Annotated in this window: 113 protein-coding genes, 2 tRNA genes and 1 riboswitch (1 of these 116 running past the window's edge); of the genes, 44 read left to right on the forward strand and 71 right to left on the reverse strand. The window is 49.8% G+C overall.

What is annotated here, in order from left to right:
- The 5 genes from CHK_RS07170 to CHK_RS07190 all read right to left on the reverse strand — a co-directional run.
- Positions 1–613, reverse strand: the 5' portion of a protein-coding gene (locus tag CHK_RS07170) for an alanine-zipper protein (protein WP_046443343.1). 608 nt of this gene lie to the left of the window's left edge; only the first 613 of its 1,221 coding nucleotides appear in the window; it begins with the start codon at positions 611–613; the stop codon falls past the left edge of the window.
- Positions 614–783: 170 nt separating this feature from the next.
- A complete protein-coding gene (locus CHK_RS07175) occupies positions 784–1,026 on the reverse strand; it encodes a helix-turn-helix domain-containing protein (protein ID WP_046443344.1) in 243 nt (80 codons plus the stop codon).
- A gap of 43 nt (positions 1,027–1,069) precedes the next feature.
- Positions 1,070–1,312, reverse strand: coding sequence for a helix-turn-helix domain-containing protein (locus tag CHK_RS07180; RefSeq protein WP_235843821.1), 243 nt, complete (start codon positions 1,310–1,312; stop codon positions 1,070–1,072).
- A 78-nt stretch (positions 1,313–1,390) separates the two neighbouring features.
- Positions 1,391–1,636: a helix-turn-helix domain-containing protein gene (locus CHK_RS07185; RefSeq protein WP_046443345.1), complete on the reverse strand. Its 246-nt coding sequence runs from the start codon at positions 1,634–1,636 to the stop codon at positions 1,391–1,393.
- A gap of 69 nt (positions 1,637–1,705) precedes the next feature.
- The gene (locus CHK_RS07190; protein ID WP_046443346.1) at positions 1,706–1,948 is read right to left on the reverse strand and encodes a helix-turn-helix domain-containing protein; all 243 of its coding nucleotides are present in this window, start codon (positions 1,946–1,948) and stop codon (positions 1,706–1,708) included.
- Positions 1,949–2,085: 137 nt separating this feature from the next.
- On the opposite strand from CHK_RS07190, the gene CHK_RS07195 reads away from it, so the two are divergent.
- Both CHK_RS07195 and leuS read left to right on the forward strand, forming a co-directional pair.
- Complete coding sequence (locus CHK_RS07195) at positions 2,086–2,619, forward strand: SLOG family protein (RefSeq protein WP_046443347.1); 534 nt, start codon at positions 2,086–2,088, stop codon at positions 2,617–2,619.
- 183 nt (positions 2,620–2,802) lie between these two features.
- Positions 2,803–5,214, forward strand: a complete 2,412-nt coding sequence (leuS, locus tag CHK_RS07200) for a leucine--tRNA ligase (protein ID WP_046443348.1) — start codon at positions 2,803–2,805, stop codon at positions 5,212–5,214.
- 119 nt (positions 5,215–5,333) lie between these two features.
- On the opposite strand, the gene CHK_RS07205 is transcribed toward leuS, so the two are convergent.
- Positions 5,334–6,344, reverse strand: coding sequence for a uroporphyrinogen decarboxylase family protein (locus CHK_RS07205; RefSeq protein ID WP_046443349.1), 1,011 nt, complete (start codon positions 6,342–6,344; stop codon positions 5,334–5,336).
- A 206-nt stretch (positions 6,345–6,550) separates the two neighbouring features.
- On the opposite strand from CHK_RS07205, the gene CHK_RS07210 reads away from it, so the two are divergent.
- Complete coding sequence (locus tag CHK_RS07210; RefSeq protein WP_046443350.1) at positions 6,551–7,027, forward strand: SAM-dependent methyltransferase; 477 nt, start codon at positions 6,551–6,553, stop codon at positions 7,025–7,027.
- Between the two features lie 103 nt (positions 7,028–7,130).
- Here the strand turns inward: CHK_RS07210 and CHK_RS07215 are convergent, their stop codons facing one another.
- Positions 7,131–7,694 (reverse strand): TetR/AcrR family transcriptional regulator, encoded by a 564-nt coding sequence (locus CHK_RS07215; RefSeq protein ID WP_046443470.1) that lies wholly within the window; start codon positions 7,692–7,694, stop codon positions 7,131–7,133.
- A gap of 180 nt (positions 7,695–7,874) precedes the next feature.
- Between CHK_RS07215 and CHK_RS07220 the strand changes: the two genes are divergently transcribed.
- Positions 7,875–8,576: an ABC transporter ATP-binding protein gene (locus CHK_RS07220; RefSeq protein ID WP_046443351.1), complete on the forward strand. Its 702-nt coding sequence runs from the start codon at positions 7,875–7,877 to the stop codon at positions 8,574–8,576.
- A 5-nt stretch (positions 8,577–8,581) separates the two neighbouring features.
- On the forward strand, positions 8,582–12,055 hold the full coding sequence (locus CHK_RS07225; protein ID WP_046443352.1) for an ABC transporter permease: 3,474 nt from the start codon (positions 8,582–8,584) through the stop codon (positions 12,053–12,055).
- 368 nt (positions 12,056–12,423) lie between these two features.
- Here the strand turns inward: CHK_RS07225 and serS are convergent, their stop codons facing one another.
- Together serS and argS are read right to left on the reverse strand one after the other, a co-directional pair.
- The gene (serS, locus tag CHK_RS07230) at positions 12,424–13,698 is read right to left on the reverse strand and encodes a serine--tRNA ligase (RefSeq protein ID WP_046443353.1); all 1,275 of its coding nucleotides are present in this window, start codon (positions 13,696–13,698) and stop codon (positions 12,424–12,426) included.
- Between the two features lie 48 nt (positions 13,699–13,746).
- A complete protein-coding gene (gene argS / locus CHK_RS07235) occupies positions 13,747–15,438 on the reverse strand; it encodes an arginine--tRNA ligase (RefSeq protein WP_046443354.1) in 1,692 nt (563 codons plus the stop codon).
- A gap of 246 nt (positions 15,439–15,684) precedes the next feature.
- Between argS and CHK_RS07240 the strand changes: the two genes are divergently transcribed.
- From CHK_RS07240 to CHK_RS07255, 4 genes are all read left to right on the forward strand, one after another.
- The gene (locus CHK_RS07240) at positions 15,685–16,695 is read left to right on the forward strand and encodes an FAD:protein FMN transferase (protein ID WP_046443355.1); all 1,011 of its coding nucleotides are present in this window, start codon (positions 15,685–15,687) and stop codon (positions 16,693–16,695) included.
- Entirely contained in the window at positions 16,695–17,063 is a 369-nt protein-coding gene (locus CHK_RS07245) for a NusG domain II-containing protein (RefSeq protein WP_052740441.1), read from the forward strand. The genes CHK_RS07240 and CHK_RS07245 overlap by 1 nt, the downstream gene beginning before the upstream one ends.
- Entirely contained in the window at positions 17,047–17,568 is a 522-nt protein-coding gene (locus CHK_RS07250; protein WP_046443356.1) for a Gx transporter family protein, read from the forward strand. Before CHK_RS07245 ends, CHK_RS07250 begins: the two co-directional genes overlap by 17 nt.
- Before the next feature lie 85 nt (positions 17,569–17,653).
- Positions 17,654–19,939, forward strand: a complete 2,286-nt coding sequence (locus tag CHK_RS07255; RefSeq protein WP_046443357.1) for a trypsin-like peptidase domain-containing protein — start codon at positions 17,654–17,656, stop codon at positions 19,937–19,939.
- A 46-nt stretch (positions 19,940–19,985) separates the two neighbouring features.
- Here the strand turns inward: CHK_RS07255 and CHK_RS07260 are convergent, their stop codons facing one another.
- On the reverse strand, positions 19,986–20,714 hold the full coding sequence (locus CHK_RS07260; protein ID WP_046443358.1) for a tyrosine-protein phosphatase: 729 nt from the start codon (positions 20,712–20,714) through the stop codon (positions 19,986–19,988).
- Between the two features lie 50 nt (positions 20,715–20,764).
- On the opposite strand from CHK_RS07260, the gene CHK_RS17170 reads away from it, so the two are divergent.
- The gene (locus CHK_RS17170; protein ID WP_059109360.1) at positions 20,765–21,037 is read left to right on the forward strand and encodes a DUF1294 domain-containing protein; all 273 of its coding nucleotides are present in this window, start codon (positions 20,765–20,767) and stop codon (positions 21,035–21,037) included.
- 57 nt (positions 21,038–21,094) lie between these two features.
- Here the strand turns inward: CHK_RS17170 and CHK_RS07265 are convergent, their stop codons facing one another.
- The 9 genes from CHK_RS07265 to CHK_RS07305 all read right to left on the reverse strand — a co-directional run bounded on the left by CHK_RS07265 (position 21,095) and on the right by CHK_RS07305 (position 30,542).
- Entirely contained in the window at positions 21,095–22,024 is a 930-nt protein-coding gene (locus CHK_RS07265; protein ID WP_046443359.1) for a hypothetical protein, read from the reverse strand.
- A 161-nt stretch (positions 22,025–22,185) separates the two neighbouring features.
- Positions 22,186–22,875, reverse strand: coding sequence for a zinc metallopeptidase (locus CHK_RS07270; protein ID WP_046443360.1), 690 nt, complete (start codon positions 22,873–22,875; stop codon positions 22,186–22,188).
- A gap of 223 nt (positions 22,876–23,098) precedes the next feature.
- A complete protein-coding gene (locus CHK_RS07275; protein ID WP_046443361.1) occupies positions 23,099–23,887 on the reverse strand; it encodes an ABC transporter ATP-binding protein in 789 nt (262 codons plus the stop codon).
- Entirely contained in the window at positions 23,884–24,903 is a 1,020-nt protein-coding gene (locus CHK_RS07280) for a FecCD family ABC transporter permease (protein ID WP_046443362.1), read from the reverse strand. Before CHK_RS07280 ends, CHK_RS07275 begins: the two co-directional genes overlap by 4 nt.
- A gap of 3 nt (positions 24,904–24,906) precedes the next feature.
- The gene (locus tag CHK_RS07285) at positions 24,907–26,097 is read right to left on the reverse strand and encodes an ABC transporter substrate-binding protein (protein WP_046443363.1); all 1,191 of its coding nucleotides are present in this window, start codon (positions 26,095–26,097) and stop codon (positions 24,907–24,909) included.
- A gap of 55 nt (positions 26,098–26,152) precedes the next feature.
- Positions 26,153–27,307: a nitrogenase component 1 gene (locus CHK_RS07290; RefSeq protein ID WP_046443364.1), complete on the reverse strand. Its 1,155-nt coding sequence runs from the start codon at positions 27,305–27,307 to the stop codon at positions 26,153–26,155.
- Positions 27,308–27,310: 3 nt separating this feature from the next.
- Positions 27,311–28,567: a nitrogenase component 1 gene (locus tag CHK_RS07295; RefSeq protein ID WP_046443365.1), complete on the reverse strand. Its 1,257-nt coding sequence runs from the start codon at positions 28,565–28,567 to the stop codon at positions 27,311–27,313.
- Positions 28,560–29,333, reverse strand: coding sequence for a nucleotide-binding protein (locus tag CHK_RS07300; RefSeq protein ID WP_046443366.1), 774 nt, complete (start codon positions 29,331–29,333; stop codon positions 28,560–28,562). The genes CHK_RS07295 and CHK_RS07300 overlap by 8 nt, the downstream gene beginning before the upstream one ends.
- Before the next feature lie 369 nt (positions 29,334–29,702).
- The gene (locus CHK_RS07305; protein ID WP_082103450.1) at positions 29,703–30,542 is read right to left on the reverse strand and encodes a histidinol-phosphatase HisJ family protein; all 840 of its coding nucleotides are present in this window, start codon (positions 30,540–30,542) and stop codon (positions 29,703–29,705) included.
- Positions 30,543–30,724: 182 nt separating this feature from the next.
- Between CHK_RS07305 and CHK_RS07310 the strand changes: the two genes are divergently transcribed.
- The 10 genes from CHK_RS07310 to dut all read left to right on the forward strand — a co-directional run bounded on the left by CHK_RS07310 (position 30,725) and on the right by dut (position 39,145).
- On the forward strand, positions 30,725–31,213 hold the full coding sequence (locus tag CHK_RS07310) for a QueT transporter family protein (protein ID WP_046443368.1): 489 nt from the start codon (positions 30,725–30,727) through the stop codon (positions 31,211–31,213).
- Between the two features lie 23 nt (positions 31,214–31,236).
- A complete protein-coding gene (locus tag CHK_RS07315; protein ID WP_052740442.1) occupies positions 31,237–31,824 on the forward strand; it encodes an LOG family protein in 588 nt (195 codons plus the stop codon).
- 50 nt (positions 31,825–31,874) lie between these two features.
- Positions 31,875–32,789: a hypothetical protein gene (locus CHK_RS07320; RefSeq protein ID WP_131924708.1), complete on the forward strand. Its 915-nt coding sequence runs from the start codon at positions 31,875–31,877 to the stop codon at positions 32,787–32,789.
- 6 nt (positions 32,790–32,795) lie between these two features.
- Positions 32,796–33,068, forward strand: a complete 273-nt coding sequence (locus CHK_RS07325; protein WP_046443371.1) for an ACT domain-containing protein — start codon at positions 32,796–32,798, stop codon at positions 33,066–33,068.
- Positions 33,069–33,095: 27 nt separating this feature from the next.
- On the forward strand, positions 33,096–34,448 hold the full coding sequence (locus CHK_RS07330) for a PFL family protein (protein WP_046443372.1): 1,353 nt from the start codon (positions 33,096–33,098) through the stop codon (positions 34,446–34,448).
- A gap of 286 nt (positions 34,449–34,734) precedes the next feature.
- Positions 34,735–35,313, forward strand: coding sequence for a TMEM175 family protein (locus CHK_RS07335; protein WP_046443373.1), 579 nt, complete (start codon positions 34,735–34,737; stop codon positions 35,311–35,313).
- A gap of 225 nt (positions 35,314–35,538) precedes the next feature.
- Positions 35,539–35,718, forward strand: coding sequence for a hypothetical protein (locus tag CHK_RS07340; RefSeq protein WP_046443374.1), 180 nt, complete (start codon positions 35,539–35,541; stop codon positions 35,716–35,718).
- 304 nt (positions 35,719–36,022) lie between these two features.
- Positions 36,023–38,149 carry an anaerobic ribonucleoside-triphosphate reductase gene (nrdD, locus tag CHK_RS07345; protein ID WP_046443375.1) on the forward strand — a complete coding sequence of 709 codons (2,127 nt, stop codon included), beginning with the start codon at positions 36,023–36,025 and terminating at the stop codon, positions 38,147–38,149.
- Between the two features lie 3 nt (positions 38,150–38,152).
- Positions 38,153–38,680, forward strand: a complete 528-nt coding sequence (gene nrdG, locus CHK_RS07350; RefSeq protein ID WP_046443376.1) for an anaerobic ribonucleoside-triphosphate reductase activating protein — start codon at positions 38,153–38,155, stop codon at positions 38,678–38,680.
- An 18-nt stretch (positions 38,681–38,698) separates the two neighbouring features.
- Complete coding sequence (dut, locus tag CHK_RS07355; RefSeq protein WP_046443377.1) at positions 38,699–39,145, forward strand: dUTP diphosphatase; 447 nt, start codon at positions 38,699–38,701, stop codon at positions 39,143–39,145.
- A gap of 246 nt (positions 39,146–39,391) precedes the next feature.
- On the opposite strand, the gene CHK_RS07360 is transcribed toward dut, so the two are convergent.
- From CHK_RS07360 to CHK_RS07370, 3 genes are all read right to left on the reverse strand, one after another.
- Complete coding sequence (locus CHK_RS07360) at positions 39,392–46,987, reverse strand: MBG domain-containing protein (protein ID WP_046443378.1); 7,596 nt, start codon at positions 46,985–46,987, stop codon at positions 39,392–39,394.
- Positions 46,988–47,484: 497 nt separating this feature from the next.
- A complete protein-coding gene (locus tag CHK_RS07365; RefSeq protein ID WP_046443379.1) occupies positions 47,485–48,291 on the reverse strand; it encodes a sugar phosphate isomerase/epimerase family protein in 807 nt (268 codons plus the stop codon).
- Positions 48,292–48,367: 76 nt separating this feature from the next.
- Positions 48,368–49,000, reverse strand: a complete 633-nt coding sequence (locus CHK_RS07370) for a GNAT family N-acetyltransferase (protein WP_046443380.1) — start codon at positions 48,998–49,000, stop codon at positions 48,368–48,370.
- A 115-nt stretch (positions 49,001–49,115) separates the two neighbouring features.
- Here CHK_RS07370 and CHK_RS07375 point away from each other — a divergent pair, with 115 nt between their 5' ends.
- A complete protein-coding gene (locus tag CHK_RS07375) occupies positions 49,116–50,291 on the forward strand; it encodes an iron-containing alcohol dehydrogenase (RefSeq protein ID WP_046443381.1) in 1,176 nt (391 codons plus the stop codon).
- Positions 50,292–50,375: 84 nt separating this feature from the next.
- Here the strand turns inward: CHK_RS07375 and CHK_RS07380 are convergent, their stop codons facing one another.
- The 15 genes from CHK_RS07380 to CHK_RS07450 all read right to left on the reverse strand — a co-directional run bounded on the left by CHK_RS07380 (position 50,376) and on the right by CHK_RS07450 (position 65,192).
- The gene (locus CHK_RS07380) at positions 50,376–51,653 is read right to left on the reverse strand and encodes a lipopolysaccharide biosynthesis protein (RefSeq protein ID WP_046443382.1); all 1,278 of its coding nucleotides are present in this window, start codon (positions 51,651–51,653) and stop codon (positions 50,376–50,378) included.
- On the reverse strand, positions 51,646–52,494 hold the full coding sequence (locus tag CHK_RS07385) for a LicD family protein (RefSeq protein ID WP_046443383.1): 849 nt from the start codon (positions 52,492–52,494) through the stop codon (positions 51,646–51,648). The genes CHK_RS07380 and CHK_RS07385 overlap by 8 nt, the downstream gene beginning before the upstream one ends.
- A gap of 111 nt (positions 52,495–52,605) precedes the next feature.
- The gene (pepF, locus tag CHK_RS07390) at positions 52,606–54,483 is read right to left on the reverse strand and encodes an oligoendopeptidase F (RefSeq protein ID WP_046443384.1); all 1,878 of its coding nucleotides are present in this window, start codon (positions 54,481–54,483) and stop codon (positions 52,606–52,608) included.
- Positions 54,484–54,839: 356 nt separating this feature from the next.
- Entirely contained in the window at positions 54,840–55,436 is a 597-nt protein-coding gene (locus tag CHK_RS07395; RefSeq protein ID WP_046443385.1) for a thiamine phosphate synthase, read from the reverse strand.
- A complete protein-coding gene (gene thiH / locus CHK_RS07400; RefSeq protein WP_046443386.1) occupies positions 55,429–56,580 on the reverse strand; it encodes a 2-iminoacetate synthase ThiH in 1,152 nt (383 codons plus the stop codon). Before thiH ends, CHK_RS07395 begins: the two co-directional genes overlap by 8 nt.
- Positions 56,581–56,592: 12 nt before the next feature.
- A complete protein-coding gene (locus CHK_RS07405) occupies positions 56,593–57,363 on the reverse strand; it encodes a thiazole synthase (RefSeq protein WP_046443387.1) in 771 nt (256 codons plus the stop codon).
- Positions 57,364–57,379: 16 nt separating this feature from the next.
- Positions 57,380–58,189 (reverse strand): sulfur carrier protein ThiS adenylyltransferase ThiF, encoded by an 810-nt coding sequence (thiF, locus tag CHK_RS07410; RefSeq protein WP_046443388.1) that lies wholly within the window; start codon positions 58,187–58,189, stop codon positions 57,380–57,382.
- 1 nt (position 58,190) lies between these two features.
- A complete protein-coding gene (gene thiS, locus CHK_RS07415; RefSeq protein WP_046443389.1) occupies positions 58,191–58,388 on the reverse strand; it encodes a sulfur carrier protein ThiS in 198 nt (65 codons plus the stop codon).
- A 488-nt stretch (positions 58,389–58,876) separates the two neighbouring features.
- On the reverse strand, positions 58,877–60,184 hold the full coding sequence (gene thiC / locus CHK_RS07420; protein ID WP_046443390.1) for a phosphomethylpyrimidine synthase ThiC: 1,308 nt from the start codon (positions 60,182–60,184) through the stop codon (positions 58,877–58,879).
- Between the two features lie 170 nt (positions 60,185–60,354).
- Positions 60,355–61,158 (reverse strand): bifunctional hydroxymethylpyrimidine kinase/phosphomethylpyrimidine kinase, encoded by an 804-nt coding sequence (thiD, locus tag CHK_RS07425; RefSeq protein ID WP_046443391.1) that lies wholly within the window; start codon positions 61,156–61,158, stop codon positions 60,355–60,357.
- Position 61,159: 1 nt separating this feature from the next.
- Positions 61,160–61,798: a thiamine phosphate synthase gene (gene thiE / locus CHK_RS07430; RefSeq protein WP_046443392.1), complete on the reverse strand. Its 639-nt coding sequence runs from the start codon at positions 61,796–61,798 to the stop codon at positions 61,160–61,162.
- Between the two features lie 242 nt (positions 61,799–62,040).
- A riboswitch (TPP riboswitch) is annotated at positions 62,041–62,150 on the reverse strand.
- A gap of 89 nt (positions 62,151–62,239) precedes the next feature.
- Positions 62,240–62,542, reverse strand: a complete 303-nt coding sequence (locus tag CHK_RS07435; RefSeq protein ID WP_046443393.1) for a DUF6506 family protein — start codon at positions 62,540–62,542, stop codon at positions 62,240–62,242.
- 58 nt (positions 62,543–62,600) lie between these two features.
- Positions 62,601–63,236: a GyrI-like domain-containing protein gene (locus CHK_RS07440; RefSeq protein ID WP_046443394.1), complete on the reverse strand. Its 636-nt coding sequence runs from the start codon at positions 63,234–63,236 to the stop codon at positions 62,601–62,603.
- A 40-nt stretch (positions 63,237–63,276) separates the two neighbouring features.
- Entirely contained in the window at positions 63,277–64,335 is a 1,059-nt protein-coding gene (locus CHK_RS07445) for an NAD(P)/FAD-dependent oxidoreductase (RefSeq protein WP_046443395.1), read from the reverse strand.
- A 62-nt stretch (positions 64,336–64,397) separates the two neighbouring features.
- A complete protein-coding gene (locus CHK_RS07450; protein WP_046443396.1) occupies positions 64,398–65,192 on the reverse strand; it encodes an undecaprenyl-diphosphate phosphatase in 795 nt (264 codons plus the stop codon).
- Between the two features lie 180 nt (positions 65,193–65,372).
- Between CHK_RS07450 and ychF the strand changes: the two genes are divergently transcribed.
- The 3 genes from ychF to CHK_RS15670 all read left to right on the forward strand — a co-directional run bounded on the left by ychF (position 65,373) and on the right by CHK_RS15670 (position 67,331).
- On the forward strand, positions 65,373–66,470 hold the full coding sequence (gene ychF, locus CHK_RS07455) for a redox-regulated ATPase YchF (RefSeq protein WP_046443397.1): 1,098 nt from the start codon (positions 65,373–65,375) through the stop codon (positions 66,468–66,470).
- Positions 66,471–66,564: 94 nt separating this feature from the next.
- Positions 66,565–66,783, forward strand: a complete 219-nt coding sequence (locus CHK_RS07460; protein WP_046443398.1) for a putative signal transducing protein — start codon at positions 66,565–66,567, stop codon at positions 66,781–66,783.
- A 53-nt stretch (positions 66,784–66,836) separates the two neighbouring features.
- Positions 66,837–67,331, forward strand: coding sequence for a putative signal transducing protein (locus tag CHK_RS15670; protein ID WP_052740443.1), 495 nt, complete (start codon positions 66,837–66,839; stop codon positions 67,329–67,331).
- A 154-nt stretch (positions 67,332–67,485) separates the two neighbouring features.
- Here CHK_RS15670 and CHK_RS07470 read toward each other — a convergent pair whose 3' ends face one another.
- Positions 67,486–68,310: a MerR family transcriptional regulator gene (locus CHK_RS07470; RefSeq protein ID WP_046443399.1), complete on the reverse strand. Its 825-nt coding sequence runs from the start codon at positions 68,308–68,310 to the stop codon at positions 67,486–67,488.
- A 124-nt stretch (positions 68,311–68,434) separates the two neighbouring features.
- The gene (locus CHK_RS07475; RefSeq protein WP_046443400.1) at positions 68,435–68,824 is read right to left on the reverse strand and encodes a hypothetical protein; all 390 of its coding nucleotides are present in this window, start codon (positions 68,822–68,824) and stop codon (positions 68,435–68,437) included.
- 139 nt (positions 68,825–68,963) lie between these two features.
- Between CHK_RS07475 and CHK_RS07480 the strand changes: the two genes are divergently transcribed.
- Positions 68,964–69,218 (forward strand): TfoX/Sxy family protein, encoded by a 255-nt coding sequence (locus CHK_RS07480; protein ID WP_046443401.1) that lies wholly within the window; start codon positions 68,964–68,966, stop codon positions 69,216–69,218.
- 276 nt (positions 69,219–69,494) lie between these two features.
- Here the strand turns inward: CHK_RS07480 and CHK_RS07485 are convergent, their stop codons facing one another.
- Positions 69,495–70,532, reverse strand: a complete 1,038-nt coding sequence (locus CHK_RS07485; protein WP_046443402.1) for a YeiH family protein — start codon at positions 70,530–70,532, stop codon at positions 69,495–69,497.
- 114 nt (positions 70,533–70,646) lie between these two features.
- Between CHK_RS07485 and CHK_RS07490 the strand changes: the two genes are divergently transcribed.
- Positions 70,647–71,534 (forward strand): LysR family transcriptional regulator, encoded by an 888-nt coding sequence (locus CHK_RS07490; RefSeq protein ID WP_046443403.1) that lies wholly within the window; start codon positions 70,647–70,649, stop codon positions 71,532–71,534.
- Positions 71,535–71,589: 55 nt separating this feature from the next.
- Here the strand turns inward: CHK_RS07490 and CHK_RS07495 are convergent, their stop codons facing one another.
- The 6 genes from CHK_RS07495 to dapF all read right to left on the reverse strand — a co-directional run bounded on the left by CHK_RS07495 (position 71,590) and on the right by dapF (position 77,890).
- Positions 71,590–72,231: a CDGSH iron-sulfur domain-containing protein gene (locus CHK_RS07495; protein ID WP_046443404.1), complete on the reverse strand. Its 642-nt coding sequence runs from the start codon at positions 72,229–72,231 to the stop codon at positions 71,590–71,592.
- Between the two features lie 107 nt (positions 72,232–72,338).
- Positions 72,339–73,253, reverse strand: a complete 915-nt coding sequence (locus CHK_RS07500; RefSeq protein ID WP_046443405.1) for an ATP-binding protein — start codon at positions 73,251–73,253, stop codon at positions 72,339–72,341.
- Entirely contained in the window at positions 73,246–74,694 is a 1,449-nt protein-coding gene (locus tag CHK_RS07505) for a DnaD domain protein (RefSeq protein ID WP_046443406.1), read from the reverse strand. Before CHK_RS07505 ends, CHK_RS07500 begins: the two co-directional genes overlap by 8 nt.
- 17 nt (positions 74,695–74,711) lie before the next feature.
- A complete protein-coding gene (locus tag CHK_RS07510; RefSeq protein WP_046443407.1) occupies positions 74,712–75,626 on the reverse strand; it encodes an alpha/beta fold hydrolase in 915 nt (304 codons plus the stop codon).
- Positions 75,627–75,674: 48 nt separating this feature from the next.
- Positions 75,675–77,081 (reverse strand): CCA tRNA nucleotidyltransferase, encoded by a 1,407-nt coding sequence (locus CHK_RS07515; RefSeq protein ID WP_046443408.1) that lies wholly within the window; start codon positions 77,079–77,081, stop codon positions 75,675–75,677.
- The gene (gene dapF, locus CHK_RS07520) at positions 77,078–77,890 is read right to left on the reverse strand and encodes a diaminopimelate epimerase (RefSeq protein WP_046443473.1); all 813 of its coding nucleotides are present in this window, start codon (positions 77,888–77,890) and stop codon (positions 77,078–77,080) included. Before dapF ends, CHK_RS07515 begins: the two co-directional genes overlap by 4 nt.
- Positions 77,891–78,168: 278 nt before the next feature.
- Here dapF and CHK_RS07525 point away from each other — a divergent pair, with 278 nt between their 5' ends.
- Positions 78,169–79,281, forward strand: coding sequence for a hypothetical protein (locus CHK_RS07525; protein ID WP_046443409.1), 1,113 nt, complete (start codon positions 78,169–78,171; stop codon positions 79,279–79,281).
- A gap of 18 nt (positions 79,282–79,299) precedes the next feature.
- On the forward strand, positions 79,300–80,004 hold the full coding sequence (locus CHK_RS07530; RefSeq protein WP_046443410.1) for a CvpA family protein: 705 nt from the start codon (positions 79,300–79,302) through the stop codon (positions 80,002–80,004).
- Between the two features lie 87 nt (positions 80,005–80,091).
- On the opposite strand, the gene CHK_RS07535 is transcribed toward CHK_RS07530, so the two are convergent.
- The 18 genes from CHK_RS07535 to rpmH form a co-directional block, all read right to left on the reverse strand.
- Complete coding sequence (locus CHK_RS07535; RefSeq protein ID WP_046443411.1) at positions 80,092–80,742, reverse strand: ABC-2 transporter permease; 651 nt, start codon at positions 80,740–80,742, stop codon at positions 80,092–80,094.
- Entirely contained in the window at positions 80,739–81,596 is an 858-nt protein-coding gene (locus CHK_RS07540; RefSeq protein ID WP_046443412.1) for an ABC transporter ATP-binding protein, read from the reverse strand. The genes CHK_RS07535 and CHK_RS07540 overlap by 4 nt, the downstream gene beginning before the upstream one ends.
- Before the next feature lie 4 nt (positions 81,597–81,600).
- A complete protein-coding gene (locus tag CHK_RS07545; protein ID WP_046443413.1) occupies positions 81,601–81,975 on the reverse strand; it encodes a GntR family transcriptional regulator in 375 nt (124 codons plus the stop codon).
- A gap of 200 nt (positions 81,976–82,175) precedes the next feature.
- Positions 82,176–85,208, reverse strand: a complete 3,033-nt coding sequence (locus CHK_RS07550) for a DUF6034 family protein (RefSeq protein ID WP_046443414.1) — start codon at positions 85,206–85,208, stop codon at positions 82,176–82,178.
- A 1-nt stretch (position 85,209) separates the two neighbouring features.
- Entirely contained in the window at positions 85,210–85,587 is a 378-nt protein-coding gene (locus tag CHK_RS07555; RefSeq protein WP_046443415.1) for a BlaI/MecI/CopY family transcriptional regulator, read from the reverse strand.
- A gap of 257 nt (positions 85,588–85,844) precedes the next feature.
- Positions 85,845–86,792, reverse strand: a complete 948-nt coding sequence (locus CHK_RS07560; RefSeq protein WP_046443416.1) for a DUF2971 domain-containing protein — start codon at positions 86,790–86,792, stop codon at positions 85,845–85,847.
- Positions 86,793–86,881: 89 nt separating this feature from the next.
- Positions 86,882–87,742 carry a ParB/RepB/Spo0J family partition protein gene (locus CHK_RS07565; protein ID WP_046443417.1) on the reverse strand — a complete coding sequence of 287 codons (861 nt, stop codon included), beginning with the start codon at positions 87,740–87,742 and terminating at the stop codon, positions 86,882–86,884.
- 13 nt (positions 87,743–87,755) lie between these two features.
- Positions 87,756–88,523, reverse strand: a complete 768-nt coding sequence (locus CHK_RS07570) for a ParA family protein (protein ID WP_046443418.1) — start codon at positions 88,521–88,523, stop codon at positions 87,756–87,758.
- Between the two features lie 183 nt (positions 88,524–88,706).
- Positions 88,707–89,099 carry a Zn-finger containing protein gene (locus CHK_RS07575; RefSeq protein ID WP_046443419.1) on the reverse strand — a complete coding sequence of 131 codons (393 nt, stop codon included), beginning with the start codon at positions 89,097–89,099 and terminating at the stop codon, positions 88,707–88,709.
- A 104-nt stretch (positions 89,100–89,203) separates the two neighbouring features.
- Positions 89,204–89,902, reverse strand: coding sequence for a 16S rRNA (guanine(527)-N(7))-methyltransferase RsmG (gene rsmG, locus CHK_RS07580; protein ID WP_052740444.1), 699 nt, complete (start codon positions 89,900–89,902; stop codon positions 89,204–89,206).
- 33 nt (positions 89,903–89,935) lie between these two features.
- The gene (locus CHK_RS07585) at positions 89,936–90,526 is read right to left on the reverse strand and encodes a DUF1349 domain-containing protein (protein ID WP_046443420.1); all 591 of its coding nucleotides are present in this window, start codon (positions 90,524–90,526) and stop codon (positions 89,936–89,938) included.
- Between the two features lie 377 nt (positions 90,527–90,903).
- Positions 90,904–92,799, reverse strand: a complete 1,896-nt coding sequence (gene mnmG, locus CHK_RS07595; protein WP_046443422.1) for a tRNA uridine-5-carboxymethylaminomethyl(34) synthesis enzyme MnmG — start codon at positions 92,797–92,799, stop codon at positions 90,904–90,906.
- Between the two features lie 10 nt (positions 92,800–92,809).
- Positions 92,810–94,171 carry a tRNA uridine-5-carboxymethylaminomethyl(34) synthesis GTPase MnmE gene (gene mnmE / locus CHK_RS07600; protein ID WP_046443423.1) on the reverse strand — a complete coding sequence of 454 codons (1,362 nt, stop codon included), beginning with the start codon at positions 94,169–94,171 and terminating at the stop codon, positions 92,810–92,812.
- Positions 94,172–94,233: 62 nt separating this feature from the next.
- Positions 94,234–94,872 (reverse strand): RNA-binding cell elongation regulator Jag/EloR, encoded by a 639-nt coding sequence (jag, locus tag CHK_RS07605; RefSeq protein WP_052740445.1) that lies wholly within the window; start codon positions 94,870–94,872, stop codon positions 94,234–94,236.
- Between the two features lie 12 nt (positions 94,873–94,884).
- Entirely contained in the window at positions 94,885–95,847 is a 963-nt protein-coding gene (locus tag CHK_RS15675; protein ID WP_160295612.1) for a YidC/Oxa1 family membrane protein insertase, read from the reverse strand.
- Positions 95,848–95,914: 67 nt separating this feature from the next.
- Positions 95,915–96,124, reverse strand: coding sequence for a membrane protein insertion efficiency factor YidD (gene yidD, locus CHK_RS07615; RefSeq protein WP_046443425.1), 210 nt, complete (start codon positions 96,122–96,124; stop codon positions 95,915–95,917).
- Positions 96,121–96,474: a ribonuclease P protein component gene (gene rnpA / locus CHK_RS07620; protein ID WP_046443426.1), complete on the reverse strand. Its 354-nt coding sequence runs from the start codon at positions 96,472–96,474 to the stop codon at positions 96,121–96,123. The genes yidD and rnpA overlap by 4 nt, the downstream gene beginning before the upstream one ends.
- A gap of 21 nt (positions 96,475–96,495) precedes the next feature.
- Complete coding sequence (rpmH, locus tag CHK_RS07625) at positions 96,496–96,630, reverse strand: 50S ribosomal protein L34 (protein ID WP_046443427.1); 135 nt, start codon at positions 96,628–96,630, stop codon at positions 96,496–96,498.
- 603 nt (positions 96,631–97,233) lie between these two features.
- Here rpmH and dnaA point away from each other — a divergent pair.
- The 6 genes from dnaA (at position 97,234) to gyrA (ending at position 106,085) form a co-directional block, all read left to right on the forward strand.
- A complete protein-coding gene (dnaA, locus tag CHK_RS07630) occupies positions 97,234–98,637 on the forward strand; it encodes a chromosomal replication initiator protein DnaA (RefSeq protein WP_046443428.1) in 1,404 nt (467 codons plus the stop codon).
- Positions 98,638–98,874: 237 nt separating this feature from the next.
- Positions 98,875–99,975, forward strand: a complete 1,101-nt coding sequence (gene dnaN, locus CHK_RS07635) for a DNA polymerase III subunit beta (protein ID WP_046443429.1) — start codon at positions 98,875–98,877, stop codon at positions 99,973–99,975.
- A 63-nt stretch (positions 99,976–100,038) separates the two neighbouring features.
- The gene (gene recF, locus CHK_RS07640) at positions 100,039–101,118 is read left to right on the forward strand and encodes a DNA replication/repair protein RecF (RefSeq protein ID WP_059109720.1); all 1,080 of its coding nucleotides are present in this window, start codon (positions 100,039–100,041) and stop codon (positions 101,116–101,118) included.
- A 198-nt stretch (positions 101,119–101,316) separates the two neighbouring features.
- Positions 101,317–101,601: an extracellular matrix regulator RemB gene (remB, locus tag CHK_RS07645; RefSeq protein WP_046443430.1), complete on the forward strand. Its 285-nt coding sequence runs from the start codon at positions 101,317–101,319 to the stop codon at positions 101,599–101,601.
- Positions 101,601–103,511 (forward strand): DNA topoisomerase (ATP-hydrolyzing) subunit B, encoded by a 1,911-nt coding sequence (gyrB, locus tag CHK_RS07650; protein WP_046443431.1) that lies wholly within the window; start codon positions 101,601–101,603, stop codon positions 103,509–103,511. The genes remB and gyrB overlap by 1 nt, the downstream gene beginning before the upstream one ends.
- 39 nt (positions 103,512–103,550) lie before the next feature.
- Positions 103,551–106,085 carry a DNA gyrase subunit A gene (gene gyrA / locus CHK_RS07655; RefSeq protein WP_082103454.1) on the forward strand — a complete coding sequence of 845 codons (2,535 nt, stop codon included), beginning with the start codon at positions 103,551–103,553 and terminating at the stop codon, positions 106,083–106,085.
- Positions 106,086–106,221: 136 nt separating this feature from the next.
- On the opposite strand, the gene CHK_RS15680 is transcribed toward gyrA, so the two are convergent.
- From CHK_RS15680 to CHK_RS07670, 3 genes are all read right to left on the reverse strand, one after another.
- Complete coding sequence (locus CHK_RS15680) at positions 106,222–107,283, reverse strand: nucleoside/nucleotide kinase family protein (protein ID WP_082103455.1); 1,062 nt, start codon at positions 107,281–107,283, stop codon at positions 106,222–106,224.
- Entirely contained in the window at positions 107,258–107,800 is a 543-nt protein-coding gene (locus tag CHK_RS07665; protein ID WP_046443432.1) for an ECF transporter S component, read from the reverse strand. Before CHK_RS07665 ends, CHK_RS15680 begins: the two co-directional genes overlap by 26 nt.
- 221 nt (positions 107,801–108,021) lie before the next feature.
- A complete protein-coding gene (locus CHK_RS07670) occupies positions 108,022–108,426 on the reverse strand; it encodes a DUF3842 family protein (RefSeq protein WP_046443433.1) in 405 nt (134 codons plus the stop codon).
- Positions 108,427–108,632: 206 nt separating this feature from the next.
- Between CHK_RS07670 and CHK_RS07675 the strand changes: the two genes are divergently transcribed.
- From CHK_RS07675 to CHK_RS07685, 3 genes are all read left to right on the forward strand, one after another.
- Positions 108,633–109,190, forward strand: coding sequence for a sugar O-acetyltransferase (locus tag CHK_RS07675; RefSeq protein WP_131924776.1), 558 nt, complete (start codon positions 108,633–108,635; stop codon positions 109,188–109,190).
- A 152-nt stretch (positions 109,191–109,342) separates the two neighbouring features.
- Positions 109,343–109,433, forward strand: a tRNA-Ser gene (locus tag CHK_RS07680).
- Between the two features lie 213 nt (positions 109,434–109,646).
- A tRNA-Ser gene (locus tag CHK_RS07685) sits at positions 109,647–109,740 on the forward strand.
- Positions 109,741–109,841: 101 nt separating this feature from the next.
- On the opposite strand, the gene CHK_RS07690 is transcribed toward CHK_RS07685, so the two are convergent.
- The 3 genes from CHK_RS07690 to CHK_RS07705 form a co-directional block, all read right to left on the reverse strand.
- Positions 109,842–110,927, reverse strand: coding sequence for a tyrosine-type recombinase/integrase (locus tag CHK_RS07690; RefSeq protein WP_046443435.1), 1,086 nt, complete (start codon positions 110,925–110,927; stop codon positions 109,842–109,844).
- Complete coding sequence (locus tag CHK_RS07695) at positions 110,927–111,430, reverse strand: hypothetical protein (RefSeq protein WP_046443436.1); 504 nt, start codon at positions 111,428–111,430, stop codon at positions 110,927–110,929. The genes CHK_RS07690 and CHK_RS07695 overlap by 1 nt, the downstream gene beginning before the upstream one ends.
- 461 nt (positions 111,431–111,891) lie before the next feature.
- Positions 111,892–112,224, reverse strand: a complete 333-nt coding sequence (locus CHK_RS07705; protein ID WP_046443438.1) for a helix-turn-helix domain-containing protein — start codon at positions 112,222–112,224, stop codon at positions 111,892–111,894.
- Positions 112,225–112,656: 432 nt separating this feature from the next.
- On the opposite strand from CHK_RS07705, the gene CHK_RS07710 reads away from it, so the two are divergent.
- Positions 112,657–112,878, forward strand: a complete 222-nt coding sequence (locus CHK_RS07710; RefSeq protein WP_046443439.1) for a hypothetical protein — start codon at positions 112,657–112,659, stop codon at positions 112,876–112,878.
- Between the two features lies 1 nt (position 112,879).
- Here the strand turns inward: CHK_RS07710 and CHK_RS07715 are convergent, their stop codons facing one another.
- Entirely contained in the window at positions 112,880–113,257 is a 378-nt protein-coding gene (locus CHK_RS07715; RefSeq protein WP_046443440.1) for a hypothetical protein, read from the reverse strand.
- A 159-nt stretch (positions 113,258–113,416) separates the two neighbouring features.
- Between CHK_RS07715 and CHK_RS07720 the strand changes: the two genes are divergently transcribed.
- The 6 genes from CHK_RS07720 (at position 113,417) to CHK_RS07745 (ending at position 114,979) form a co-directional block, all read left to right on the forward strand.
- Positions 113,417–113,623 (forward strand): hypothetical protein, encoded by a 207-nt coding sequence (locus CHK_RS07720; RefSeq protein ID WP_046443441.1) that lies wholly within the window; start codon positions 113,417–113,419, stop codon positions 113,621–113,623.
- 42 nt (positions 113,624–113,665) lie between these two features.
- The gene (locus CHK_RS07725; protein WP_046443442.1) at positions 113,666–113,854 is read left to right on the forward strand and encodes a hypothetical protein; all 189 of its coding nucleotides are present in this window, start codon (positions 113,666–113,668) and stop codon (positions 113,852–113,854) included.
- A 118-nt stretch (positions 113,855–113,972) separates the two neighbouring features.
- Positions 113,973–114,194: a hypothetical protein gene (locus tag CHK_RS07730; RefSeq protein WP_046443443.1), complete on the forward strand. Its 222-nt coding sequence runs from the start codon at positions 113,973–113,975 to the stop codon at positions 114,192–114,194.
- Positions 114,191–114,373 carry a hypothetical protein gene (locus CHK_RS07735; protein WP_046443444.1) on the forward strand — a complete coding sequence of 61 codons (183 nt, stop codon included), beginning with the start codon at positions 114,191–114,193 and terminating at the stop codon, positions 114,371–114,373. The genes CHK_RS07730 and CHK_RS07735 overlap by 4 nt, the downstream gene beginning before the upstream one ends.
- Positions 114,374–114,560: 187 nt before the next feature.
- Positions 114,561–114,764: a hypothetical protein gene (locus CHK_RS07740; RefSeq protein ID WP_131924695.1), complete on the forward strand. Its 204-nt coding sequence runs from the start codon at positions 114,561–114,563 to the stop codon at positions 114,762–114,764.
- The gene (locus CHK_RS07745; protein ID WP_046442471.1) at positions 114,764–114,979 is read left to right on the forward strand and encodes a hypothetical protein; all 216 of its coding nucleotides are present in this window, start codon (positions 114,764–114,766) and stop codon (positions 114,977–114,979) included. Before CHK_RS07740 ends, CHK_RS07745 begins: the two co-directional genes overlap by 1 nt.
- The last annotated feature ends 75 nt before the right edge of the window (positions 114,980–115,054 follow it).

The raw sequence follows: 115,054 nt of genomic DNA on the forward strand, positions 1-115,054 counted from the left end.
CTGCCCGAAAAGATGCGTCGTCAGACAATCTAAAAATATTTGCCGTTATAATATCCTGCGGACCATTTATTTTTGCATAATAATCAGGAGCTTTACCGCCAAGCTTTGCAGAATTTTCAGCTTCGTCCGCACTCAGCGCATGCTCCGCGCGCTCTACTACCCCGTCCCCGTCACTGTCGTAGTCGGCTTTCTTCATGCACAGATTCAGCTGCTCTGTCGTCGCCTTCTGGCTCATTACCTTCGTTGTAAAATCCCCCGTCACTTCTGTGATATCACTCTTTGGGATGCAGGCATTCGCCGTTGCCTGTGCATTGTCCGCTGTGTTCTTTGCCGCCGAGGCATCCGCCTTTGCCATATCCGCTGTTTCCTGTGCCCTGTTTGCAGATGCCTGCGCCGTATTCGCCGTGCCAAGCACACCGTTTACCGTTTCTCCAAGCGTCGTTACGGACGCTGCCGACGCATAATACGTCGATTCGTTTCCGCCAAGCTTAATTGCATTTTCCGCAAACTGGCTTCCCGTCGCACTGTCTGCGTGCTCCGCGTTTTTCACCACTCCCGGGTGTTCGCTCGCATATTCTGCCTTTGTCATATAATCTAATATTTTCTCGTCCATCTCTGTTCCTTCTTTCCGTTATTTTTGAGAACATTCCCGCGCGCCGGTCTGTCTTCTATTGTTAATGATAACAGTACCTGTGCGACATTACCCGCCGGGGACGCGACACATTAAAACACAACAAAAAAACAGCGGATACCGCTGCTTTAAAAACTGATTCCCTTTACATATTATTTGATTTCCTGTTCCAGATTGTTAAATTCCTTTGCGTTGAAAAACTCACCAAGTGTGATATCGAATCCGTCACATAATTTCTTAATCGTGACAATTCCCGGATTTTGGCTTTCTCCATTCAAAATACTTTTTATCGTTGCTTGTGGAACCGCAGAATGATTTGCAATCCCATTTGGAGTGAAACCCTTTTCTTTACAAAGTTGTCTAATCCTGAATGCTACCGCCTGATGTGTATTCATGCCAACCTCCACCAGAAATTACTGCTTCATTGGTTTCTTGAGACTATTTCACAAACTCTAAAATATCTTTAACCTCACATTTCAGGACAAAACAAACTCGCGCCAGTATGTCTAAATCGATCCGCTCCAAATTGCCCCTGTATAAACGGTCAATTACTTCGAATCTCACATCTGTCAAACTTGCGAGTTTATTCCTTGTAATGTTTTGGTCGTCCATAATCTTATCCAGTTTAATGACAATTTTGCCATAATCTTTCATAGCCAGAACAGAATCATATTCTTTCATCAGTAAATTACCTCTATTGTCAGTCTATTCTGATTCAAAAATTACTTTCATTGAGCAAAATATTCGCACACAAAATCCCTACTCAATCAATTCTTCGAGAGAGATTCCCAGAGTTTGCGAGAGCATTTTTATTTCAATATCCGTAACGAAACGCTCACCTGTTTCCACACGCCTGATAAAATGATTATCTACGTCATATCCATCCAACTGAAGCTTTTTGGCCAACGCCCGTTGGGAAAGGGGTGGATTGTGATTTTCACGCAACCGTTTTAAGTTTCTACCACATAAATTGTTTGTTCCATCTGGAGCTTTAATTTTAAACATGAAGCTCTTGCCCCTTAATCGGTGTTTGCTAAACATTATTTAATGATCACTATTTTTATTCTATACATATTATTTGATTTCCTGTTCCAGATTGTTAAATTCCTTTGTGCTGAAAAACTCCCCAAGTGTGATACCCAACCCATCACACAATTTTTTGATTGTGACAATCCCCGGATTTTGGCTTTTACTATTCAGCATGCTATAAAATGTTGTGGGCGATACTCCTGCCTGATTTGCTAATGAATTTATCGAAATATTCTTATCCCTGCATAATTCAATAATTCTATTCGCTACCGCTTCTTTTGTATTCATAGTTTAGCCCCATAATCGTATTTTATAAGCAAAGCGTATAATTTTTTGGGATATATCGTGTTGGATATATCCCATTTTTTTGTTTTTTATGGTACAATATGGGATATATCCAACAATCCAAACTCTGAGGTAACCAAATGAGCAAAGAAACTACCTGCTGCTTCACCGGCCCACGCCCGCACAAGCTCTCGTTCCTGCAAAACGAGGAATTTCCGCAGTGCGTCATGCTCAAAAAGCAGCTGACCGAAGAAATCCTTTCCAAGGCCGTCCAGTTCGGCTGTGATACCTTCCTGAGCGGGATGGCGCGCGGCGTGGACATGATCTGCGCGCAGCTTGTGATCGACCTCCGCAGTATCCTGCATATGCCAATGCGCCTTGTGTGCGTCATCCCCTACGCCGCGCAGGCAAAAAACTGGCCGGCGGCGGAACAGGAGCGTTACAGGGAAATTCTTTCGCAGGCCGAACGTAAAATACTGGTCAGCCGCGAATACACCCGCTCGTGCATCATGGAGCGCAACCGCTATATGGTAGACCACTCCGCCCATATGGTCGCCGTCTATGGCGGTGGGGGCGGAGGTACCAAATATACGCTCGATTACGCCCGGCGGGAAAACCTTTGCATTTCCATTACCGATCCATATGCGCTGGACGCATACACCCGTTTGAAATAATATCAGGTTTGATACCCCATTATTATAATGAGGGTTTAAAGGCAAACTGTTTTCACGGCGCGGCCCTTCCATCCCGTGTGGAAAGGCCTGCAAAAGCGTCCGCATGGTAATTGACTTTATACTGAAAATAACCGATAATAATAAAGTATGACGATTCAATTACTATCGCTGGAGGCGTGAAAAGTGGACTACACACAAAACGAAAAAAAATGGCAGAAAAAGTGGGCTGAGACAGGCCTGTATAAGTTCGATCCAAACAGCAGCAAGCCCAAGGATTACATACTGGAAATGTTTTCCTATCCGTCAGGTGCAAAGCTGCATATTGGCCATTGGTATAACTACAGCCTTTCCGACACCTATGCGCGTTTCAGGCGCATGACCGGGCACAATGTGTTCCACCCCATGGGGTTTGACGCATTTGGCCTTCCCGCAGAAAACTACGCGATCAAAACGGGTATCCACCCGCAGGATTCTACCATAAAAAACATCAAAACCATGGAAGAGCAGCTGCGTGCAATCGGCGCTTCCTTCGACTGGGATTACGAGGTCGTAACCTGCATGCCGGAGTATTACAAATGGACGCAGTGGTGCTTTTTGCAGCTATATAAGCATGGCCTCGCGTACCGCAAGGCTGCTCCTGTCAACTGGTGCCCGTCCTGCAATACCGTGCTCGCCAACGAGCAGGTGGAGGGCGGCGAATGCGAGCGCTGCGGAACGGCTGTTACAAGAAAGCACCTGACGCAGTGGTTCTTCAAAATTACGGATTATGCGGAAAAGCTTTTGGACGGGCTTGAGCACATCGACTGGCCGGAAAAGACCAAGCTGATGCAGAAAAACTGGATCGGCAAGTCGATCGGCGGCGAAGTGAAATTCGACATTGTGGGCGGCGGGGATTTCACCGTGTTCACAACGCGCGCAGATACGCTTTATGGCTGCACCTATGTGGTGATTTCGCCCGAGCATCCGCTTGTCGATAAAATCACGACCTCCGTACAGCTTCCGGCGGTTAAGGAATATCAGGAATATGCGGCGCGCGCAAGCGAGATAGACCGCCTTTCCACCACGCGCGAAAAAACAGGCGTATTTACAGGCGCGTATGCAGTGAACCCCATCAACGGGCGCAAGGTGCCGATCTGGACGGCGGATTACGTGCTCGCAAGCTACGGCACAGGCTGCGTTATGGCGGTTCCTGCGCACGACGAGCGTGACTTTGCGTTTGCGGAAAAATACAACCTGCCGGTCGAGCGGGTAATCAAGTCCAAAGACGGCTCGGACGACGCGCTCCCCTATACGGAATACGGCGTACTGGTAAACAGCGGAAAATATGACGGCCTCACGACCGAAGAAGGCAAAAAGGCGATCCTCGAGGATCTGGGCAGGGAAAACCGCGGTGGTGCAAAGATAAATTACCGCCTGCGCGACTGGCTTATTTCCCGCCAGCGTTACTGGGGCGCGCCCATCCCAATGGTGTACTGCGATAAATGCGGCGAGGTTCCCGTGCCTGAGTCCAATTTGCCGGTAGAGCTTCCCTACGACGTGGATTTCACGCCGGACGGCACTTCCCCGCTCGCTCGCAACGAAAGCTTTGTGAACACCACCTGCCCTGTTTGCGGCGGGCCTGCAAAGCGCGATGTAGACACAATGGATACGTTCGTTTGCTCGTCGTGGTACTATTTGCGTTATCCTGACAACAAAAACGGCAAAGAGCCGTGGAACAAGGAAATCATTGACCGGATGCTTCCGGTGGATAAATATATCGGCGGAGCCGAGCATGCGGTCATGCACCTGCTCTATGCCCGTTTCTTCACCAAGGCGTTCCACGACATGGGTTACGTGGGCTTTGACGAACCGTTCACCTCCCTCGTGCATCAGGGGCTTATCCTTGGGCCGGACGGCGAGAAGATGAGCAAAAGCCGCGGCAATGTGGTCTCCCCGGACGAGCTGATCAAAAAATACGGCTCGGATACGCTGCGGATGTATCTTGCGTTCGGCTTTAACTACGTGGAGGGCGGCCCGTGGAACGATGACGGGATCAAGTCTGTCCACCGCTTTTTAGAACGTGTCGAAAGGCTTGTGGACGCGGTTTGCGGACTTTCCAGCGGCAGCGGCAAGGTTGATTTTGACGTGAATTACCAGCTTAATTATGCAATCCAGAATGTAACGCGCGATATCCCGCAATTTTCGTTCAATACATCGGTCGCCCGCATCATGGAGCTTGTAAACGCGATGTATAAATACATCGACGGGCAGCCGGACGGCGTATTCCTGAAGGACGTCGCGAAAAAGCTGTGCCTGATCCTCGCGCCGTTTGCGCCGCACTTTACAGAGGAAATGTGGTCGCGTCTTGGCGGCGCATATTCCATCTTCAATCAGGATTTCCCTGTATGCGACGAAAACGCCCTTAAACGCGCTACGGTCAATATGGCGGTGCAGGTGAATGGCAAGGTTCGGACAAAATTCGATATATCGGCGGACGCTTCAAAAGAAGAAATCGAGCAATATGTGCGCAGCGAATTTGCCAGCCTGTGGGAAGGCAAAGAGATCGTAAAATTCATCGTTGTGCCCGGGCGCATCGTGAATATTGTGGTGAAATAGCCGAATATGATTCAATCAAAGCGCCAGACGATTTTGACTACATATAAAAATATAACAAAAAACCGGCAACGCGCCGGTTTTTTTATTGCTGAATGTGCTGCTTCTGCTTATCCGTCAATTCAGTTGTTTTCGTAATATTCCTTTACCGCCGCAAAGAATGCGTCGATATTTTCCCACTTTGCCAGCGGCGGGATATCGCAGCCCGACGAAATCACAAAATTGGGATACTTTTTGCAGCAGCGGTTCATCAGGTCAAGCGTCGCCTCGCGGATCGATTCCGGCGTACCGTCCTTGAACTGGCTGGAAGGATCGATATTCCCCATTGCCACCGTGTCCGCAGGGATATGCTGCATCATTTCCTCCATATCGATCGCATTGCCGAAATGGTAAGCCGCGGCGCCGCTCTCCAGAATCGAGTCGATCAGCTGGATTGTGCTGTTCCCGCAGTTATGGTAAATCACGATAAAGTCGTCTGTCTGTGTTGCCTCCACGATCTGCTTAACATACGGCGTAGAAAATTCTGCGATGAGCGGCGGCGACAGGATGCCTGCAAGGGGCTCTGCCATTACAACGCCGTTCGCGCCGATTTTTTTATAGCTGTTGATATAATCGATCAGGAATTCCGTCACCTTTTCGAGCGTCGCCTTCACCATTTCAGACTCGGTATAGCAATAAATCATCGCCTCGCTCACATCGAGCAACCTTCCCGCCAACGAGAACGGCCCAATCACGCCGGCAAACACCGGGCGGTCCGTAATCAATTTACAGGCCTTTTCAATCGCGTCGATATAAATTTGCGGCCTGCCGCTTCCCACCTTTGGAACCTTCAACGCCTGCGCGTCCTCCGGCGATTTGATGATACATCCAATTACAGTCGGCACCTCGTCGTCCGCTACCCTGATCTGCGAACCGAACGCCTCAGCCTCCAGCGAAAGATCCATCATGCTAACCGACGCGGCGGAATCCACCCTGTCGGCGATCATCTTCATGCCCTTTGCCTGAGTTTCGCTGTCCGCAATCAATTCCTTTACGCCGATTCCCATCAGCTGTATCGACGGGAAGGACAACACCGGCATTGCCTTTTTGACCTTTGCGTCCCTCATGTCTTCAATCCATTTTTTCATATCCATAGGTTCACATCCCCTTTATCTTTCTTTATGGCCTTATCTTAACACAGGAAATGATCTGCGATATTGTAAAATAAAATACTTTTTTGCAGTTATTACGCATGAAGCGGGCAGCCTCTTTTTTTGAAAAAAAGGGGGTTGTAGTGTAGAAAACACCTGCTATACTGGGAAATAACGGCGCCGTAATTTATTTTTGAAAGGAATACCTGATGAAACAATTTACGGTAAAACAAATTGGAACGATACGTTCCGCAGGAGAAAAGCAACAAATCATTCTGAATCCCCGCTATGTTCCCGCCCTCAGCGGACTTGACGGGTTTACGCACCTGCAGGTGCTTTGGTGGTTCAGTGGCAGCGACAACCAAAAAGGCCGTGGCAGCCTTACAGAAGCAAGCCCTTACCGGCATTCGCCCGCCATGCTGGGAACGTTCGCCACACGTTCGCCCCTGCGCGCGAATCCCATTGCGCTGTCCGCAGCGCAGGTGATTCACATCGACTATGAAAACGCTTTGATCGATATTGCTTATATCGACGCATACGACGGTTCGCCTGTGCTCGACCTGAAACCCTATACGCCCAGCCTTGACCGCGTGGAAACAGCGCGCGTGCCCGGATGGTGCGCCCACTGGCCCCAAAGCTATGAGCAATCAGGAGATTTTGACTGGGAGAGCGAATTCAGGTTTTAACGAACGATTCCAGCTATGAAAAAAAGGCGGCAAGACCTGCCGCCCGGATCAAAGATAAAAGGATTTCAATGCCCGGCATTGAAATCCTTTTTTTGAATTCTTCTCATTTCTGTATTGGATTTACCGGCATGGACAGCGCCATATGGTATATGATCTCCGCGATCTCTTTTGCAGGCACCCGCAGGCCGTTTTTGAGCCAATTCTGTATCAGCCCGACGCTCCCGTTGACAATAAACACAAAATACAGCTCCTGTGCATCCGTATTTTCAGAAGCAAACGGGATGATACCGCAGTAATCATAGATCAGGGTAATCAACTGTTTCTGGAAATCAATATCGCCCTGCTCGCTCATCAATACCTGTATATGCTTATGGTCGTCCGCAAAATACTCTAAAATCTTTTCAATGATATTTTTTATTTCCTGCATACTTTTGATATCCTGCACACCTGAAATCGCTTCCTTCGCCCATGAAAGCGCGTCGTCTTCGATCTGGCGAAGCAGGTCGTATTGGTCGGAATAATGCGAATAAAAGGTGGTACGGTTGATGTCCGCATTTTCGCAAAGCTCTTTGATTGTTATTTTGGAAATCGGTTTTTTGGTCATCAACTCTATCAGGCTGTCTTCCAGCGCCATCCTGGTATACCGTGTTTTCCTGCTTTCTTTCATAAAACATACACCTGCCTGCAAAATAATCTTTTTTTGTCCTGAAACCAACATTTTCATAACAAAGTGTTGTTTACAGCGCGGTTTGAAAACATCTGTCGGTTGTGAAAACAACACAGTGATATTATAATTCTTTTATGGACAAAAATCAACGAATTACTTCATGGAGGATCACGACAATACATGGCATATATCGAATTCAATAACGTTGTAAAAGAGTATGGTTCCGGCGAAACAGTTATCCGGGCGCTGGATCAGGCAAATTTTTCAGTAGATAAAGGTGAATTAGCGGTCATATTGGGGGCGTCGGGCGCCGGCAAGACCACAGCATTGAATATTTTAGGGGGAATGGACACCGCAACGTCAGGCGAAATTTTGGTCGACGAAAAAAACATTGCGAAGTATCCGCACAAAAAGCTGGTAGAATACAGGCGGTCGGATATTGGATTTGTCTTCCAATTTTATAATCTGGTGCCAAATCTGACGGCGCTGGAAAATGTCGAGCTGGCGGCGCAAATCTGCGACGATTGCCTCGATGCGTCAGAGATACTGGATAAAGTAGGCCTTGGCGAACGCAAAAATAATTTCCCTTCACAGCTGTCCGGCGGCGAACAGCAGCGTGTTTCCATTGCGCGCGCGATCGCCAAAAATCCCAAGCTGCTGCTGTGCGACGAGCCGACGGGCGCCCTTGATTACAATACCGGCAAACAGATTCTTCAATTATTACAGGATACCTGCCGGAAAGAAAAAATTACGGTGCTGGTTATCACGCATAATTTGGCAATCGCGCCCATGGCCGATAAGGTGATTCACTTCAAGAACGGCACGGTCACAGACATCACGCGCAATCCCCAGCCCATGCCCATTTCACAGATCGAGTGGTGAGCGGAATGAAGAAGGCTTCCCTGAAAGACATTTGGCGTTCTGTGCGCAACGGAAAAAAACGTTTTTTTGCTATCCTGATCATTACGGCCCTTGGAATGGCCATGCTCACCGGCCTGTATGCCGCCTGTCAGGATATGTACTATTCGGCCGACCGGTTTTTTGAAGAACAAAATTTGTTCGATGTGCAGATTTTATCCACATTGGGCCTCACAGGGGATGATCTGGATGTTTTATCCCAGGTGGAAGGCGTGGAAAATGCGGACGGCGTTTACAGCGAAGAAGTGTTTACGGAAATAAACGGGACGCGTTATACGGCCGATATGACGACGCTAAGCTCCAAGGGGCTGAACCGGCCTTACATATTATCCGGCGCCTTGCCGCAAAATCCTGACGAGATCGCTGTTCCGCAAAGTTATTTGGACGAGAGCGGCAAATCGGTCGGAGATACGCTCAGCATACAGGAAGAAGAGGATGGCGAAGAGACGGATGAAGAGGATACTTCCGATTCCGATTTGGATATAGACGTCGAGCTGGAAGAAGAAACCGCCACCTTTCCTGTTACGACCTATACGATCACCGGCGTTGTTATCGACGCAACAAATATTACAAACGAAGAAAACGAAGGGTTCCGCACATCCTCGGGAAGTGATTTTACCTTCTTTGTCGCTGCTGAAGCGGTAAACAGCGATGTATACACCGCTGTTTATGTGTCCCTTACGGATACCGGGGATATCAATAGCTTTTCAGACGAATACGAGAGCACTGTGGATGCTTTTGTCGGCAATATTGAAGCAAACATCAAGCAGCAAAGGGAACAGGCGAGATACGATGCCGTCGTTGGAGAAGCTACGGAAAAGCTGGAAGACGCGCGGCAAACCATGGACGAAAAATTTGCCGACGCCGACAGGCAGCTTGCCGAAGGCGAACAGGAGCTTTCGGACGGCAGGGCGGAGCTTTCAGACGGTGAAAAAGAGCTGGCTGAACAGGAAAAAAACGCCAAAGAACAGTTCGAGAAAGCACGCAATGAAATACAGGACGGAAAAAATGAACTGGCTGAAAAACGGCAGCAGGCTGAAAGTGAATTTGCCGGCGCGCAGCAGCAGATAGATTCGGCCCAAACCCAGCTCGATGAAAGCCGCGTTCAGATAGAAGCAGGGCTTGCCCAGGTCAAAGGTACCCTCGCAGGCGCATGGCCGGAAACGGAATGGAACGCATTGGTCGACGCCGCGGGAGCACTGGCTGCGGCGGGCAGCAGCGACGAGGATATCGCACGGGGAACGGCAACCCAAAGTAACGCCCTCTACAGCGCTCTTGCGGCGGTTACGGGCAGCCTGTCGGCGGGCCTGCAACAGCAGTTGGGCCAGCTCCAGGCTTATCTGGACGCCCTGAATCAGAACCCTTCCGCCTCCGCTGAAGAAAAAGAAACGGTTGCCACATCTATCAAACAGCTTGAAGAAAAAAAGCAGCAGCTGGACGCCCTTCCGTCCTCCTGCGTACAGCTCGCGCTCGGCATGGGAAAGATCAATGGCGGACAGGCGGCGCTCGATACGGAAAAGGCTGTATTTGAGCAAAAGAAAGCCGAAGCAATCCAGCAAATGGACGACGCAGCCGCCCAGCTTACGGACGGTGAGGAAAAGCTGAACGCGGAGGAAGAAAAGGCCTGGGCGCAGATCGCACAGGCCCGGCAGGATATTGCCGACGGAAAAAATGAACTTACGGAAGGCGAGGAAGAGTTAAACAAAAATAAAGATGAATATCTTGAAAAAAAGGCTGAGGCTGAGCAAAAGCTGGCGGATGGATACGACGAGCTGAGCGATATCGACATGACAAAATGGTATGTCCAGGACCGGACGTCCCTGGAGAGCTATTCCAGCCTGAAAAGCGATATGTCTTCTATTGAAGCGGTAGGCACGGCTTTTCCCATTGTATTTTTACTGGTCGCCATTCTGATCAGCCTTACCACCATGACGCGTATGGTGGAGGAAGAACGCGGTTTGATCGGAACCTACAAGGCATTGGGATTCCGCAACGCGGACATCAGTAAGAAATATCTGGTTTTCGCGTTCGCCGCATGCCTGCTTGGAGGACTTCTGGGGGATATCCTGGGATTTATCTTCATGCCAAAATTGATTTCTTATATATTCGATTCCCTTTATATACTTCCTGAATTCTATTTACAGTTCGACCTCCTTTACGGAATAGGCGGGATCGCTTTGTTCATGGCCGGAATTGTGGGAGCGACTGCAATCGCCTGCCGCAGCGAGCTCCAGCATATGCCGGCGGCATTAATGCGGCCAAAGGCTCCCCGCGCAGGTGCGCGTGTCTTTCTGGAACGCATTCCCATTATCTGGAACAGGATGAAATTTTTAAGCAAGGTTACGGTCAGGAACCTCTTCCGCTATAAGAAACGTTTCTTTATGACGATAATTGGGATCGCAGGCTGCACGGCCCTTGTGTTGTGTGGGTTTGCCATTCGTGACTCGGTCAATTCACTCACGCCCAAGCAATATGACAATATTTACCAATACGACCTCATGGTGGTTGCCGACGATAAAGATTATGGGGAATTGTCGCAGGAGCTATCCGGGCAGGGCGCTCTTGCAAACCATATGGATGTCCGGCTGACGACTGTGGGGCTGATCAATTCCTCGGAGAATTCTGAAAACGTGCAGCTTATGGTGGTGCCCGATGATGCAAGCCTCGATGGATATATCAATATCCTGGATCTCTCCGGCAATAAAATCAGCCTTGGAGAAAAAGATGTTCTCGTAACGCGCAGCGCGGCGAATACTCTGGGGCTCAAAGAGGGCGACACGATTGAACTGGAGGACTCGGATCTTGAGCGCAGGGAGACAGTCCTTACCGGAGTCGTCCAGAATTATCTTGGAAACACCGTCTATATGAAACAGGCGTTGTATGACGAACTATTTGGAGATTATGCACCAAATGCAATGCTTGCGGATTTGAACGATACGGTCACAGACCAGCCGGCTTACGCTGAGTCGCTCCTTCAAAATGGCAAGGTGCTTTCTTCGCTCAGCACAACCGCACAAATCGAAGAATTCAGCTTCGATCTTATCAATGCGGTAGTCCTTTTGCTGATCGTTATGGCCGGAGGACTGGCTTTTGTCGTACTGTTCACTTTGTCAAACACCAATATTTCCGAACGGATCAGGGAGCTTGCGACAATCAAGGTTCTGGGATTTTACGACCGGGAGGTACACCAGTATGTCAATAAAGAGACGCTCATCCTGACCTTGATCGGGATTGTGGTCGGCCTGCCGGTTGGAAGGGTGCTCAGCGGATTTTTAACGTCGGCGCTTAATATGCCCTCCCTTTATTTTGAAGTGAACGTCGAACCGTTCAGCTATATCATTTCAGCGGTCATATCCTTCTGTTTTGCGCTGATTGTCAACCTGATGACAAACCGTACGCTGAATCGCATCGATATGGTCGAAGCGCTCAAAAGCATCGAATAAAAAGCAGTGCGCACTGCATTTCCTTACCTGCTTTTTACGCGTCTTTTACCGTTTTTTGATAGAAGGCCCATGCCCGGGCGTGGTATTCTGGTACCAGAAAGAAAGCCGCGGATCTTTTACAAATGAATACTGGTTCTGATCAGGAAAACAGGCAGGACAGCCTTTATGGGCTTTGCATACAAATAAGCAGGCCGGACCAAAACGCCGGTACTGTTTCATACTCATCTTTGTATCATTCAAAAACCAAAACGGATAAGGGCGCATGAAGCGCCCTTATCCGTTTTTACCTTTACCCGCAGTCATACTGATTAATACAAAAAGCCCACACAGAATAAAATCCGCATGGGCTTTCAATAATACAATACTTTTTATTGGATCCCGCGTATGGACTCCCTGCCGATATACGGGCGCAGGATTTCCGGCACCTTGATGCTGCCGTCCGCCTGCTGGTAATTCTCCATGATCGCGGCGACCGTACGCCCCACCGCAAGCCCACTGCCGTTTAAGGTATGCACATATTTCAGCGAGCCGTCCTTATCGCGGAACCGGATACCCGCGCGGCGCGCCTGGAAATCCTCAAAATTTGAGCACGAGGAGATTTCCACATACCTTCCGTAGCTTGGCATCCAAACCTCGATGTCGTATGTTTTCGCAGACGAAAAGCCAAGGTCTCCCCCGCACAAAAGCACCACGCGGTATGGAATCTGTAAAAGCTGCAAAATGCTCTCCGCATTTTCCACAAGCTTTTCCAGCTCGTCGTAAGAATCCTCCGGGCGTGTGAATTTCACAAGCTCTACTTTATTGAACTGGTGCAGGCGAATAAGCCCCTTGGTGTCCCTGCCCGCGCTGCCGGCTTCTGCGCGGAAGCACGGCGTATACGCACAACGGTAGAGCGGAAGGTCTTCCCCGTTCAGAATCTGCTCGCGGTACATATTGGTCACCGGCACCTCTGCAGTCGGAATCAGGTAAAGGTCCGTATCCTCGATATGGTACATATCCTCCGCAAATTTTGGCAGCTGGCCCGTACCCTCCATGGACTTCTGGTTTGCCACAAACGGCGGGATAACCTCCGTATACCCGTTCTGCTCGGTATGCGTGTTGAGCATAAAGTTCATCACCGAACGCTCCAGCCTCGCGCCCAGCCCTTTATAGAACACAAACCGGCTGCCCGCCACCTTTGCGCCCAGCTCCGGATCAATAATATCAAGGTCATTCCCCAGATCCCAGTGCGCTTTCGGCTCAAAATCAAACTTTGTCGGCTCCCTGAATTTGCGTATCTCTACATTGTCGCAGTCGTCGTTGCCCGCCGGGACGCTCGCATCCGGCCTGTTCGGGATGCCCATCATGGATTTTTCGAGCCGCGCGGTCATAATCTGGAGCTCCGCGTCATAGTCCTTGATCTGCGAGGCAAGCTCCTTCATTTCCATCATGATAGAGGATACGTCCTCCCCTTTTTTCTTCATGGAGGGTATCTCTTTGGATATCTTGTTTCGCTTTGCCTTTAATTCCTCCACCTTTGTCATCATGGCGCGGCGTTCCTCGTCGAGCTTCATAACCGCTTCCAGAGGAATTTCCTTTCCCCGCTTTTTGAGCGCGTCCGCGATCGTTTTGAAATTGTCGCGCAATACTCTTAAATCCAGCATTCTATCTACTCCCTTTGGCAATAATATACATCTTGTCGGTTCTCTTTTTTACATCTTGTCCGGCGCTTTGATACCAAGCAGCGCAAGCCCTGTTTTGAGCGTATCCTTCACAGCCTGTGCAAGCGCGATGCGCGCGTTGGTCTGCGGGATATTTTCATCAATGATCCTGTATTCATAATAATACTTGTTAAACGCCTGTGCAAGCTCCACCAGGTGGCGCGTCACATAAAACGGCTCACACTTCTCACTCGCCAAAACCACAGTCTGCGGGAAAGACGCAAGCAATTTTTCCACTGCCATTGCCTCGTCGTTCGCAAGCACCGAAACGTCCATTCCCTCGCCGTTCTTCTTATGCCGCGCGATGACGCTCGAGCAGCGCGTGTGCGTATACTGCACATACGGCCCTGTTTCCCCGTCAAAATTCAGCACGCGGTCAAAGGAAAACGTAATGTCTTTGATGCGGCTTTGGGACAGCGTAGAGAAAATGACCGCTCCAATACCGATATCGCTTGCGATTTGCTCTTTGTTTTCCAATCCCGGATTCTTTTCCTCTATCACCGATAATGTTTTTTCCACTGACTTTTTGAGGACGTCCTCCAAAAGGACGATCTTCCCCTGCCGCGTAGACATCGTCCCGTCTTCGAGCGACACCATGCCAAACGCCACGTGTTCGCAATCGTCCGCCCATTCATGCCCCATTTTTTTGAGCACCGCAAACAGCTGCTTGAAGTGCAGGTTCTGCTGATACGCAACCACATACAGGGATTTTGAAAAATCGTAGGTCTTTTTACGGTATTCCGCCGCCGCAAGGTCACGCGTCGCGTACAACGTTGTTCCATCCGATTTTAATATAATCGCCGGCGGCAGCTCCTCTTCATCGAGGCGCACTACAAAAGCCCCTTCGCTTTCCACCAGCAGATTTTTCTCCCGCAGCTCGCTGAGCACCGCCGGAATTTTATCGTTGTAGAAGCTCTCGCCCGCGAAGCTGTCAAACTGCACGTCCAAAAGCGAATACACACGTTTTGCCTCCCGGAGCGTAAGCTCTTTGAACCAGCCGAAGATACGCATTGCCTCTTCGTCCCCGTCCTCGATCTTCTTAAACCACGCGCGCCCTTCGTCGTTGAGGCTGTCGTCCTTCTCCGCCTCCTCATGGAAGCGCACATATAATTTGAGCATCGCGGTCACGGAATCGCGGTTGATCTCGTCGTCGTCGCCCCATTTTTTATAGGCTGCAATCAGCTTTCCAAACTGTGTTCCCCAGTCTCCAAGGTGGTTTACGCCCACAACGTTGTAGCCCAGGTATTTGTGGATTTTATAAAGGGCGCTGCCGATTGCCGTACTGGAAAGATGTCCGATATGGAACGGCTTTGCAATATTTACGGAAGAATAATCGATCACGACCGTCTTACCCTCGCCGATCTGCGAGCTGCCCCAGCGCTCGCCTGCCTCCGCAAGCTCTGCGAGCACAGACCGCGCGTATAACTCCTTGTCGTAAAAAAAGTTAAGGTACCCGCCCGTTACCTCGACGCTTGCAACAAAATCGGGTTTTTCAATTTTTTCAGATAATTCCTGCGCGATTGCCGGAGGCGCTTTCCTCAGAACCTTTGCAAGCTGAAAGCATGGCAATGCAGCATCGCCCAATTTGGGATCGGGCGGCGTTTCCAGCATTTGCGATACCTCGTCGGACGTAAGCCCCGCGTGTTTTGCGATTTCCTCCGCCAGTGCGGTTTTCAGATCCATTCTTTTTCCTCCGTGCCGCGTGTTTTTTCTGGTTTACAGTAACACTTAATATATCACAAATCTTCGGTTTTATCAACGCATTTTGTGTGGTATAATCTACCCTAGGGCGGCGGGAGCCGAACCCTGAGCGTAGAAAAGCGGAAATGAAATCTTATGGAGGAACAAAATGAAATTAGGATTCAAGCGGCTGTTATTCCTGGTGCCTTTCATCGTATTTGCAGTTGTGCTTCTGGTGCTCAGTAACAGATGAAACGCTTTATCCCCGTGTTGCTTGTCATTTTATCATCCATCCTCCTGTTTTCATGCGCGGCACAGCTTCAAACAAACGAATCCTTCGCAATGGATACTGTAATCCGGCAAACGGTTTACGCTTCCGACGCTGATGTTATCATCCAAAATAACGACATACTACGTGAGATTGAAAACGAGATGTCCAAAACCATCAATACGAGCGACGTCGGAAAACTCAACGCCTCTCAGGGACAGACCGTCCAGATTTCATCCGATACAGTACAGGTCCTCATGGCGTCCCTTGCAGAGGCGGAAAAGACGGACGGCGCGTTCAATCCCGCACTCGGCGACGTCATAACCGCATGGGGGTTTGGAACGGACAGTGTCCGTGTCCCGGATGACCAGGAACTTACCGCGCTTCTTGCGGCTACGGATTACCGGAAGGTCACTGTCGAACCGGCGGACAATACCGCAAACACCGGCGGCATGCAGATCGACCTTGGCGGCGCAGTAAAGGGCTATGCGCTTGACCGTATTGCCGAAAACCTGCAACAGAACAACATTGAATCTGCCGTTATTTCGCTTGGCGGGAGCATTTATGCGAAAGGAACAAAGCCGGACGGCAGCAGCTACAAGATTGGCATACGCGATCCTTATAGCGGCGAAAACGACTATATGGGCACCATCCTTCTTGAGGGCAAATTTGTATCAACCTCAGGTATTTACGAACGTGGATTTGAAAAAGACGGAGTTTGGTATCACCATATCATCGATCCAAAAACCGGATATCCGGCGGATAATGGAATTGAATCCGTCACTGTGGTTGCAGACAGCGGCATCCTCTCGGATATTTATTCCACTGCCCTTTTTGTTATGGGTGTGGAAACAGGGATTGAATTTGCGCAGCAAAACGGCCTTGACGTACTGTACCTGACCAAAAACAAAGAGATTGTCACAACGGACGGCTTCCGGGAAAAATACGATTTTAAAGTAAAAAACACCAACTACAGGGAACAGGCGGCCTGATGCAAAAAAAACTGATCCAAAAAAGCGATATTATCTTTACCGTCGTTATTGTGGCGGCGGTTCTTTTGATATGGTTTTTTATGCTTCCCACCGGGAAAGGCCATGATGTGGAAATTCGGCGGAACGGCGAGTTGATCGCCACCCTTCCGCTCACAGAAGATACTACATATGAAGTCAGTGGAGAATATAAAAACGTCTTTGAAATCAAAAACGGCGAGGTGCGTATCATTGAAACGGATTGCCCCAACCACCAGTGCGAAAAGGCCGGCAGCATCTCGCATACGGGACAAAGCATCGTGTGCGCGCCAAACGGCGTGAGCGCAACGATCACCGGAGGGGAGGCGGATATCGATGCAGTTACAGGATAACCGGTCCGCTACCTCAAAATTTGTGCTTTCCGCTGTATTGTGCGGAATCGCCCTTGCGTTGTCTTTGATTGACGCTGCGGTTTCTTCACTGCTTCCGCTGCCCGGCTTTAAGCTTGGGCTGGCAAACGTGGTATCCCTGTTTGCCCTCATCTACCTTGGCGGGGGGTATGCGACGCTGATCTGTGTGGTGCGCTGCCTGCTTACCGCGCTCCTTTCCGGCAATATTACAATGCTGTTTTTTTCGCTCGGGGGAGGCCTTGTATCGCTGCTTGTGATGTTCCTGTTTTTAAAACGTTTATCCCTGATTAAGGTAAGCGTACTGGGCGGCATCACGCACAACCTGATGCAGCTCCTTGCCGCGGCGCTTTTGACAGCGACGCCGCAGGTATCCTATTACCTGCCTTTCCTGTTGCTCACCGGCGCTGTATGCGGATTTTTTATTGGCATCCTCACAAGCCTTGTCCTGAATAGAGTCAAATCCCCTTACGGATCAGGCACGAAATAATTTTTATTAATTCTACGAAATTTACCCCGTTTTGCCACCCGGTATCGTATAATAAAGGTAATAAATATTTAGGGTGGGCTTTCGTATGAAAAAAATAATATGTGTGCTTCTCATCGCCGTCGTCCTGCTGACAGGCAGTGCTGCATTGGCGGCAAACGTTCCAAAGCCCGTGCTTGACGCACGGGAGTCTACAGTTTACATCGAGGTGGAAAACGACGAGGGAGTATTCAGCGGCTCCGGCTTTGCGATCGGTACTGCGGACACCATAGAATATGTTGTAACCAATCATCATGTCATTGAAGGAGACAACGGAACATTTACCGTATATTTCGGTGAATATGATTCTGTAAATGCCGCCGTAGAGATCGATCTTCCCGACATAGATGCCTGTGTCTTAAAGCTTGATACGCCCATTTCGGGTATGAGGCCATTGGTATTGTACGCCGGGGAACCGGACAAATTAACCGGGGAGCGCGTTTACGCACTTGGCTTCCCGGGCTCTGCGGACAGCATATTTGACCGTACCGGCAATGTCGGCCAGGATGTAACAATCACCGACGGTATTATCAGCGCGGTAAAAGAATCTTTTGCTTTCGGAACCGGCGAACGTTCTGCAACCGGCCTGCAAATGAACGCGTCCATTTTTGGCGGGAACTCCGGCGGCCCCCTTATCAATGAGAATGGAGTCGTGGCAGGGATCAACACCTTTTCGTCAACGCAGGATTCAAATCTGTACGGTTCCCTTTGTATTTCCGAGCTCCTGCCTTCCCTTGACAAGAAAGGAATCCCTTACAAGGCAAGCTCAAATCCCCTGTATTCCGGAATGCTGTGGATTTATATCATCATTGCAGCTGCGGCGGTTTTGTTCCTGTTATGGTTCTTCAAGCTCCGCAAAATGAGGCATACGAAAAAGCAAAAAACCATTTCCTTCAACGAATACCTTGAAAAAGCCGGCGGTATTTTAGATCATGATTTCGCATCCCGCCTTCTTACGCCCGTTGCCCGGCAAGTGGCAGAGCTGCAAAGGAACGGCAAATGCAGCTTATCCATTTATCCGCAAAATATCAGGGTACGGCCAGAGACCGGTGAAGCTTCTCTGCTTCCCGCGAAAAAACAGACGCTCGCGAACGGCTATTCCGCGCCGGAGCAGTATAAAGAATTTTCACAGCTTGGAACATGGACGGATGTTTACCAACTGGGCGCTTTATTTTATCGTGTGCTCACGGGTGAACGGTTGCCGGAGGTTATGGCGCGTTTGGAGGACGATTCCCACACACAGCAAAAAATTGAAAGCCTTACGCTTTCAGATCCTGAAAAAAAAGCTTTAAAGGACGCCCTTTCCCTCAAGATAGAATCCCGCTTGAAAGATGCGGCTTCTTTCCTCCCGGCATTACGGATCGCGACGGCGACAGAGCCTGCAACATGGACTGCTTCCGGACCTGCGGCGTTCCAGCCCCAGGTTGCGCCGGTTAAAAAAGAACGCAAAAAAATGAGCACAAAAAAACGGAATAAAATTGTCGCCTTCAGCATAATCGGCGGACTTATTGCGGTTGTGGGCGTTGGGGCCTATATCCTTGTGCAAACTTATAATACTGCATACGCTTACGCTGAAAATTTTGAATTTGATCAGGCTAAAAAGGAAATTGAAAAGCTTCCGCCAATCACTGACGACATCCGTAATCTTAGTAGCTATACAGACGCGGCACTGCTTCTGCAAAAAAATCAATTCGACGAGGCTCGCGCTTTGCTACAGAACCTACAGATGTACGGCCCCGCAAATACGCTATTGTCAGAAGTCGATTTGCAGCAAGGGCTTTTTATAATCGCAGGCGGCGATTCTGAAGGCGGCGAAGCTATGATCAAAACCTACACTGACAAAAAAGGCAACTCGGCCGACTTGGACTCAATTAATTACGGGCGGGGATACGCTTATTCCGAGGCCGGGAAGTATTATCAAGCGGAAAGTATTTTTTTCCAGCTTGGAGATTATTCCGACGCACGCACAAAAGCGATGGAAAATTCTCTTTTGATTGCCAAAGGTTACATTGACAAGGACGAGCCCCTGAACGCTTATTACACAGTAAAAAAATATGAAGACTACCCGGATATGCAGGAATCCATACAGGCCATAGAGGAGCTTGTATACCAGTATGGCTGTAAAATGATGCGAAAGAACGAATATAATATGGCAAAATCGTGCTTTTCCGCAATCGAAAGCTACAAAAATTCTGCCGATTATCTTACGCTGCTACCTGCAGTGGAAAGTAATTACATCTTTTCGGATATGACCTATTATGAATCCCTGGCAGATTTGGAAGAAGGGGGATATCTGCTTCGAATGGGATTTTTGGATGTTTCCCCATTCCTGTAAGCAACCAAATATAGCCAACCGTTTTGCAAAACGGTTGGCTTCTTTTTTATACCAGTTTATCCCGCAGGGCCGTCAGTTCCTCTTCCTTAAGCCCGATCTCCCTCAGGTAACCATGCACCGAGCCGTAGGTTTTCGTAAGGTGGTCCATCAGGTCTTTTATGTACTCCGGCCTCGATTCAAAAATATAATCGGGAATCGTGATGCCTGCGAATTTTGCCCACCACCGCTGCCGGTCAAAGACCTTTTTCATATGCTCGCCGCTCACGCTGTAATCCGCGATAATCACCTCGTCCGGAACCTTCACCTCTTTTAATATCATCATCGCAAGGATTCCTGTGCGGTCTTTGCCCGCTGTGCAGTGAAAAAGCGCGCAGCCCTCGCACTCTATCAGCCTGCGAAAAATAGCCGCCAGCGTATCCTTGCTGTTCTCGACAAGCTCCGTATACATATCGCTCATGTTTTTGGGCAAATTCCCTTTGAGCAGCGTGGACTGCACCTTATCAAACAGGGGATAATTTACGTATTCCATTTGCTTCGTATCTATTTTGTCCGCTCCGCGCTTAATTTCCGCTTCACTTCGCAGGTCGATCACCAGCCGTACTCCGTAATCGTAAAGGTAATTGCGCCCTTTTTTCGTGAGCTTTTTCAAATTATCCGCCCGTAAAAAAACCTTATCCTTTGTTGTCTTTCCATCTTCAGTCGGGTACCCGCCCAGCTCGCGCACATTGCGTGTGCCCTTGAGGGGAAGCGGTTCGTTTACCTTGTAGTCGTCCATAGAAAACTCCTTTTCAGCTTGCACAGAAGCGTGTTATAATAACATCCATTATGAGCTATCTGATTCTTTATTTGATCCTGATTAATATCATTGCCTTTACCGTATGTTATCACGATAAGCGTGCCGCAATCAAGCATAAACGCCGCACGCCTGAAAAAACGTTGTTTTTCCTGTCGGCGATCGGAGGCGCTTTTGGCTTTCTGGCTGGCATGCTGCGCTTTCGCCATAAAACAAAGCATACTGCCTTTCGGATCCTGATTCCTGTCTTTTGCGCCATATGGGCCGCCTGTCTTATATTGATGGTTAAGGCCTTATACTTCTAAACAAAAAAACAGCCGCCAAAGCGACTGTTTTTGATTCGGTCCTGTTTTTCGTATCATTTATGCGACAGCTTCTGCGACGGGTTCTTCCGGTTCTTCTTTCAGATCGTCCAGCTTCTGAACCTGCCCTGCTTCCGGCTCGTCCTCCTTGAAGGACCCTCCCCAGATCGTATTGATCGTCTCTTTGCTTCCATCGCCCATGGTGACCTGGGACGTTGTCACCTCTGCCGTGCCGTGAACCATTTCTGCGTCCTGCGTATCATTTTTGTCCACAGTGCATTTCGTTATATCCCCAATTACGTCGCCCTTGTCCATTTTCGAGATGTCCTCATTTGTCCAGAAAATATTAAATTGATCGTTCGTTTCTTTCCAGATTCTCCAACTGAATTCCGAATCCCCGTCGATGCCTTCCACATCCTGCCTCAGCTGGTCGTTTACCGTTGGGGCAAAGTTCGGGCCCGTGGAATCAAGTGTCGTTTTGGCGCCCCGCGTATCGAAATATTGATATACATCAGACTGTGGATCTCTTAACTGGGCCGTCAGCCATTCGATTGCGTTCACGGTAACATTAATCGGATTGGGTTCTACGAAATCGGGGTTCCCCTGGTAATTGTCCACCGGAGTTGCATTCACAAAGGTTTCTCCCACAAAAGTTGCTCCCTGCAGGCCCTGCGCTTCTGCTGACGGCGATATCCGTTGTACCGTCTCTGCTACAACAGCTTCCCTGTCATCCGCACCGGAAACATCCGCGTCTCCTGACGGGAGGTTCTCCGCTTCTTCCGGTTCCCCCGCCGTATCGTTCTGCCCCAACGCGTCGGCGCCGGCAAGCGGAACCTCCGGTTCTGTGATTTGTGTTGTTTCCGGCGTATTGTCAGGCGTACCGGTGGCGGCGAGAACCGACAGCGTAATTATGAATGCACAAATCAAAAGCAGGGACACGACCAGCAACCATTTCTTTTTATTTTCTTTTTTCTGATTAGTGTGTTCCATTTTTTTGATCTCCTGTTTTCTTTTTCTGATTTTATATTATACCTGTCCGGTCTCAATTATGGTCACACTTTTACTATTTTCCATTCTTTTTTTGAAAAAGTGAGATTGAAACAAAAAAAAGGCGGCCTCTATCCGGAAGCCGCCTTCGTAATCCAGTATCTTTAGTTCCTGCGGGAAAGAAGGAATAAACGCAGAAAGGAAAGGAACGACGCAAGCATTGCCGCCACATACGTCATTGCCGCCGCATTGAGCATTTTCCTTGCTTCCTTCTGCTCCTGCACGGTCAGAACTCCTGACGCCGTAATATTTGCCATTGCCCTGTTGGAGGCGTTGAACTCTACCGGCAGCGTCACAAGCTGAAAAATCACAACCGCAAAATACACCCACGCGCCAATCTCAATCAGGGGCCTTAAAGTCGAAAACAATATGCCGATCAAAATCAGGGGAAACGCAAGGTTGCTTGCGATATTTACGATTGGAACAATCGCGTTTCTGACGCGCATCGGCCCATACTTTTTATAGCGCTGCAGCACGTGCCCGCATTCGTGTGCGGCGATCGAAACGGCGGCTACGCTATGCTTTGCATATACGCCCTCAGAAAGGCTTACCGTGTTGGTACGCGGATCAAAGTGATCGGTCATATCTCCCGCAATCGACTGGATTTTCACCCCGTCTATGCCATTCTGGCGCAGCATGGACTGTGCAAACTCCCTGCCCGTCACACCGCTCTGCGCAGGTATTTGCGAATACTTTTTATAGGTGGAGCTGACCTTCGCCTGCGCCCAGATCGTCACAATAAACGCCGGTATCAGCAGCAGCCAGGTCCAGTCAAACCAAAATGGAAAAAACATTGTCTGTACTCCTTTTTACTTGTGCTTCCTTTATATCATTTCTTTATGAACTATATATAAACGTAAATACGCCCGGTCAAAACGTTTCTGTCCCTGACTTGAACGAATCAAGAAGCAACGTTAAGCTTCCCAAACCGGGCCTGCCACGGGAAAATCAACTTTTCCTGAGACAACAACGGCCCGCACCAGATGTGCGGGCCGTTTCATTCCGGATTGGTTTACGTTACAGCAGGGCAAGCGGTACCACAGAGGCAATGCTTGTGCCCTTCACCTTCAAATGGTCGATATAAACCTCGACCTCAAAAGATCGCTGCATATTTTCGCAGTTGATTACATCGCTGCTGCTTCCGAACGTACAGCGGCCCGATTTATCGAGCAGCAGGGCTTCGTCGGAAATTTTAAGCGCGTGATCCGGATAGTGCGTGTTAAAAACGCAGGAAATCCCCTTTTCCTGGGAAAGCTTTTTTATGGTATCCAGTATGATCAACTGGTTTTTAAAATCCAGGTTTGATTCCGGCTCGTCAAGAACCAGCATGGATGGCTTCGTGGTAAGCGCGCGGGCAATCAATATCATCTGCAGCTCTCCGCCACTCATCTGCGAGCAAAGCTTTTCCTTAAGGTGCGTAACGCCTACGAGCGCCATGGCCTCGCGCGCCGTCTCAATGTCTTCGCGTCCGGGCTGCTGCATCATTCCAAGATGCGCGCAGCGCCCAAGGAGCACCATTTCCTCCGCCGTATACATCAGCGCGTTTCCCTTTGCCTGCGGTACATACGCAATTTTTTTCCATATCCTGCGTACGGGCATTTTGCGGATGTTCTCGCCGTCGATTCTGCTTTCTCCTTTTTTCCAGTGCAGAAGTCCCATCATACAGCGCAGGAGCGTTGTTTTCCCCACACCGTTCGGTCCCAGTATGGAAAGTATTTTTCCGTCCGGCACCTGGAAATTCAGGTTGTGCAGGATCTCATGTCCCGGCTGATATCCAAACGAACCGTTTACCACTTCAAAAATCACAGGTTTGCACCTCCCGTTTTTTTGAGCAAAATGATGAAGAATGGCGCGCCGATCACCGCGGTCAGAATGGAGATCGGTATTTCCGCAGCCGTTGCGCTGCGCGCCACCGTATCCATTATCAGCAGGAACACCGCGCCAAGGCTGATACTGGCGGGTATGATGTTCTGGTTGTTGCTGCCAAACAGCATCCGGCAGATATGAGGGATCAATAGCCCTACCCAGCCTACCTGCCCGCACATGGAAACGCAGGACGCTGTAATCATCGTCGCCGCAAGAGCGATTACCACGCGCATGACCTTGATGTTCACACCCATGGTCTTTGCTTCGTCCTCGCTGAGCATCAGTACGTTCAGCTTCCAGCGCAGCGCGAAGATAATCCCAATGCCCACAACAATAAAGGGCGCTCCCAGCATAAGGCTTTTGTAGCTCGTGTTGGCAAGGCTTCCCATCAGCCAGTAGGTAATTGCGGGAAGCTGCGATTCACTGTCCGCCACAAATTTGATAATCGAGATACCCGCTTCGAAGAGCGAAGCGATCACCATGCCTGAAAGGATGACCATGATGGTGCTTGCGCCTTTTTTCTGGCGACTGATCATGTAGGTCATCAAAACGGCAATGAAGCCGATCCCCAGCGCAGTGAGCTGCACGGAGATAAGCCCCATTCCCAAAAGCAGCGCCAGCGCCGCTCCAAAGCTGGAGCCCGCCGCCACGCCAAGCGTATCCGGCGTGGCCAGAGCATTGGAAAAAATGCTCTGGAATGCCGCGCCCGACACCGCCAGTCCTGCCCCGCACAGCACCGCGAGAATAATTCGCGGAAGCCGCACGTTGATCAGCACACTGTATATCTGCGGATCAACGCTATCGGCGCCTTCGGTGATGATTCGAAACAGATTCGATACAATCTCATCCGGCCCCAGAAGCAGACGTCCGATCCCCATACAGATGATAGCCGCAACAATGGGCAGAACCAGCAATATAATATTTCTCAGTACATGATTTTTCCTTAAGGTCAACATCGATTAAAATGCCGCTGCTGACTCCGGCGTCGGATTAAGGATCAGGTCAAGCTGCTCGTCCGTAAGCTCAAGTCCGTAATATTCTTTGTAATAATCCTTGATCTCCTGTTCAATGTCAAGGTCTGCAAACAGCTCTGGATACATCTGCTTCGCCATCCACTGCAGCATCAGCGGGGAATCGGAGGACGGCGGGAACCAGTAATACATTCCCAGCGGTATTTTGTAGACGCGCTTATCCTGCACGGCCTTCACACCGCTCCAGTCATGGCCATCCGCCGCTGTGTTGTTGTAAAGGTCCTCAGGCGTATAGGCAGAGAAGCTGTTGAGGAAGATCACTTCCGGATTCCATTCATAAATCTGTTCCATATTTACTTCGCCCACAAAGGCGCCGACGTCATATCCCAGGTTCACGCCGCCGGTGGAGGTGATCCAGTAATTCGCAAAGCTTGTGCCTCCCGCGGTGATTGCAGATTCGTTATAATTTGAAAGAATCAGCGTATTTGGTTTTTCATCGTCCGAAACGCCCGCAAGGGTATCTGCAACCTGCTTTTGGACATCCTCACCATATTGGATGATGCCATCCGCCCTGTCGGATTCGCCCATCACCTGTTTTAAAAGGTCAATCCAGGCGTTAAAAGTCTCGATGGTATTGTAGTCGTCATAGAGCGTGGTGGAAAACCCAACCGCAGGAATTCCAGCCGCTTTGAGCGCCTCATAATTTTCCGTTACGTCCGCGTTGTAAAATACAACGTCCGGCTCTAATTTCAGCAGTTCTTCCATATTGATGTCGTCGCCGCTCGCCCAGCCGTCCGGCAGCTCTTTGAGTCCGGGATACGCTTCTCCCAGAATGGAATTAACCGCAGCGTTTTTGGAATCCGGGTGAATGCCAACGAGACCGTCAGACGAACCCATAAACATGCAGTAAACTGATGTTAACGGCGTAAGACCGCCGATTGCCACGCGTTCTACCTTTTCCGGGAGAACCACTTCATTTCCGGCGTGATCCGTGATTGTGCGTGTTTGCGCCGCTTCCGACGCTTCGGCAGAAGCGCTTGCTTCTGCGCTTTGTGTTGCCTCTTCGCTTTGCGTCGCTTCCGCAGAAGGCTCCTGCGTTTCGGCAGCCGGTGCACAAGCAGTCATGAGTAGCGCCATGCACAGCACGGCAGACAATAAAATAGCAATACCTTTTTTCATCTTTACCTCTTTTCCTTTCAGACTTGTTATATTTTGAAGGAGATTTTTTCTCCTTTCACACCATAGAAGCCAGCCTCTCTATTTTGTTTCCAATAAATGGAACGCACTCTTCCCAATGAAGCTTACTGGAAACCGCAGGAATGGGAAAATCCACAAAATGAACGTGCTTTGAAGGCTTTAGCAGCATTTTGAACATCGGATCGGCGATAATCGTGTCGTATCCGCCGTTCAGAATTCCGCTGATTTCCTCTTCGCCTACGGCCTGGAGATCGCCTTCGGCCATCAGCTCCCCACACGGAGAAAAAATTCCCGCCACGGCAATGCCGTCCATGCCATAGTCCTGCTCCAGGCACAGGCGCATCGCGCCGGACGCAATCCGCTCGCCCATAATCAGCACACGTTTTTTTCCCTGCTCCCGTTTGCCGGTAAGCACCCTATTTAAGCCGTCGTCCATACTTTGCTGCACAGCACTAAAGAAGGTTTCCGACGCTTTTTCGCCCACCGGCAGCCCTGCCACATAAGGGATGCGGTATGTATCATAAAAATACTTTGCCACCGCAAGGCCGCTTTGCGAGACCACGATATTCACCTGCGCCTCCGCACTTTTTTCAATATCCTCAAGAGAGGTTCCCATTGCGTAGGACGAAAGTACCTCGTAGCCCCTTTTTTTGAACGCGGCTTTGATGTCTTCCGCGTTATCGCTTACATAAAAGTCGAGCGGGGTAAGGCCCAGCAGGTTTACCGCACCCTTTTGTGTTTGCGCTTTCCGTGCAAATTTCTTTGCAAGAGCGCAAAACGCGTTTCCTGCGCCTTCGTCGTAAAGCTTCAGTCCCGTTGTTGGAAATCCAAACGCGGGCGCGCCGTAGCGTTGCTCCACCTCGCCTGCAATCCCTTCAAAGTCGGTACCGATGATCATCGGCACCGGGCTTCCCGTAATGCAGATAAACTTTGGGTGCATTTCCCGCGCAGCCTGCATAATCCTTCCAATCAGCTTTTCATCATCGCCCAGTATCGCGTCGATCTGGCGCAGTCCCGAGCAGTACACCTCGCTTTTCGAGCCGTACCAGCGCGGTTCGTCAAAGCCTGTATAATTACCGGTGCAACCGCATGCGTCATGGATTATTATCATGCCGCCAAGCTCGAAGAGCGCGGAGCATACGCCTGAGTAATCCGGCGCAAACGGGGGCAGCCGTAATGATAACTGTTTCATAATTCACACCACCAATCCGCTGTCTTTGACCAGCTTTTCAAGGTCATAACTGTGGTCGCATTCCCGCTGCATCCTTTCAGCAAGCAGCCTGACGCCCGCAAAGCCGTACTGTTCTCCATCTGCGGCAAGCGGTACCACATGCGGCGAGCCTGTAAAATACGCCGCTTCAAATCCAATGCACAGGTAATCCTCGTTTTTCTGTACGTGGCCGGGCATGGTATAATGCTCAGGCTGCGTAATCCTGACCTCTTTTTTGTATTTCATAAGCCACCTCAGGTCTTCGCGTTCTACCGGAAGACATTCGGACGCATAAATCGTATCCACGCAAATTCCATGCTCCAAAAGCAGCCGCGCCATTCCAAAGGGACGGTAGGTCGCCGCATAATCGATGCAAACAGGTCTTCCGTCAAGCTTTACAGCCGCTTTCAAAAGCGCTTCCTGCGCCTTCTGACGTTCCGTTTCAAGCTGTGGCGGCTCGATTTCAAATTTTCCGCATACTTCGCGGATTCCATTTTCGATCTCGTCAAACGTATAGCTTACGGGAAGGTAGAGGTAATCAATTCCCTTTTTGAGCTTCATCTGCTTTGCCGCGTAGAGCGCAAGCGGCGTAACCACAATGTTGAGCATACTTTTTCCCATTTGCATAAAATCGTCAAAGGTTTCGTAATTACTGATGTGGTTTGAGCGGATCCCGTGCTCTTTGAGCCATAATACCAGCTCGTTATTTTCTTCTACTGCAAGGTTGTTGCCGATAAAGTTGACCGCACGCTCCTTTTGGCCGGACTTTTCGAGCAGCGAATACATGGTGTCCTGAATCGTGACAGCGGGCGGCGCAGGGCCGTCCCCCGTAATTGGATTCATAAAGCACACCATTGATTGGGTTTCCGGATATTTTTCATTCAGCGGCTTCAGGAACACATCGTGGTCCGTCCCAAGAAGATTGTCGATACAGGTTACAAAAATCATAAACACGCGCGGACGCGGATTCATCTGTCCCAGCATCTCGTCTACGTTGCGCAGTATCAGCTGCTCATAGCTTCCGGAAACGATATCCGATTCCTTGATAAACAACCACGAAATGCGGTCGTCTATTTTAAGCTCCATGGACGAAAGCATAATGTGGCGCATACAAGCGGATGGCCCCACAAAAAGCTGGTAGCTCTGCGGCACCTGCATTGCCATGCGCACAATGCTCCAGCCGCCCCTTGCAGGGGAGGAATACTGGAGTGTCGTTTCAAAATCAAAGGTCTGTTCAGGCATTTTTTCTGACCTCCGTATTACACACCGCAAGGACGCAGTCCGCAAGCTCCATATATTCACGCGCCATATCGCTTTCGGGATACGCTTCCACAACGGTTTTGTGCTGCTGCTCCGCACGCTGAACAAAGCTGCTGCGTGGGATTGTTTTTACAATCCCGCTGTGCGCCTCGCGTGCGAATTCCTCAACAAGCTCTGTCTCGCGTTCCACATTGCGCGCATTCAGGATCACGCCCCCAAAGGCGGCGTAGCCCCTGTTTTTGAAGTTTTCGATTGCGAGAGCGATGTTTGCCGCTGCGTATAAAGCCATTTTTTCCCCTGAGGTAACGACGAACACCTGATCCGCATAACCACCACGGATGGGCATCGCAAAGCCGCCGCACACCACATCCCCGAGCACGTCATACAGTACGATATCCGGCTTATAAATTTCATAGGCATGAAGCTCCTCCAGTTTTTCAAACGCCGTTATAATACCGCGCCCCGCGCAGCCAATCCCCGGCGTAGGGCCGCCTGCTTCCACGCACAGTATGCCATGATAGCCTTCTGTTACGATGTCTTCCAATGCTGCGCCGTCTCCCTTTTCCCGCAGCACGTCAAGCACCGTGGCGATTGGCTTGCCGCCGCTGACATTCTGCGTCGAATCCGCCTTTGGATCGCAGCCAATCTGCATCACGCGAAACCCCTTCCGCGCAAGCGCGGCGGAAAGATTGGATGCGGTTGTCGATTTGCCTATCCCACCCTTCCCATATAAGGCAATTTTGATCATTTTACATTGATTCCTTTCCCATTCCGTCTGTTCCCATTTCGGTTAGTACAGGCTAACTTACGTTGCTGTTTTGCTTTCGGTTTTGCAGGAGCAAAGCCCTGCGGTTGTTGTTAACATGGTTTTTGTGCAGCGATCAGTTAGCCTTAACTAACCATTTGAAAAAGAATAAGAGGCCCAAAAGCCCCTTTGCTTTTAGTTAGCTTTCGCTAACCGATATTAACTTTATCATGCTTTTTAGGGTGTGTCAATATGTCCGCAAAAAATTTCATGAAAAAAATCATACGTTTTTACAGGCGTTGCAATACGCCGTAACACTCCCGTCGGATAAACCCGTTTTGGGAAATAACAGCCGAAGCGCAGGCGTTTCCTCTATAATTCTTCCAGCGGAATAAAGGAGGGCTTTCTCTGCTCAAAGGTACAAACATATTTCACCCCGCACTGCTTCATCAGCTGCACCGCGTCACGAAAACGGTGCCCGATCGCATCTGAAAAATGTGCGTCGCTGCCCATCGTCATAACCTCGCCGCCAAGCTCTGCAAAACGTTTTATGATGCTTGGATGGGGCGTGGGATAGTCGTACACAAAGTAATTACTGGTATTGACCTCGATTCCCTTTCCCTTTGAGATTGCGGTGCGCAGGATTTCATCCAGAAGCTCGTGGAAATCCGCGTATGTAAACGGCCCGCCGCCGCCCGTAAGGCCCGCCGCCTTCTCAAGGTATTTATCGATATAGCCAATATGCCCTATTACATCGTAATCATCAAAGTTTTGCAGGTCGTAAAGCATCTCCTCCAGATACTCGCGCTGCGCTTCCCGCAGCGTTTTCCCCTCAAAGCCGTCGCCAAAATACGGATCCTTTTCCTTTATGGTATGCTGGGACGCGATGATAAAATCAAATCCCCGCCCCTTAATGCTCTCCTGCGTGCGCTTGAGTACGGCGGGCCGCAGGGAAACCTCAACGCCCTTACGGACTATGATTTCCGGGACGACCTCCCGCGCTTTTATGATTTCCATGTCATAAAACGAAAAATCCAACTCGCAGTTTGTCTCGTTGTACGGGTAATCCAGCTCATGGTGCTCGGTCATACAGATTTCCGTAAGCCCCTTGTCCCGCGCCGCCATTGCACAGCGCACCGGGCTGTCGTAAGCGTCAAAAGATAAATTGGAATGGATATGGTAATCAAACATTGCTTTCTCCTTATTTTGCATACGGTTGTAACGCTCTCAGTTCCATTATAATCTACCCGCGCCGCTTGTCAAACGCAATGCGGGAATGGCTTTTGCTTGCGATAACCTTATTTTGCGCGGTTCCTTTCAGAAAAAAAATATGATATACTAAAGTGTATTTAATGATAAAATTAATTTTTTGATATAAAGAGGAATAAAGTTTTATGGAAAAAGCGTCAAAAACCCGTTTTTTGTGCGAGACGGGGCTGATCGCGGCGATCTACGCTGCGCTCACATTGCTTCTCGCGCCCTTAAGCTACGGGCCGGTTCAGGTGCGTATTTCGGAAGCGCTTTGCGTACTTCCGTTTTTTACACCGGCGGCAGTCCCCGGGCTTTTCATCGGCTGCCTGCTCGCAAACCTTTATACAGCGGGCCTTGGCCTGATGGATATCATTGTGGGAAGTCTTGCCACGCTGCTTGCGGCATTCATCACGTGGAAAATCAGGAACAAAAACAAATGGCTGCTGCCTCTTCCAAGCGTTATCGTAAACGCTTTCCTGGTAGCCTGGGTTTTGCTGGTGCAGTACGGCACGCCGTACTGGCTGAATGTTTTTACCGTGGGCGCCGGGCAGGCTGTTGCCTGTTATGTGGTAGGCATGCCGCTCTGGTTCCTTTTGAACCGTTATAAAAAAACAATTTTCCGTATTGTTTGACACACAGGATAGGAGTTTAGATTATGAAAAAAATATGCGTGTTCGGTTCTTCATCGTCCGCCATAGACCAAAGTTATTTTGACGCGGCGGCGGAGCTTGGCAGGCTGATTGCCGAAAACGGCTGGGAGCTTGTGTTTGGCGCAGGCGATATGGGCGTTATGGGGCACACCGCGCGGGGCGTACAGGCCGCAGGCGGAAAGATGACGGGCGTAATCCCGGAATTTATGAATATCCCCGGTATTCCCTTTGAAGCGTGCGACGAGATGATCATCAAAGAGACAATGCGCGAGCGCAAGCAGGTGATGGAGGATCTTTCGGACGCCTTTATCGTAGCGGCGGGCGGTTTTGGCACTTTTGAGGAGCTTTGCGAGGTCGTGACGCTCAAACAGCTTTTGCGTCATAACAAGCCAATCATTATTTTGAACACCAACCGGTTTTTTGACGAACTGATCGCAATGTTTGAAAAAGCCGTGGAGCAGCGTTTCGCCAAGAAGGAGAGCCTTACGGTTTATACGGTTGTAGATACGCCGCAGCAGGCCATAGACGCGATCAAAAATTACCGCTATCAGGAAACCGGGAGCAAATGGTTTACGCCTGACAGCCCGAATTGAAACGGCACACAGGATAATTGGGGGGTCCTTTGCCGGCAGAGGAAATTAAAATGTGCAAACTTCCAATGAGCTTCAAAACCATGTTCCGGGAATCCGGCCTGGTTTACAGGAAAAATTTCAGCAGGCTTTTCATACCCCTCCTGGCCTTCCAGCTGGTGCTTTTGGTGCCACTGATGTTTTTCACCATGCCGGGGACTGTCTCCGTGGCGCGCAGCCTTTTGTTGACGCTTTCCCAAACCGGCGGGAGCAGCCTTGCAAGCGTGCTGACTGTGCTTGGAATCGTGCTGTGCGTGGCGCTGTTCGTTTCGCCGCTTATGGTTTCAAACGTGGTATATGTGATTGACAGCGATTACCACGGCAGGGATATCACTTTCCGCAATGCGGGAGCCCATGCCAGAAAACGCTACGGCAGTATGCTGCGGTCCTATTTTGCAATTATCGTGCTTCTGATTCCGCTCATTGTGGCGGCGGTAATCGTAATCGGCAATGTGGCGTTTGCGGACGGTATACTGGTAGAAACGCTTTCCGGCGGGGAGATCGCCCTTCTGGTTGGATTTGCGCTGGTGGTACTGTTTGTGGTATTTGGTATTGTATTTGTGCCTTATACGGTTGCGGTGCAGGGGCAAAAGGGCTTTAAAGCTGTTTTTTCTTCCTACCGCTATGCTTTTTTGGGGAATTTCTGGAGCAACTTTACCCGCGTGCTCACAGCGGCGCTCATCGTAGTGCTTGGCGGCGTATTGATCAACTGGCTTTCGCAGCTTCCGTTCCTCGAATTATATGAGCTGTACCTTACGGATCCTATGCTGGCCCTGCAAAACCCGCTGATGATTTTTGTAGTGCTGCTCGCGCTGGCGGCCATCATCGTTATTACACTGATTTTTCCGTTCTGGTATGCGTTTACCTATCATACCTACCAGAATGCAAAATATGAATATGAAAAGAAATATCCGCAGAATAAGGAGTAAATTTTTATGAGAGCAATCGTAAGCGTTCTCGGGCACGACCGCCCGGGCATCATCGCCAAAATTTCACACGAGCTGTTTGACGCGAACGCAAACATCCTCGATATCACGCAAACCGTACTACGGGACGAGGTGTTTGCCATGACCATGCTTGTAGACCTTTCCGCAATGAACGCATCCTTTGAGCAGCTCAAAGAGCAGCTTGACGCGGTGGGCGCGGAGATCGGCGTAGAGGTGCGCCTGATGCGCGAGGAGATTTTCCAGAGTATGCACAGGGTATAACGCCCTGCGAAAAGGAGTATATTTTTTATGTTAGACCAACAGGATATTCTACAGACAATCGATATGATCGCGCGGCAGAACCTTGACATCCGCACCATCACAATGGGGATTTCCCTTCTTGACTGTGTGAGCGACGATGCAAAAACCTGCTCGGAGCGCGTATACCATAAAATCGTAACCAGGGCAAAGGATCTTGTCAAAACCGGCGAGGCCATTGAGAACGAGTTTGGCATTCCGATCGTCAACAAACGCATTTCCGTCACGCCGATTTCCCTCATCTCGCAGGGCTGCGGGGATTACCTGCTGTTTGCAAAAGCGATGGACAGGGCCGCGCAGGAAATGGGCGTAGACTTTATCGGCGGGTATTCCGCATTTGTGCAGAAGGCCGCGACAGAGCAGGAGATGAAATTTATCGACACCATTCCGCAGGCGCTTTCTGAAACGGGCCTCGTTTGCTCTTCCGTCAACGTTGCGACAACGCGCGCAGGCATCAATATGGACGCTGTGGCCCGCATGGGCAGGGCCATCAAGCAGGCGGCGGAGCTTACTGCAGACAAGGACGGCCTTGGCGCGGCAAAGCTGGTTGTATTTGCAAACGCAGTTGAGGATAACCCATTCATGGCGGGCGCGTTCCACGGCACGGGCGAAGGCGACGCGGTGATCAACGTAGGCGTCTCAGGCCCGGGCGTTGTGAAGGTCGCGCTGGAGGATAAAAAAGGGCAGCCCTTTGACGAGGTGGCAGAGACCATCAAACACACGGCGTTCCACATCACACGCATGGGGCAGCTTGTGGCGCGCGAGGCAAGCAGGCGGCTGGGCGTACCGTTTGGCATTGTGGACCTTTCGCTTGCACCCACTCCTGCAATCGGCGACAGCGTGGCTTATATCCTTGAAGAAATGGGCCTTGAAACCTGCGGCGCGCACGGCACGACAGCCGCTCTCGCGCTGCTCAACGACGCGGTCAAAAAGGGCGGTATTATGGCTACCTCCCACGTAGGCGGGCTTTCCGGCGCATTTATTCCTGTCAGCGAGGACGCAGGTATGATCCACGCGGCGCAGACAGGCGCGCTCACATTGGAGAAGCTCGAAGCAATGACATGCGTTTGCTCTGTCGGCCTTGATATGATTGCCCTCCCGGGCGATACGCCGGATTATGTAATATCGGCAATCATCGCGGACGAAGCCGCAATCGGTATGGTCAATACCAAAACAACCGCTGTGCGCCTCATCCCTGTTCCCGGTAAAAAGGTTGGGGATATGGTGAGCTTTGGCGGGCTTTTGGGCAGTGCGCCGATTATGCCTTATAACCGGAATTCTCCCAAAGAATTCATTGCGCGGGGCGGACGGATTCCCGCTCCCCTGCATGCGCAGCGCAATTAACCGGCCCAACATGATACAGGCAGTAAGAAAACCGCAGGCGGCATTTGCCGCCTGTTTTTGTTTCCGTAATAAAATTTTTGTGTAACAATAGCTATGTGATATCATTCGTGGTTAACTCATGTGTTTGTGCCTCGTTTCACGCCACATCAGACCATTGCATTCAAAACCTGCTTTCGAGTTAAGCGGGGGCCCTCTCCTGCAAAGGCGTTTTCATGCAGCGGGCTGACCTGGCGCTGGCGTTAGAGCACTCCTTATTACACAGTTTTAGAAAAGGGAGGAAAGTTATATGCCCAAAACAAGGCTGGAGGCGTTTACAGATGCGGTAATCGCAATTATTATGACCATATTGGTGCTGGATCTTGCAGTACCGGCTCAGCCGACCTTTGCCGCCTTATGGGATCTTCGTTTCAAGTTCCTGATTTATATCCTGAGCTTTGTTTCCCTCGCAATCTACTGGAACAACCATCATCACCTGTTCCAGATTTCAAAAATCATCAACGGTAAAATTTTATGGTACAACATGGCCTTTATCCTTTTCCTGTCGCTGTTTCCATTTGTAACGGCATGGGTAGACGAGCACATTCTGGAACGCGCGCCGGAAATCACCTACGGTATCGTCATCCTGCTCGCGGACATTGCATACGCACTGCTTGCCCGTGCGCTTGTGAAAGCAAACGGGCCTGATTCGGAAATTGCCAAGGCCCTGCGGGGTTACCAAAAATCAAAGCTTACGTTGTGCATTATCTGCGCGGGACTTATTATCGGTATTTTTGTTCCGGTTGCAGTCATCATTTCCGTTGCCGCGTCGCTTGTTTTATGGATCATTCCGGAAAAGCGGATTGAAAGCAGGTTGATCCACGACTAAAGCCATTCCCTTTACAGTCCTCCCAATAAAAACAATCTGAATATATGAAACCGTCCCTATGGACCAGCCATATTAGTCCCTGCCTCAACCGCTGTGCAAAGGGCTTTTTGTTATATAATCACTTTTTACCACAGTTGTGACCGGTTTTGTGACCGCGGCGTTATATAATAAGAACGGGCAAAAACAGATCGCGGACGAAGAACCGACAGCGAGGAAACAGAAGCAATGGAAACAGAAAAAGATACGAAAAAAAAGGCAACCTTTGTCATTCAGGTACAGTACAGGCAAAACGCCACCTGGCAGGGCCAGGTTGTATGGTCGGAAAAAAACGAACGAAAACCATTCCGCAGCGAGCTTGAGCTGATTAAGCTGATTGACAGCGCTACAGAGCAGAGCGGGATTTAACCGGCGCGGCAACGTCCGGGTATCAAACAGCTGATTGGGGATACCTATATAGATCGGGAATATGGCAGGCAAACCGTACGTAAAAACGTGCGGTTTTGTTTTTGCAGCCGTAAAAAAGCCGTTTCAGGCATCCCTAAATATGGTATAAATAATTCGAATTTATCCCCAATTAAATACTATATCTGGTGGACTACAGGGTATATTTATGTTATAATAGCAATCGTGTTCATCTGTATTAAGCGCCCATGGCACAGGCATTAATAGGGGAAATACCGAAAGTGACGACAAGAAAGGGACTGATACCATGCAAGTGATCAAAAGAGACGGCAGCTCGGTTGATTATGACAGAAGTAAAATCATCATAGCAATTCAAAAAGCAAATGCCGAAGTGGAAGACAGTGAGAAAATATCACAGGAAAAAATAGAAGCGATTGTTGATGGTATTGAAAGCAAGCACCGTATGCGTATGCTTGTGGAGGATATCCAGGATATCATCGAGCAACGGCTGATGGACGAAAAAAAGTTTGCTCTGGCAAAAACCTACATCATCTACCGTTATTCGCGTGCGCTCGTGCGTAAGGCAAATACCACGGACGATTCCATTTTAAGCCTGATCAAAAACAGCAACAAGGACGTTATGGAGGAAAACTCCAACAAAAATGCGGTAGTCGCTGCTACGCAGCGCGACCTGATCGCAGGAGAGGTATCAAAAGACCTTACACGCCGCGTGCTGCTTCCGGAAAAAATTTCCAAGGCGCATGAGCAGGGCGTGCTTCATTTTCATGATGCGGATTATTTTTTACAGCCGATTTTTAACTGCTGCCTGATCAATATCGGCGATATGCTCGATAACGGCACCGTGATGAACGGCAAGCTGATAGAGAGTCCCAAAAGCTTCCAGGTGGCGTGCACGGTTATGACGCAAATCATTGCTTCAGTTGCCAGCAGCCAGTATGGCGGGCAGTCTGTGGATGTGCGGCACCTTGGAAAATACCTGCGCCGCAGCCGGGAAAAATTCAGCAAACGGTTTCGCGAGATCCTTGGCGAAAGCGCCTCTTCGGAGACGATTGAAAAACTGACGGACGAACGCCTGCGCGCAGAGCTTCGTGGCGGCGTACAGACCATCCAGTACCAGATCAATACGCTGATGACGACAAACGGGCAGTCGCCGTTTGTGACGCTGTTTTTAAATCTTGATAAGGACGACGAATACCTTGAGGAAAACGCGATGATTGTGGAGGAAATCCTCCGCCAGCGCCTTGAGGGCATCAAAAATGAAAAGGGCGTATATGTAACGCCCGCCTTCCCAAAGCTGATTTATGTGCTCGACGAGCACAACTGCATGAAGGGTGGAAAATACGATTATGTTACAAAGCTTGCCGCCAAATGCTCGGCAAAGCGGCTGTATCCGGACTATATCTCTGCGAAAAAAATGCGCGAGAACTACGAAAACAACGTGTTCAGCTGCATGGGCTGCCGCAGCTTCCTTACGCCGTGGAAGGACGCGGACGGTAACTATAAATTTGAAGGGCGTTTCAACCAGGGCGTCGTAAGCCTGAACCTCCCGCAGATCGGCATTCTCGCAAAAGGCGACGAAAAGAAGTTCTGGGAGCTGATGGACGAACGGCTGGCGCTTTGCTATGAAGCCCTCATGTGCCGCCACCGCGCGCTCAAGGGCACAACCTCGGACGTAAGCCCTGTGCACTGGCAATACGGCGCGATTGCGCGCCTTGCGCCGGGAGAAAAAATCGACCAATTCCTTACCGGCGGATATTCCACGATATCGCTTGGCTATATCGGCCTTTACGAGGTAACCAAGCTCATGAAGGGCGAAAGCCATACCACGCCGCGCGGACAGGAATTCGCCATGCAGGTCATGAACTATATGCGCGCCGCCGCAGACCGCTGGAAAGCGGAAACGGGCATTGCGTTCGGCCTTTACGGAAGTCCTGCGGAATCGCTGTGCTACCGCTTTGCGCGAATCGACAAGGAGCGCTTTGGAACCATTGAGGACGTGACGGATAAAGGGTATTATACCAACTCCTACCATGTGGACGTACGCGAAAAAATCGATGCGTTCAGCAAGTTTGATTTTGAGAGCAGATTCCAGAAAATCTCCTCCGGCGGGGCGATTTCTTATGTGGAAATTCCCAATATGCGCAATAACATCGAGGCGCTCGAGGAAGTCATAAAGTATATTTACGACCATATCCAGTATGCGGAATTTAATACGAAGTCCGATTACTGCCATGAGTGCGGCTTTGACGGCGAGATCATCATCAACGATGACAATGAATGGGAATGCCCAAACTGTGGAAATAAAGACCACGCAAAGATGAATGTCACAAGGCGGACGTGCGGATATCTTGGCGAAAATTTCTGGAACGTAGGCAAAACCAAGGAAATCAAAGCCCGCGTGCTTCACCTGTAAGCCATGAATTATGCAGACATCAAGCAATACGACGTTGCAAACGGCCCCGGCGTACGCGTCTCCCTGTTTGTAAGCGGCTGCTCGCACAGATGCGAGGGCTGCTTTAACCCGGAAACATGGGATTTCGAATACGGCGAGGCCTTCACACAGCAAACGATCCAGACCATTTTAGATTACCTACAGCCTTCCTATGTAAAAGGACTGACGCTGCTGGGCGGCGATCCGATGGAGCCTTCCAACCAGAAGGCCCTGTTGCCGCTTCTGCGCAAGGTAAAGGAGCTGTATCCGCAAAAGGACGTCTGGTGTTTTACAGGCTATGATTTTGAACGGGATATCATTCAAAAATGGCTTGGACGTCCTGAAACAAAAGAATTTCTTGCGTATATCGACGTGTTGGTGGATGGCGAATTTATACTGGAACAAAAAAACGTGAACCTGCGCTTCAAGGGCTCGGAAAACCAGAGAACCATACTGGTGGGCGAATCCCTGGCGCAGGGAAAAACCATATTATGGGATGATAAGACAGATTGAAAGATAAGGGGTATTCAAATGGAAAAGAAAACGGTAAACATCAAAAAACTTGACGCAAAGGCTGTCCTGCCAACTTATGGATCGGAGTATTCCGCAGGCGCGGACTTATACGCCTGCCTTGATGAAGAACTTGTTTTGCAGCCGGGCGAAACTAAAATGATCCACACAGGAATCGCAATGGAGGTGCCTGTCGGCTATGCGGGCCTTATTTATGCGCGCAGCGGCCTCGCCTCCAAGCGGGGGCTTGCGCCTGCCAACAAGGTTGGCGTGGTGGACAGCGATTACCGTGGGGAATTCATGGTCGCACTGCATAACCATTCCTCTCAGCCGCAGGCTGTCGCTCCGGGCGAGCGTATCGCACAGATGGTGATCACACCGGTGCTTGCGGTAAGCTTTAACGAGGTAGACGAGCTGGAGGAAACCGGCCGCGGCGCAGGCGGCTTTGGTTCCACGGGAACAAAATAACAGGCTGGCGCCAAAGACTGTCCCGGGCCGGGGCAGTCTTTTTTGTATCTTCAATCAGGCCTGTTGCTTGAATCCAGCGATTGCAAAGCAATCCTGTGATACGCTTTTTGGTTCCTGTCCGTTTATCGCCCTTATGCGGGTATCAGTTCCCGCTATTTTACTCACAATAAAACCGGGTTTCCATGCTTTATGGAAACCCGGTTTTCACGGAGCCGTACGGCTCCTGCGTTTGCTCAATCATTTTCTTCAGATGTTCTGCATCTGGGGATTGGGTTCTTCCTTATCCTCACCGTCATTCTCTTTATGGCCTTTTCTGGCAAATACTGCCAGCACCACCTGAGCCACTGAGATTGCCGCCATCACCCATGTCCACTGGTCTGTAATTACCATGGGCAGCGTAATATCCTCTGTAAAGATGAATACAAGGACTGCCGCCAGCGTTACAACAATACTCAGTATCCTGACAAGGCCCCTCCGCTTGATCCTACGGTCAGAGCTCTCGTCCTCCGTACGCTGCAAACGTGTCGCTTTCTGCTCGTCGTCATCTTCCTTCTCCTTGTCCTTACTAAAGAAGTAAGTAAAGAGCAATATGAACATAATGATTCCCGTCAGGAATGCCAGTATCAGGTTCAGCAAAGCCCATGACGGCGTCGTTCCATTTGACATCAACGGCACTTTGTTATCACCGATATTAACGGTGGGCGAGCTTGCATTTCCTCCATCTGACAACGGCGTATCATTTTCGGTGATCGTCGTAGTCTGCGTGTTGTCCTGTACGCCCGGATCATTTGCGTTCTCCGTCTGTGCTGCCGGAGTCGTAGCGGTGGTTCCGCCTCCTGCGTTACCAGGATCTGCGGGCGGCGTAGTGTTTCCGTCTTCCGGCGTGTCCGTTGTCCCGCCTCCGGTCGTTCCGCCGGCTGTGATCGTTAATACGCCGGGCGTTGCGGCGACTGCATAATTCGGGTTATCGCCAAGCGTTACATTGATTGCATACGTTCCCGGCTCCTCTCCTGCATCGCGTGCCAGCGAAAAGTTCAGGGCGTCTGTACCAACGAGGCCCGTCACATTGGCTGTCAGCACAGGATCCTGCGTGCCCTGGGCCTTTGCTGTATCAATCGCGGCTACCGTTGCCGGTCTTGGGGAAATCGTAAACGTTCCCTTTGCCAGCTGAATCGCCTGCACATTGTAGTTCGGGTTATTGTCGCCAAGCGTTACGTTAATTTCGTAACCGCCTGCGTTTTCCCCTGCCGTGCGGCTCAGTGTGTAATCGACCGCTTCACCGCCTGGGCTGATTACCTTTGCGCTAAGCTCCGGATCCGCATTGCCATAAACCTTGCCTGTATTGTCCGGAATAATGATTGCCTCTATCGTCTTCTGCGAGATGGTAAAGGTTCCGTCCGCAACAGTAATTGTATAGTTCTTGTTCTCCTCCGCCTTCGCAGTCACGTGAATCGGGTATGTGTCCGCATCGTCTCCTGCCTTACGCGCAACCGTATAGTTGAGCGTATCACCCGCAATAACGGTTCCATTTGTAACCGTTGCGGTCAATTCCGGATCGTCGGTTCCATAAATCTTGCCGTTATTGTCAGCGCTCAGCGTTACCGGACGCGGGGAAATCACTAAGGTTCCGCCCGTCCCCGGAACGATGTCATAATTCGGGTTCTCGCCCGGTACCAGCGTCAGGTCATAGCTGCCTGCGTCGTTACCCGGGACACGCTCTACGCTGTAGTCCAGAGTATCGCCTGTAACAAGGTCTGGAGCATTCACACCATAAGAATCCGGATCAGCGTCGCCGTATACCTTTCCTGCCGTATTCGGCGTTACGGTAATCTGCTTCTTATCGATCGTCAGCTTTCCATCCGCCGGGGTTATGCTGTAATTCTTAGAAACCTCATCCGCCTTGACCGTCGGATGGATCGCGTAATCCTTGCCTGCGTCCTGTCCTGGCTCGCGTTGCAGCAAACAGGTCAGCACGTCGCCCTGCACAAGCTCTGACACCGTCGCTTTAAACTCCGGATCAGCGTCGCTATACGTTTTGGTATAAGTTCCCGCAGCCACCGTAATCGGTTTGCGCGTAATCTCAAAGTTGCCTTCCTTTGTCGTTATGGCATAATTCTTGTTTTCCCTTGCCGATATGTGGATCGTGTAGCTTCCTGCATTCTTTCCAGCCTCACGGTCGAGGTCGCATATCAGTTTATCATTTCCTACAAGCCCCATACTGTTCGCATCCTGATCATTCGCGAGCGCTGTCGCACTCAGCTCAGGTATGGCCGTGGATCCATATTCCATGGTCTTGTCGTCAGCCTTTACCGTAACGGGGCGCGGCTTGATTACAAAACTGCCTTCCGTCGTCGAAATCCTGCTCACGTCATAATTCGGATTGTCGCCCAGCTCTACGGTAATCCTGTAAGTCCCGGCGTCTGTTCCGGCTTCCCGCTTCATCGTATAGTTAAGCGTTTCGCCCTCCGGGATTCCCGTTACCTTCGCATCCAGCTCAGGCTCATCCCCGCCATAAAAAATTGACGTGTTATTGGGACTGATCGTTATCTCTGTCGAGAGCGGCGTGACCGTAAATTTCCCTGTCCCAAGCGTAATATTATAGTTCGGATACGCCGCTTTATTCACATTTACACTGATAGTATACGGTATGTTCGCCATTTCGCCTGCTACGCGGCTCAGTGTATAGTCAATCTTATCCCCATTTACAATGTTATCCATCTGAACTGTCGTCAGCGGAACAGGATCAGGATCGCCGTATGCCTTTGTATTGTTGTCAGGCGTGATTGTTAAAGGCCTCTGCGTAATCTCGAGCTTGCCTTTTCCTGTTTCAATGATATAATTCTTATTTCCTCCATCATTGACTGTGAGCTCATATTCTCCCACGTTCCTGTTATCCGGATCTGTCCGAACAACGTCATAATTGAGCGCATCGCCCGCAAGCAGTCCGTCCGCATCGATCCGGACGTCCCGTTTCAGGTCAAAATCATCGCCATACACAGTTTGCGTATCCTTAGGCGTCACTGTAATTGTCTTTTTGCCAATCGTGAGCGTGCCCGGCGCAGGCGTAACCGTATAGTTCGGATTGCTGCCCGCAAGCACCCTGATTTCATAACCGCCTGCGTCTGTACCCTGCTCGCGTTCAAACGTATACAGGAGCTTATCGGTGCCCACAAGCGTCCCGGAAGTCACCTTCGCCGTATAGGACGGATCAGAGTCCCCATACGTGATGGACTGGTCGTCCGCAGTAAGGGTAACGGGGCGCGGATCGATTTTGAAATCATTTTTCGTCACTTCAATGTTATAGTTCCGGTTGACAGCAGACGTTTCATCCAGTACGGCGCTTATCATGTATCTGCCCACATCCTTGACGTCCGCTTTTTCACGCTGGAGCGTATAGCTGAGTACGTCGCCGTTGATCGTTCCGGATACCGTTGCGTGGAATACTTCTTCCGTCTGGTCGCCATATTCGCGCATGGCATGCGCGATTTCGATGCTCGCCTGCTTTTTGGTGATCGTAAAATCAGCTGTTGCGGATGTGTCGATGTTTCCGTAATTTTCATTTCCATCAAGCAGCTCAACGCTGATTTTATACGTACCTACCGTCCCGCCCGGCACTCGAACCAAACGGTAATTCGGCATTGGGCTGCCTTCCGGCACTCCAGTTACGATGGCCGTAAGCTCAGGCTCATCGTCCCCGTAAATCTTGGTATTTCCCTGTGGGATGATCGCTACCTGCGTCGTAAGCGGGCTGATCCTGAAGGTTCCGGGCTCCGTAGAAATATTGTAATTCGGGTTGTCCGCCGGATTTGCCGTCACTGTAATCGGATAGGTACCTACGGTTTCGCCTGCTACGCGGCTCAGCGAATAAACCGGAACCGTTCCTGTTCCAGGATCGGTATATACTGCCGTCAGCGCCGGATCTTCCACCGTGCCGAACATTTTGCCCTTGTTGTCCGCAGTGATTTTTACGTCGCGCTTTGTGATTGTAAACACGCCGGCACTCGGAACGATTTCATAATTGGCGTTATCCCCCGGCGTAATTGTGATCTGGTAACCGCCGTCTTTCACGTCTTCGCCAGCTTCACGCGTAACCGTATAGTGAAGCGTGTCGCCGTTGATGGTCGCCCCTGTCGTCGCTGTAAGGCTTTGCTGATCAGGATCGCCGTATGTTTTACCCGTATTGTTGGGCGTTACCTTCACCTTCATTTTATCAACGGTCAGCGTCCCCGGCATAGCATTCACATTGTATTCTTTTGTTACGTCTGTTTTGACGCCATTGATTACGCGGTAAATAGATGCCTGCGCGATCTCGTTTGCATGTGAGCCAGCATTTGTCTGCGTGCTGTCCGGCTTCATTGAAACTTCAACCGTATCCCCGGATTTCAGCGCCGCAAGGCTTTGTTCCGTCACGCCGTTTGCAGTCAGCGGCTGCCCGTCATAAGGTTTGCCGGCCGATAACGCCGTAATCGTTACCGTTGTTTTTTGTTCAAATTTTGCCGTATAGGTTGCGTTTGCCGTAACCTTGCTGTCCTGTCCCGGAATTTCCTTATCCCATCCCGCAAAATAATATCCATCCTGCGCGACCGGCGTTGGCACAACTATGCCCGCTGCCTGCCATGTTGTTCCCTCCAGTATATTCGCATAGCTGGCCCGGCCCGTGAGGGATCCGCCGCCCGCTGCCTGGAAGCTGACTGTAAACAGCTCCGTCCATTTTGCCGTCATCGTCTCGTCGCCTGACGGCGTATAGGCCGTTCCCGCTTCATAAAGCCCGCCCTGAGAGGATTCCCATCCTGCAAATACAAATCCGGGGCGCGTAAAGGTGTTTTCATTCGGCAACTGGGTAGAGGTGCCTTTTTTGACATAGCTCGTTACGTTCTGTTGGCTGCTGCCTGTGTAGCCGGGCTTGTACGTCATCAGGTACGAGCTGTTTTTCTCAGCAAACTGCGCCGTAAGGATTGTATTGCCCTGAACCTCCATAACGGTTCCCGCATAGTAAACCTTACCGTCCACGCTGCTCTTCCAGCCAATGAACGTCTTGCCGTCCACGCTCAGAGCTCCGGTATTCCCTGCAACCTTATATTGCGTTCCGAGCGCATACTCCCCGCTCGCAACCGGTACCATTCCCGTTGCCGCTTCTCCCTTGTCGTAGGTAATTGTAAAGTTTCCATTTCCAACCTTCCACAGTGCAAAGAGGTCATAGCTTTTGTTAATCGGCATATCCGCCGAGAATGGCATGCGTTCCGTTCCCTGCAACCAATACCAGCCAATAAATTCGCCATATCCGGGTACGCTTGTATTGGCGGTCAGCGAATATTGCATACCGTCCACCGTCATCGTAACCGGTGTGGAAAGATTAACATAATTGCCTGTCGCCACTCCCTGCGTATCGAGCGGCGATCCTCCTGCAATGCTGCCCTGCCGGTCGTAGAACGAGACAGTATTCGCACTTGATTCCCACTTTGCAAAAAGCGTCATTTCTGAAATCCTGGAAACCGTCGCATTATTGCCGTAAATATATGTGGAAACCGTATCGTTTTCCCAGTCAACCGGGTTTTTATAGTTGGAATCATAATACCATCCGGCAAAGGTGTATCCATCTTTTTGCGGATCTGCCGGCAGGTATCTCTTGATATCCTGTCCATGCTTCACATTATTGACAGACGATATGGCGCTGCCGCCCTGCGAGTTATATTTTAGCGTCAGTGAACTTCTATTGTAGTAGAAATCGTAGCGGACGCTGCCATCAGGCTGTGCAACCGCATCCGTATACCCGCCCCTGATCATTCCGTTGATGTCCTTGGCTGTAAGGGTATCGTCTTTCCTGAGTTTAAGCGTCTGAGACAGGCTTTCATCCCGTACATATTTCCTGCCGTAAATACCGCTATTAAGGCCGCCATTATATGCCTTGGCTTCCTCTACCGCGCTTTCGCCCTCCTGACCGTCAAGTGCCTCAAACCAGTAATTCACATGCACAGTCATAGGCGTCGAATCATATTGGATATACCATAAGGCACTGCGCTGTCCGGGTTTATAAGCTTCGTTCGGGATCAAATCAGGTGAAAGCGTCAACCGTTTGGTTACCATTGAATCGCCTACACCGGCCCCGCCCACACGCACCGTATACGACATCCATGAGGTCGGCTGCATTTCCATAACGCCGCCGTCCTTATAATTGGTCAATTTCGTATTCACGTTAAAAGACGGCCACAGGCTGCTGATGTCCTGCTCATACTTCGCATCAAACTCGTACACTACCGTTTTGTTATCCGGATTGTCGAATGTTTTTGTACCGGACCATCCTTGCGGCGAAGCGCTCAGCCATTCCCAGGTAAGCGAATCCCCCACTCCGTAATTGGCTCCCGAATCATATGGGCTATACAGTATAAACTGCATCGTATATACAATGCGGTCGTAACACACGTTTACCACGCTCAATCCATTTCCCTGGATTGTCGTTGGAATCGTTTTTCCATATTCAAAGAACTGTACCCCAGGCATATTTCCCACTGCTTCTGTTTGCGTGATATCCGTTATTTCCGTACCGGCAAGCGTTTTCCCGCTTCCTGTTGCATAGGAAACATAATCCTGCGGCCAGCTCGGCGTACCGGAAATGTTGGGCTTTTCCGTCCAGTAAATTATGCTGTAAGAAACCTCCGAAGCCTTCCACACCGCATGCAGGCGGAGTGTGTCGGTAACCGGCGTTGTGAAATCATATTCCGGGCCGCTGATCACTGTAGACCAATGTTGAAACGTATAGCCCTCGCGCGTCGGGTTTGTTTCCGGCTTCGCTACCGCCTCGCCATCCTTTACAAGCACCGGTTCTATCTGCGTGCCTTCCGAATAAAAATATGCGTACCACGAACTGCTGAATACAGGAATCAGCGTAACATCCTTTGTAAGCGGCGCAGTAAAGTCAAACCTGTCGCCCGTCTCGCTGTCCGCCCAATACATAAACTGCCTGGAATCCGGCGCAATAATAAAGTCGTCAGCGTTCGGTTCCTCCACGGTGTCTCCCGGCGCCGCGCTCAACGTTTTTACAACTGCGTTGTCAGCGTCGAGGAAATAGACAAAAACCGCCTGCTGCTCAAATTTCGCATAAAGGTTGATATGCTCTGTAATAACATCCTCCGTATCAAACGCCGTCTCAAGCTCCGGATCCATAAACCAGCCCAGGAAAGCGGATGCGCCCTGCGGCCACATGCTGCTGTCCGGTGCGTCAGGCATATTGATCTTTCCGTCAAATACAGGAATCCTGTCGCCATACGCCGCACCGCCAACGTAAAGCGTTACAAACAACTGTCCCTCAGGATCTGCCATCGCAGCAGCTTCATCCTCCTGATCCTGCACCTGCTCAAACTGCGCGTAAAGCTTCAGGTCTTCTGTAATTGCCCGGCCTGCGTCAAACTTCTCGCCGTCTTCCTTCTGCGTATACCATCCTTTGAAGGCCATGCCTTCCGGAACCTTGTCGGCAGCCAGTGCATCCGGCTGCGCGATCTTACCGTCCTGCACCGCAATCGGCTCCAGATACTGGTCGTCTCCAACAAAGAGCGTTACCGTATATTCCTGTGCCACAGAAGAAGTGTCCAGGATTTCATCCTGTTGTACTTCGCCCTGTTGTACATCCTGCGCGCCAGAGGCATCCCCTTCGCTCTGCGCGGCAACTTCCACAGTACTTGCAGAAGTGTCGCCGGTCGCAGCCAAAACGCCCGTCTGGAACGCAGCCAAAAGCGTCACCAAAACGAGGACGAATCCCACAAGCCTGCGAAGCGTCTTTTTATTGACTACAGCCGCTTTCTTCTTTCCTCTTCTGGAGCGCTCTCCATGTTCGAATGAATATTTCATACCATTTCCTACTTTCCTTATCGCTCATGCACAGTTATGTTGCAGCATATTAACAAATAGTAGCTCACTCTGTGTACATGAAAATGTTTGCTGCCAGCGTTTCCTGCAATGTTACCTGCGTAACCATTTGAGAAGCCGCTATCAATGTATACCTGATAACCAATGTATGTTTTAAAGCCATTATATCTTCGCTCAGTCTCAAAAGCAGTCGCATTTTGCTTTATTTATTTACTTTTTCAAAACGTTTTTTATCCATAATCCGAGTCCACACAATGTTATTATCGAAACCTTTTTCAAAATATTTAGCGATAAATTAAAAAATTTTGCGGGCAAAAATAAAATGCCTGAAAAGCAGCGGTTTTCAGGCGTTTTTTGATACATTTTTATTTGGAGATATATTCTATAACGGGCTTTAATTCAGGGGAGCGTCCATAGATTCCTGCAATAAAAGGACAAAAAAACACCTGCCAAAGGCAGGTGTTTTGAATCTGCTCTACTTATTTCATCAGCGATTTCATGTAATCCGCGTAGCCCGCGAAAGCAATCCCCGGCTCTTCCAGGGAAAGGTCCCAGCGTTTCAGCCACTCCAGAGAATAAAAACCGTCAAAGCCTGTCGCGTTCAGCTGCTCAATGCACTCGCGCACCGGAAGGTCTCCATAACCAACCATCGTATACCTGAGCTTGCCGTTTTCGATCACAGAATCCTTTATATGCACGTGGCGAATCAGGTCTCCAAGCATACCGACCGTCTGCTCCGGACTTTCTCCAAAATAACGGTACGGATGGTGGATATCCCACAGCACGCCAATATTTTCTTCGTCAGCCGCGTTTAAAAGCTCTGTCATGCGCTTTGAATCGGCAAAGAAACCGTTCGTCTCCACAAGGACGTTCACATCCTTAGCTTTGGCATACTGTGCAACGTCTTTCACGCGCTTTGCGATTTCCACCGTATTGAGCTCGCCGCTCTGCTCCGGGCCGAAATCCCCCAGCACGCGGATATTTTTAATATCCATGTCATGCGCCGTATCCACATAGGCCTTGGCCAGGTAGAGCACGTCGTCGATATGGTTCTGGTCGTTCATATAACATGCGGATGTAAGGCAAGCGACCGTAAGCCCCTTCTTTGCGAGCAGCGCCTTCGTTTTCTGCGCGTTCGCAGGTGAAAATTCCGGAATACGCGTTCCATCGATTACATTTCCCACACCGCGAATTTCAATGCCGTCGTAGCCCATATCGCACGCTGTGGAAATAATATCGGAAAAGCTCCATTCAGGGCAACCCAATGTGGAAAAACATAGTTTCATATTCAATCCTCCAATGCTTCGCATTCCTTTTTCTTATTTTATCATAAAGCTATTTTGTTTGCAATTATATCATCATTTATACCTCATATGTATAAAGGTAAAACTCAGAGGGCCGCCCGTCCTGCTCCGCGCCGGTAATTCCCTTTTGCGTTGCAATGCGGCGGTAGCCCAAATGGTCGTAAAACCCATAGTTGCAGAAACTGTCGGACATGAGGTAAATAAACTTTGCGCCGCTTTCCCGCAAAAAATTATTGAACTCAAACAGGAGCTTTTTGCCGATTCCCTTTCCGCGCACCTGGCGGGCCGTGGCAAACAGCACAAGCTCGCCGTCAAACTGGCCCTCGCGGTGAGCCATCAGCTTTTCGCCCAATCCGGAAATCCGTTTCTGTATTTCGAGGCCCTCACGCGCATCTTCCATAAATTGCAGCCGCAGCCGGTTCCAGAAAACTCCCAGGGAGTGGTACAGCTCCCCGCGTCCGGCAGGCCGTTTATCAGACCTCCCAAACAAAAAGCCGACGATTTTTCCGTCCCGCAAAGCAATCCGCGTATAGTTTTGGGCGCACAGGTACGAGTGCATCAGCATCTGGAGCAAAACCTCCAGCGCACGCTCAGATTTCACATACCGGTCAAAATGCCAGATATCGCACAGAATCCGCTTGATCTGCGGATAGTCCTCCTTTGTGATTGGGCGGTAAATTACGTCGTCCATTGCGTTTCCTTTGATCCTTTGTCGTTCTCTTCATCTTAACGCGGGGCTTGCATGAAAGCAAGAAAAAATTTATACTGTTTCGTATACCAACCAATCAATGAAAGGCGGTAATTTTATGCGGAAAAGTTTTAAATATTATATGCCGACGCGCATCCTGTTTGGGCCGGGATCGCTTGGTAAACTCTCGCGGCAAAAGCTTCCGGGGAAACGGGCGCTGATCGTCACAACCAATGGCACGTCAGTCGTAAAATACGGTTATCTGGATACGCTCACAGGGCAGCTTCAGGAAGCGGGCGTGGAATTTGTGCTGTTTAACAAAATCCTTCCAAACCCCATCAAAGACCACGTGATGGAGGGCGCGCAGCTGTGCAAAGAGCACAGGCTCGATTTTGTCGTGGGCCTTGGCGGCGGCAGCGCGATCGATGCGGCAAAAGCCATTGCCGTTATGGCTGCAAATCCGGGCGACTACTGGGATTATGTTTCTGGCGGCTCCGGAAAAGGCCAGCCTGTTCCAAACGCCCCGCTGCCCGTGGTGGCAATTACGACCACAGCGGGAACGGGCACCGAGGCCGATCCGTGGACGGTTACCACAAAAACGGAAACCAACGAGAAAATCGGCTTTGGCTATGACGGGACATTTCCCGTCCTTGCGGTGGTCGATCCGGAGCTTATGGTATCCGTACCAAAATATTTAACGGCCTGCCAGGGCTTCGACGCCCTGTTCCACAGCACGGAAGGCTACCTTTCCACCGCGGCGGACGCACTGGGGGATCTTTATTCCTACCGGGCGATTGAGCTTGTAGGGAAAAGCCTTGCGAAAGCAGTGCAGGACGGCGCCGACATCGACGCAAGGAGCGATATCGCCCTTGCAAATACGCTTGCGGGCATGTCCGAATCGACTTCGGGTTGTATTTCGGAGCACAGCCTTGCCCACGCGCTTGGCGCGTACCACCAGAACCTCGAGCACGGGGCTGCGCTCATTGCAATCAGCGCGCAGTATTATACCTTCATGGCAAAAAGCGGGGCATGTGACGAGCGCATGGTCAAAATGGCCCGGGCTCTTGGCAAAGAGGATGCAAGGAATCCAATGGATTTTGTGGACGCCCTTGTGCAGCTGCAAAAGGACTGCGGCGTTGCGGATATAAAGCTCAGTGAATACGGCGTGAATTATGACGAGCTTCCAAAATACGTTGCAAATGCGCGCGAAACCATGGGCGGCTTATTTGAAGCCGATCCCGCCGAGCCAAGCGATGCGGCTGCTCTTGAAATCCTGCAAAAATCCTACCGTTAAACCTGGATTCTGCGCTTCCCCGTCAATGGCGGATTATGAAAAAGCACCGTGCGATTGCACGGTGCTTTTTTAGTACATCGTTATTCACCCCGCGTTTTCTGCGGCTTCGGCTTCCCGTTTTCCCTTCCTGTAGCATACCGCAAAGGTAATTGTAAAAACCGCCGCAAGTATGACCATGGAAAGCAAATATGCGATCGAAGCGCCCATCAGCCCTCCCACCGGTACCAGCACCGCCGAAATGACAAGCGCAAGTGCAAGCGTAACGGAATATCCTATCAACACAAATTTTTGCTTACGCAGCACGGTAATACCATAAAACATCAGCGTCACGACGGCGTTGAAGCCTCCGCCCAGTATCAGTATCAACAGCTCCGTTCGGTATTGCGCCAAATCCGCAGCATAGAACCAGGACAGCACGGGTATCCCCAGGAAATAGCCGACAGCCTCCACGGCAATCGTCAATAACGCCACAGCCAGCAGCAGTTTTCCGATAATTTTTAAGAGCAGCTTTTTCTGGTTACTTCCCCACACTTCCGCCATCGTTGTGACCATGGGCTTAAAAATAAACGTACTGAACAGGTTGATCACAAACGCGGGCATAAACAGATAATTAAAATACGCCTGGAAATATTCCGCGGGCATATAGGTGTCGATGGCATACTTTGGCGCGTTGTTGATATAAAGCAGCATGAACGATCCCAAAAACAACGGGAAACATACCCACAGCAATTTTTTGATTGCGGAACCGTTCCATGAAAATTTCCCGGTAAAAAAATTGCGGAATACGGTTAGGTTAAAGCAGGCAAACCCCACTGCAGCCGCAATAATCGCAACGGCGCAGGCAGTTACAAGGTTCCTCGTAAATAATAATGTGAGGATAAAGGCAACCATGGAAGTGGCTACCCGCAAAGCAAGCGACTTTCCTGCAACGTCCAACCGTCCGTTTTGCTGATATAATCCGTGAAAAACATCTTCGAGTGCGTCGAACATTTTAAAAACACACACAAGCACTACGATCAGGGCTTTTTCCGGTGTATAACCGCTGAGCCAGACAAAAAACACGCTTGCAACAATCATCAGGATGCAGGTAAGTATCCGCGACATCAGGTAATCGCTGAATGAATAAACCTTTGTAATATCGGTTGCCTGGAATGCGCGCATCTCGTAGTATCCAATGGTAAGCATCATTTGCGCGGTGCTGAAAGCGAGCGAAAAAATACCGGCGTCGGTCTGCCCGCTGATCCTTGTTACAGCAAACAACAAAAAGACAGACGCAAGGGCGTTCATCACGCTTCCGATGATATTCCAAAGATAAATCTTCCGTTGCAGGTGATCTGTATTGCCTAATAAAAGTCTATTCATCCCCAAAATCCAGTACCGCCGGAAAATGATTTTTTCGTTGCCCTTCCGGCGGCAAGACCATATAATCTCCATATTGGCGCCGCAAAAGCTTGTCTACCTCACCAGGCAAATATAGCTTAACGTCCTCAAAATCATATTCTTTCAGCGGAAAAACATCGTCTTTCCTGTAAACTGCAATCAGGGGATCAGTGTCTCCCATGTATGCAATCGATTCTGTTTCCTTATCCTTATAGCGCTGTACAGCCGCGCAGTATTTACGGTACAATGAACGGTTCTTCACACGAAAAAGCACAAGAAAACCATGTACTACCGCGCATGCGGCATGAACCAGCTTTCCTTTTATTCCGCCAAAGGGAAGATAGGGATAAGGAATGAGCCTTAATATCATCAGCTTATTATACAAAAAAGCCTTACGTGCCTGCTTCTTCAGCTCTGCCTCATCGTCCGGCGCGTTGTCAAACGCGTAAACATCCAGGAAAATCCCCAGCTTGCATTTCAGGCCTTTCAGCGAATAATCCTGAAATCTTGTGCCGTTGAGCATAATCCGCGACGTCATCAACGGATAATTTTCATCCTTTGAGGCATTGATCACGGTATATTTATCCTGCCATTCCGTATCGATAATGTGCAGCAGTTTATCATAATCCGCGCGCGGAAGGCATACGTCGATGTCATCATCCCATGGGATGAATCCCTTATGGCGAATTGCGCCAATCGCCGTCCCCCACATCGCAAAATAGGTCAGGTCGTGCTTTTTGCAGATATCCTGAAAATCCTTTAAAATCCCCAGCTCCTTTTGCTGCACCTTTTTTAGCGTTGCCTTATCGTATTCGCGTTCCATAGCATATCCAATCTTTTCACATATGATTTTAATATTATATCATCTTTGCATAACGGAAACAATGCGCATCAAAAAACCGGCAGCCGATGACTGCCGGTTTTTTTGTCCTTTTTACAGCGTCTGCTCAAATTCGTCAAGCGCCTTGCCAAATTCCTGCATGCAAACGTCCACAGGCTCGCCGCTCGCAAGATCCACATGTGCGATCTTCAAAAGCTCGAGCGGATAATCGCTTCCACCGGAGGAAAGGAACCTGATGTAATCCCTTACCGCGTTCTTTTTGCCGGACAGGATATCGGATGCGATCTTTACCGCGCACGAGAAGCCCGTGGCATATTTATAGACGTAAAACGCATTATAGAAATGCGGGATACGCGCCCACTCGAAAGAGATCGTATCGTCGCGTACAACCTGCGGGCCGTAATAAAGCGCATTCAGGTCTCCATACATCGTACACATACTTTCGTGCGTAAGCGCTTCGCCCTCCTCCACCGCCGCATGTGTCATTTTTTCAAATTCCGCGAACATCGTCTGCCTCACTACCGTGGTGCGGAACTGGTCGAGGTAATGGTTAAGCACATACCTGCGCGCGCCGGGTTCCTTGACCGTACCCAGCAGGTGATGCGTAAGCAGAATCTCGTTGACCGTACTCGCCACCTCCGCTACAAATATCTCGTAACCGGCCTTTGCTTCGGGCTGGTGCTTGTTGGAATGGTAGGTGTGCATCGCATGCCCAAGCTCGTGCGCGATTGTGAACACGCTGTCAAGGTCGCCGCGGTGGTTGAGCAGCACATACGGATGCACGCCGTATACGCCCCACGAATAAGCGCCGCTTGTTTTACCGGGCGTTTCGTATACGTCGATCCAGCCGGTGTCCTGCGCCTGCTGCAGCAGGTTTCCATATTCCTCGCCCAAAACGGCAAGCCCCTCTTTTACAATATCCATCGACTGTTCATAAGAATATTCGCCGTGGTCTTCCTTCACAAGAGGCGTATAAATATCATACATCGCAAGGTCGTCGATTCCCAGCGCCCTTTTGCGCACATCCACATAGCGGTACATCGTAGGAAGGTTTTTGTGGATGGTCTCGATCAGGTTATCGTAAAGCGAAACGGGCACGTTATCGGAAAACAGCGATTTTTCGATTGCGCTTCCATAATTTCTCGCCCGTGCGTAAAACACATCCTTTTTTACGCTGGAGGAATACGTCGCCGCGATTGTGTTGATCATATCTTTATAAGACTGGTAATAAGTTTCATAGGTATTTTTACGCACCTCGCGGTCCGGGCTTTGCATCATGACGATATATTTGCCATGGGAAAGCTCCACTTCCTTTCCATCCGCGTCTTTTACGGTGCCATACTTCATGTCCGCATTGTCGAGCATGGAAAAAATATCCTTAGGCGCGCCCGCCATTTCCGCAGTCATAGAAAGCAGCTTCTCCTCTTTTGGGGAAAGCACGTGCTTTTTCCCGCGGATCAGCTCCCGCAGCATAAAATCATATGGCGCAAGCTTTTTATTTCCCTTTACGTTATTATCACATTTATTGCATTTGCCGCCTTTTTTGCAGGTCTTCGGATCCCTGTCCTTTTTGCAGTGCTGCCCGGCGTCCCTGATATAGCCCTCCAGCACGCCGTCCTTTAAGGCCAGCAGCGCAGGGCTCACAAACGAAAGCGCGCTTCCAAGACGCACATTGAGGTCCATTGCCCGCGCGGTCATTGCCTGATAGGTCGTATTCGCGTTGTTCTCGTCGCGGCGCATCCGGGCGTATACAAAAAGGTTCCCCGCAATATGCTCCATTGCCTCTATGGATTCGAGCGCTGCGGCAAGGCTTTTTTCATCCTTTGTCAGCGTTTTCCTGATATGGGGTATTTCGGAAAACAACCCTTCCAGCTTTTTGTAGTCCGCCTCCCATGCTTCATCCGAAGGATAAATGTCCTCAAGCACCCATTTATAACGGCTGTCTATCTGATCCCTTGTTTTTTCTTCCATTGCGATCGAATCTCCTTTTATGAACAGAATAAAATAAAAAACGTCGTTTTTATTTGATGATGCCACGCATTGCGGGGCTTATGTCCTTGTGCAAAAACGGAACATAACACAGCTCATGCCATTCCAAACGCGTTTCGCGCTGCAAAAACCATCGAATGCTTTTTTATGGAATTGGTATAAACTTCTTACAGCGATTTCACTGAACAGGTTATACAAAACTCACCATAAATCACTTGCATATGCAATTTATACCAAAAGCCTGTAACTGGCCTTTTGATAAATTGCTGTAATCTTATTATAACGCAGATTAAAATCATTGTAACACTGAAAATGAAAAAGATTGCGAAATCCAATGGTTACCGCAATCCTTTTTTGATGTTTTCCAGATATTGTACAGCGTCGCCCTTCATAAAAGCAGACATCAGGCATGCGCCCCGCGCGCCCGCATCCCGCACCATCCGTATCTGGCCGACGCCTATCCCGCCGATTGCATAGACAGGAATAGAAAGCGCCCTGCAAACATTCCTGAGAAACGGTATGCCGCGCGGCGCAAGCCCTTTTTTGCAGTCCGTCTCAAAGATATGCCCCGCGCTCACATAATCCGCGCCAAGCTCCTGCGCGCGTTTCGCCTGCTCAACCGAGTGCACGGAAACCCCAACGACCGGAAACTTCGTAGCAGCCTTGGGGTTCGCCTCCAGGTCCGGCAGGGAAAGGTGCAGACGTTTTACGCCAAGGTTTTGCGCCACATCTGTAAAATGATGCAGTGCGCAGGGCACGGAATATTGCCCGCAAATCCGCAGTACCTCTTTTGCAAGCGCTTCGTAGGCTTCCGGCGCAAGATCCTTTTCCCGCAGGATCACAGAGGAAACGCCCGCAGCGGCAATTTCTTCAATCTGCTTCAAAAAATCCGTTTCGCACAGGCGGCGGTTTGTAACAGCAATCACATCAAACATAAATATAGTCGCTCATCACAGGCTGAAGGCCCTGGGACAGGATCATATCATAAATTTCGTCCACGCTGCGCCCGTCGTCGATCTCAAACTGCTCGTCGCCCTTGGCCTCGCCTGTATGCCCGCCGATTCCCACGTCCACTCCCGCGGAAATCTTGGTTGCCGCGATTTTGACAATGTTGTCACGGAAGCGCGCGCACTCGCGGCTTGAAATCGTGATGCTCGCAAAAGGCATAAACAGCCGGTATGCCGCAATGGCCTGCAAAAGCTGCGGCTCATGCACGTCGCGCGGGTTGATTTTGTCGTTATTAATAATTGGCCGGAGCCGCGGACAGGAAAACGCGATCTCCGCGTGGGGATATTTACGCTGCAAAAGCCAGGCGTGCATACCAGTGGCATATGCGTCCTTGCGAAAATCATTCAGTCCCAGCAGCGCCGCAAAGCCCACACCGCGAATGCCGCCCATAAGGGCCCTCTCCTGTGCGTTGAACCGGTACGGGTAAATACGCTTATGCCCGCCAAGATGCAGCGTTTCATACTTATCCGCATCGTAGGTCTCCTGGAACACCGTCACAAAATCCGCGCCGCATTCGTGCAGGTAGGCGTAATCCTGCGAGTTCATGGGGTATACTTCCAGGCCCACCACCTTAAAATACTTCCGCGCGATCCTGCACGATTCGCCAATATAATGTACGTCCGACATTTTTGGGCTTTCCCCGGTCAACAGAAGGATTTCTTCAAGACCGGTATCTGCGATCGTCTTCATCTCGCGTTCCATTTCCTGCGCCGTCAGGCGCGCGCGGTGTATTTTGTTGTGTGAATTAAAGCCGCAGTAAATGCAGTAATTCTCGCAATAGTTTGCAAGGTAAAGCGGCGTGAAGAGAAAGATCGAATTTCCAAAATGCTTTCTCGTCTCCTGCTGCGCCCTTTGCGCCATTTCCTCCAGAAACGGGAAAGCGGCCGGGGAAAGCAGCGCCGCAAAGTCCTCCGGCGTAAGCACTTCCCTTGAGAGAGCCCGGCGCACATCCTGTGCCGTATAGCGGTCATAGTCGTAAGCCTCCATGGCCGCTGTCACCTTGTCCATCACGTCCGATTTTATCTTCTCCATGCCGGGGAGGTATGTCATGTGGTCGATTCTTTCACTCATTGTGCTTCCTCCTCAGTCCTGCAAAAATCCGGTCAGTGGTGAAGATGCGCTCGCACCGCCCGCGAGCACCCGTCCAAGCCCCGCGAGATACGCCCTGCGCCCCGCTTCAATCGCTTTTTTAAACGCCTCAGCCATCATGGGGATATCGCCAGCTGTGGCGATTGCCGTGTTGCACATCACAGCCGCAGCGCCCATTTCCATTGCCTCGCACGCCTGTGACGGCTTTCCAATCCCCGCGTCTACAATCACCGGCAGGTCCGCCTCGTCAATCAGTATCTGTATGAACTCTTTGGTTGCAAGTCCTTTGTTCGTACCGATTGGCGCGCCGAGCGGCATCACACACGCTGCGCCCGCCTCTTTCAAATCCCTTGCAGTATTGAGGTCCGGGTACATATATGGCATAACCACAAAGCCCTCTTTTGCCAGGATTTCCGTCGCTTTGACCGTTTCCGTATTGTCCGGGAGCAGGTATTTGGAATCGCGTATCACTTCGATTTTCACAAAATCACCGCACCCTACCTCCCGCGCAAGCCTCGCGATGCGTACCGCCTCATCCGCATTGCGCGCGCCTGAGGTGTTGGGCAGAAGCGTTACGCCCTTTGGGATATAGTCGAGGATATTTTCCACCTCTCCTGTCGCGGCCCGCCGCAGCGCCAGCGTTATGATCTGCGCGCCGGCGTTTTCCACCGCGGCCTCAATCAGCCGCAGAGAATACTTGCCCGATCCTAAAATAAAGCGCGAGGTAAACGTGTGCCCTCCGATTATGAGTACGTCTTTTTCCATTCCTGTCTCTCCTTTTTTATGCTTCAAGCTCGTTTAAAATAATACGCAGCACCATATTTGCCTGATGCCCCGCACATATACCGACACGCGGCGCCATAAGGCCGCATCCGGGTTTTGCCCCTGTTTCACCGTCGCCGCATACATACAGGTTTTTCATTACCCTGCGCGTACGGATTTCATTTCCGCTTCCATAGCCTGCCATGCCCGAAGCCGACACCACGTATTTTTCCGGACATTCCGCAAGAACCGTATTTACCAGCATTGCCTTTGCCTCCGGCACGTCGAACGCCTCGCATATAATGTCGTCACCACGCAGTGTGTCAATACAATTTTGCTCCGTAAGGCGCAGCCTTTCCGCCGTCACACAGACATAGGGGTTGATTTCCCCGATCTCCTGCAGGAGCGCCTGCGCCTTGGGCATGCCTAAGTGGCAGATGCGGTATTGCTGCCGGTTCAGGTTGCTTGGCTCCACCACGTCAAAATCAATCAGATGCAGGTTTCCCACGCCGGTGCGCGCGAGCGCGAGCGCAATTTGCGATCCAAGCCCTCCAAGGCCCGCGACCGCCACATGCGCCGCCTTCACCTTTTCATATACGCCGGGCGTATGACGTGCGCAGAGCATTGCCTCCATAGCCTCCTGCGGCGGCAGCTCGCCCTTTTGGATAAGCACAATCTCGTCGCCGCCATGGATGGCAATATCCTCCTGCGTCTGGTATCCGTTCAGGATCACAACAAGGTTTTCCCCGCCTGCCCCCAGTTCCTTTCGCAGGTCGTAAAGCCCTGTGCTCTCCGTTTCACAGGGGTTCCCGTTTACTCTGATTTTCATTTCAGCCCCCGCCCACAAAGCCGACGACCTCGAGCTTATCGCCTTCTTCAATCTCTGTTTCTGTAAACGCCGCTTTGGGAACGATCTGCCCGTTGCGTTCCACTGCCACACGCTCGCGCCCGAAGCCACGCAATTCCAGAAAATCCGCGAGCATCATTCCCTGCGCCGCTTCATCCGGCTTTCCATTCACTGTTACCATGCTTTGCTCCTTCCAATATAATCAGACGTACGCTACTGACCGACGTTTAAATTATGGGATATCGGGCGAGGATACTCTTTTGTTCCGATTCCTTTCGCGCGGGTACAGTCCATTGCCTTCAAAGCCTGCTTACTGCGTGCGCAAAGGCGTTTTCAGGCAACAGACTATATCCGCGCTGGCGTAATGCACCCATTACCGCTAAGCAATTTCTTTTGCCGCCGCGGTGTGCCTGCCGACATAACTCTTTGCTGCCGGCAGGCGCAGGACAGATTGCAGCGAAGGGCTTCAGGAGCCGTTATGCTTTGCCTGAATTTTGTTTTACGTCTGGATAGGCGGATGCAGAGCGCGTCTGTGCTTTTTTTATTCTTTGCACGCGCGTCCCTGAGTCGCAATCTGCCTTGTGCCTGCCTTCGGATACTGTAATGAGCTGATGTAACGCGCGAGGAACCGGAACAACAGTACACTCCGCCCGATATCTCATACAATCCTCAATCCATAATATCCACGTCTTCGCCGCGCAGTATTTTATTGATGTTACGCACTGCGCACATCTTCCCGCACATCGTACACGTATCCTCATGCTCCGGCGTAGATTCGCCACGGTACTTACGCGCCTTTACCCCGCCGTCAATCGCAAGCTCAAACTGCTTTTCCCAGTCGAGGTTGCGGCGTGCTTCGCTCATCCTGTAATCCCAGTCCCAGGCATCCGCATTGCCTTTTGCAAGGTCTGCGGCGTGCGCCGCAATCTTGGAAGCGATAATACCCTCGCGCACATCGTCCACAGTCGGCAGGCGCAGGTGCTCGGCGGGCGTAACGTAGCACAGGAAGCTCGCCCCGTACGTCGCGGCGATTGCGCCGCCGATTGCCGCCGTTATATGGTCGTAGCCCGGCGCAACATCCGTTACCAGCGGCCCCAGAACATAAAACGGAGCGCCCTTGCAGATCGTTTTTTCGATTTCCATATTGGCCTTTACCTGGTTGAGCGGCATATGCCCGGGCCCCTCGATCATCACCTGCACATCCTTTTCCCAGGCGCGCATGGTAAGCTCGCCGAGCGTCACCAGCTCTTCGATCTGTGAAATATCTCCCGCATCCTCGATCGAACCCGGACGGCACGCGTCGCCAAGGCTCAGCGTCACGTCGTACTCCCTGCAAATATCCAGTATTTCATCGTAATATTCAAAAAACGGGTTTTCGTTTCCGGTGAGCATCATCCATGCAAAAATAATGCTGCCCCCGCGCGATACAATGTTTGTATGGCGTTTGCACGCACGGAACCGGTCCGCTGTATTGCGGTTGATGCCGCAGTGGATGGTCATAAAGTCCACGCCGTCCTCTGCGTGCATTTTAAACACATCCAGCCACTCGCGCGAGGTGATCGCCTTGAGCGGTTTATTGTAATACACGACCGCGTCATAAATCGGCACGGTGCCGATAACCGCCGGGCATTCTGCCGTCAGCCTGCGCCGAAAGGCCTGTGTATCGCCAAACGACGAAAGGTCCATGATTGCTTCCGCTCCCATTTCCACTGCGCTCATCACCTTTTCCATCTCAACATCCAGGTCAAGGCAGTCGCGCGATGTTCCCAGATTTACATTGATTTTTGTTTTGAGCGCGCTTCCAATGCCGCAGGGCTTTACGCAGCTGTGGTTTTTATTCACCGGTATGACTGCCTGTCCCTTTGCCACAAGGCCTGCCAGCCTTTCGACGTCGATTTTTTCTTCAGCCGCTACGGCTTTTAGTTCCTCTGTGACGATGCCCTTACGCGCCGCGTCCATTTGTGTCGTGTACCCCATTTTTTGTTTCCTCCTTATAAATTGACCGTGTCCTTCTTGGCAGGGAAGGCGGTGCACTCAATCCCCGCAGGATCTTCGGTTTATAGCACTTTGTCAAAAGATTGGTTACAGGCTTTTGGTATCAACTGCATATACAGGCAGTTGATCAAACCGCAGTACCTGCGTTATGTTCAATCGCTGTAAAACTCTGTTTGGCTGTTTGCAAAGCCGTGGTCAAGCGGCCCGCTGCCCTGCCCAAGGTCAAGCCCGGACGCCAGCGCTCCGGCAAGGTAACGCTTGGCCATTTCAATACTGTCGGCAAGTCCCCTGCCCTTTGCAAGGTTACAGGCAATGGCGCTTGAAAGCGTACAGCCCGTTCCATGGGTGTTTTTGCTGTCGATCCGTTTGCCGTAAAACCACCTGCCGGTTTTATCTTTAAATAAAAAATCGTTTGCTTCCTCTTTTTGATGTCCGCCCTTTACAAGGACGGCGCAGCCGTATCGCTTAGCGAGCAGGCGGCCCGCGCGCTCCATATCCTCCCTGGTGTTAACGGTAATCCCCGAAAGTGCCTGTGCCTCCGGTATATTTGGCGTGATCAGGTCAGCGAGCGGGAGCAGCCTTTTTGCCATCGCATCCTGCGCATCCTCTTTTAGAAGCCTGCTGCCGCTGGTGGAAACCATCACAGGATCGAGCACCACGTTTGGCGCATCGTATTCGCGGAGCGCGTCCGCAATGACGCAGATCAAATTTGCGTTCGACACCATGCCAATCTTAACCGCATCCGGCCTGATATCCGTAAAGATACAGTCCAGCTGCTGCCTTAAAAATTCAGGCGTTACATCCATTACAGCGCGCACGCCCGTTGTGTTTTGCGCTGTAAGCGCTGTAATTGCGCTCATCGCATATACGCCGTGCGCCGCAATCGTCTTGATATCGGCCTGTATACCCGCCCCGCCGCTGCAATCGCTTCCGGCAACCGTTAATACTGTTTTCAACTCATTGCTCTCCTATCGTCTCTTTTGCCAGTGTTACAAGCCGCTCTGCTGCGCGGCGCGTATCCTGTGCGCCAAAAACCGACGAAACCACCGCAAAGCCCGCAACGCCCGTGCCCGCAAGTGCTTTGATATTTTTCTCGCCGATGCCGCCGATTGCCACAACGGGAATGCCGACGGATGCGCATATGTCCCTGAGCACAGCATGGTCAAGCGGCACCGCATCCTTTTTGGTCGAGGTGCCGAATACCGCACCCGATCCGATGTAGTCCGCCCCGTCCTGTTCGGCTTTTTTCGCAAGCTCCACAGTGCGCGCAGTTACGCCGACGATCCGTTCATTGCCCAGCAGCTCCCGCGCCTTTTTCGCAGGCATATCCGATTGTCCCAGATGCACGCCCGCAGCGCCGCACGCAAGCGCAAGCTCCACGTTATCGTTTATGATGAGCGGCACGCAGAATTCGTCGCACCGTCTTTTGATTTCAATCGCCTCGCGAAGCAATGCGTCGCCTGTCAGCTTTTTCTCACGGTACTGCAAAAGCGTCACGCCGCCGCGCAGCGCTTCTTCGACTTTATCTGCGAGCGCCGCGCCGCCGCAATCCGCCGTCACAGCATAAAGCAACATAATCTTCCTGTCTATCTTCACGTTTTTCCCCTTTTACATCTTTTTTTGCGTCTATTTTAAAATAAACAGACCGCTTTTATGACTGTTTTTGGATTGTTCCAAATACTGCCTTCCCCGGCCGCGGCGTACAAAGAGCAAAAGTGACATTGTACGCCGCGGCCCTGAGTCTCAAGCTTCCCTGCGCCTGGCTCGTTATAGCACATCGCACGCACCATTTTCCGCGCACAAAAAAAAGGGAATACCTGAAAGAGTATTCCCTAAAAATCCGTTTTGCTTGAATTCCTACGTTGGCATTACCCAAATCAGGTTCTAAGGGTCGAAACTGCTACCGTTTCCTCTCAGCTCACTCTATGAACTCCCCTGTTTCAAATCTTCAATTTTTTTCAGTATAGCACTGTACCAAAACAAATGCAACCCACGATTTTGTGTTCTTTCCCACAAAGCAGGTTTTACTCCTGCGCCTTAATCCTTCTTGAAAAACGCTTCAAAAAGCGCGTCCTGTTCAGGAAAATGCGTTACATAGCCTACGGCTGCCTTGCCGCCTGTCGCCTCGATTATTTTGCGTGCGCCGGCTTCGCCAAACGCGCCGCAAAGCTCGATCGCACCCACGCCGTCCTCCGTGATGGCCGCAGCCTTTTCAAGCGCCTCATCCATTGTGTTGACCGTATAAATATATGTGACCTGCTTTGGCGTTTCAAAGCTGGCCCTGTCTGTTTGAGGATCGTAATGCGTCCCCATCAGTAAAAATGCAAATTTCTTTTTCATCGTATCCCGTTTGCTTCCTTTCGCAATTATTTATTTGACTCTATGTAACACAATCACATCAAATCCGCTCTACAGGCAGGCGCAGCACTGTCTTCAGCTTTTCCGGAGCCGTGCGCCGCGGATCCCCAAGATAGATTTCATGGTGCTTGCGAACGTTTCCTGTCATGTCCCGCAGCCCGTTTTCCTCGATATATTGGTGCATCTGCGCAATGGTTTCAGGCTCCGTGGAGTAAGGCCCGATGTGCATCATCTGCACGCATAAGCCTTCCTCAAACACCTCGAAGCGCGCTTTTGTAACGTCTACCTCAGGCTTCTTCTCCCTGGACTGGCGCTGTGCCCACGCGAAAACCTCTTCCGTCACAAACTCCGGCTGGCGGATCATGGAAGTCCACAGCCATTCGTCCCGCTTATTCTGTTCAAACGCCCCTTTGGTTCCATACCAAAGCCCTTCGAGCGGCGGCACGACATATTCAAAATACCCCTCCGGCTGCGTTCCGCTCATTTTGCTCATTTTGATCGTAAAGCTGAGCGAATAAAGCGCCTGCATCGCACTTTTATATTCGTCGCCTTCCGGCGCGCCCTTTCCATCCACCATAATAAAACCGATTGCCGGAACGTCGATTACCGACGGCTTGCGTTTTGGCAAATACAGGTCTTTGTATTCCTTTTTATAATCCATCTTTGCAGTTGCCATCAAAAGCTCCTCTCCCTGCGCTACAGCGGCGTCTCCCCCGCTAAGCGTGTTTTCTCATATGCGCGAAGGAGGGCGATATCCTCGCCACAAAATCCCATTGCCCGAGCATATAGCCGCTGATCTGCTGCGAATTCTTCCTGTACTCGTCAACAAGGGCGTCCTTCTCATCTTCCTTCCCGGCGGAAAACACATCGCAAATGGCATTTGCAGCCGCGTAGCCGCTTTCCAGCGCACAGGATATCCCCTCGCCCATCGGATTCAAAAAGCCTGCCGTTTCTCCTGCGAACAATATTTTTCCCTCGCCGTAATCCAGCGGACATCCGGGCGTTATCCTCGGCATCACCCAGCGCTCCTCTTTGATCTTCCCTCCAAGCTCCAGCCCGTGCTCTTTTTCCATGTGGGAAAGGAACGCCCGTTCATAGCCGGCATACGCGTCCATTTCGTCCACGGCAACTCCAAAAACAAGCTTATTGTCCTTTACATTAAACCATGCGTCGTAGTCCGAAAACTCCGGCTGCAGGTACGCGTAAAAATAATGCGCGTCAAGGTCGATTTTTCCCTCGTAAACAGACTGGCAGGTAATGACGTTGCCGCCGGAAATCCCACGCATTTTGCGCCTTATGCTGCCTGCCGCGCCCTCGCATACGATCACCGCCTTCGCAGTTTCCTCGCAGGTGGTGCCGCCGTCCTTAAACTCTACGCATACATATCCGTCCTGCTCCGTGCACGAAACTGCGCCCGTGCCGTCGCGCAGCTCCGCCCCGGCGTCCTGCGCCTGCTGTGCGAGCCACTCGTCAAACAGGTCGCGCCGCACGCTCAGGCCCGCCTGCTCGAACTTGTATTCCCAGCCTGCGTCGTTGACAAACACCATACCCCGGTTATCCGCCGGGCTGCAGTGCGTATATTCAGGTATCAGGCCGCCGAAGTATTCTTCGATCAGCTTCAGGGACTTCTGGATCAGGATACCGCTACAGGATTTTGTGCGCGGCATATCCATTTTTTCAGCCAGCAAAACATAGCAGCCCTTTTGCGCCAGACGCGCCGCTGCGCTGCAGCCCGCCGGCCCTGCGCCAATCACGATCACATCATAATCAAACATACCCTCACCCTTTCGTATATCTGTTTTCCCATATGATCTTTTTTACGCTATTGAATTGATTTCTAAAACATAGTTGGATTTACGTTTGTCAGTATCATCACGATAACGCCCATCACAGCCGTGTAAGCCGCAAAACCGTACAGCTTGTGCCTGCTGATCAGCTTCAGCATAAATTTGATGGCCACAAAGCCGCTCACCGCCGCAACCGCAAAACCGATGATCACCGCAGGAATCGAAACATCGCCCATTCCGTTATCCATCACGTCCTTCGCGCCAAATACAACGCTCCCAAGAATCGCCGGTATGGACATCAGGAACGCAAACTTCGCCGCTTTCTCGCGTCCGACGCCTGTAAAGAGCCCGCCCGCGATCGTAGAGCCTGAGCGCGAAAGCCCCGGCAGGATCGCAGCCGCCTGCATCACGCCCATTGCCATGGCCTGCGGCAGCTCCACATTGCGTTTGCGTTCATACCGCCGCGCAAGGAATTCGCTGACCACCAAAACGACTGTCGTGGCAAAAAAGCCGATCGCAAGGTATTTGCCGTCCAGCACATCCTTGAAGGCCTCGGGCGCAAATTTTTCCGCGATCAGCGTAACGACAACCGCCGGTATGGTCGCAAGAATCAGCATTCCCAGTTTATTTTTGATCGGATGCGTAATGATCGCTACAATCTCGGGCCACAGCACGATAAACACCGCGACAAGCGTTCCCACATGCAGCATTACGTCATAAAGAAGGGGCACCTCGCCCACGCCCAGAAGGGCTTGCAAAAGGTTCAGGTGCCCGGAGCTCGAAACGGGCAGGAATTCAGTAAATCCCTGCACAACGCCTAAAATAATCGAATCCAAAAAACTCATACGCTTACTCCTTAAAAATGAGTTCCACCAGTTTCTTCATTATATCAGGAAAACATTGCTTTCACAACCGCAATGCTTGCGGAAAAAGCGGTTTGCTATTATAATAATATGGTTGCAGGCAAATAAAACCGCGCACGCCGTAAAATTTTTTGCGGACGCGCTCATATAAGGAGTTTTGGTATGAAATTAGGGGTAGTAGGCTTGCCCAATGTTGGTAAAAGCACACTGTTTAACGCACTGACACAGGCGGGGGCGCAAAGCGCGAACTATCCGTTCTGTACGATAGAACCGAATTACGGCATTGTTTCTGTGCCGGACGCGCGCATGGATTACCTCGCGCAGATTTACCATCCGCAAAAATTCACACCCGCGCAGATTGAGTTTGTGGATATCGCGGGCCTCGTGAAGGGCGCGAGCAAGGGTGAAGGCCTTGGAAATAAATTCCTGTCCCACATCCGCGAGGTAGACGCGATCATCGAGGTGGTACGCTGCTTTGAGGACGATAATATCACGCACGTGGACGGCAGCATCGATCCGCTGCGCGATGTGACGACGATCAATTACGAGTTGATTTTTGCGGATATGGAAACCGTGCAAAAACGGCTTGATAAAGCGCTCAAATTCCAAAAAACCGGGGATAAAAAGTTCAAGGTGGAAGCAGAGGCCTGCCAGCTGATTCTGGACGAGCTGGAAAAGGGGAATTTTGCCCGCAACATCGAGCTTTCGGAGGAGCAGGAGGAAATCATGCACTCCATGTTTTTGCTGACGGACAAACCGATCATTTATGTTGGAAACATCGCTGAAGACCAGGTCGGCAAAAACGATCTTCCTGTGCTGCAGCCCCTTCTTACATACGCCGCAGAGCACGGCAGCGAGGTTGTTACGATCTCTGCAAAAATCGAAGAAGACCTTGCCGGTATGGACGAGGAGGAAAAACAACTGTTTATCGAAGAGCTGGGCATTGGCGAATCAGGCCTTTCCAAGCTGATCAAAAAATCCTATTCGCTTCTGGGACTGATCAGCTACCTCACCGCAGGCGAAAAGGAAGTGCGCGCATGGACGATCACAAAAGGAACCAAAGCGCCGCAGGCGGCTGGGAAAATTCACAGCGACTTCGAACGCGGCTTCATCAAGGCTGAGATCGTTGCCTTTGATACGCTCAAAAACGATTGTAACGGCGATATGCAGCTTGCCAAAGAAAAAGGACTTGTGCGCCAGGAGGGCAAGGAATATGTGATCGCGGACGGAGACGTGGTGTTGTTCCGTTTCAATGTCTGATCACCCGCCGTTTTCCCATCTTTTTTGTTCTGTTTTGTTTACTTTTCACACCTTGCCGTGTTATATTTAAGAAAAGGCAAAGGGGATCACAGTTATGGAAACAAAACGCATGTTACTGGTATCTACCGAAAGCGGTACGGAAACCGCAATGCTCATGGATATCCTCCGGCAAAACGGCATTCCTGCATTGGCGCAGGGAAAACAGGCCGGCGAAGCACTGGAGGCGTATATGGGTACTTCCCCTTACGGCGACAATATTTTTGTGGATGAGGCCGACATCGAAAAGGCCACAGAGATCATCCACAGCCTTTAACGCAACGTTCAAACCGAATCATTTCAAATCCTGCTTTGAAAGGGTGTGTTGTTATGCCGTTTTGTCCTGAATGCGGGGATGAGTACGACGAAGGCTTCAAGGTCTGCGCGGACTGCGGATGCGCGCTTGTGGACGAACCGCCGGAACGCGATCCTACGGAAGATTTTTCCTATTGCGACGTAATGAGGCGGGTTTACCTCACCTCCACCGCGAATAAACTCGAAAGCGAATTGATCATCGACCTTTTGAATGCAGAAGGCATACCCGCCTTTGCGCGGGAAAAAGAGCTGGGCAATTACCTGAACATTTACATGGGTTATTCTGTCTATGGGGAGGATATCTATGTGGACCGGGATGATAGCAAAGCGGCCCGCGCTTTGCTATCCGACGCGTTTCCCGACGGCGTCGCCAAGGCCACGGATTCGCCTGACGCTTTTCTGCAGGAGCAGGTCAAAAGCCCTGCCCGCGTGCGTGTGTGGATATTGATCCTGCTTGTAACAGGCGTTCCCGCCGCCATTATGGGTATCGTCTCTCTTCTCTTTTCCTGACGCCGGTAAATTCATTTGGAATCAAAAAACGGTATGGCGGTTTTGTGCCATACCGTTTTTACAGCGTATTAACTTATGGCGCCGCATGGCTGCGTAACCATTTGGCAGGCTGCAATCAACTGCGTTGCTTTATACCGCTGCTTTGAAAGCGTTTTTATTCCGCTTTGACGACTGGAAATTGTATTTCCGTCAGCCATTCGTCCTCGGTGTCTTTGTTCCATATCCCGTCTATATAGCTTTCGCGCGGGGAGTCGCACATCACATATCCGTTCTTTTCAATCCACTCCGCCCCAAACGCATAACCTTCCCTGAGCGTATCATAGCCGCCCCTGTGCATCACGCAGACCGCCATCGGCACCTCCGGAATCTTTTTAAACGTAACGATATCCGTATTTTCCTTTGCCTCCACAACGGCCTCGCACATTTCCGCGTCAATATCCGTTTCGCGGTATTCCCCGTCGTGGTAAATATTGAAGCAATATTCCGGCACGGCGCATTCGCAGCCAAGCCGCTGCATTTCCGCGCCAAGGACGTTGGGCATCAGTTCAAACAGCGCGTCGTAGTTTGGGATTACCCTGCGCAGGGAAGCAACGACGACTCCGGGCAGGGACTTGACTATTACCTGATCATTTTCCATAGATTCACCTTTTCCGCACCGCAGGAAGCTTTCAATCCGCTCCAGCTTTTGTTTCTCTTCGCCGATGCGCCCTTCAATCTCCCGCCGCTTTGAAGCCAGCAGCTCACGCTGCGCCCCGCCGCCCGGCTCCTGGTCTATCATCTCCAGAATTTCGGACAGGGAAAACCCCATCTGCTTGAAATCCAGTATCTGCCGCATCCGCACGATCTGCGTCGCGTCGTAATAACGGTAGCCTGTTTCCGTATCCACATAGGCCGGCTTAAGAAGGCCCATCCTGGCATAATGCCGAAGCGTTTTGGGCGTAACCTGATTGATTCTTGAAAACATTCCGATGCTATACATTTTTGATTTCCTTTCCTCGTCCGCGCGCGTTTTGGACCGGTAAACAGAGTATAAACCCTTCCGCAGGGGCAGAGTCAAGCATTAAAAAAACCGTTTTTTGTAAAAACGGTTTTCAGCGTATCTCCTATGCCTCTTTTGGAGGAAGCTCTCCCTTTTTCCGGTAAGCCTTCCAATATTTCTGGAATTCAAAGGTCCCCAGCATTCCGCACACATAGCACGCGCTGAACACAATCAGCATCACCCATTGCAATATCCCAAAGCCGATCAGGTAGGCGTATGCAAATTCGCTCGTTACATAAAGCAGGAGCAGGATCACCGCGCACGCACGGCTGCGCCCGAAAAGAACGCCCAGCGTCAGGCCAAGCACCACTACAAGGTCTATGATCGCAGCCGGGTTCTGGAATGCCGACATCAAGGCCACCACAGCGTAAACAAACCCTGCCATAATTCCCCAGGATACGTATGTTTTTGTCTTTTGAGGAACATGCGTTTCCCAAAATGTTTTTTTATTCATCGGTCTCCCCTGCCGTTTTTTTCTATTTTATCATATCCGCTGCAAAGTTGCTATCCCGCGCGTCCAAAACAGTTTGTTCCGGCACGGTTGCAATCCCCGTCCAAACATGGTAGCCTGAACTTAAAAACGGAGGTTTCTTATGGGAGAGCTATCCAAATTGCCAAATATCGGCCCTGTGGTTGAGGAACAGCTTCATCAGGCCGGCATCAAAACAGCAGAAGAATTAAGGAAAACCGGCAGCAGGGACGCCTGGCTTAAAATCAAGGCGATCGATCCATCCGCTTGCTATAACAGGCTGTGCGGCCTGGAAGGCGCTCTGCGCGGAATCCGCTGGCATAACCTGCCGGATGAAACAAAAAAAGAACTCAAGGATTTTTACAATTCATTCAAATAGGCAGGCTTCCCTTTTATTTAGGAGGATTCTCTGAAAGGTCTGATATTACAAAATGCCAGTTTACAAACAAACTTGAGAAGATTGCGGGCTGCTGCCGGATTATCTCAAAGGGAGTTGACATCAAAATGAATTTACTTGGAAGTACGATTGATCGGAACACTTACTGGCGGCTATTTCTTTCGATTTCCCGACTTGCGGAGCCGCCTTCCGGCGGGGCCTTATCTGCATTCCTGCCTCTCCCCTTCCATCAGGGAGAGGCTTTTTTACAATTACCGTTTAAACCTGTCCCATCATAACCTGTACCGCATACGATACCAGCACGATGACCACAGAGAGGATACTGCCGTGGATCAGGGGCTTCACTCCCGATTTTGCCACATTTTTGAAGCTTGTGGAAAGGCCGATTGCCCCCAGCGCCATTACCATCATAAATTTACTGACCTCTGCAACGCCGGTGCTCACATGGTCAGGAATGAGTCCCGCGCTTTTAATGCCCACCATTACGAGGAACCCAATGATAAACCACGGGATGATGCCCGCAATATTGAGCTTTTTGCCCTGTTCCTCTGCTTGTTCCACTCCCTGCGCCAGCGTTTCCCTGCGTTTGATGCGCAGGTTGATCACTGAAAAAATCAGGACCACCGGAATGATTGCGAGCGTACGCGTCAGCTTTACGATCATCGCGTAGCCGCCCGCCGCGTCGGAAAACGCATAGCCCGCCGCCACAACAGCCGAGGTGTCGTTTACTGCGGTTCCCGTCCACAGGCCGTAGCCCATGTCCGTCAGTCCGAGCGCCCGTCCCATCAGCGGAAAAATAACGACCATAATGATATCGAATAAAAAGATTGCTGAAATGGAATAGGCGATGTAATCGTCCTCCGCGTCGATCGCCGGCGCGACAGCCGCAATGGCGCTACCTCCGCAAATACCCGTGCCCACGGAAATAAGGCTGGACATCTTCCAGTTGACCTTGAAAAGCTTTCCAAGGAAATATCCGCCCGCAAACGCAGCGGCCAGTGTGAAGCACATCACCACCAGCGAATATTTTCCAACCTCCATCACCTGTGCAAAACTGAGCGTTACGCCCATCAGGATAATCGAAAGCTTCAATATCTGCTTTGACGTAAAATTAACTCCCTTGCCAAATATACCGGATTTCATCAGCAGCGGGTTGAGCGCCATGCCGATGAGCAGGGCAAATACGCTTGAGCTGATGATGTTGTTGGGGATGCCTTCGCCGATCGCCATTGCAATGACCGCGATGACCACCGACAACAGCACCCCCGGAGCATGATTTTTGAGTACCTTTGCCATTTGAAAACTTCCTTTCATAAATATTGATTACAATGTTGATTATAAACGCATATTATTATAAAATAAAATTATATATTTTTATGTTAGAATAAATATAATTTATAGGAGTTTAAAATGCTTGATTACCGGACGGAAACCTTTCTGACCTTATGTGAAACACGCAGCTATACAAAAGCGGCAGAGCTTTTATGCGTCACGCAGCCTGCGGTATCGCAGCAGATCAAATATCTGGAGCAGGCGCTTGGCGTCAAATTATTTATTTATGAAAACAAGGAGCTGCGGCTCACTGCGCAGGGCGTGCTTTATGAAAAAGCGCTGCGCACGATGCGCTCGGATACGGGCAAGCTTTTGGAGCTCATGCAGCATCAAAACGAGCCGCAGCATATTTGCTTCGGCGCGACGCTGACCATCAGCGGCTATGTGATGCCGCCCATCATCCGGCGCTTTTTGAGCGATTTTCCACATACGCGCCTCACCATACGCGAGGATAACACACAGCGGCTGATAGAATCCCTCAGGGAGGGTGTCATCGATTTTGCCTTTGTGGAAGGGCATTTCGAAAAATCAGGGTTTGACTACCGGCTGTTTTCCAAAGAACGTTTTATTGCAGTGTGTGCGCCGGATCATCCGCTGCATAAGAAAAAACCTTTTTTGGCGGAGCTTTTGGACGAGCATCTCATCCTGCGCGAGCCCGGCTCAGGAACGCGCAATGTGTTGGAATCCATTCTGTACGAGCATAACCTGAGCACGGAAAGCTTCGCGCGCGTAACCGAAATCGGCAATATGGAGGTGCTGAAAGGTCTCGTCGCAAAAGGGCTTGGCGTTACCATGCTCTACGAAGCCGCCGTACAAAAGGAGCTGCGCAAACGCAGGCTCGTGCGGCTTGCGCTCAGGGATTTTGACGTGGAACGCGAATTCAATTTTATCTGCCTGAAAAACAGCATCATGCTGGACGCTTACCTGCAGTTTTTCGATTATTGTAAAAAGTACAGGCGATTTTGAAGCACACAAAAACGCCGCGGAGAATTTCCGCGGCGTTTGCGCTCTCTATTGTTTTTTATTCCTCTTCCATATGCGATGCGTCGCAAAACGGTTTGTTTAAGGATTTCCCGCAGCGGCAAAGCGTAACGCGGTTGCGCTTTTCGTACACGCTTCCGTCCTCGCATTCAATCTCGATTCCGCCGCGCACCCACAGCGGGCCCATTTTTCCTGCCGGTTCGTCTTCGATCACTGCGATCTCTGCCGGAAAATCCGGCTCAATGCTTTTCCCTTCCTTGACAACCGTAAGCCTTCCGGACGGGCAATCACAGGCTTCCCTCACAGCGAGCTCCTCATTATCCGCGTCCTGTATCAAAGCCCAGATGCCCCCCGCGACATCGCAAAAACGCGCTACCGCGCACAGATCCTCCTCGTCCAAAAGATCCATGCCATCGCCTTTATAGCATTTCACCGACTCATTATAGCTCCGGTGGTCCGCAGTCTCCGTGCCATCAAAGCCACAGGAATGGCTCCCGTCGCAAAATGGTTTGTTTGAAGATTTCCCGCACCTGCACAAATGATAGGTTTCCTTTGTTTCAATGGTTTTTCCTTCGATCCAGTGCGTGGAATCTCCCTGCGCATTCGAGCCGATCTTCATTTCCTTGAGCGGCACGCCGCCGCTGACCTGATAAGGCCCGTTTTTTATAATCTTGATCCGCATTTCCCCATCTCCTTTGCGTTACAAAAACAAACGCCCTGCGCATGGCAAAGCTGTTATATTTCCGATCCTGTTTTTATAATACCCATCCGCTTATCACCAAAACAAGCCTATTTCGTCATCCGGATATCATCGCCGTCCATCAGGAGTACCGCGCAGCATTTTCCGCCTTCCATGCGCGAGGAAATACGCTCTCCATAACGCGCCTGCAAATCGTCCACATTGGTGGCGATCACAGTATGCCTGCCCGCCTCTATCCTGCGGTTTAAAAGGTCGAACAAATATTCAACCGTCACATTTTGCGTCACCGGCTCGGTGCCAAGGTCGTCAATCATCAAAAGCCCGGCTTCCTGCAGGAAATGCAGCGGCATTTCCTCTCCCATGCGATGTTTGAAAAATGCGTCAAACATGGCGGAAGCACGTATCAGGCACACGTCAATGCCCCGTCTTTTTGCAGCGACCGCCATGCAGTTCAAAAGATAGGTTTTTCCAAGTCCCGCCTTGCCCCGCAGCAAAAGATTCTGCCGCGGCGTTTTTGGAAAGCCTGCCACATACTTTTGGCAGATACCGTACGCAAGCTCTGCGATCTGCCGTTGTGTTTTACCCATTGGAAGCTGCTTTTCCCCGTCGAATACGGAAAGGTCCGCATGCTCAAAATCCATATCGAGCGCGGCAATATCCGTCGCCCCATAAATTTTAATGTAAACTTCGCTCAAAAAGCACCGGCAATACCGCTTTCCGATGATGCCGGTATCCTTGCACGCCTGGCAATCATACGGAACCAGAAGCCCCTTTTTTTCGGCAAGGCCCCGCTCCTGCTCCTCGAGCGTGCGTATCTGCGCGTCCAAATCTCCTTCGTCCGCAGCCAAAAAAGCGCACTCCAGCTTTTGCATCAGCAGCGCGCGCTTTTGTTCTTCCAGTTTTTGTATCTGCCCGTCGCCGCGCAGGCGTTTTTCATTCTCGTGTACCACGCGCGCGTGCCTCAGGCCAAAATCCTCCAGCAAATCCGCAACGGTTTTATTCATCGTACAGACGCTCCATTTCCTGATATGCGTTTTCCTTGCGTTGTTGCTTTTCTTCCTCTGTATATTCACGCTGGCTCACGCCCTGATCGCGCTTCGCGTCGGCAAACGCACGCGACAGGTTTTGCTTCTTTGCCTTGTCAAGCGTATCTACGCCCGCATCGGCCCAGTTGTTTAGAACCTTCATCATATACGAAAGCGGATTCTGGAACAGCGAGCTCATTTCCGCCGCGTACATCAGCACCTCGTGGGAAAGCCCTTTTTCCTGCGTCAGGCGGATATAATTTTTGCGGTCCATCTCGCCGACCGCCTTCTCGATTCCCGCACAGTCGTATACCTGCTCGATCTTGCTGTCGAGCGTATTTTGCTTTTTCAGGTGCGCCCTGATCTCCTCTTCCGATTCCAGGTTCAGGCTGCGCCATTCCTTCAAAATGCTGTCCACCGCCTCCAGCCTGCGGCTTCCCAGCTTCACCGTCTGCTCGCACGCCATGAGGATCATCCGTTGGGAAAAACCGGCTTCCTCCCACTCCCTATAAAAGGTCTCGTGCTTGGGCGCAATATTGATCCGCGAATATTTGAGCGCGGCGAGCACTTCCTTGATGTTGCTCCTGCGCTTTGTTTGCGCGTTATAAAACTCGCTGATCTTTCTGGAGGACGTAATTCCCCTGTCGTAAAGCGAACGCAGGATCGCATCCAGATATTTGAACGGCTGCTCCTTGGAAAATTCCTTATCCTTCATCACATATTCGATCGCCTCGTGCGTGAAGCCCCATTTTTCCGTCCATTTATTGTAAAGATCCATCTCCGTCCTGCCCGGATATTTTCCGTGCAGGCCCATCAGGCGCATGATTTTGTTCGCGCCGCCCGAAACAGCCTTATATTCTTCAATTTTTTGCTGCGCGAGCTCAAGCGTCGTTACGCCTTCCTCGCTCCATGCCTCCGCTACCTTGTCAAGGTAAGCCACGCTGATCCGGTTGCCGCGCTCCGCCACGCAGTATTCCACCAGCGCAAGCACCACATCCTGCGAAAGTCCGAACACATCCGTATAATCGTAGATTTTATTAAGCTCCGTTCCGGAAAGATCCCGCTTCAAAACCGTACGCAGCATCTCGTTAAAATTCTGCATTTCATAGAGGGGTGCGCGCCGCTTTTTGGGCGCTTCCTCTTCCGGCGCAGCCTTGATCGGCACAAACGAATACTTGCCGCCGCTTTTTAACAGTAAATTTTTCAGGCACCAGTAATTAAGCGCGGATTCAATTTGCGCGGAAGAAAGGTGCAGCTCGTCCTCAAGCTCCACCTCCGAAAGCTGGCTGCCGCTGTTTGCCAGGCATAAGCCGTACAGGTAAACCTTCACATAATCAGCGGGAGCGTCGCACATATACTTTTTTAAAAATATGGTTGGCACAGGCGTAAACGCCTGCTCATCCAAAACAAATTTTACCATTTTGCCGCCTCTTTACCTTAAGCCTCTTCCGGCTTTTTACGCGGTCTGCAAAATTGTTCAATGGCTTCGTTTACCTTTTCCGGCTTTTCCTCATGCACGATAAAGCCACAGTTGCGCACGGTGAGGCTGCTTGCGTCCGCAAGCGGAAGCTGCAGGAATTCATTTTCCCTGCCGCCCGTTATTTTATCCTCCGAACCCAGGATAATCAGCATCGGCTGACGCACAGAATGGATGTTCTGTATAATATCCTCGTCGATAAAGTTACCGATGCACATCCTCGAAATCACCTTAAAATCCCTGTCCATCAATACGGCGCTGTATTCCGCCGCCACCTCGTCCGTCACCAGCGTACGGTCAAAATAGCAGTCCTCCAGCATTTCCTTTACCGCCCCTTCCGTAAGGCGCATCTTCGCCGCCGTCATTCCCAGAACGGATGGAAGCCCTTTGCCCTTGATGCCGCCGCCCGCGCTCATCGTAAGCATCGGCGAGATAAACACAAGCGTCCTTGCGCGCTTCATATTGTGCATTACAAAATCAAGCACATACGCCGTCGCTTCGCCAAACGCGCAAAAATGTGCGGACGCAAGCTCACGAACATTCATAAAGGATTCCAGGGAAAGCGCGAATTCCTCGATGCTGTAGCTCATTTGCGGCTTGCCGGAAAACCCGTGCCCGGGCAGGTCGATTGCAAATACATGGAAATGCTTCGCCAGCTCCTCGAAATTCTTGCGCCATGTGTAAATGGACTGGCCTATTCCATGCACCAGAATCAGCGGCTCGCCTTCGCCCGCTTCGTAATAGTGCATGGGCATTTTGATGTCCTCGACCTCTTCCTTGCCATGGCTGCTCACGTACGTATCGAATTCTATCTCAGCATAATCGCCGATATGTTCCCTGTTCAAAAACTTATTAATATTGATTGGTTCAAACACGCTTGATTCCTCCCAAATGTCTGCAACAATTCATTTATTCTCATCCGGTCAGTTTTTTTCCGGTTTGTATTCACACGTATTTATTATTTTAGCATATTTAATCAGACTTTTGTAGTTATTTTGTGACGGTTTTTTCAAAGCGTATGCGTGAAGTGCCTGTAAGAGCTCCCCAATGCGTTTGCCCGCAGGCAAATTCAGCTCCCGCATGAGGTCGTCGCCATTCACCGCAAGCTGCCTTAAATCGAGCGGCGCATCCCTGCTGACCAGCTCTTCCAGTATGCCGCGCCACTTTTCCGCGCTGAGCGGTGGATTTCCCATGCCCGAGCCGCAGAAGTCCGCTTCGCGCACGGCGCACAATTTTAAAAACTGCTCCCGCCCAAGCTTTGCGATCATCCTGATCACCGCGCGTTTGCCCGCATCGTTGTTCAGGTCAAACATATGCGCGCGCACGAGGGCGCATACGTGCCTTGTCGTCTCCTTATCCACGCGCAGCGCGCTAAGCGCCTGCTCTGCAAGAACCGCGCCCAGCCTGTCGTGCCCGTACATTTTTCCGGTCTCGTGCCATGCCTCGGGCTTTGCGATATCGTGCAAAAGGGCCGCCAGCCTCACCTCGAGGTCCGGCGGCGCGCACGCGCACGCGCGCAGCGAATGCTCCAGTACGTCGTGAGCGTGGTAATTTGGATTTTGCGCCAACCCGTCTCCGTCCTCGAGCCGCGGGACAATAAACCGGAGCGCCCCCAAATCCTTCAAAAGGTGCAGCCCGCAGAGCACTCCATCCGTGTTGCCGTATTTTTGATCGGCAAGCAATATCTTAATAAATTCATCACGGATTCGCTCCGCGGAAATATCCTGAAGCTGCGGCGCATAACGTTTTGCACAGGCATATGTCTGTCCGTCGATCTCAAAACCGAGCTCCGCTGCAAAGCGCACCATACGCAGGATACGCAGCGCGTCCTGCGCCAGCGTTTCCTCCGTCACCTGTTCGACCAGCCGGCTGCCGATCGCCGCAAGGCCCCGGCCCGTGGGATCGGCCGCCCGTCCATCCGCGCCCATATACAGCGCGTTGATCGTAAAATCCCTGCGCTGCGCGTCCAAATCCATGTCCTGCGTGAAGGCCACGCTTACAGGCGTATGCGCGCCGCCCCGCCCGTAGTTATCGCAACGGAACGCCGTATATTCATACACATAAAGCCGTTCGTCAAAACGCTGTTTTATCACAACCGTGCCAAGGCCGTACGCACGTTCTTCCACACAAACCTCTTCGCACTGCAGCTTTCGCGCAACCTCCTGCGGCAGCTCCGGCGACGCGATATCAAGGTCGCCCTCCGCGAGACCAAGCAGCAGGTTCCTGACGTAGCCGCCCACCAAATACGCGTCCGCAAGTCCCGCGCCTTTCCATAGCTCAAAAAAACGTTTCAGGAAGCCGGGCAGCGGGAGCGGTTCCCCTTCTCTCATCCTGCCTCCCCGGTAAACACATATTCCGCCGCGCCCGTCATAAAGGCGCGTCCATCCTGCACATTTTCGATGTGCAGCACGCCCGCAGGTACAAAAAGATCGATTTTCGCGTCCGCAAGCCCTTTCCTGTGCATAATCACGCCGGAAGCCGTCGCGCCCGTTCCGCACGCAAGCGTCCTTCCCGCTCCGCGCTCCCATGTAACCATACGCGCAGAATTGCGGTCTGTTACCTGCACAAAATTCACGTTTGTCCCGCGGGGGAAGAGCCGGTTTTTTTCGATCTGCGGGCCCCATTGCTCCACGGGAACGCTGTCAATATCCTCAACAAAAATAACCGTATGCGGCACGCCCATCAGCACGCACGCAGCCGACAGCCGGTTTCCATTTACCTCCACTGTAAAATCCATCGGATCCTGCATCAGCGCGGGTATCTGCTCCGGCTCAAAGGAAGGCCTCCCCATATCCACGCGCACCGCCACGACCTGCGCGCCCTGCATGACAAGCTCCGGGCTTACGACGCCCGCAAGCGTTTCAATCTGCATTTTTGTTTTACGCACGATGCCTTTGTCGTAAACATAGCGCGCAAAGCAGCGTATCCCGTTCCCGCACATCTCCGCTTCCGAACCGTCCGCGTTGATGATTCGCATCCGCACGTCCGCCGTTTTGGACGCCTCCACGAGCAAAAGCCCGTCCGCGCCTACGTCAAGCCTGCGCCTGCACAGCTTTTTTGCGAGCTCTGTCACATCGCCTGTTTTCTCTTCTATTACAATAAAATCATTTCCCAGTCCGTGCATTTTTGTAATGCGCATGGTATCACCTTCTTTTGCCATCCGGTTTTCAATTCTTAAATTTCTGTTAAAACCGTGTTATTTTGAAACATTATCTTATATTATATCACATTCAAAGGGTATTTTATGGTACAATAGATTAAAAATAATCCGGAAATTCCCTCTGCTGTGGGGGATACCGATGTTTTACCGTTGCGCTCTTCGTTTTGAAGCCGCCGCGGGAAAGATTTTGCCTTCCCGGCAATAATCGAATATAATAGAATAGTATTATGATATTGTAGGAAATCCGAGGTACTTGTATGTATTTAAGACCTTCCCGCCGGAAAAAGCGGCGGAAGCTGACAAATATGATCATCCTCATTGCCGTCATAGCGGCGGCGGCTGTCGGTGTATTTTTTCTGATCAATAATTTTACGGACATCGGCTTCTGGAAGCCGGCCCTTACCGAAACCGAGTCCATCCTGCCGGAAACCGTGCAGGGGAATGAAAACGGCCTTGTTTACCTTACGGAGGACAAGCTGACGCTTGCCGACCTCAAGGGCAAAACCGTGTGGGATACAAAGCTAGATTCTGCGGATGCAAAGCTTTCCATTTCCCCCACAATGATCTGCACCTATCTTGGGAAAAACCTGCAGGCTGTTTCCTATACGCAGCAGCAGCTTTTCAGCTCCGCAGTCGCGTCCGACATCCTTGACGTACGGTGCGGCAAAAATAACATCGCGGTCTCCGGAAGCGCGGCGGACGAGACGGGACAGATCATGTATTACATTTATATTTTAAACAGCAAGGGCGAGCAGACCGGACAGGTGGATTATAAAACGCGGCCTGTGATCGATTTTGGTTTTTACGGGGATAATGATACGTTGTGGGTGCTTTCGCTCGACACGTCAAACGTTGTGCCGGTATCCAATATTTCCACTTATACCACAACAGGCAAGGCGACCAGCACCATACAGGACAACACGCAGATCATCGAGCAGGTGTATGTGGCGGACGGCGGCATGACCTATGCCTCTGGCACCAACACGCTCGTTTCCTACGATATTTCTTCCAAAAAGCAGAAGGAAGCGCTTATCTACGGCTGGAAGCCGATTGCCGTGAGCAACGGGAAGACTTTTGAGCTTGCCTACATCCCGCGCTCCACAGCCACATATTTTGAGTCCGTAAAGCTTTTTAACAACGAGCTTGGCGAAACGGTGCTGCATATGCCCCAAAATGTTTTTTCGATTGCGTTATCACAGCAGAAGCTTTACGCGTTCTCCCCGGATTCGGTTTCTACCTATTCCCTTACGGGAGAGCTTGAAAAAACAGCAAAAATCAACAATACTCTAGTCAGCGCAAAGCAGGTTATGGATACGCTTGCCATCGCCTGGGATCAGGAAGGCAAAAGCTATCTGATGCCGCTGAGCTGACCAGACCACGGAGGATACATGGATTTTATCAACTTGACGTGGATCGTCGTGTTTTTAATCGCAATTTACGTATTACAGGGTTTTTACAGGGGCTTTCTGGTGTCCGTCACCAATACGGTGGGCATGGCAATCTCATGGTGCGTCGGGTTTCTTTTTTCGCCGCTTATGTCCCAGGCCATCGCCAAGGGTACTTTTTACCGGTTCATTTTAAATTTCACCAACGGCGTAGACCAGCTGCAGGCGTCCGGCAACCTTGCCGTCGCAACGCTTTCCACAGAGCAGATCAAGCAGATCGTTTCGTCCGCAAACCTTCCCATGCCCTTTGACCACCTTGTAACGGAAAATATGACGAACGGCGTATTTGAGGCGCAGGGTTTTCATAAGGTGTCCGAATATTTTGGCTTTACCATGACCAATGTGGTTGTGAACATCTTTTCATTTCTGGTCATCTACCTCATTGCGCGCATCGTGATCGCGCTGCTCGTCAACGCGTTCAATTATGCGACGCCGCTTCCTGTGCTGCGCCGGTTTGACAGCCTTGCAGGCGGCGCGGTAGGCCTGCTGCGCGGCTTCCTTGGGATGTTCGCGCTGTTTATGATCGTACCGGTTCTGATGATCGCCCTGCCGGCGGATTTTGTGTCGCCGATCATCGATAAATCCCCGATTGCAGCGTTTTTCTACCAGTCCAACTTCCTGCTGGGCGGCATATCCGGCGTAATATAGGAGGAGTCTGCCTTTTTTTTTGAAACGTAAAACGCTTCCGGCAACCATTACCGGAAGCGTTTTTTTGTTTCGGTCATTCTATGTCGTTTAAACCTCCTGATTGCGGTAAATGTGTACCGAAGCCAGATAGGAAACCACAAGCGCCGCCGCACCGACAACCGGCAAAAGCCATGTCAACATGGGCACGATCCCGGTAAAGCTATCCTGCATCCCGCCCCTATCTTCCGCAACGCCTGAAAACGCGAGGAAGATCATAAACGGCACGAGGAAAATTACAATGACTGCAATCCTGCTCTTTTCCACGCCAAGTTTATAAATCAGCGGAATTACGATGCTGATAAACAGCAGTGCGGTACATGCCAGTATGAGGATAACAATTCCCGTCTCCGTGCCGAGCACCGTGCGTCCCACAGCCGCGAGAATCAGGTTCACTACGAAGCCGATTCCCATACCGATGCCCACCATCAGCAGGGAAAAGACATATTTTGACGTTACGATCTGCTTCCTTGTGTAGGGCAGCGTCAGCACATATTTATCCCAGCGGTTGGAGGAATCGTACGCAAAGGACGTAAAACACATCATGCCGCCGATAAACGTGCAGATTCCCGTTGCAAATCCTGCCGAAAAGTCGCCGTTGCCCGATACGATGACGGGAACAATGCAGATTGCGATGATAAAAATATAAATTCTGAAAAAACTTTTGGTTCCCAGGAATTCCTTTGTCAGCAGTCCCTTCATTTCCGTTCCCCCTTTACAATAAACAGCATCACGTCCTCAAGCGTTGCGTTATCCACCACGATGTTCTCATACTTCCGCCGCACAGCTTCCTTATCTGTGGTGAGCGCCTCGTAACCAAAGCCGGATTTTCGATAACCGACGATATCCGCTCCGTCGATTTTTGCGAAATCCTCCGCCCCGCATTTCAAAACGCCATAGTCGTAGAGCATGCTGTCCTTGCTCTCAGACAGCGCCACCTTTCCATCATGGATAAACGTAATGTAGTCCGCCACCTTCTCCAGATCGCTCGTGATGTGTGAAGAAATCAGGATCGAGTGCGATTCGTCCTGTATGAAATCAAGGAACACATCCAGTATTTCGCTGCGCACGATGGGATCCAGCCCGCTTGTCGCCTCGTCGAGGATCAGCAGCTTTGGATGATGCGAGAGGGCGACCGCAATCGAAAGCTTCATCTTCATGCCGCGGGAAAACTCTTTGATCTTTTTGCGTTCCGGCAAGTCGAAGGTTTTGGCGTATTCCAGAAACAGCGCGTCGTCCCACGTCCGGAACGTATTGCGCATAATGGCCGCGATATCCTTTCGCTTCAATGTTTCGTAAAAACCGATATCCTCCATCACAACGCCAATCTGTTCCTTGATTTCCCGCTCGTCTTTTTGATGGTCAAGGCCAAACACGCTGATGCTTCCCGCATCCGCACGGATCATATTCAAAATCAGCTTGATCGTGGTTGTCTTGCCCGCCCCGTTCTCGCCGATCAGCCCCATAATACTGCCGCAGGGCAGCCGGAAGCTAACATCCTCCAGCCGGAATCCCTTATATTGCTTTGTTACGTTATTCAGCGCCAAGCTATCCATTTTACTACTCCTCCTCGTACAGCACACGCAGTATCTCCACAAGCTCCTCCTGCGTAATGCCGCTGCTCTTTGCGGTATATACCGCCTGCTTCAAAAAATCCTCCGCGACCTTCAGCTGCTCCTCCCGCATAAACTCCAAATTTTTGCGGGCGACAAAGCTTCCCCGTCCTGTGAAGCTTTCAATAAACCCGTCACGCTCCAAATCGTCGTACGCGCGTTTGGTGGTGATCACGCTGATTCGCAGTTCTTTTGCCAGCAGCCGCATGGATGGAAGGGCGTCCCCCTCCTTCAGCATCCCCGTCAGGATCATATTTTTGATCTGCGAGGTGATCTGTTCATAGATCGGCTTTCCGCTGGAATTGCTGATGATGATATCCACTCATCAACCCTCCATTTCAAAATATTGTATATATACGATATGTACAATATAACACCTGTTCCGTATGCTGTCAACCAGATTTTGTTTTTTTGCGCACGAAAAGGGGAAGCGTCTCCGCTTCCCCTTTCCGGTTATATGTATTGATAGTGAGTTGTTATTTATAATATACCCCCATTCAGGGACATTAACACAATTTTTAATCAGGATTCCTGCTGCGACGGAGCGGGTGTGGGCGTGGGCACAGGCCACGGCTCAGGCGTAGGTGTGGGTGCAGGCTGTGGCATGGGCGTCGATGTGGTCTGCGGCGTTTCCCCTGCGCTTGGGGTAGGAGTCGGCGCAGCGCTTCCTTCGACTTTTATATTGAGCTCCGCAAGGCTGAGCTCCCGTTCCTCGCCGTCAAGCGTGTAGCGGAATGTCGGCTTTACCGTGATGCTTTCGGTCGGCTCATACGTCCATGTGACGGTTTTTCGGTTACCTGACACGATTGAGAACGTGTCGCCCAGCCGCTCTCCATTTTGGAGGGGTGGGGCAAACAGTGTGCAGTTTTCAATGTCTTCTCCGCTGGAATTACTGAGGATAAAGGTGAACCTCACCTTCTCTCCCGCCTGAACGCTCGTTTTGCTGACGCTCGCTGTTCCTGTCACCGCGTCGTTTCTTAATTCCTGCTGCCCGTCTGTCCAACCGTTATTTATCCAGTAAAATGGAATTCCTTCCCGCAGGATAAGCGAACCGTCCTTCGCGTTTATGGTAATCAGGCTGTTTGACGGATCGTTTGTAGCATAATTATTGGAGGTCCCCATGTCTTCCCCGTTCCTGCTGATGTGGAAATCTCCAAAGAAATCCCACGCCGGTACAATCGAAAAGCTTCCGTCGTCATTCATTACCCGCGCATATCCGAGCGTGATCCTGTTGATATCCGCGGAGCCTGTCAGCACGCCAAAGCCTTTCAATTCATCAGCCGGTTCAGATAGCAGCATATCCATTTTCAGGATGTTTTTCTGCATGATGCCAATCGCCTCGTCAACGGAGACAGGCGTGATTTTCTCTCCCGCCTCCCCGGCCTTGCCCGGAGACGTCCAGTTCATTTTGACAATGCCGTCGTTATCCAGCATGATTTGCATTTGCTCATAGGCTACACGATGTCCATCCTCGCCCACGATATTGGGCGTACCATCCATATAAGTATAATCAAACGAATTCGTGTAGGTGACAGGAACCCCGTCCACCTCGCGCTCAAAGGTAAACCGGTAAATTTGCGGCGCTGTCTTTGCCTGTTCGTCGCTTTGTGCTCTCCACTCATTTTGCTTTTGAGCATAGGCCTCCGGATCGGCGTCGTATTCTTCCTCGTCAAACGGGAGATTATCTACGATCGGCACCAGCTCCGTGAGTACGAGCTTCATCTGCGGATCGAGCGCCTGTGCAATTTTTACCGCCTGTTCCTCCGCCTGTACGCGTGTCAGGTCCATGCCGCGCGCTTCCTCGCCTTGCCCCGCCTGCACGCTGTTCCACAGCGTTGTGGGGGCCTGCGCATCGTAATAGCTCCTTCCGCCGCCGGTATACCATAATCCGCTGTCCCCCAGGTTGGAGTTCGCGCGGATGGACAGCGTGTCCGGCGAATCCATATCCCCGGCCCAGACCGTTACTTCGTCCCATGTCATGTTAAAGCTGTGCTGCAGCTCCCCGTCGCCGATATCTTCGCCTACGGCTTCTTTATGTGTGAGCGTTGTATTTGCCGGTCGCTTTTCCGCCGTTTCAGGCGCGGTTTCAAGCTCCTCGCGAAGCCCGTCTATCGTGCCCTGCCCCGCAGGCTCCATTTCATCTATTTCCTTTTGAATATCTGCCTTCGTTCGAATCGGCGCGTAAAATTCCTTGTCCCCCATGATGGCTTTGATCGCGTTATCCACATCCTGCTGTGTAAATTCACGCGTCTCATAGCCCCGCACAGGGATCGTGCTATTAGTTGGACGGATAACGTCGGCGTCAATATTGATTTTGATTCCCTCGTTTTCCGTATCCAGCGTTTTTGTAATATGCTCTGCCGGCATTTCCGTAGCGCTTGCCCCTGCCGATGAAGCGGAGGCGGCTTCAACCATTTCCGGCGTTTCCGTATCTTCTGCTTTTGCCGGGGTACAGGCCGTGGTAAAGCATGCAACCGCCATCACCGCGCAAAGCAGTATTGCCGCCAGCTTAACGCTGCGTTTTGTCTTCTGTTTCATATAAATCCCCCTGATTCTTTTTTCGACCACCTTTTTATCGGTACGAAGAGCCATCCCAAGCACATATCCGGGATGATCCGTTTTTGCGAACATACTGAGGATTGTATTTGCATAACATTTCTTTTCCTCGCTGTGCATGTCCCTGACAACCATGCTGTCGCATGCGCTTTCCATATCCATCATGATCTGGCGGTCCGCTAGCCATACGACGGGATGAAACCACCAGATTATTTTGATCGCGTTCATCAGGATTCGTACCCAGTGGTCCTTGCGTTTCCAGTGCGTCAACTCGTGCAGGATTGCATACCGCAAAATGTTTTCGTCTTCCGAAAACAAATCGAGCGGCAGCAACAACTCCGGCCGAAACGCAACCGTTAACGCGGGAGTGGAGAGGATCGAGCACAACCTGAGCCGGATATTCCCTTTTATTCCAAGCTCCTGCCTGCAGCTTTTGAAAATGTCGTCGATCCGCTTATCCGGCAGTACCGCGCCTTTTCTGATACCGCGATTCATGCCCGTCCTCAGCGCCAGCATCCCAATACCAATCACGAGCGCGCCTGCAAGCCAGATTACCAGAATAAGCTGCCCTGTTCCAAGCACAGGCTTTGATGTCTCCTGTTCCTCTGTGGATATTTGCTGGCTGGCGCTTTGTTGCGTAGTCGCTTCTTTTCCTGTAGTTTGGGACGGCTGCTGTTGCTCCTGTAAAACGGCGCCGTCCGCCGCACCGTCGTTTTGCCCTGCCTGTATGGGCCCGGTGGTTGCGGCGCTCTCTTGTTTCGTTTCTGCCGGCTCGCTTTGCACAGCTTCCGGAGCCTGTTGCCCCGCAGGCACTGTCATCAGGCGAAAACCGCTGTCTGCAGTGAACGGGATTACGAGACGCGCAATCAAAACAAACCACAATACAAACTGCAGTACAGGCGATATTTTGTTTTTTCCAAATTGTTTAAACAGCATAATGCAGCAAAAGATGACAGCCGCATAAACAGAAATGCTCACTACGTTTTCCAAAACCGTCATTTCACTCACTTCCTTCCGAAAGCTCGTCGATGAGCGCCCGTAGCTCCTTTTGGTCTTCTTTGGATAGATTACCCTCGCGGATCATACACACAAGAAGCTGCTTGGCCCCCGCGCCGGACAGCTTCTCCATCAGGCTTTTGCTTTCCGCCTGAATACATTCATCCATCTCCACCAGCGGATAATAGAATTTATCCCTTCCTTTCAGGTCAAACCCCACAAATCCTTTTTTGCTTAATTTTGAAAGGTAGGTCGCATATGTCGTGTAGCTCCAGTCCACGCTGTCTCCCATTGTGCGTATGACCTCTGAAAGCGTCTGTGGTTCGTGTCCCCACAGCGCGGACATCACAGACCATTCCGGCCCTGTCAGCGTCATTTTCATGCTTCACACTTCCTTTTTTACCAAATTACTATATCAATAGTTTTATTACTATGATTATAGTAATAAGTAATATGTTTGTCAATCTTTTTTTACAGCGTGGTTTATTTTATTTACGAACTCGTTCTTTGCCGGATCACGCTGTTCCAGTTTTTTATCGCAAAGGCAGGCTTTCCTGTAACCACTGCCAGTATGCGGCAATCGTTATTACAGCGCAAAAAACATCGCTTGCTCCGATGTTTTCTGATATCTGTTTTCTTTTAGCGGTAGGTTGCAAGGGATGCGGTAATATTTTCCGCAGGAACGGAAATCTGTTCGCTGAACAAAAACAGCATGACATCGTTTTTCGTCAGCGCGCATTTTGGCCCGAGGCAAACGCTTGTGATTGCGTCCATGCCGATCGTTTGCAAATTCAGCTCCACATAGGATTTGATGGATTTCTTCACCACAGCCGTTTTGATGCGGCTGAAAAGATCGTTTTGCGCCACGTGCTCAGACTGGCGCGCAAATTTGACGTAAGAGTTTTCCGTAGGCAATGGAAAATTTACGGCGAGCCGCCATTCGTGCTCTTCACTGAACGCCGGATTCTTGCAAAACGCGCTTTCCCCATTGATTGCCAAAAACAACTTGATAATCTCTCCCGTTGGCTTTGCTTTCTGCTTAAGCAATATGGAGAGCTCCTTGAATATGTTTTTGATGTAAGGCCTGATGAGGTCCTTTTGCTCGTTTTCCAGATAGCGGATGGGCTTAAACTGGAAGGTATGCCCGGGATCGTCCGATTCGCGGTTTTGGATCAGCTTTTCCCTGATCCGGTCTGCGCGGAATCCAATACACACGCCCCGGCCGTCATCCGCATATCCGCGCCACTGGCTCAGGCTGTCCTGTTTTTCCGAGAAGCAAATAGCGTAGGTGATAAGCTCCTCATACCAACGCTTTCCAGTGGTCATCAGTTCAAAATTGATGAGCGCCTCCACAGCCTCGTGCCCTTCGAGCATTTTTTCTTCATACAAAAAATTGAGCTCAAACGGCTTTTTGTCGTATTCCTCCAGCGCGGTTTCCAAAATAAACCGCTGCAGCCATTTGCGCTCCATATAGTCGTTGCTTTTATCGATATCGGAAAGGCGCAGCATTTTTCCGGAGATAATTTCGTAAAAGGTCTCCACGCTGCAATAATGGTACACCGTGGTGATTTCGCCTGTCTGCTTCATATCCGCTTCGCCCCGCTTACTTTGATAACGTTTTTTTCGTCGTCAGGCTCGCCGCACAGTATAAGGAGCCTTTTGTCCCTGCCGGCTTTTCATTCCGCCTGCCTGAGTATTTCGTAAATTTCTTCCAGCTGCTCCGCAGTATAATAATCAATCGATATTTTTCCTTTGGCAAGCGTCCCTTTAATCTGCACCTTGGTGGACAGCGCCTTGGAAAGCGTGTCCTGCGCCTCCCTGATCTCAACTGGCACCTTTTTCGCCTTTGCGGGCTTTTTCTCCTTTGCCGCAGGCGTTAAGAGCCAATCCTTCACGAGCGCCTCCGCCTCGCGTACGGAAAGGTCTTTTTCCAGAATCGTTTTTGCGCCCGCATCGATCTTCTTCGCATCCTCGAGCGGAAGCAGGCAACGCGCGTGCCCCGCCGAAAGCTTTCCTCCCACCACAAGCTTCTTGACTCCTTCCGGCAAAGAAAGCAGCCTGAGAAGGTTTGCAATCGCGCTGCGGCTTTTGCCCACGCGTTTTGCCACTTCGTCCTGCGTGAGGCTGTAATCCGTCATCAGCTGCTGCAATGCTGCGGCCTGCTCGATCGGGTTGAGATCCTCCCTTTGGATATTTTCTATGAGCGACAGCTCCAAAATTTCTTTTTTATCCAGCTGGCGAACGATGACCGGCACCTTGCTAAGGCCCGCCAGTTTGGCGGCGCGGAACCGGCGCTCTCCCGCAATGATCGTATATCTTCCTTCGTTTTTATAAACAATAATCGGCTGCATGATGCCATGCACCTTGATCGACTGCGCGAGCTCCTTCAGCTTTGCCTCGTCAAATTTTTTCCTGGGCTGGTTTGTATCATTGTCCAGTAAAAAAATATCGATTTCATTTACGCCTTCCTTCTCCACCGTTTCTGTCGCGGCGTCTGCCATGAGGGCGCTAAGGCCTTTTCCGAGTCCTCTTTTCATTGTCTCTCCCACTCTATCTCATATCGTTTGTCAGAAATTCCATCGCAAGCTCGTTATACGCCTCCGTACCCAGGCACCTTGCGTCGTACAAGAGAACCGGGAGCCCGTAGCTTGGGGCTTCCCCGAGACGAACATTGCGGGGAATCACCGTCTGGTAAACCTTGTTTTTAAAGAATTTACGCACTTCCTCCACCACCTGCAGGGAAAGGTTTGTACGTCCGTCAAACATTGTCAGGACGACGCCTTCCACCTCCAGCTCCGGATTCAGGCTCTGGCGCACCAGCTTTACCGTGCTCATCAGTTGCGTGAGCCCTTCCAGCGCATAATATTCGCATTGTATTGGCACCAGAATTTTATCGGCTGCGGTAAGCGCGTTGAGCGTGATCAGCCCAAGCGACGGCGGGCAATCCATAAAAATGTAATCGTAGAGCCCCTTCACTTCCTCGAGCGCCCGTTTCAAAATCGTCTCGCGCGCCATCATGGAAACAAGCTCCACCTCCGCGCCTACAAGATCGATGTTCGCAGGCATCAGGTCAAGGTTTTTCATCATGGTAGGCCTGATTGCCTCGAGTGCCGAATGGCGGGCGACAAGCACGTCGTAAGAGGACTTTTTAAGTCCTACGCGCTCTACTCCAAGCCCGCTGGTGCTGTTGCCCTGCGGATCGATATCAATCAGAAGCACCCGTTTTCCCTTATCCGCGATACACGCGCTCAGGTTGATTGCAGTGGTTGTTTTTCCAACCCCGCCTTTTTGATTTGCTATTGCAATAATTTTCCCCAAATTTTCTCACGCTCCTAAACCAGTATCTCCTATTATAACGGAAAACGCACGAATTGAAAAGTTCTATTCACATAAAACAGCCCCTTTGCAAAGCATTCTTTGAAAAGGGGTGCTTCCGCCGCATGGCATATGGTTAAACACAGCGCGCATTATGCGCGAAAATTGTTTACCGCTTGCAGCTTTTTATGTTTTTTTCACAAATTTTGTCCCACACTTTGAGCAGGTAATATTGATCTTTCCCTTCCCTTTTGGAACGCGCAGTGTCTGAGCGCATTTCGGACATTTATAGTAGCGGTGTGTTTTCCCGTCTTTCAAACGGTTTTTGATATTCCAGAACCACGTGCGCACCGCGCCCCATTTTCGCAGGAAAGCATAGTTTTCCTGCTGCCTTTTTTCAACCTGCCTGGAAAACATCCTGTAAATCGCAAACACAAGCGGAATCCAGCTGAGCCAGCTGATAAAGGGGATTGGCACAAACATCAGAACAATCGTAAGCACGATTGAAAATACGATCAAAAACATTCCAAACTGATCGCCGCCATACCGCCCCATCATAAACTTTCGAAAGCCATTCATTGTTTTCGTGACACTTCTCTTTCTGTTTTTTATCTCTGCAGTATTATCATACAGCTCTTTTAAGAATTCAATATGAACAAAACGCCTGCCCGTTTACGCAGCCCCTACAGCGGGGACTTTACGATCTGCGCGTATCTCCTTGGATATTTTTGTGCTATCATGCCCGTCTTATGAAACACCAAAACATGGTGGGCAAGCTCCCCGCCCGGCATATCGATTACCTTGTCAAGCTTCAGGTTCAGCGCTTTCATCGCCCCTGCCGCTTCATTAAGCTCTTTTTCGTAATCTCCCTTATATGCAAGGAAACGCCCGCCGTCTTTTAAAAGCGGCGCACACAGCTCCATCAGCACGCGCAGCTGCGCCACAGCGCGCGATACGCAAACGTCGTAGCTTTCCCGCGGTTTGCCCGTGGCAAGCTCCTCTGCGCGTACATTCATCACGGTGACGTCAATCCTCGCAGCCTGCGCTCCCTGTACGATAAAATCGCACTTCTTCTTTGAGGATTCCACCGCAAACGCGCTGATATCCCCGCGCAGGATTTTCAGCGGCACAACCGGAAAGCCCGCGCCGCTCCCAACATCCACCACGCGGCTTTTCCCCGGGATCTCCCCCTCTGGGACAATGCTGTCAAAAAAATGCTTGAGCGCCGCTTCTTTGGGCTCTGTAATGGCCGTCAGGTTATACAGCCGGTTCGTCTCCTTCATGCACTCATAATATTCTTCCATGCGCTCGAGGACGTCCTGCCCCGCTTCTATTCCACCCTGCCTGCACAATGTTTTCAGCTCGTCTATAAACTCCGACATCATTTCTCCCGTCTGTTTGTTTCACGTGAAACATTATTGCTGCGTATACCGCTCCCATTGAACATCCGTAAACTTTGCTTCCTCAAACACAGCTTTATAACCTTCCCCCTGCGGGCAGCACGCAAAAATGCCAACCTGCGGGGTTTTACACTTTGATTTCATGTGGAAGATACGCAGCATATGATAGGTTTTTCCATCCATTGAGTATTCAAATTTAAAATCTCCATCCCTGCGCGACACCTTGAAATACATTGTTTCCACATCCGCCGGGAAATCCTGGACAGCCCAATCGGAATATCCGCCCACCGTAACTACGCTGCCAAGCTTTTGTTCGTTTTCGCTTTCATATTCAAGGCACAGCTTTGCCCAGTTTTTTTCATCAAGATAGACCAATATTCCGCAATGGTCATATGGATCGCTGCCTTTACGCGTTGCTTTAACGGAAAAGGTGGTTTTTTCGTCAGAATCCACCAAGAGTGCATGACCGCTGTTTCTCTGGAAACCATAATAAGTGTCCTGCCAGAAATCCGTTTCCGGTTCCGTATAGATCACAATTTTGCGGTCTGTTACTGTTGCCTGCCGCGGCATATTGAGCCATTTTGCCGTTCTTTCTGCTAATTCCATTCTGTAACCCCTCCTGTTTCTTGAGCTTTGCACATCATTCCTGTTTACGCACTATTTTACCATATTCTACTTCACCTTTTCCATTAAATCTATATTGTGGGACGGTCTCCCTTTTTCTTTTTCATCGACCGCAAATTGTTTCACGTGAAACAATCGCACCCGTTCTTTCCTTTGTACTTGTCTAGAACCGGTTGTCTGTGCAGGAAAATGTCCGGCAACGCTCCAGACATTTGCAGCATCGACCCGCATTGCGGGCGCCTGCCTCGTCCTGCTTTGCATTTGTTCAAACCCCAGGCCGCTATGCTGCGTTTCTTTGCGCGAAACAGCCGCGCGCTTCCCGCTTTTCTTTTTTAATCAAAAAAGCTTTGGATAGCAATTTAATCGCATAATGCGGGGCCGCTTTNTTTCCCCTGTGCTGCCAGATATACCAGCAGCACTGAAATATCCGCAGGCGATACACCCGATATTCGCGACGCTTGCCCCACATTGAGGGGCCTCACTTCGCCCAGCTTTGCCCTTGCCTCAAGCCTCAGGCCGCTTATTTTCCCGTAATCGATGTCGCCGGGTATCTGCTTTTTCTCAAGCGTACGCGCAGCGCGCACCTGCTTTAGCTGCTTTTCAATATACCCCGCATACTTGATATTTGTTTCAATCTGCTGCGCAACATCATCCCCGCAGTCAGGAATGTTTTCATCAACCTCCCGCAGGTCTGCATAAAGAACACCCGGCCTGGCCAGCAATGCGCCAAGTTTCATCCCCCGGCCTGCCGGCTCCATTTCCCGTTCCTGTAAAAACGCATCCGCCTTTACTTTTGGAACGCTTGTCTGCTCCAGGCGTTTTGTTTCACGTGAAACAAATTCCTTTTTATACATAAACGCATCATAGCGTTTATCATCCACAAGCCCAACGTCCCTGCCGATCTGAGTCAGGCGGGTATCCGCATTGTCCTGCCGTAAAAGCAAACGGTATTCGGCACGCGACGTCATCATACGGTAAGGCTCGCTCGTTCCCTTTGTTACAAGGTCGTCGATCAGCACCCCCGCATACGCCTGGTCGCGTCCTAAAATCACCGGTTCTTCCCCATCAAGGAACCGGCAGGCATTAATCCCCGCAACCAAGCCCTGCACGCCCGCTTCTTCATAGCCGGACGTTCCATTGATCTGCCCTGCCGTAAAGAGTCCCGGTACGGTCTTTGTCTGCAAGCTGGGCATAAGGCGCGTCGGATCGATACAATCATATTCAATGGCATAAGCGGGGCGCACAAAATGCACATGCTCCATGCCGGCAACCGTCCGGTATAACGCTACCTGCACCTCTACCGGAAGGCTGGAGGACATTCCCTGCACATATATCTCGTTCGTATACAGTCCCTCCGGCTCCAAAAACATCTGATGCCTGTCCTTATCCGGGAACTTAACAACCTTATCTTCGATTGACGGGCAATATCGCGGCCCGATTCCCTTGATCATTCCACTGTAAAGCGGGCTCCTGTGGATATTCTCACGAATGATCTCATGGGTTTTTTCGTTGGTATAGGTCAGGAAGCAGGGCACCTGCTCGCGCTCTATCCTTCCGCTCATAAAGGAAAATGGGACGATCTTTTCGTCGCCATACTGCGGCGTTGTCTTTGAAAAATCAATGCTGCGCGCATCCACACGCGCAGGGGTGCCCGTTTTGAAGCGTTGCAGCTCAAAGCCCAGCAAGCGCAGGCTTGCGCTCAAATACTCCGCGGGAAAAAGGCCGCTTGGCCCTGCGCTTTTTTCATACTCCCCGACAATTACCTTGCCTTTTAAATAAACGCCCGTACACAAAATCACTGCGCGCGCCCCATACCGTGCGCCCATCGCGCTGCGCACGCCGATCACTTTTTCATCGTCTGTTAAAATCTCTGTGATCTCATCCTGCACAAGCTGCAGGTTGTCCGTATTTTCCAGAACTTCCTTCATATAGCGCTGATATTGCTTTTTATCCTGCTGCGCGCGCAGCGAATGCACGGCAGGCCCCTTTTTGGTATTGAGCATCTTGATCTGAATAAAGGTTGCGTCCGCCGCCAGGCCCATCTGTCCCCCAAGCGCATCGATCTCGCGCACCAAATGGCCTTTTGCCGTGCCTCCAATCGCCGGGTTACACGCCATCAGCGCAATTCCGTCCATATTGATTGTTGTAAGCAATGTCTTTTTTCCAAGGCGCGCGCTTGCAAGCGCAGCTTCCACGCCCGCATGGCCCGCTCCCACGACGACCACGTCATAGGCTCCGCCAAAATAATCCGTCATTCTTTCTCCCTTATTTTCCAAGACAAAACTTCGTAAATATCCTATCGATAATTTCTTCGCTCACTGTCTTCCCGGTTATTTCTCCAAGGCTTGTCCATGCGCCATTGAGGTCAATGGTCACACAGTCCATATCCATACCTGCATCAAGCGCATCAAGCGCATCGCCCATCTGCTCCGCCGCCCGGTCAAGCGCATGCCTGTGCCTCTCGTTTGTAATTAAGATTCCCTCCTGCGCCGTTTGATCCATATGCGCATAATCAACGATGCGTTTTTTTAGTTCATCGATTCCCAATCCTGTCTTTGCAGAAATTCGAACTGGATGAACGTCTCCAAATTCCATTTTTACAGCTTCTTCTGAGAGCCGCTCAGAGGCATCTAATTTGTTTAAAACGACTATAACATCAACCTGAGAATTTTTAAGCGTTTTAAAAACAAATTGGTCTTCTTCCGTAATTTCCAGGCCTGCATCCAACATGAAAATCACGAGTTTACTTTCGTTTATTGCCTTTTCTGATCGTTCTACGCCTTGCTTTTCAATAAAATCGTTCGTTCTCCTGATTCCCGCAGTATCCGTTAAATTAATACGTATTCCTTCAACCGTAAAACTCTGCTCTATGGTGTCCCGTGTCGTGCCCGGAATATCCGCTACAATCGCCCGGTCCATATTCGTCAGCGCATTCAAAAGAGATGATTTTCCAACATTTGGTTTTCCGGCGATTGCGACATAGAGTCCTTCTTTTGCAATCTGTCCTGAGGCAAATGTATCCGCTAAATGTGCTATGTCCTTTTTCAGGCGTACGAGCACCGGCCTGATATCCTGCGTGATCTCTGTTTCCAGATCTTCCTCCGGATACTCGACTGCGGCTTCCACCTGGGCAAGTGCATCTGTCAGAACATCCTGAAATTCGACCACCCGCTCCCGCAGTCTTCCCGTAAGCTGCCCAAGCGACGCTTTCGCTCCTGCCTGCGACGAAGCTGAAATAAAATCGCAGACAGCCTCTGCCTGGGAAAGATCCATCTTTCCATTCAAAAATGCACGGCGTGTAAATTCGCCCGGCTGCGCGGGACGCGCCCCGCACTCCATGACATAGCGAAGGATGTTTTCCACGCCAACCGCACTCCCGTGGCAATGCAGCTCAGCCGTATCCTCGCCTGTATACGACCTTGGCGCGCGAAAAAAGACCGCCAGCACCATATCCAGCAACTGCCCGTCTTTTTTGATACTTCCATAATACATTTGCCCCGGCACATAATCATCACGCGGAAAAACCCTTTGCAGTACGTCCTTTGCGTTTGCTCCGCTGATTCTGATTACCGCAACTCCGCCTGTTCCCGCGGGCGTTGCAACTGCCGCTATCGTATCGCTCACCATGCTTTTCACCGTTCAAAAAAACCCGACGAATAGGTGCCGCCGGGTATTTTTACCAGATTAGATCAATTCTCATACCGCTTTCTTTTGATAACAACACGGCGGTACGGTTCTTCCCCCTCAGACATCGTCTCCACGCGCGGATTATTCTGCAAGGTCGCGTGCAAAATTCTGCGCTCATAGGGATTCATCGGCTCAAGCGTGATCGGCTTTCCAGTCTTTGCCACTGTATTCGCAAGCCTTTTTGCCAGCTTTTCAAGCGTATGCTCACGTTTTTCGCGATAGTTTTCCGCGTCCAGCATGATCTTTTTATAATCTTCTTTTCCCTTATTCACGGCAAGGCCGGTAAGATACTGGAGCGCATCGAGCGTATCGCCGCGCCGTCCGATCAATACTGCTGTGTCCTTACCTGTAATTTCAATCTTTACCGTTTTATCGCTGTCTTCCTTTACTTCACATGCGGCGTCAAGCTTCATCAGTCCAAAAAGCCCTGTCAAAAATTCCTCAGGAGAACCCTCCTGCGCTTTTGCCGCTTCTTTTTTTGTCAGATGCACAACCGCGCTTTTGCCAATGCCAAAAAGGCCTTTGCCCCCTTCGTGTACAATGTCAATATCTACTTCATCGAGGGAAAGTCCCATTTCTTCGAGTCCCTTGAAAATGGCCTCGTCAACTGTTTTTCCCTTTGCCTCTACAAATGCCACGATAAATCCCCCTTACTACGAGATAATTACTTCCTGCTTCTTTGCTTTCCTCTTTTTGATCAGGTCAACGACGCGCATCTGCCCGAACGCATACAAACTGGACACAAACCAGTAAAGCGCAAACGCCGTATTACCTGTGGCGCAGATGTAGACCGAGAAAATCGGCATGAGCCACATCATCATCTTATTCGTACAGCCCTGCGCCTGAGCTTGCTCTTCACTGTTTCCGGCTGCCGCCATATTCATTCCCATACCGCCGTTTGCCATTGCGGGGTTGAATTTCTGTTGCAGGAACAGCGCCACGCCCGAAAGCACCGGGAGAATCAGGTAACCGTTCATGTTGGTTACCGTATTGGTAGAATAGTTCCAGTATCCGTTTGCTTCAAGGATTCCCTTTTTAAGCGCATCATACGCCTCCTGCGGCACCTGCATGACTCCCGTTGAGAAATCAAGCAATCCCTGGGAACGCAAAAGCTCGAGTGTCTGTGGTTGGATATAAACCTGATTCATCTGCACAAAGGATAAAAATGACTGGCTGCTCGGAAGGATATCCGCATTCGCTCCAAGGAACGAATCTGCCTGCCAGAAGTTGTGCACCCAGAAAAACGGTGTCAGTTGAACCGTCTCCGGACCATATTGTGCGGCATTAAGCATAAGTGAAATTGTCTGCTCGCTTTGCAGCACGCGCATCGCGCCGAAAAATGCAAACAGGATCGGCAGCTGTATGAGCGCCGGAAGGCATCCAAGCATCGGCTTTACGTTCATCTTCCGGTACAGCTCCTGCTGCTTTTTTTGCAGCTGCTGCGGATTATTCGCATAGCGTTTCTGCAGCGACTGTATCTCCGGCCCCAGAGCCGACATTTTCGACTGGTTGTTGCGCTGCTTCAAATCAAGCGGCAGCAGGCACAGGCGAATCAATATGGTAAATACAACAATACCAAGCGCATAGTCCAGTGTGATACTATGCAAGCCCTTCATACAAAGGACGAAAAAGTCTGATAAAAAGTTGTTATATAGAAAATCCAAAACCCAATATCCTCCCTAATCACGGTACAGGATCATAACCGCCAGGAAACAGCGGATTACATCTCAAAATTCGTTTTATTGCCAAAAAGGAGCCCTTCAGCGCTCCATATTTGGTGACAGCTTCTATTGCATATTGCGAACAGGTTGGCGTATATCTGCAACTCGCGCGCAAATATGGCGAAATGGCTCTCTGGTAAAACCTGATCATTGCAAGAATTACTTTTTTCATGCCTGTTTCCTCCCCGCAGAGGGAAGCACTCCCATCTTTTCCAGCAAACGCCTCATCTGATGGCAAATACTCTGAAAATCGGCAGCCGTAATGCTGCTTCTTGCTACAAAAACAAAACTGTGATGTCCGCTAATTTCAGGCATAATCATGCGGTACGCCTCTTTCAGACGCCTTCGCGCACGGTTCCTCGTCACGCTGTTCCCGACCTTCTTACTGACCGAAAAACCGACTCTTGCGCCTCCGTACCTGCTTTTTGCATATACGAGCGTCATATCACGGGAACCCGCAGATTTTCCCCGCCTGTAAACAAAGTTAAATTCTTTGTTCTTTTTTAACGTACAAACTTCCAAGCCTGTAATATTAAGCCGCCATTAAGCAGACAGTACTTTTCTGCCCTTCGCGCGTCTTCTTTTGAGCACATTCCGGCCGGCTTTCGTTTTCATTCTCTTCATAAAGCCGTGTACGCGGCTGCGTTTTTGTTTTTTTGGTTGATACGTCATTTTCATAGTCTTAATCTCTCCACTTTCTATGTAATATATTATAGTAGCATTTCAAAATAATCTTCTTTGTGCCACCATGCTTTTTTCGATAAAAAGACGATTATTATTATATATTTATTACAGTCAAGTGTCAAGGTAAAAACTGTTTCGGAGCCTTCTTTCCAACACATTTTCCTCCTTTCTATCATACATGATCTTGCGATTATTTTTTAAAATTTTGTTCTTTATATTGTTTTCACTACAAGATATAGTTTTTTTATAATGTTTTCTTCTTTTTTATTGATTGTTCCAATAAACGCGCAGATCTATTTTTTCCCGTTTGATCCTTCTTTCTTTTTTTCTCTTTTTTGCTTTTTGGATTTAATGCGCTCTTTGCTTTTCTGATTTTATGGGTACCATTTTTTCGGGCGCTGTGATATAATAAACCATACGCAAAGCCTTAGTTTATGCACATTTTCTTAATTTTTGTGGATAACTTTGTGGATAACTTTTCTCCTGTTTTTTATGACTCTTTGCAACAACGCGCAAATTCATAAAAACAGTCTGTGCAAAACTTATCCACAACCTGTGAATAAACCGCGCGCAATAAATCAGAGGAAAGAGACTTAGATGAGCGTTTTCAATGTTTTATGGGAAAAAACTTTAAATTATCTGGAAGAAGACCTTCCAATGTTCCAGTTTAATGTCTGGATCAAAGAATTAAAACCGATCCATGAGGAAGGAAATACTTATTATTTTGAAGTTTCAAGTCCAATGCACAAAAATTTGATGACGGAGAAATATTCTGAAAAAATACAGCAGACCATGCAGACGGCATATGAGGAGCTGTATGGCGTTGCAGGTGCGGACATCACGCCTGAATTTATTACGCCGCAGGAATCTGCAAATATCAAAATCAAGGAAATAAAACCGGAAAAGGAAGATAAAAAGCCTTCCGCCTGTACAAATCTTAATCCAAGCTATACCTTTGACACCTTTGTGGTGGGCGAAGCAAATAAATTTGCGAATGCCGCTGCGCTTGCCGTAGCGCAATCCCCCGGCCGCGCATACAATCCCCTCTTTTTATATGGAGGCGTGGGCCTTGGAAAGACGCATCTGATGCACGCTGTTGGTAACCACATCTTAAAGGAAAACCCGCAGGCGCAAATTGTATATGTTACAAGCGAAAGCTTTATGAACGAGCTCATTCGCATGATCCAGCTGACCAATAATAAGGCAAACGTAGACCTGCGCGAGCAGTTTCGCAGAAAATACAGGGATGTTGACGTCCTGCTGATAGACGATATTCAGTTTATTGCGGGCAAAGACGTTGCACAGGATGAATTTTTCCACACTTTCAACGCTTTGCATGAAATGAATAAGCAGATTATTATTTCATCAGACCGTCCTCCAAAAGAAATGGAAAAACTGGAGGAGAGAATGCGCTCCCGCTTTGAATGGGGCCTCATTGCAGACATCAAGATGCCGGATTACGAAACGCGTGTCGCCATCCTTTTGCAAAAGGTGCAGGCTCTCAAAGTTCAGAATCCGGGTATCCTTCCCATTAAGGACGATGTTTTACATTATATAGCACAGCAGAAAAATTCCAACATCAGGACGCTTGAAGGGGCTCTTCAAAAGGTTATCATGTATGCTGAGCTTCATAAAGATAAGCTAATGCTGCATGAGATTGATTCAAGCATCGCACAGCGGGCGCTGGAGGATTATTTTGAAACGCCCTCTGTACGGGCCATTACTCCCAAAACAGTCATTGACGTTGTGTGCGAATATTTTGGCGTAAAGGAAGAATATATACGCGGTCAGAAGAGAAACAGGGAATATGTTTTCCCGCGGCAGATATCCATGTACATCCTGCGCGATATGACGGACAATTCCTATTCCAAAATTGCAGATTTCTTTGGCAGGGATCATTCCACAATCATGCACGCGGAAGAAAAAATCAAAAAACAAATGAAAGACGACGCCGACCTGAAACGCGTCATTGAGGATATCGAGGCAAAAATCAAAGGATAAGTTGTGGATAACGGGTGGACTCCAAAAAATGTCTCCAAAACCCTTTTTGAGGTATTCCACAAAATAGAAACATCCTGTGAACAGATAAAGAGGGTTTACTCAGGTTTTATACCCAGTGCACATTGCTGGAAAAACGCTCGGCAGTCGCTGAAAAATGTGTTTTCCACAATATGCACACCCCCTAATACAACCAATAATACCTATATTAAGATATAAAAATAACGGAGGATTACCAAAATGCAATTTACGTGTGCAAAGGCTGATCTGCTCTCAGCGATCGGTACCGTCAACAGGGCGGCTTCAAAAATGCAAAAGACCATTCTGGAATGTATTCTTTTCTCCTGCGGGGAAAATACGATCACTTTAAAGGCAACTGATATTGCGCTTTCCATCAAAACAGAAATGAACGCGCAAATTGAAAAACAGGGAGATGCGGCAATCCCTGCCCGGCTTTTATATGAAATCATCAATCGTTTTCCGGAAAGCGACGTTACCTTCAGCAGCGTTGGAGAAAATTCAGTAGAGATCAGCTGCCTGAATTCAAAGGTCGTTCTCCAGCAAATGGATGCGGCGGAATTTCCTGTATTTCCGGAGCTGCAGGATGAGGAGCAGATTAAAATACAGCAAAATGTCCTTCGTGCAATGATCAACCAGACGCTGTTTGCCGCTGCGGTCAATGAGGATAAGCCAATATTGACAGGCCTGTTATTTGATATCAAAAAGGACAGCCTTACTGTTGTTGCGCTGGATGGATACCGTATGGCGGTACGTAAGCAGCCTGCGATTTCAGATATCGATAAGGAATGTGTAATACCCGCGCGCACCTTGCGTGAGGTTTCCAGGATTATCGACGATACGGATGAAAATATTAAAGTATCGATCAGCGGGAATATGGCGTTGTTTGAAGTAAATCATACGCAGATATTTACGCGTCTTCTGGAAGGCGAATATATTAAATACAGGAATCTGCTGCCCGCGGATTGCGCGACCAGCGTAAAGGTGGAAACGGGGATGCTTAAAGACAGTCTGGAACGTGCGTCGATCCTTGCGCGGGAAGGAAATAATAATGTCGTGAAATTTGAAATTAAGGAAAAAAACCTTGAAATCACCTCAAATTCGGAGATCGGTAATATTGACGAGCAGATACCCGTCCTGACGGAGGGGAAGGATCTCAAAATAGCGTTTAATGCAAAATATGTGCTCGACGTATTGAAAAATGTGGAGGAATCAGAGGTTCTGATGCAATTTAATACGGGAGTAAGCCCATGCGTGGTAAAGCAGGAAAATTCGGATGCGTACGATTACCTGATTTTGCCGGTACAGCTCAGGGAAGAATAGAAGACAGGATTTGAATAAATGGACCGGGGGCGCTGTTGGCGCCCTCTTTTTGAAAGGATTTTGATGTATCTTTCCCGGTTAAAACTGATTCATTTCAGGAATTATGAACAACTGAATGTAAAATTTTTTCCAGGGATTAATCTTCTGTATGGAAGCAATGCACAGGGAAAGACAAATGTGCTCGAGGCGATCCATATCTGTGGCAATGGAAAATCTTTTCGTGTGAATGCGGACAGCAAAACGATTATGGCGGGAACTACAGGCGCGTATCTTTATGCGGAGTATGTAACAGGCAGCGGAACGGGAAACATTGAGGTTTTACTGGAAAAAGACAGGAAAAAGAGTATCAAAATAGATGGAATCCCTGTCAGGAACGTAAAAGAACTGTTGGGAAATTTATATGTTGTGGTGTTTTCTCCTGAGGATATCAAAACGGCAAAGGAGGCTCCCTCCCTTCGCCGCGGTTTTCTTGATGGGGAAATCTCAAAAATCAGGCCTTCTTATGTGGATGCACTCAAAAATTATACAAAGATCATCGCTGAGAAAAACGCTGTGCTGCGCAGGAAAGAAGAAAAAAATAAAAAAACGTTACTGGAAGCCTATAACGAGCAGCTTTCCGGTTATATCAGAATCATACTGAAAAACAGGAAGGCATATGTAAAAAAACTCAACGAATATGTGAAAAAAACACATAGCGAGATATCCGGGGGCAGGGAACAGATCAAAATCACCTATAAGGAAACCATTCCGGAGGAAGAAATCAAAGAAACGCTTACAAGGCTGATACCAAAGGAAATAGCGGAGTTTGGCTGCGCCGCCGGGCCGCACAGGGACGATCTTGATATTACAATCAACGGAAAAGACGTCCGGATATTTGCTTCGCAGGGGCAGCTGAGGACGCTGATGCTCGCAATCAAGACGGCGTGCCTGCGGATTTTGGAGGAAAGCACGGGGGAAATGCCGGTGCTGCTTTTGGACGACGTGTTTTCCGAACTCGACGCAGCGCGTAAAAGAAATCTGCTCAATACGCTGCGTGGAATACAGGTTTTTATTACGACCGCAGATCCGGAGGAAACTCCTCCTGCAAAGGGAATCCACAGGTTTTTTGTGGAAAATGGAACCATAGAAGAACAAAAGGGATAATAATTTTCAAAAATAATGAGTTGAAAACTCACAATTCAGTTTTAGGGGCCTAAGAAGCCCTCAGACGCATTTTCAGGTATTGTAAATACCCCTCTACAAAGAATGTGGAAAACCCGATAAAATCGAAAAAAGGCTTTCAAAAAGCATATTAATGTGGTATAATAAACTTAGTATTCGTAGGATAGGCAGAGGTGTTTTATGATCTTGCATCTGGGTAACGATTATTTCGTGAAAACGAAAGATATCATTATGATTTTGGAGTATAAAGAGGCTGTGGCGAATGAAGAAACAAGCCTTTTTTTAAAGAGCGTTTTTCATAAGGATCTTTCTGACGGAGCGCCAAAATCAATCATAATTACACAAGAGGATGAGACTCAAAAGGCGTATTATTCCCCAATCTCTACGCGTACACTCCAGAGAAGGGGCAATACGCAGGAATTTTTGGACGACGCCTTTTTATTGAAGGAAAAAAGAGGGATTTAATGAGTAATTTAGAGGAGCATTACGACGAAAGTCAAATACAGATTTTAGAAGGACTGGAACCGGTCAGGAAAAGGCCGGGTATGTATATCGGTTCAACAGACCTGCGGGGCCTGCATCATCTGGTGTATGAGATCGTAGATAATTCGATCGACGAGGCCATGGCAGGTTTTTGTTCGGATATCCTTGTTGTGATCGAAAAGGATGGCAGCGTGTATGTCAGGGATAACGGACGCGGTATTCCGACAGGAATCCACCCGCAGGCGGGCGTTTCCACGCTTGAGGTTGCGCTTACCATGCTGCACGCAGGCGGAAAGTTCGGCGGGGATGGATACAAGGTTTCCGGCGGGCTGCACGGCGTGGGCGTTTCGGTTGTGAACGCGCTTTCGGAAAAGCTTGTGGCAACGGTACGCAGGGAAGGAAAAGTGCACCGTCAGGAATTTTCACGCGGGGTTGCAATAACAAAGCTCGACGTGACCGGGGACTGTGAGGAAACGGGAACGGAAATCCGTTTCTGGCCGGACGCGGATATTTTTGAGGACGTTCATTTTGATTATGATACGTTGCGCCGCAGGTTGCGGGAGATGGCGTTCCTGAACAGGGGAATCAGCATTACGCTCGAGGATTTGCGCGGGGACGAGCCGGTAAGGCAGAATTACTGCTATGAGGGCGGTATCAAATCCTTTGTGCAGCACCTGAATAAGAATAAAAATCCGTTGTTTGAAGAGCCGGTATATTTTTGCGCGGAAAAAGGGACCTCTGTGGTGGAGGTTGCGATGCAGTACAACGAAGGCTACGCGGAAAATATTTATTCCTTTGCAAATAACATTTCCACGCATGAGGGAGGCACGCATTTAAACGGTTTTAAAAATGCGCTGACGCGCGTTGTGAATGATTATGCGAGGCAGTATAAGCTTGTAAAAGAAAACGAGCCAACGCTTTCCGGAGAGGATATCCGCGAAGGCCTTACGGCAATTATCAGCGTAAAGCTTACGGAACCCCAGTTTGAAGGGCAGACGAAAACAAAGCTTGGCAACAGCGAAATGCGCGCATTGACGGATAGCACGGTAGCGGAAGGCCTCAGCACGTTCCTGGAGGAGAATCCGGCGACAGCAAAGGTGATCATTGAAAAATGCCTGACCGCAAAACGCGCAAGGGAGGCCGCGAAAAAAGCAAGGGAGCTGACACGCAGGAAAACTGCGCTTGAAAGCGCGGCGCTGCCGGGCAAGCTTGCGGACTGCTCGGAAAAAGATGCGAGCAAATGCGAAATATTCATCGTTGAGGGAGACAGCGCAGGCGGAAGCGCAAAACAGGGCAGGGACAGACGGTTCCAGGCGATCCTGCCGTTGCGTGGAAAAATACTGAATGTGGAAAAAGCGCGTCATGACAGGGCGCTTGCCAATAATGAGATCAAGGCCATGATTACCGCTTTCGGAGCGGGCATGGGCGAAGAATTTGATGTGGAAAAGCTGCGTTACCACAAAATTATCTGCATGACGGATGCCGACGTTGACGGAAGCCATATCCGCATCCTGATGCTGACGTTCTTCTACCGCTATATGCGCCCGCTGATCGAAAAGGGCTTTGTGTATATCGCGCAGCCGCCGCTTTACAAGGTGAGCAAAAAAGGTCTTGAAGATAAATATCTTTATAAAGACGAGGATTTGCAGGAATACCTGAAGGAGGTCGGCGACGGCGCCGCGATCCAGCGGTATAAAGGCCTGGGGGAAATGAACCCGGAGCAGCTTTGGGATACCACCATGGATCCGGATAAGCGCGTGCTTTTGCAGGTGGACATGGAAGACGCGATGGAAGTGGAAGAGACGTTCTCGATCCTGATGGGAGACAGTGTGGAACCGCGCCGCGACTTTATCGAGGAGAATGCGAAGCTGGTCGCGGATCTGGATATCTGATCATTGTATTGTTAATTAGGTGAGCAAAAGAGGTAATTTATTTTGGAGAAACCATTAAACAGCATTATACCCATAGACATCAACCAGGAAATGCAGAAATCGTTCATTGCCTATGCGATGGCGGTTATCATAAACAGGGCGCTTCCTGACGTAAGGGATGGACTAAAGCCCGTTCACAGGCGTATTTTATATTCTATGAGCGAGCTCAATATGTATCCGGACAAGCCTTACCGCAAAAGCGCGCGCCTGGTGGGCGACGTGCTTGGTAAATATCATCCCCACGGCGATACGGCGGTTTACGACGCAATGGTCAGGATGGCGCAGGATTTTTCCACGCGTTATATGCTGGTGGACGGACACGGAAACTTTGGTTCTGTGGACGGCGACGGCGCGGCGGCTATGCGTTACACGGAAGCACGTATGTCAAAGATTACGCTGGAGCTCCTGCGCGATATCGATAAGGATACGGTGGACTTCTATCCAAACTTTGACGAGACCTTGGAGCAGCCGGCGGTTTTGCCCGCGAGGTTTCCAAATCTGCTCGTAAACGGTACGGGCGGTATTGCGGTTGGTATGGCTACGAACATCCCGCCGCACAATATGGCGGAGACAATCAATGCAACGATAGCGCTGATCGATAATCCCGACATTTCGATCGACCAGCTGATCGACGTTATGCCCGGCCCGGATTTTCCGACCGGCGGCATCATTATGGGCGTGTCCGGCATCCGCTCGGCGTATAAAACAGGCCGCGGCAGGATTCGTGTACGTGCAAAGGCGGAAATTGAAAAGTATAACGAGGACAGGGAACGCATTGTGGTAACAGAGCTGCCCTATCAGGTCAATAAGGCCGCTCTGGTAGAAAAAATTGCGGAGCTTGTGCATGAAAAGCGGATCGACGGGATTTCAGACCTGCGCGACGAATCGGATAAATCCGGTATGCGCGTGGTCATCGAACTCAAACGCAATGCAAATGCGAATGTTGTGCTCAATCACCTGTACAAACACACGCAAATGCAGGATACGTTCGGCGTGATCATGCTTGCGCTTGTGGACAGCGAGCCGCGCGTTTTGAATTTAAAGCAGGTGCTGGAATATTATATTGAGCACCAGAAGGACGTTATTGTACGGCGCACCAAGTTTGAGCTGGAAAAGGCCCAAAAACGTGCGCATATATTGGAAGGGCTGATCATTGCCCTCGATAACATCGATGAAATCGTAAACCTGATCAAAAAATCTCCTGACGCGGCTTCCGCACGCGCGGCGCTGATCGAACGGTTCGGACTGTCAGAGATACAGGCACAGGCGATCCTCGATATGCGCCTGCAGCGCCTTACCGGACTCGAACGCGATAAGATCGAAGGAGAATACAGGGAAATACTGGCGAAGATCGATCATTTCAACAAGATTCTTTCCACGCCGCAGATGGTGCTTGACATCATCAAGGACGACCTGATTGAGATTCGCGATAAATATTCCGACGCGCGCCGTACGCAGATCACCTTTGACGAGGACGATATCGATATCGACGAGCTCATTGCGCGCGAGGATATGGTGGTGACGCTCACGCATTACGGCTATATCAAGCGCATCAGTCTGGAGACCTACCGCGCGCAGCGGCGCGGCGGCAGGGGCGTAACCGCGATGTCAACCCGCGAGGAGGACTTTGCGGAGCAGGTGTTTGTGACGTGTACGCATAACCAGCTGTTGTTCTTTACCAATAAGGGAAAGGTATACATGAAAAAATGTTACCAGATACCCGAGGCGGGAAGGACTGCAAAGGGAACCGCGATCGTTAATATGTTGAACCTTGATCCGGATGAAAAGATTTCCGCAGTGTTCCCAATCGAGAGCGAGATCGAAAAGGATTCGAACCTGATGATCGTTACAAAGCGCGGCGTCGTCAAGAAAACGCCGTTCACGGAATATTCCAATATCCGCCAGAACGGCTTGAAGGCAGTTAATTTAAGGGATGACGACGAGCTGATATCCGTCATGGAAACAGACGGCTCGAAGCAAATCATCGTGGGAACGCGCGACGGAATGTCGATTATCTTCAGTGAAGAAGACGTTCGCCCAATGGGCAGGGTTGCGACCGGCGTGCGGGCGATCAAGCTGCGCGCGGGAGACAGCGTAGTGGATGCGTGTATCTCAGAAAAAGACAAGCAGATACTTGTAATCACAGAAAAGGGCTATGGCAAACGCACGCTGGCAAGCGAATACAGGCTGCAGTCGCGCGGCGGTATTGGCCTCAAGTCCATGAACATTACAGATAAAACCGGAAAGCTGTGCGGCCTTAAGGTTGTGGACGGAACAGAGGATATCATGCTCATCAACGACGCGGGCGTGGTAATCCGCATGAGCGTAGAGGAAATATCGCTGATCGGGCGTTCTACGCAGGGTGTGCGCCTTATGCGTGTGGATGACGATACAAAGGTTGTGTGTGTGGCAAAGATCGTCGAGACTGAAAACGACGACGAGGAGCTCGAGGGCTGCGCTGAACAGGAAGACGGACAGGCGCCCAAGGCGGAAGAAACACCGGAAGCAGAGCCGGAAAGCGAAAAGACGGAATAAATTGTTTCATAAAAACGGTATGGCCTTGGTCATACCGTTTTTTGATGCGTTAAAGGATAGTCCATTTGCCTTCCTGCAGTTGGTAAAACATTTCCATCTGAATTTGAATAATTAAACGACAAAGCGCTCGCATAGTTCAAGTGTGTAAAATAAAATCACAGTGTTCACGGACAGAGCAGCCGTCAAAATAAAGCTGCTCCATTGGAATCCACCGTTTCAAAAAGATATCAAGGGCATGCGCGCCGTCGCGTTTCAAAATGCGGCGTTTTTGCTCGCGTGCATCTATGGATAAAAAAGAAGTCAAATCATACTGTGCGCGAAAACGCGGATGCAGGCTGTAGGAGCCCTCGATTAACGTGAGCTTTTTGGGGGAAACAATCCTTTTCCCGGAATACCCGCCTTTTTCACAGTCAAAAATATGGTAAGAAAAAGGAACTTCCTGCGAAAGAGGCAGGAGAACCTCCGTTTCAAAGCGTTCATAATGGATGTTTCCGCCAGGCTCCCGCAGCCGTGCTTCGTTCCGCAGGGCGGGCGGCAGGAAAAAGTCGTCCATATGGATTATGTTCAGGTCGAAAAGATCGCCAAGCAATGCGGCTGCAGTCGTTTTACCCGCGGCTGCATTTCCGTCGATTGCAACGATAACGTGCTGCTTTTGTTTCAGCAGAAGGCCGATCCTGCAAATAAGAGGCAATAACTGCATGTAGCGTTTACAAACAACGCGGTATGCCGGATGGTAAGCGCTCACATAGCCGGCGCTGTGGCTCACCGCAGGATAGCCTGCCTCTCGATATTGCCTGAGGTAGCAATCCAAATCCGATATAGAGAATGTAAAAATATGTTCCGCAGCCATCCCACGTAAAATGGCGAGTTTGTCCTGAAAGGCTTCCTGCGTCCCATGGGCATGCTTTGACGAGGCAATGAAGATCCTGTTCAAAAGCTCCAAAGAAAGCTTCTGACGGACTGCTGGCGACAAATAGAGCCTCTCGTAGCCATTTCCGATATCCTCGCGCAACGGGCTGCCTGCATCCGCTGCAAGAGAGGCAGCCTCAGCCCGTAAGCGCTGAAGGCTCAGGGCCTCGTCTGTAACGAGGTGCCCGCCGCCAAACTCGTGCTGGTACAGTAGCTTGACCACATCGCAGGGCTGCATCAGCGGGTATTTATGCGCGTGTGCCTTAACCAGCGTGACGAAGGGATTCATGGTTAATCAGCCTTGCTTTTTGCAGGGCAAAAACAAGAATTGGAATTACGACCAGCTGTATAATGATACCGGGGATCGAAGTCACAAAAGCGGACGTCAGCCAGATTTGCATAGAATAATCCCCGGCCTGGAAAATCAGCGAATTCAGGATACCGTAGGTGACGCGTCCACAGATCATTGCCCCAATCAGGGAAATATAGATGTTTGCGATGTTGTGCTTTGTATTCACCACGCGCAGTAGGATTCCGGAAACCAGCCCGTATACCGCAAGCTCGCACAGCATCCCGGGGAGATAGCCCATTGGGGGCATTCCGGTGATAAGGCTGGATAACAACGGCGCAAGCACGCCGCATGCAAGCCCGTAGTAAGGCCCGCAAATCAGCCCGCACAGCAAAACGGGGATGTGCATCGGCAAAAAGATGCTGCCGGCATTTGGAATCGAGTGAAAGGCAACCGGCAGAACAATACCAAGCGCAATACACAAAGCTGTCATAATCAGGTTTTTTGTATGATTCATAATAATACCTCCAAACAGAAAAGATGACGTAAAAAAAGATACCGGCTTTCTTCTGAAAGCTGATATCTTCCTGATATCATCCATAATCATTTTATAAAGATTAAAAAACTTTAAGGGCTATAGGGATATCCGGCTTCTGCCGGCAGGCATTGGCTTCGTGCCAACGACAGATTCAGTATAATAAAATTTGTTGTTTGTGTCAATGGTATGACCAAAACCCGTCAGCCGAGATCCTTCAGGGCGGCCACCGCATATTGGATTAAGTCTGTAATGGTCTGCCCCTGTGTGCCCGCTACGATTGCGCCGCATTTATTGATGGGAATCAATATTTTTTGTGCTGTACTGCTTCCTACCGCTGCCGACATCGCGGGAGTAATCTCACCAAAAAGGGCGTCCGCAAGCACAATGCCAATCGGGCCAATGATCACATCGGCGCTACGGCAACCTACGATTACGGCGTTTTCACCGGTTGCGGCGTTTTTTGCGCCGCCTTTCATCATATTTGAGGTTGCAGTGCTGTTTGTACCTACTGCAAGGATTTCCGCCCCGGAAACACTGGCCAAAATCGTTTCGATCAGTTGTCGGCCGATTTTTCCGCCTTGTCCGTCAATCACCAATATTTTCAAAATGACGCTCCTTCGCGTACCTTTTATTGAACAAACGGGTACTATATCCATTTTACCACAGCCGTAAAAACAATGGCAATGGAAAAAACCGCATTGCGAAGCGGGTTACCGGCAAGCGAAAAACGCTGTGAAAATAAACGTTCAAAATAACAAAATATAGCGGTCAAATGGTATAATAGAGGGGATTTTTGATTGAGAAAGGGAGCATAAATATGACAGAAAAAGAAAAGATGCTGCGCGGCGAACTTTATCTTGCATGCGATCCGCAGCTTTCCTCTGAGCACAGGCGTTCTTTAAAGCTGTGCAGGGAATATAACGATACAGATCCGACAGACGATCAGGAGCTTGACAGGATTATTCGCGAGCTTGTCCATGTGGATGGAGACAGAGTGGTGGTAAAGCAGCCGATCCGGTTTGATTACGGATGCAATACCTATTTTGGAAACAACGTATACATCAACTATGGCGTGCAAATCCTTGACGTTTGTGAGGTTCGCATTGGAAACGACGTCCTGATTGCGCCAAACGTTCAGATATTGGCTGCCTGCCATCCGCTCGATCCTGAGGAGCGCAGAAGCGGAAAGGAATTTGGAAAGCCGATCACAATCGGCGATAATGCCTGGATTGGCGGAGGCGTGATTATTTGTCCGGGCGTTAAGATCGGTGAGAATGCCGTGATTGGTGCGGGCAGCGTGGTCACAAAGGATATTCCGGCGAACTGCGTAGCAGCAGGCAATCCGTGCAAGATCATGAAAAAGATTTGAAGCCGCCGGTCATTTTAGGCGGGAAGAAAAAGCTGTAAAACCGCAGGGATACCGTATCATTAGAGAGCGGCTTTATCATGACACAGTATTCCTGCGGTTTTCTATTGACAATAAAGGAATCTCTTTGATATAATATTAAAGCGTATTTGAATGGAGAGATGTCCGAGTGGCTTATGGTGACGGTCTTGAAAACCGTTGTGCGTTAGTAGCGCACCTAGGGTTCAAATCCCTATCTCTCCGCCATTTTTTACTGAATGGGAGAGGGGGAAGACGCGGGACCAATGGTTCGTCCTATCCACTCCGCCATTTTACTGAATGGGAGAAGGGGAAGACAGGAAACGTAAGACTGCGGTTCGGTTTATCCCCGTTGCCGCTTTTTATTCGCGAAGGATGGGAAACGCAGGATCTGTGGTAGAGCCTATCTGTCAACAAAGTAAATAAAGATAAAATTCAGTTGGAGAAGTACCCAAGTACGGCTGAAGGGGCTCCCCTGCTAAGGGAGTAGGCTGAGGTAATCGGCGCCGGGGTTCAAATCCCCGCTTCTCCGCCAAACCCGCTTGTATAGCGGGTTTTTTGTTGCTTTCGTTTCATGCTAAAGTGGCGTAAAGAATCATAAAAAATCATCCTATTACACACGCTATTACACACATATTAATTGCGCTTAAAAGTATTGACAGCATCCAACATCGACTTGGTATCTGGATGGATATATCTTTGAGTGGTAGAAATGTTCGCGTGCCGCATTACCTTTTTTATGACGGCCGGCGCAACTTTATTTCCAAGCGCTAGTGCTGTTGCTGTTGTGTGCCGACATGCGTAAGGTGTCAAATCCCTGCATTGTGCAGCGCGAAGCGTTTCATCAAATTTGTCGTAGAAGTCATTGCGCTTCATATCAAGTAAAAAATCCGTTTTGGATAAAGTGAGCAAATTTTTCAACACTGGCTCGATAATGTCACAAATCATAAGCGGCGTCTTTTTACGTTGCTTTGTTTTCAGGCCACAGCCGATGATTGTCCGGTCATCAAAATTGACCATATCCTTTTTACACAGCAAAAGCTCCCCTGGCATCATTCCAGTGTATATCATCAACAAAATGTATCCAGCCCAATGATCCGCCTCGTAATACTCCCACAATTTATTCAGTTCGTCTTCTGTAAAAGGCTCAGGCTCTGTTTCGTTGAGCTCAGGCAGGATGATAAACTGAGATAGGTTAACAGAAACCTCTTGCTGAGCCATTGCCATTTTATAGAAGTGCGAAAGCAATGACTTCATATCGCGTGCCGTATAAAATGAAGCAGCTTTTTTGTTTACACAGGCCTGTATTGTCTCGATTGTGAGATCGCGCATATTGATCGCGCGGATATCTTCTAGGCGCTTATACGCTATTTTATAAGCGGTTTGCTTACTATCTGACAATTTAAGCATAGCGTTATCCTTATAGACGGCCCAAAGGCTCGCAATCGTTGAATCCTTGCGTTTTTCTTTTAAAGATGCGATATATTCAAGTGCATCCTTACGCCTCGCAAAACCGCCCTTGCGCTTCGCTGTGCGGATTCCTCCGGCGCGACACTCAATAGCCGCAACCCATGTATTTCCACGTTTATATACGCTTCCCTGTCCATTTCCGCGCTTTTTGACATTACGACCATATGTTGACTGCTTGGTACCGCAAATATGGCAATAAACGGCTTCTGGAGGCAATTCAGTTTTGCATTTTTTGCAGAATTTTGTTTCCATTATTTCCTCCTGCGACGGTCTTTTTTGATGTTGAATGGGTTCCAGTATATGCAGTGTTGCCCGAAATACGTGACAAGACCGTATTTTCGGTAGCAAATATCGATGCCTTTTACAAGGGCCTCCAGGGGGATTTCAAGGTAGTCAGCCAATGACATTGGCGTATTATTTCCATGATCGTAAGCTTCGACAAGCTTGTCGAGCGACATGATCCGCTCAACCCAGTCCCGATCAGCAAGTATTTCATACCTTTTTTGAATCCAGGCTGGAGCATCAAACAGGTTTCGGATACAACTGTGGTGATGCCCGAGCTCGTGAGCCTTAATATAATTGGTTTCTAGCGTCGAAGTTATACTTTTATTGATTGTTATTACAGGACAGGTGAGATCATCCGTGTTAAAATACAATCCGTCCGTACTGGAGTGATTGAAAAAGCGCCGTTCAAGTGCAATTCCTTCATCGTAAATCTGCTGATCTAAAGCATCTTCTAATCTAAGTGCATACATTGTTCATCCCCTCACTTAGGTTAATTTTACAACAGGAGAGTTACATTTACGGTATAAAATAATGGAATATCAAGACTTTTTTGACGCAAATATTTTTGTTACAACAAACTAGAATTATATATCAATAAAATTATAAAAATAATACTAATTATTAAAAGAACACCAAAAGGTAGCGAACGAAGATACTGTTTATTCTTTTTTGTACGATTCAAGGCGTAACTATTGTTATCGGGTACTTGATCCGAGTGAGTTGAGTACCAAAGCTTATTTTCCTTTATTCTACGCAAATCCATTAAATATTCGATAAAAATGACGACGAGATTTATGGTAAATGCAAGTGTAAGGAGCCCCATTATCAAAAATAAAAAAAAGGGGATGCGGATAAATGTAGAATCGAAAAGAAACATAATTTGACCTCGCATTCGTAATATTTCGCATCAAAAAAAACAGATAGTCTGTGATCACTTCTTGCCGTACTTCTGTAATAGATACTGCTTGTATTCATCTAATTCCCGCCGGCCTTCTTCGCTGAGATTTCCATAAAAATCCTCATCCTTGGAGCTTGCGGCAAAAATTTCTCCCACGGGAGAGGGATTGTCGCTGCGACCTAACAGGTAATCAACGGACACGCCGAAATAATCGGCAACTTTAGCAAGCATTTCCCCGGACGGAATTGTACCGCGCTTTTTCCAATTAAAGACGGCATCTTTGCTGAATCCGAGGTCGAGAGACATTTTCGTTGCAGATACACCCTTCTCTTTTAATAATACTTCTAATCTTTCTAAAAAATTCATTTGCAAAACCTTTCATTGACATCCGTCATCTGACGGATTTATAATATACTTAACCTCATAGAGGACGGAACGGAGGAACCGGGGAACAAGCGCGGAGCTACCCGCGCTGACCTCGTCGCATTTATGCCCTGTACGCCTTGCATAATTGGCTATACTGGTATCGTAAGCCTTTTAAGCGGGTAGTAGCTCACCCGCCGCTTGGAGCGTGCTATGACTTAGGCGGTTGCGACTCCGCCAAAAGAGCTTTAAACGTCCCCATAACTCATAACGGCGTGACCATATGGGTTGGTATCACCTAAGGTCACCGCCACAGGGCGCGGGGGACGAAACATTGGAAGAGAAAAGCTTATCGTAAAGCTGATCATTTTAAACTCCCTCCTTTCCGTCCTCTATTATGAGGACAAACTATTTAACCACGAAGGATAAAATACTATGACTGAAATAGAAAATTCTATTGCGATTCTGGCAATGATTATTAACATCATTCTTATAGCGATTTTGGCATACCTAGTTATTTCTGAACTCATACTACCAGGAATACGCCACGAAATCCAAAAAAGGAATGATAAAAAATATCCTGCTGGCAAATGCCGTATCGATTTTGGTAAATTGATGGACGAAGAATGGGAGCGACACAAAAACGATCCAAAATAAATCACTTCATCGCCTGTTTCAATTCCTCCTCAATCACGCTGATTAAGCAATTCACATCGTCATTGATACTGAACGGTTCATTCTGCCCGGATTTACGCTTTTCCGCAATTTTCCGTAACTTTTCTTCAAAATTTTCCAAGGCGACAGCTGCATCGGTGCTGCAAACGGCGCGAACATATGCACAGGCAACCATGAGATCACCGATAGAAACAGATTCACCCGGCGCGGAATAATTACATGATAGTCTTAAGAGGTTGAATAAAGCCTCTTTTTTATATTCCAGCAAGCGGTTTTTCTTTTTAAATTTCAATTCAGAAACTAAGGCAAAAATGGAGCAAACTGCTGCAATACAGGCGGCAATCAGCGTTCCGACTTCCAAAATATCACTCCTATAAAAATAATTCCGTCAAATGACGAATTTGTTGTTGACATCCGTCATTTGACGGAATATAATAAAGACAACAAAAGGTTGAACAACGCTCAACCCTAACCAGAGAATAGCACAGGAAAATTAAAAAAGCAATAGGAGAGTGGAAAAATGCAGGATATCAAGGCAAGGCTGGCGAGACTGGATAAATCGCAGACCAAATTATTGAAGGCGCTGCACCGCAGGGGGTTCCCGAGACTTTCATATGTGATGCTTAACGACTACATCAACGAGAAGCGGCTGGGAAAACAGGGAGACGAGGTTTTGAAAGAGTCGGACAGGATCATATCTGAATGGGAGAAGCAGGAATCGGCATAAGAAGACAAATAAAAAAAGCTAAAGTAGAAGGGAGCGATAAAAATGCCGAAAGCAAGGATTGTTCGTGCACATGATGCAGTAACAGAGCTTGAAACCCTTAAAGAGGAGAAGATATTTCTGCAAAATCGTGAATGTGAGCAGGAAGGCGAATCCATAGTGAAACAATGGATTGAGCAAATAGACGAAGATATCAAAAGAAATTCTATGAAAACGGAAGAAAAATCGAGTTAAATTTTTCAAAAATGGCAGCAAGATTTGCAAAATGCCACTAAGAATTTTCAAAAAAATAAAATCGCGAAATATCGACTTTGTGAAAAAACATAGAACAGGATAGCATAGGGGAAACAAAATGACACTGCAAGAGATTAAAAAGACAAATAAAGATATATTGCGCGCCTCTGACGTGGCTGATTTGCTGGAATCTGATCCGCAAGATATACGCGATCAGGCGCACCGCGATCCGTCAAAGCTAGGATTTCCGGTAATTGTTACAGGCTCAAGAGTCAAGATTCCGCGGGAGGGATTCTTATATTTTATGCGATATGGATATGCGAAAGGAGGCACACCATGAACTTTAAAATCGAACCGGTAACGCCATTTCAGAGGGTGTATGACAGGAACAGGAAACTTAAAACTGATTTGCTGAAATTCGCAAACGGTAAGGACAGGCCCGCCCCACTTCCGGTATTGGGGGTAATCAAGGGCAAAGTAAAAGCCGCAGGAGCAGGCACTCCCACGGCAGGAAAATAAAGATCACACAATATTTTCGCCTTAAGTATAAGGCAGAAAGGACAGGAAGTCAAATGCTGATATCGGTAAACATAGATAGCGCAAACGAAATTGAAAAGCCAGAGGTGCGTGAAGAGATAGACCGATTGATCGCTAAGTATGGAGCAGAGACTGGGGAATGTGAAAAATGAAAGAGGGATATGCAGATATGTTAGTTTATGAAGCAACAAAAGCGGTTAGCCCGCAGCTTGAAAAAGAAGAGGGGCGGTTATTGGGGCTGGAGGCAGAATTATTTGCGGTAGAAGAACTGGAATTTTTATCCTCAGACCTGAAGGATGATATGAAGGATTATTACGAAAACGAGATAGCCGCGTGCAAGAGGAATATCAGGTACTTTGAGGGGTGTGCGTAATGTTTGAAAAAGGAGTCCGGTATTATACCGAGGGGAAACTGGTATTGAAAGTGCCGTTTCCGGAAGACCAGGTATATTGCAGGTGGTGCCCGTGGTGCAGGCCGCAAAGGGGAATAGACCGCCATCGATGTGAAATTACCAATGAAATACTATACAACATCGATTTTCGCGGGGACGGGTGCCCGGTGGAAGTGGAAGGAATGGAGGAACGGTAAATGGACAAAATTATTCTGGAAATACACAGGCCCGTTCCGATCACGGTGGACCGTGTGCGTATCGATGAGGAAGCG

The sequence above is a fragment of the Christensenella hongkongensis genome, from assembly GCF_000981035.1.
In the GTDB taxonomy this organism is placed as follows: domain Bacteria; phylum Bacillota; class Clostridia; order Christensenellales; family Christensenellaceae; genus Christensenella; species Christensenella hongkongensis.

What these genes read in the sequence shown, in the direction of transcription:
- CHK_RS07250 (WP_046443356.1), top strand. Translation starts at nt 17,047, where the DNA reads ATGCAGTTACAGGATAACCGGTCCGCTACCTCAAAATTTGTGCTTTCC.
- CHK_RS07720 (WP_046443441.1), top strand. Translation starts at nt 113,417, where the DNA reads ATGCAGGATATCAAGGCAAGGCTGGCGAGACTGGATAAATCGCAGACC.
- thiH (WP_046443386.1), bottom strand. Translation starts at nt 56,580, where the DNA reads ATGAGTGAAAGAATCGACCACATGACATACCTCCCCGGCATGGAGAAG.
- CHK_RS07470 (WP_046443399.1), bottom strand. Translation starts at nt 68,310, where the DNA reads ATGTATAGCATCGGAATGTTTTCAAGAATCAATCAGGTTACGCCCAAA.
- CHK_RS07175 (WP_046443344.1), bottom strand. Translation starts at nt 1,026, where the DNA reads ATGAATACACATCAGGCGGTAGCATTCAGGATTAGACAACTTTGTAAA.
- CHK_RS07260 (WP_046443358.1), bottom strand. Translation starts at nt 20,714, where the DNA reads ATGGACGACTACAAGGTAAACGAACCGCTTCCCCTCAAGGGCACACGC.
- CHK_RS07500 (WP_046443405.1), bottom strand. Translation starts at nt 73,253, where the DNA reads ATGAATAAAACCGTTGCGGATTTGCTGGAGGATTTTGGCCTGAGGCAC.
- CHK_RS07530 (WP_046443410.1), top strand. Translation starts at nt 79,300, where the DNA reads ATGGATTTTATCAACTTGACGTGGATCGTCGTGTTTTTAATCGCAATT.
- CHK_RS07490 (WP_046443403.1), top strand. Translation starts at nt 70,647, where the DNA reads ATGCTTGATTACCGGACGGAAACCTTTCTGACCTTATGTGAAACACGC.
- CHK_RS07450 (WP_046443396.1), bottom strand. Translation starts at nt 65,192, where the DNA reads ATGAGTTTTTTGGATTCGATTATTTTAGGCGTTGTGCAGGGATTTACT.
- CHK_RS07225 (WP_046443352.1), top strand. Translation starts at nt 8,582, where the DNA reads ATGAAGAAGGCTTCCCTGAAAGACATTTGGCGTTCTGTGCGCAACGGA.
- dnaA (WP_046443428.1), top strand. Translation starts at nt 97,234, where the DNA reads ATGAGCGTTTTCAATGTTTTATGGGAAAAAACTTTAAATTATCTGGAA.
- CHK_RS07265 (WP_046443359.1), bottom strand. Translation starts at nt 22,024, where the DNA reads ATGGAACACACTAATCAGAAAAAAGAAAATAAAAAGAAATGGTTGCTG.
- CHK_RS07690 (WP_046443435.1), bottom strand. Translation starts at nt 110,927, where the DNA reads ATGGAAACAAAATTCTGCAAAAAATGCAAAACTGAATTGCCTCCAGAA.
- CHK_RS07295 (WP_046443365.1), bottom strand. Translation starts at nt 28,567, where the DNA reads ATGCCTGAACAGACCTTTGATTTTGAAACGACACTCCAGTATTCCTCC.
- CHK_RS07255 (WP_046443357.1), top strand. Translation starts at nt 17,654, where the DNA reads ATGAAAAAAATAATATGTGTGCTTCTCATCGCCGTCGTCCTGCTGACA.
- ychF (WP_046443397.1), top strand. Translation starts at nt 65,373, where the DNA reads ATGAAATTAGGGGTAGTAGGCTTGCCCAATGTTGGTAAAAGCACACTG.
- CHK_RS07180 (WP_235843821.1), bottom strand. Translation starts at nt 1,312, where the DNA reads ATGAAAGAATATGATTCTGTTCTGGCTATGAAAGATTATGGCAAAATT.
- CHK_RS07195 (WP_046443347.1), top strand. Translation starts at nt 2,086, where the DNA reads ATGAGCAAAGAAACTACCTGCTGCTTCACCGGCCCACGCCCGCACAAG.
- CHK_RS07205 (WP_046443349.1), bottom strand. Translation starts at nt 6,344, where the DNA reads ATGGATATGAAAAAATGGATTGAAGACATGAGGGACGCAAAGGTCAAA.
- CHK_RS07185 (WP_046443345.1), bottom strand. Translation starts at nt 1,636, where the DNA reads ATGTTTAAAATTAAAGCTCCAGATGGAACAAACAATTTATGTGGTAGA.
- CHK_RS07550 (WP_046443414.1), bottom strand. Translation starts at nt 85,208, where the DNA reads ATGACGGTTTTGGAAAACGTAGTGAGCATTTCTGTTTATGCGGCTGTC.
- dut (WP_046443377.1), top strand. Translation starts at nt 38,699, where the DNA reads ATGGAAAAGAAAACGGTAAACATCAAAAAACTTGACGCAAAGGCTGTC.
- gyrB (WP_046443431.1), top strand. Translation starts at nt 101,601, where the DNA reads ATGAGTAATTTAGAGGAGCATTACGACGAAAGTCAAATACAGATTTTA.
- CHK_RS07735 (WP_046443444.1), top strand. Translation starts at nt 114,191, where the DNA reads ATGAACTTTAAAATCGAACCGGTAACGCCATTTCAGAGGGTGTATGAC.
- CHK_RS15670 (WP_052740443.1), top strand. Translation starts at nt 66,837, where the DNA reads ATGCCGTTTTGTCCTGAATGCGGGGATGAGTACGACGAAGGCTTCAAG.
- CHK_RS07325 (WP_046443371.1), top strand. Translation starts at nt 32,796, where the DNA reads ATGAGAGCAATCGTAAGCGTTCTCGGGCACGACCGCCCGGGCATCATC.
- CHK_RS07485 (WP_046443402.1), bottom strand. Translation starts at nt 70,532, where the DNA reads ATGGCAAAGGTACTCAAAAATCATGCTCCGGGGGTGCTGTTGTCGGTG.
- CHK_RS07365 (WP_046443379.1), bottom strand. Translation starts at nt 48,291, where the DNA reads ATGAAACTATGTTTTTCCACATTGGGTTGCCCTGAATGGAGCTTTTCC.
- CHK_RS07460 (WP_046443398.1), top strand. Translation starts at nt 66,565, where the DNA reads ATGGAAACAAAACGCATGTTACTGGTATCTACCGAAAGCGGTACGGAA.
- serS (WP_046443353.1), bottom strand. Translation starts at nt 13,698, where the DNA reads ATGCTGGATTTAAGAGTATTGCGCGACAATTTCAAAACGATCGCGGAC.
- CHK_RS17170 (WP_059109360.1), top strand. Translation starts at nt 20,765, where the DNA reads ATGAGCTATCTGATTCTTTATTTGATCCTGATTAATATCATTGCCTTT.
- CHK_RS07305 (WP_082103450.1), bottom strand. Translation starts at nt 30,542, where the DNA reads ATGCAAAATAAGGAGAAAGCAATGTTTGATTACCATATCCATTCCAAT.
- mnmE (WP_046443423.1), bottom strand. Translation starts at nt 94,171, where the DNA reads ATGGTGAGCGATACGATAGCGGCAGTTGCAACGCCCGCGGGAACAGGC.
- CHK_RS07555 (WP_046443415.1), bottom strand. Translation starts at nt 85,587, where the DNA reads ATGAAAATGACGCTGACAGGGCCGGAATGGTCTGTGATGTCCGCGCTG.
- CHK_RS07525 (WP_046443409.1), top strand. Translation starts at nt 78,169, where the DNA reads ATGTATTTAAGACCTTCCCGCCGGAAAAAGCGGCGGAAGCTGACAAAT.
- CHK_RS07335 (WP_046443373.1), top strand. Translation starts at nt 34,735, where the DNA reads ATGCCCAAAACAAGGCTGGAGGCGTTTACAGATGCGGTAATCGCAATT.
- CHK_RS07745 (WP_046442471.1), top strand. Translation starts at nt 114,764, where the DNA reads ATGTTTGAAAAAGGAGTCCGGTATTATACCGAGGGGAAACTGGTATTG.
- CHK_RS07725 (WP_046443442.1), top strand. Translation starts at nt 113,666, where the DNA reads ATGCCGAAAGCAAGGATTGTTCGTGCACATGATGCAGTAACAGAGCTT.
- CHK_RS07730 (WP_046443443.1), top strand. Translation starts at nt 113,973, where the DNA reads ATGACACTGCAAGAGATTAAAAAGACAAATAAAGATATATTGCGCGCC.
- CHK_RS07405 (WP_046443387.1), bottom strand. Translation starts at nt 57,363, where the DNA reads ATGGAAAAAGACGTACTCATAATCGGAGGGCACACGTTTACCTCGCGC.
- CHK_RS07220 (WP_046443351.1), top strand. Translation starts at nt 7,875, where the DNA reads ATGGCATATATCGAATTCAATAACGTTGTAAAAGAGTATGGTTCCGGC.
- thiS (WP_046443389.1), bottom strand. Translation starts at nt 58,388, where the DNA reads ATGGTAACAGTGAATGGAAAGCCGGATGAAGCGGCGCAGGGAATGATG.
- pepF (WP_046443384.1), bottom strand. Translation starts at nt 54,483, where the DNA reads ATGGAAGAAAAAACAAGGGATCAGATAGACAGCCGTTATAAATGGGTG.
- CHK_RS07280 (WP_046443362.1), bottom strand. Translation starts at nt 24,903, where the DNA reads ATGTTGACCTTAAGGAAAAATCATGTACTGAGAAATATTATATTGCTG.
- CHK_RS07560 (WP_046443416.1), bottom strand. Translation starts at nt 86,792, where the DNA reads ATGAAGCAGACAGGCGAAATCACCACGGTGTACCATTATTGCAGCGTG.
- CHK_RS15680 (WP_082103455.1), bottom strand. Translation starts at nt 107,283, where the DNA reads ATGAATCCCTTCGTCACGCTGGTTAAGGCACACGCGCATAAATACCCG.
- CHK_RS07695 (WP_046443436.1), bottom strand. Translation starts at nt 111,430, where the DNA reads ATGTATGCACTTAGATTAGAAGATGCTTTAGATCAGCAGATTTACGAT.
- CHK_RS07480 (WP_046443401.1), top strand. Translation starts at nt 68,964, where the DNA reads ATGGGAGAGCTATCCAAATTGCCAAATATCGGCCCTGTGGTTGAGGAA.
- CHK_RS07340 (WP_046443374.1), top strand. Translation starts at nt 35,539, where the DNA reads ATGGAAACAGAAAAAGATACGAAAAAAAAGGCAACCTTTGTCATTCAG.
- CHK_RS07290 (WP_046443364.1), bottom strand. Translation starts at nt 27,307, where the DNA reads ATGAAACAGTTATCATTACGGCTGCCCCCGTTTGCGCCGGATTACTCA.
- CHK_RS07440 (WP_046443394.1), bottom strand. Translation starts at nt 63,236, where the DNA reads ATGGCAACTGCAAAGATGGATTATAAAAAGGAATACAAAGACCTGTAT.
- CHK_RS07330 (WP_046443372.1), top strand. Translation starts at nt 33,096, where the DNA reads ATGTTAGACCAACAGGATATTCTACAGACAATCGATATGATCGCGCGG.
- dapF (WP_046443473.1), bottom strand. Translation starts at nt 77,890, where the DNA reads ATGCGCATTACAAAAATGCACGGACTGGGAAATGATTTTATTGTAATA.
- CHK_RS07385 (WP_046443383.1), bottom strand. Translation starts at nt 52,494, where the DNA reads ATGGAACGCGAATACGATAAGGCAACGCTAAAAAAGGTGCAGCAAAAG.
- nrdD (WP_046443375.1), top strand. Translation starts at nt 36,023, where the DNA reads ATGCAAGTGATCAAAAGAGACGGCAGCTCGGTTGATTATGACAGAAGT.
- CHK_RS07215 (WP_046443470.1), bottom strand. Translation starts at nt 7,694, where the DNA reads ATGAAAGAAAGCAGGAAAACACGGTATACCAGGATGGCGCTGGAAGAC.
- yidD (WP_046443425.1), bottom strand. Translation starts at nt 96,124, where the DNA reads ATGAAAAAAGTAATTCTTGCAATGATCAGGTTTTACCAGAGAGCCATT.
- CHK_RS07360 (WP_046443378.1), bottom strand. Translation starts at nt 46,987, where the DNA reads ATGAAATATTCATTCGAACATGGAGAGCGCTCCAGAAGAGGAAAGAAG.
- CHK_RS07665 (WP_046443432.1), bottom strand. Translation starts at nt 107,800, where the DNA reads ATGAATCATACAAAAAACCTGATTATGACAGCTTTGTGTATTGCGCTT.
- CHK_RS07565 (WP_046443417.1), bottom strand. Translation starts at nt 87,742, where the DNA reads ATGAAAAGAGGACTCGGAAAAGGCCTTAGCGCCCTCATGGCAGACGCC.
- recF (WP_059109720.1), top strand. Translation starts at nt 100,039, where the DNA reads ATGTATCTTTCCCGGTTAAAACTGATTCATTTCAGGAATTATGAACAA.
- CHK_RS07380 (WP_046443382.1), bottom strand. Translation starts at nt 51,653, where the DNA reads ATGAATAGACTTTTATTAGGCAATACAGATCACCTGCAACGGAAGATT.
- CHK_RS07515 (WP_046443408.1), bottom strand. Translation starts at nt 77,081, where the DNA reads ATGAGAGAAGGGGAACCGCTCCCGCTGCCCGGCTTCCTGAAACGTTTT.
- rsmG (WP_052740444.1), bottom strand. Translation starts at nt 89,902, where the DNA reads ATGTCGGAGTTTATAGACGAGCTGAAAACATTGTGCAGGCAGGGTGGA.
- CHK_RS07285 (WP_046443363.1), bottom strand. Translation starts at nt 26,097, where the DNA reads ATGAAAAAAGGTATTGCTATTTTATTGTCTGCCGTGCTGTGCATGGCG.
- CHK_RS07300 (WP_046443366.1), bottom strand. Translation starts at nt 29,333, where the DNA reads ATGATCAAAATTGCCTTATATGGGAAGGGTGGGATAGGCAAATCGACA.
- CHK_RS07315 (WP_052740442.1), top strand. Translation starts at nt 31,237, where the DNA reads ATGAAAAAAATATGCGTGTTCGGTTCTTCATCGTCCGCCATAGACCAA.
- CHK_RS07190 (WP_046443346.1), bottom strand. Translation starts at nt 1,948, where the DNA reads ATGAATACAAAAGAAGCGGTAGCGAATAGAATTATTGAATTATGCAGG.
- CHK_RS07210 (WP_046443350.1), top strand. Translation starts at nt 6,551, where the DNA reads ATGAAACAATTTACGGTAAAACAAATTGGAACGATACGTTCCGCAGGA.
- CHK_RS15675 (WP_160295612.1), bottom strand. Translation starts at nt 95,847, where the DNA reads ATGAAGGGCTTGCATAGTATCACACTGGACTATGCGCTTGGTATTGTT.
- CHK_RS07475 (WP_046443400.1), bottom strand. Translation starts at nt 68,824, where the DNA reads ATGAATAAAAAAACATTTTGGGAAACGCATGTTCCTCAAAAGACAAAA.
- CHK_RS07540 (WP_046443412.1), bottom strand. Translation starts at nt 81,596, where the DNA reads ATGGATAGCTTGGCGCTGAATAACGTAACAAAGCAATATAAGGGATTC.
- CHK_RS07270 (WP_046443360.1), bottom strand. Translation starts at nt 22,875, where the DNA reads ATGTTTTTTCCATTTTGGTTTGACTGGACCTGGCTGCTGCTGATACCG.
- CHK_RS07505 (WP_046443406.1), bottom strand. Translation starts at nt 74,694, where the DNA reads ATGGTAAAATTTGTTTTGGATGAGCAGGCGTTTACGCCTGTGCCAACC.
- argS (WP_046443354.1), bottom strand. Translation starts at nt 15,438, where the DNA reads ATGGATCTGAAAACCGCACTGGCGGAGGAAATCGCAAAACACGCGGGG.
- remB (WP_046443430.1), top strand. Translation starts at nt 101,317, where the DNA reads ATGATCTTGCATCTGGGTAACGATTATTTCGTGAAAACGAAAGATATC.
- CHK_RS07310 (WP_046443368.1), top strand. Translation starts at nt 30,725, where the DNA reads ATGGAAAAAGCGTCAAAAACCCGTTTTTTGTGCGAGACGGGGCTGATC.
- CHK_RS07495 (WP_046443404.1), bottom strand. Translation starts at nt 72,231, where the DNA reads ATGCGGATCAAGATTATAAAAAACGGGCCTTATCAGGTCAGCGGCGGC.
- CHK_RS07320 (WP_131924708.1), top strand. Translation starts at nt 31,875, where the DNA reads ATGTGCAAACTTCCAATGAGCTTCAAAACCATGTTCCGGGAATCCGGC.
- CHK_RS07585 (WP_046443420.1), bottom strand. Translation starts at nt 90,526, where the DNA reads ATGGAATTAGCAGAAAGAACGGCAAAATGGCTCAATATGCCGCGGCAG.
- nrdG (WP_046443376.1), top strand. Translation starts at nt 38,153, where the DNA reads ATGAATTATGCAGACATCAAGCAATACGACGTTGCAAACGGCCCCGGC.
- CHK_RS07445 (WP_046443395.1), bottom strand. Translation starts at nt 64,335, where the DNA reads ATGTTTGATTATGATGTGATCGTGATTGGCGCAGGGCCGGCGGGCTGC.
- rpmH (WP_046443427.1), bottom strand. Translation starts at nt 96,630, where the DNA reads ATGAAAATGACGTATCAACCAAAAAAACAAAAACGCAGCCGCGTACAC.
- CHK_RS07435 (WP_046443393.1), bottom strand. Translation starts at nt 62,542, where the DNA reads ATGAAAAAGAAATTTGCATTTTTACTGATGGGGACGCATTACGATCCT.
- dnaN (WP_046443429.1), top strand. Translation starts at nt 98,875, where the DNA reads ATGCAATTTACGTGTGCAAAGGCTGATCTGCTCTCAGCGATCGGTACC.
- CHK_RS07710 (WP_046443439.1), top strand. Translation starts at nt 112,657, where the DNA reads ATGACTGAAATAGAAAATTCTATTGCGATTCTGGCAATGATTATTAAC.
- CHK_RS07705 (WP_046443438.1), bottom strand. Translation starts at nt 112,224, where the DNA reads ATGAATTTTTTAGAAAGATTAGAAGTATTATTAAAAGAGAAGGGTGTA.
- CHK_RS07370 (WP_046443380.1), bottom strand. Translation starts at nt 49,000, where the DNA reads ATGGACGACGTAATTTACCGCCCAATCACAAAGGAGGACTATCCGCAG.
- thiC (WP_046443390.1), bottom strand. Translation starts at nt 60,184, where the DNA reads ATGGGGTACACGACACAAATGGACGCGGCGCGTAAGGGCATCGTCACA.
- thiF (WP_046443388.1), bottom strand. Translation starts at nt 58,189, where the DNA reads ATGAAAATCAGAGTAAACGGGAACCCCTGTGAAACGGAGAGCACAGGG.
- CHK_RS07535 (WP_046443411.1), bottom strand. Translation starts at nt 80,742, where the DNA reads ATGAAGGGACTGCTGACAAAGGAATTCCTGGGAACCAAAAGTTTTTTC.
- CHK_RS07240 (WP_046443355.1), top strand. Translation starts at nt 15,685, where the DNA reads ATGAAACGCTTTATCCCCGTGTTGCTTGTCATTTTATCATCCATCCTC.
- CHK_RS07375 (WP_046443381.1), top strand. Translation starts at nt 49,116, where the DNA reads ATGCGGAAAAGTTTTAAATATTATATGCCGACGCGCATCCTGTTTGGG.
- CHK_RS07740 (WP_131924695.1), top strand. Translation starts at nt 114,561, where the DNA reads ATGTTAGTTTATGAAGCAACAAAAGCGGTTAGCCCGCAGCTTGAAAAA.
- CHK_RS07245 (WP_052740441.1), top strand. Translation starts at nt 16,695, where the DNA reads ATGCAAAAAAAACTGATCCAAAAAAGCGATATTATCTTTACCGTCGTT.
- CHK_RS07395 (WP_046443385.1), bottom strand. Translation starts at nt 55,436, where the DNA reads ATGTTTGATGTGATTGCTGTTACAAACCGCCGCCTGTGCGAAACGGAT.
- CHK_RS07575 (WP_046443419.1), bottom strand. Translation starts at nt 89,099, where the DNA reads ATGAATGGCTTTCGAAAGTTTATGATGGGGCGGTATGGCGGCGATCAG.